Raw genomic sequence first — 115343 nt, 5'->3', positions numbered from 1 at the left:
GAGAGTATGCCCGCGAGAGATTAAGCGAACCTTAAGCGCGAAATTTATTCATCGATACGCGGATGTTGCTGTACCAGACGCGAACGTTTGACCTGCAGCTCCGCAATTTCCTGATCGATGTCGTCGATTTTCTGCTCAATATTATCGTAATGCTCGCCCAGAATTTCCTTCGCTTCCTGAATGTCCGACGCCGCTGGCGTTGCGCCTTTTAGCGGACGATTGGCCGTCTCTTTCATGGAAATACCGGTAATCAAGCCTATCACCGCGATGACCATCAAATAATACGCCGGCATCATCAGATCCTGCGAGCTTTCCACCAGCCAGGCCGCCAGCGTTGGCGTCAGACCGGCAATCAATACAGAGATATTAAAAGCCGCCGCCAGCGCGCTGTAACGAATATGCGTCGGAAACATCGCCGGCAATGTCGAGGCCATCACCCCGGTAAAGCAGTTCAGAATCACCGCCAGCATCAACAAACCGGCAAAAATCAGGCCAATAACGTTACTGTTAATCAGGATGAAGGCCGGGATCGCCAGCGCGAACAGCGCAATGCTGCCCATAATCACAAACGGACGACGACCGAAACGGTCGCTCAGCAGCCCCATCACCGGCTGCACAAACAGCATCCCGATCATAATGGCGATGATAATCAACACGCCGTGATCTTCAGAATAGTGCAGGTTATGCGACAGGTAGCTCGGCATGTAGGTGAGCAGCATGTAGTAGGTCACGTTGGTGGCAATCACCAGACCGATACATGACAACAGGCTACGCCAGTGTTTGGTGGCAATCTCTTTAAAGGAGACTTTCGGCCCATCCTGCAACCCTTCGCGGTCGCCCTGCTCCAGTTTATCCACGTGCTGCTGAAACGCTGGCGTCTCCTCCAGCGCATGGCGTAAGTAGAGACCAATAATCCCCAATGGCAGGGCGATAAAGAACGGAATACGCCAGCCCCACTCCAGGAAATTCTCCTCGCCGACAATCGTTGAGATTAAGACCACCACGCCCGCGCCCAGCACGAACCCGGCGATAGAACCAAAATCCAGCCAGCTTCCCATAAATCCGCGTTTACGATCCGGCGAATATTCCGCGACAAAGATCGACGCGCCGGTATATTCCCCGCCAACCGAGAAGCCCTGCGCCATTTTACACAGCAACAACAGTATTGGCGCCCAGATACCGATCGTCGCGTAAGAGGGGATTAACCCGATACAGAAGGTACTGATCGACATAATCACAATCGTGATCGCCAGGATCTTCTGGCGCCCGTATTTATCGCCGAGCATACCAAAGAATAACCCGCCGAGCGGACGAATCAGGAAGGGAACGGAAAACGTGGCCAGCGCGGCAATCATCTGGACGCTGGGATCGGCGCCGGGGAAAAAGACTTTACCCAACGCGTAGGCAACAAATCCATAAACACCAAAATCAAACCACTCCATCGCGTTGCCCAGCGAGGCGGCGGTAATCGCTTTGCGAAGTTTACCATCATCAATGATGGTCACATCGCCCAGTGTAATCGGTTTTATTTTTTTCCTTTTCAGCATAGCTGTCCTCATAGGCTAAGCCCTGTAGCGCTATATACGGCGGGCACTGGCATACCGCGCCAGCGTCGCCGTCGAGCGGAGGGAGGGGCGCGAACGCTATCCCTCATACAAGCGTAGCAGGTTTACTTACACTGTCCGGTTACGGACTGTACAACCGAACCTGTTGACGCCTGAATGGGCAGTTAATGACCTTTTTACCCTAACAGGGTTTAAATATGTGATCAACTTCACACATATATGTCAATTCGGTCAAAAGGTGTAAATAAGGACGCCCTAATGCGCTGTGGTGACAGTAAAAAAGCGGTTATTTGAGTGTAAACCATTGCTGACTGGCGTGGCGCAGACCCTTTTATAAAAGCGGCAATAGTCCCGACAACGCTAAGGATTTTGTGTATAATTGCGGCCTTTTTCGGCGATCTGCCATTTTTGGGCGCGTTTGCCCCCGCTGACTTTTTGAGGATACCAACATGTCATTACCCCACTGCCCGCAATGTAACTCCGAATATACCTACGAAGATAACGGCATGTTCATCTGCCCGGAATGCGCTCACGAATGGAACGATGCGGAACCCGCTCAGGAGAGCGATGAGCTGATTGTCAAAGACGCCAACGGCAACCTGCTGGCGGACGGCGATAGCGTCACCATCGTGAAAGATCTGAAAGTAAAAGGCAGCTCTTCCATGCTGAAAATCGGCACCAAAGTGAAGAATATTCGTCTGGTTGAAGGCGACCATAACATCGACTGCAAAATCGATGGTTTTGGCCCGATGAAACTGAAATCCGAGTTCGTGAAAAAGAACTGATTTACCGCGTCATTGCCCGGTAGCGCCTCGCTTACCGGGCCTGAGCGGCCCTGCCACCGACAATATTGTGCCAATTTCGAACTACACTTAACGAGCATCTCTTACCTGAGGTAACCATCATGCCGTTAAGTCCCTATCTCTCTTTTGCCGGCAACTGTGCCGACGCCATCGCGTATTATCAACAAACGTTAGGCGCAGAACTGCTTTATAAACTCAGCTTCGGTGAAATGCCCCCCTCGGCGGCGGATAACGAAGAGGGCTGCCCGTCAGGAATGCGCTTTCCCGATACTGCTATCGCCCACGCCAACATGCGCATTGCCGGCAGCGATATCATGATGAGTGATGCCAGCGCGTCGGGAACGGCGCATTATTCCGGCTTTACGCTGGTGCTTGATACCCAGGATGTAGCAGAAGGGAAGCGCTGGTTTGATAACCTTGCCGCACAAGGGCAAATCGAAATGGACTGGCAGGAGACTTTCTGGGCGCAGGGTTTCGGCAAGGTCAGCGATCGTTTCGGTGTGCCGTGGATGATTAACGTGGTTAAACATCAGCCTGCCACCTAACTCCCCGGGAGGCTCGCCCTCCCCCTTGCCATCAGAGTGATCTTTGGCTGCACGTTATCCGCCGTTTAACTGCCATAGAATAAATAATGACGGTAGTTTGCTACAGTCTGGCGAAAGATGGTTGATCCTGATGAAGCGTCGGGAGGACATTATGCCAGTCTGTGAATTACGCCACGCGACAACAGAGGATACCGATTCTGTTTACGCGCTTATCTGTGAGTTACTTAAAAATGAGCTTGATTATCAGGCTTTCAGGGATGGATTTGCCGCTAATTTACTGGACCCCAACGTTCATTATCGTTTAGCGCTGCGCAACGGAGAGGTAGTTGGCATGATCAGCCTGCATATGCAGTTTCATCTCCATCATGCCAACTGGATTGGCGAAATTCAGGAGCTGGTGGTATTACCGCCGATGCGGGGACAAAAAATTGGCAGTCAGCTTCTGGCCTGGGCAGAAGAAGAAGCACGTCAGGCGGGCGCCGAGCTAACGGAGCTTTCCACAAATATTAAACGCCGCGATGCACACCGTTTTTATCTTCGCGAAGGTTACAAGCAAAGTCATTTTCGGTTTACGAAAGCATTGTGATCGGGCAGCCGTCATCAGGAGATAAGGCATAACGTAATCAGCCGTCACCGGGTGAAGTAGCGGAGCCATCTCAATTCTACTGTCGGCAAGCCTGGATAAAGGTTAAACGGGCTGACTCGCTTCTTTAGCAAAAATGGCCCTTTTAAGTTGTAGAAATGTAAATTTATTGTCAACGAACTACACTTTTCTCTTTGGCATCACCGGGAGGGTTGCCTGAAAATCCCGGGATGAGGTTTTCTTAGAAGGACAGTGACGTTATGTTCGCAGCAATCATTATCGGTATTTTTATTATCAGCGTCATTTATGCGCATTCACGCGGTGTGGAAAAACAAAAACTTTCCCGTCAGCTCTTTGATCACTCGACGTTTATGGCGCCGATCAATATGTTTATGACTCGCTTCTCAACGTTACCGGCAAAGCAGCCGTACTTTGATACCACGGCATTTCCAGAGCTGCAGAAGCTGACGGAAAACTGGCAGGTGATTCGTGAAGAGGCGCTACGGCTTCAGCATCACATAAAAGCTGCGCAGGCCAATAACGACGCCGGATTCAACACCTTTTTCAAGCGCGGCTGGAAACGGTTTTACCTTAAATGGTATTCCGATGCCCACCCGTCGGCGGAAACGTTATGCCCGATAACGACAAAGCTGGTCAACAGCATCCCCTCTATCAAAGCGGCGATGTTCGCCGAGTTGCCTCCCGGGGCCTATCTGGGAAAACATCGCGACCCCTATGCCGGTTCAGTACGTTACCATCTTGGATTAAGCACACCGAATGACGACCGCTGTTTTATTGAAGTTGATCGACAGCGCCATAGCTGGCGCGACGGCGAAGCCGTCATCTTCGACGAAACCTACGTTCATTGGGCGGAAAATAAAACTGAGCAGACGCGTATTATCCTCTTTTGCGATATTGAGCGCCCAATGAAATGGCGCTGGGCGCAGAGCGTAAACCACTGGGTCGGCGCATCGTTGATGTCCGCCGCCAGTTCGCCAAACGACGAGAACGATCGCACCGGTGCGATTAATCGCATCTTTAAATACGTTCACGCAGCACGCGATGCCGGGCAACGGCTGAAAAAGAAAAACCGCACTCTCTATTACGCGCTGAAATATCTCGTTATTGCCGCTATTTTTGCCGCGATAATCCTTTTCAGCCTCCTCTGAAGCCGGGCCGCGGTATGGCACTGCCTGCCGCGGCCTGTTCTATCCTGGCGTTAGTCTCAACGCGTTCCCTGGCCTTGAGTCTATCCATCCGGGTAATTTCCACTTCAGGCAGAGCAGATTGCCGGATGGCGGCTCCGCCTTATCTGGCCTGCGCTCAGCGTTTCTCCCCATAATAAATGTCATGCGGCATTTTCTTTCGACACGTCAAAACTGACGATAGCCTGTTTTTCGTCAGGGTTTTGAGCAAAATTCGCCCGTAATATCAGGGAAAGCCCATACTAAAAAAGTGGCATAAAACATGCATACTGAGGGCGACAGCGCGTATGCGCGATTTGATTAACTGGAGCGAAACCGATGAAAAAAGTCGTCACGGTTTGCCCGTATTGCGCATCAGGTTGCAAAATCAATCTGGTGGTCGATAACGGCAAAATCGTCCGGGCTGAGGCGGCGCAGGGGAAAACCAACCAGGGTACCCTGTGTCTGAAGGGCTACTACGGCTGGGATTTTATTAATGATACCCAGATCCTGACCCCGCGCCTGAAAACCCCAATGATCCGTCGCCAGCGTGGCGGCAAACTGGAATCTGTTTCCTGGGATGAAGCGCTCAATTACGTCGCTGAACGTTTGAGCGCCATCAAAGCGAAGTACGGTCCGGATGCAATCCAGACAACCGGCTCCTCTCGCGGTACCGGAAATGAAACCAACTATGTAATGCAAAAATTCGCACGCGCCGTTATTGGTACCAATAACGTTGACTGCTGCGCTCGCGTCTGACACGGCCCATCGGTTGCAGGTCTGCACCAATCGGTCGGTAACGGCGCAATGAGTAATGCGATCAACGAAATTGATAACACTGATTTAGTGTTCGTCTTCGGGTATAACCCGGCGGATTCCCACCCTATCGTGGCGAATCATGTGATTAACGCTAAACGCAACGGGGCGAAAATTATCGTCTGCGATCCGCGCAAAATTGAAACCGCGCGCATCGCTGACATGCATATCGCGTTGAAAAACGGCTCGAATATCGCGCTGCTCAACGCCATGGGGCATGTCATTATTGAAGAAAACCTGTACGACAAAGCGTTTGTCGCCAGCCGTACCGAAGGTTTTGAAGAGTACAGTAAGATTGTCGAAGGCTATACGCCGGAGTCCGTCGAAGAGATCACTGGCGTGAGCGCACAGGAAATTCGTCAGGCGGCGCGGATGTATGCCAGCGCGAAAAGCGCAGCGATCTTGTGGGGTATGGGCGTCACTCAGTTCTATCAGGGTGTGGAAACCGTGCGTTCACTGACCAGCCTCGCGATGCTGACCGGCAACCTCGGCAAGCCAAGCGCGGGCGTTAACCCGGTTCGCGGCCAGAACAACGTTCAGGGCGCGTGCGATATGGGCGCGCTGCCGGATACTTATCCGGGCTACCAGTACGTTAAGTTCCCGGAAAACCGCGAGAAGTTCGCTAAAGCCTGGGGCGTAGAAAGTCTGCCTGCGCATACCGGCTATCGCATCAGCGAGCTGCCGCACCGTGCGGCGCATGGCGAAGTGCGCGCGGCGTACATTATGGGTGAAGATCCGCTGCAAACCGATGCGGAGCTCTCTGCGGTACGTAAAGCGTTTGAGGATCTGGAACTGGTCATCGTGCAGGATATCTTCATGACCAAAACCGCGTCGGCGGCGGATGTGATTTTACCCTCTACCTCATGGGGCGAGCATGAAGGCGTCTTCTCTGCGGCTGACCGTGGCTTCCAGCGCTTCTTTAAAGCCGTTGAGCCGAAGTGGGACCTGAAAACCGACTGGCAGATTATCAGTGAAATCGCCACCCGGATGGGCTATCCGATGCACTACAACAACACCCAGGAGATCTGGGATGAGTTGCGTCATCTGTGCCCGGATTTCTACGGCGCCACTTACGAGAAAATGGGCGAGCTGGGCTATATCCAGTGGCCGTGCCGCGACACGTCGGATGCCGATCAGGGAACCTCGTACCTCTTTAAAGAGAAGTTCGATACCCCCAACGGTCTGGCGCAGTTCTTCACCTGCGACTGGGTAGCGCCTATCGATAAACTCACCGAAGAGTACCCGATGGTACTGTCGACGGTGCGCGAAGTCGGCCACTACTCCTGCCGCTCAATGACCGGTAACTGTGCGGCGCTGGCCGCGCTGGCCGATGAACCGGGCTATGCGCAAATCAATACCGCCGACGCCGCGCGTCTGGGCATTGAAGATGAAGCGCTGGTGTGGGTTCATTCGCGCAAAGGTAAAATCATCACCCGCGCGCAGGTCAGCGATCGCCCGAACAAAGGGGCGATTTACATGACCTACCAGTGGTGGATTGGCGCCTGTAACGAGCTGGTGACTGAAAACCTCAGCCCGATTACCAAAACGCCGGAGTACAAATACTGCGCCGTACGCGTTGAGCCGATCGCCGATCAGCGAGCCGCCGAGCAGTATGTGATTGATGAGTACAACAAGCTGAAAACCCGCCTGCGCGAAAGCGCAATGGGTTGATCTGCCGGATGGCGGCATCAGAATGCTTTATTCGGCCTGCGTCTACTGTAGGCCTGATAAGATGCATTAGCATCGCCATCAGGCATTTTCCCTATAACAGCCTCCGCCCGGAGGCTGTTTTTTTATCCATACGATCTCTTTATACTGTCTTTTCCGTACCCTAAATAAAATTCAAAATGAAACTACTTCTTGCATTGATGTTGTTTATGACATTCTTTGCCCATGCCGCAGATCCTGAGCCGGGTAGCCAGTATTTGCAGGCAGCAGAGGCAGGTGACAGACGCGCACAATATTTTCTGGCCGACAGTTGGTTGAGCTATGGCGATTTGAACAAAGCTGAATACTGGGCGCAAAAAGCCGCCGACAGTGGCGACGCCGACGCCTGCGCGCTACTGGCGCAAATCAAAATCACTAATCCGGTAAGCCTGGATTATCCCGACGCGAAAAAGCTGGCTGAAAAGGCGGCTAACGCGGGCAGTAAAGCGGGCGAAATTACGCTGGCGCGGATCCTGGTCAACACCCAGGCCGGGCGTCCAGACTACCCAAAAGCCATCTCGCTGCTGCAAAAGGCCTCTGAAGATCTGGATAACGACTCCGCGGTGGATGCGCAAATGTTGCTTGGCCTGATTTACGCCAACGGCGTGGGCATTGCCGCCGATGATGAAAAAGCCGCCTGGTATTTCAAACGCAGTTCCGCCATTTCCCGTACCGGCTATTCAGAATACTGGGCGGGAATGATGTTTTTAAACGGTGAACCGGGCTTTATTGAAAAGAACAAGCAGAAGGCGTTGCACTGGTTGAATCTAAGCTGTCTGGAAGGGTTTGATACCGGTTGCGAAGAGTTCGAAACGCTAACAAATGGCTGATGTTTATTGTCGGATGAACGTAGTCGTTGTAGGCCTGATAAGCGTAGCGCCATCAGGCAACCCGGAGCAGGTTGCCGGATGGCAGCGTGAACGCCTTATCCGGCCTACATTCTCTTTCGCTGTAGGCCGGATAAGCAAAGCGCCATCCGGCAATCCGTTATTGGGCGGTCTTATCAAATTTGCCCAGCACATCGCGCTCATAGGCCAGCGCTTTTTTGCGGTCAAACTTGTGTTCCCACTTGGCGATCACCAGCACCGCCAGCGCATTCCCCACCACATTTAGCGCAGTACGCGCCATGTCGAGGATACGGTCGACACCGGCGATAAACGCCAGCCCTTCCAGCGGAATGCCCACGCTGCCCAGCGTCGCCAGTAACACCACGAAGGAAACGCCAGGCACGCCGGCAATCCCTTTCGACGTCACCATCAGCGTCAGCACCAGTACAATTTCCTGCCACAGCGACAGGTCGATACCGTATAGCTGCGCGATAAAAATGGCGGCGATGCTCTGGTATAACGTGGAGCCGTCGAGGTTAAATGAGTAACCGGTCGGTACCACGAAACTGGTGATAGAGGCTGGCGCGCCGTAAGCTTCCATCTTCTCGATAATGCGCGGCAGTACGCTCTCGGAGCTAGCGGTCGAGTACGCCAGAATCAATTCATCTTTCAGAATGCGAATCAGAATCCAGATACTTAACCCGCACAGGCGCGCCACGATGCCCAGCACTACAAGCGCAAAGAAGATAATGGCAAAGTGTACCAGCAGCACCAGTTTCGCCAGCGGCCACAGCGACGCGAAACCAAAATTCGCCACCGTGACGGCGATCAGCGCAAAAACGCCCACTGGCGCATAGCGCATCACCATATGGGTGACTTTAAACATGGTCTCAGAGATGGAACGAAATACCGTCACCAGCGGTTCGCGGTGCGTTGCCGGCAGGGATGACAACCCCAGCCCAAACAGGACCGAGAAAAAGATAATTGGCAGCATATCCCCTTTGGCCATCGATGCGATGATATTGGTCGGCACCAGCGACAGTATTGTCCCCATCAGCCCATGCGCATGACTTTGTACTTCCGCCGTGGTGTTCTGGTATTTCGAAATATCGACGGTCGCCAGTTGCGACATATCAATGCCTGAGCCTGGCTGAAAGACATTCGCCAGCGTAATGCCAAGGATAATCGCCACCGTAGTGATCAGTTCAAAATAGAGAATGGTTTTGGCGCCGATACGGCCTAGCTGTTTTGCATCGCCAACGCCGGCGATGCCGACAATCAGAGTCGAGATCACGATCGGCACGACGATCATTTTAATCAGATGGATAAAAATATCGCCAGCAGGCGACAGCAGGTTGGCAATCAGCCATTCACGACTGTCACTGTGATAATGCAGATAGCTGCCCAACAGAATGCCCAGCACCATAGCCAGCAAAATTTGCCAGGCCAGGCTGACTTTCAAATTTTTCATAACAACAGACTTCCTCGATGAAGCGTTGCTCTCCGCCGAAAGCATGAGAGCAATACATACTGAAAGGGTATGATTTGTGTTGCGTTGGTTTGTAGAGTTTTTTAACGCGCATAATCAGTATCATTTGCATAGCGTCTTGCGCAACCCTTTCATAACAGGGCTTTTGGCTGTTTTTATGCATAATAACGCGAGTTTATGGCGTTAATGATGAATAACTATTTGTTATGGAAAGTTTTTTACTTCGTCAAAAACGAATAATACACTGAGGTAATTAATTTTTACCTGTGGCTCATTCGCCGTTTTTTTAAACAGCACACATGACAAAAGTCACAAAAAAGAAAAAATTATTTCTGCCGATTTTGTAACAATTTAGCCAAATTAATGGCCTCTACCAGCTGCGCGCGGTTCACTCGCGGCGAGTTGGCATCCAGTAAGGTTTGCCACAGCGACACGGCTTGCGCATAATCCGCCTGCATAAACGCATCCGCCGCCAGCAGCATCTGCGCGGTCACTTCTGTCGCATCCAGCGCTAACGCTTTATTAATCATTTCACGCGTCGCAGGCGTCATATGTTGCCCGGCCTGGTAATACAGCACCGTTGCCAGCGCGGCGAAAAGCTGCGCGTTATCGCCTCGCAGACGCAACGCCTGACGATATGCCAGCAGCGCATTGTCATACGCATTGCGATAGAGATAATACTCGCCCAGCCGCGCCCATTGCTCGCTATCCTGCGGATTGGCGCGGATTTTTTCTTGCAGCCTGGAAAGCTGCGCCTCTGGCGTTTGCGGGTTCGTAAAGTCACGTAGCGGATCGGCCAGACGCTGTTGCTCGCTACGCACAGCCTGCCATTTCGGCGTCAACAGATAGCCGCCGATACAGACAGCCACCATCAACACCGCCGCAGCCGCCAGACGCTTTACGGGCATGGGACGTAACGGCACAGTGGAGTGTTCAGACTGGCTCATTGTTCCCCCTCTCCTGCGTGCTGACGCTTTCTCACCCGCCAGGCCACCACGCCCACCAGCAATAACAGCAGGTACGGCAGCGCCCACAACAGCAGCGTTTGCTCATTCAACGGCGGGTTGTAGCGTACGAAATCACCATAACGGTCGGTCATCCAGGCGGTGATTTCCGCTTCGCTTTTACCTTCGGCCACCATGCTGTAAACCTGATGGCGCATACTGACCGCCACGGGCGCATTGGATTCCAGCAAATTCTGGTTCTGACACTGCGGACAGCGCAGTTGACTGGCAATAGATAGCGCTTTTTCCTGCTGTTGTGGATTGTCAAAGCGCCAGGTATCCACCACCTGGGCGTGGGTGGCGAAGGTGATTAAAAACAGGACGATCGTTAAGAGTAAAAACTTTCTGCCGGATGGCGCTACGCTTATCCGGCCTACGGTTTGCGCATCCTGTAGGCCGGATAAGGCGTTTACGCCGCCATCCGGCAACGCTGTGAGTAATTTACGCATCACGCTTCCTCCCCCGCCATCCGCTCAGCAGCGCGCCACACACCATCAACAATCCCCCACCCCAGATCCAGCGCACGCCGGTCTGCACGTATAAGCGCATGGCGTAACGATCCGGTCCGGTTTTTTCGCCCATCACCGCGTACCAGTCATGTAGCAGGTTCCAGTGAATCCCCGGCTCCATCATCTGTTGACGACGCGCGGCATAGAAGCGCCTTTCAGGCTGCAGGCTGCCAATGCGTTTTTCATTCCGCCACAACGTGATCCGCGCTTTTTCACTGGTGTAGTTGCCTTTGGCCTCCAGATCCAGACGCTCAAAGCGGAAAATGTAGCCCGCCAGTACCACCTGCTGCCCCGGGCTGAGGTTAAGGCTGATTTCATGCCGACTACCGCTGGAAACCATGATCCCGGCGGCGAAGATAAATACGCCCGTATGCGCCAGCAACGCCGGAAGCTGACAACGCACAGAGACTTTGCGGCTTCTGATTGTCGCCAGCACGATAACTACCAGCATCAGCAGGCCAAACGGCAGCGTGACGCGATTAAAATAGGGCGCGCCCACCGAAAGCCTTCCCCAGCCCATCAAACCATAAATCATGGGGTAGAGCGTCCCGACCAGCACGATCAACAAGACGGCGCTAAAGAGCAGCAGCGTCGCCAGAATGAGCGTTTCACGCTTTCCGCCGCCCAAACGCGTCGCCGGATACGGCTCCCGCGCCCGCCAGCCGTACAGAGCAAGCGATGCCAGACTTAACGCGGCAAAAAGGGTAAACAGCGGCACCGCGCGCACATTATCTAACGCAAAAGCATGGACGGAGAGCAGAATGCCGGAACGCACAATCAGCGTTCCCAGCAACGAGAGGATCAGCGTCAGTATCGCCAGCAGCAACGACCAGTGGCGGAAGCTCCCGCGCTGGCGGCTGACATACAGACTGTGCAGCAACGCGCTGGCGGCAAGCCACGGCAACAATGAGGCATTTTCCACCGGGTCCCAGAACCACCAGCCGCCCCAGCCCAGTTCGCAATACGCCCACCACGATCCGAGAATCATCCCCAGCGTCAGAGCGCACCAGCCGGGTAATGCCCAACGCCAGCACACCCAGGCGGTTGCCGCGTTAAAGCCGCCGCACAGTAGCGAGGCCAGCGCTACGCTCGCCGCGGTCATCAGGCCGCCATAACCCAGATAGAGCAGCGGTGGATGTAAGATCAGCCCCAGATGTTGCAGCATGGGATTAAGGTCGCGCCCTTCCATGGCGGGAGGGAAAATACGCAGGAACGGATCGGACCACAGCACAATAAATAGCAGCAGCGAGGCCATAATGAGGGACAAGACGCTCAGGGTCAGCGGAAAAAGCGCGTCAGATTCATGCCGGGAGCGCCAGGCGAATAGCGCCGTCCACCCCGAAAGAAGCAGCGCCCACAGCAGGAGCGAGCCTTCATGACCGCCCCATACCGCCGCCAGTTTCAGTCCCCATGACAACTGACTATGGCTATGCTGCGCAACATAAACGACCGAAAAATCGCTGGTCAGAAAACAGCTAACCAGAATCGCAAACGCCAGTAGCAGCAGCGTGAACGCCGTCCACGCGCCGCAGGTCGTCAGGCGCATGACGCCGCGCCAGTGCAGCCCCATCCCGCACCACGTCGCCAGCGGGGTCAGCACGTTGACCCCGAGACTCAACAACAGCGCCAGAAATCCGGCTTCAGGAAGGAAGATGTCCAGATTATGCAACCGTTAGCTGTCCCGCATAAAGAATGAAAAAGCGCAGCAACAGCACGCCGGTCAAACTGGCGCCGCAAACGGCCAGCACGCCGTGAAACGTGACGCTACGGTTTGCCCAGGGTTTCAGCAACAGCGGGATAATCAATCCCAGCCCTACGACCCCAAGCCAGAACCACCAGCTCCAGAATCCGCCGCCCAGCGCCGCCGCCAGCGCCCGCATTTTGCCGTCATCGCCCAGCGCCAGCCCGATAAAAAAGGCCGCCAGCAGGAAGATCTCCAGCCATACCACCGGGGTTTCCATGCGATGTACAAAGCGCGCCTCGGCGCTGTGCGGGTTGCTACGATGGCATAACGCCATAGCGATCAGCGCCACCGCCGCACCGGAGGAAATTCCAGAGAACAGGAATAGTACCGGCAGGATCGGGTTATTCAGGAACGGATAGGATTTCAGCGCCGACAGCAGAAAGCCGGTATACGCCCCGAGCAGAACCGCCAGTACCAGCATTAACGTCTCCAGCGCGCGATGAAACGGCGTTATTAGCGCCAACACTTTCTGCACGATCTCTAACCGCGGCAGCCAACGCTGCTGCAGGGCAATCACCTCTTTTTCAAAGATTTTCGCCAGCCACAGCACCAGCACTACCATGTACAACTGGAACAGCATCACCCCCATCGACATCACCGAGGTAAAGCTGTAGTGGAACATCAGCTTCCAGAAGGTCCACGGGCGCGTCAGGTGGAAGACCAGAATCAGCAGACCGAAGATAATCGCCCCCGGCCCTAACACCAGCGTAGTGCGCAGCAGCGTGCTGTCCGAACCGCCCGCCTCCGGATGGAAGCGGCGCAGCAAAATCGCCAACGTAACCAGTCCGGCGGAGATGCCAATCAGGAACAGATAGATGGCGATGGGCCAGTCCCACACCAGTGATGCAAAATGGAATGCAGAAGCGGGTGTCATTGGCTCACCTCCCCATAGTTAAAGGGAACGCGGTAGACCTTCGGTTTTGTGCCCAGCGCCAGCTTGTAACGATAGGTAGTTTTTTGCCGCAACAAACGGGAGATATCGCTGTTGGGATCGTCCAGATTACCAAACGTCAGCGCCTTCGTCGGACATGACTCAACGCAGGCGGGCTGTTTGCCCGCTTTCAGGTTGGTTTTCCGGCAGAAATCGCACTTATCCGCCGTCTTACTGACCGGATGGATAAAGCGCACGCGGTAGGGACACGCGGCAATGCAGTACTGACAGCCAACGCAAAGGTCCGGGTTCACGTCGACAATACCGCTGGCGGCATCGCGGAATGATGCGCCGGTCGGGCAGACGTCAACGCAGGGGGCATGGTCGCAATGCTGGCACGAGTGGCGGAAGAAGCGATATTTCACATCAGGAAACGTCCCCTGCGGCTCGCTGCGAATAATCGTCAGGCGCGATACGCCTTCCGGCACGTTGTTGACTTCCCGACAGGCATCCATGCAGGCCGTGCAGCCGATGCATAATGACTCATCGTGTACCATGCCATAACGCACGCCGTTAATATTCAACGTGTTCGCTACAACGCGTCCTGCCATCCCACTGACCACCGCCAGCGCGCCGACGCGGGTAATAAATTGACGTCGGGTGCAACTCATGGCTGCTCCTTAAGCAACGGAACGGACGCCGGGTTAAAGTGCGGGTTAGTACGCTGATCGCTGTGGCAATCCACGCATATTTTGATCCGCCCTTTCTCGCTTAGCGTCTGCATCGTGTCTTGCTGCGGATGCAGGGAATGGCAACTGGCGCAGGTCACTTTAGTAACATGAACATCGTGCGGCCAGAACGCTTTTTGCAGTTGTTCAGGCAGGTGGCAGGACATACAGACGCTGTTCTGCTGCTCTACCGTATACATCGAGTCGTTAAAACGCATCACATCTTTCACCCCTTCACGGTGGTGAAGCGACGGTTGACCGTGGCAGTTGGTACAGGTTATCGGCAATTTATTGTTCGGGTTGATAGCGCCCGTATGTTTACCGTGCATACCTTCGGTGTCCGGTTTGTGACAGTCCAGACAGGCAGCATCCGGATTACGCTGCTGAGTAACCGTCCAGCGTTGATCCGACTCCTGCGGCGTTGGCGTGGCAGTGATTCCACTCAGGCTCCAGAACAGGCCTGACGCCAGCACCCCAGCAGTTAATAACGAACGTAATACGCTCATATTCACTCCGTTGAGTTATCCGCCCCTTACGGGGCGGAATGGGGTTATTGGCTTAACAGACCGTTTTTACGCGCCTGATCTTCCCACTGCGGTACGACCGTTTTCAGGAAGTCCTGCTTCTCCGCGTTGATTTGTTGCATATTCAAACCAATCGCTTTCTGCGCCTTCTCTTTCGTCGAAATATCCGGCAGCGGAATTTCATGGGTAATGCCTTTGGTCGCCAGCAGTCGCGCCAGTTTAGTACGGGCATCCGCGGCTTTATCCATCGCACTGCCTAACATCCGTAGACCTTCTTCCGGGGCATGCATATGAATACCGTGTGACGCAATCGCCAGATCCCAACGCCACTGCGCGTGGCGAATATCGTTCAGAATCGGTTTCATTTCCGCGTCTGTCGCCCCCGCATCCCATGCGGCTTTCGCTTCGAAGTGCGCACGAACCAGCTGATCTTCAACCTTGATTTTCAGGTCATGAATCGCCTGTTTACGCTCGGCGACCACTTTTTGCAGGGACGCTTTGTCCTGGGTGTGGCAGTTGGCGCAGGTTTGCGCGAAATTGTCGAACGGGTTGCCGATTTTATGGTCGGTGTAGAGCTTGCCTTCGGCGTTCTGTACTTTCGGCATGTGGCAGTCGATACAGGTCACGTTGTTCTTACCGTGAATGCCCGCGCTCCAGGTTTCATATTCCGGGTGCTGCGCTTTGAGCATTGGGGTTTTCGACAGCGAGTTTGTCCAGTCAGAGAAGGCGATGGCGTCGTAGTATTGCTCCATATTTTCGACCTTCATGCCCTCATCCCACGGGAACTTAACGGCTTTGTTTTTACCGTCAAAGTAGTACTCCACGTGGCACTGGCCGCAGACCATCGATTGCTGATCAAAGCGACCGGCTTTCTCAAACGGTTTGCCGATAGCCTCCATCGCCCGTTCGGCATAGGGGCGCGACAACGTTAATGCTGGCTTCCCCTGGGCGAAATCGTCCGACGCGGTGTTATGACAGTCGGCACAGCCCAAATCGTTGACAATTTCCGGGCCGCCGCGCGCCCATTTGCCATGGAAGTAGCCGTCTTCGCCTTCTTGTTGGATAAGGCGCGCGACATCGGGGCTTTTACAACTCCAGCAGGCCATCGGCAGCGGGCCGTCTTCCGCCGTTTTTGGCGCGCCAGTACGCAGTGTTTCGCGCACGTCAGTTACCGCATACGCGTGGCCGCGTGGTTTGTTGTAATCACGGGAGAAGGGATAGCCCGCCCACAGGATCACCAGACGAGGGTCTTCCGCCAGCGCATCTTCACGGGCAGACTGTTCTGACGTCGCTTTCCATGACTGATATTGGTCGGGGTGTTGAGGCGCGAACGTTTCATTTTTCGCTTCAACAGTAACGGTTTTTGCGGATACAGGCGTTTGCTCAGCGTAAACAGAGGTAATGAAGAAAAAAGGAAATATAAGGCTGAAGAAACGGCGTGCGCGTAGTGTTTTCCTTGCCATAGAGGTCTCATCCAGATTGCGCCATTATTTTTAACGGCGATTTTTTATCGTTTTCCATAACAGCAACCGCACAAATACTGTTATTACATTGCTCTCCTCTATGTGTAACAAATAACCACACTTAAAATGTTGTCTTTAATCAATTGTAAGTGTATGTAAAATACCACTTTAGAGTTAGTAACCTGGACAAAACTCCCTCTCTTTTCTGATTTCCGGACACGGATCACTTTTTTAAAAAATTTCATATAACGTCATGTTATCCCGAAAATTTATCTAATTTTGCGGGACACAATCAAAAAATAGATTGCTGCTTATTTGCACAGTTCCCTTTTTGCGTGATCTGTCGCCCAAATACTAAACAAAACTTATTAAGACCCTACATTTAACGTTTATGAGACATATTATTAACATCTTACAAGGAGAACAACAGCATGAGCCAAACACATAAACACGCCATTCCCGCCAACATTGCGGATCGTTGCCTGATAAATCCAGAGCAGTATGAGACTAAATATAAACAGTCTATTAACGACCCCGATACGTTTTGGGGCGAACAGGGAAAAATTCTCGATTGGATCACGCCGTACCAAAAAGTGAAAAACACCTCCTTTGCGCCAGGCAATGTGTCGATTAAATGGTACGAGGACGGCACGCTGAATCTGGCGGCGAACTGTCTTGACCGCCATTTGCAGGAAAATGGCGATCGCACCGCCATTATCTGGGAAGGCGATGACGCGTCGCAGAGTAAACATATCTCTTATCGCGAACTGCATCGCGATGTCTGCCGTTTCGCGAATACGCTGCTGGATCTGGGCATTAAAAAAGGCGATGTGGTAGCGATTTATATGCCGATGGTGCCGGAAGCGGCGGTGGCAATGTTGGCCTGCGCCCGCATCGGCGCGGTGCATTCGGTGATCTTCGGGGGGTTCTCGCCGGAAGCCGTCGCCGGACGCATTATCGATTCCAGCTCGCGGCTGGTGATCACCGCTGACGAAGGTGTACGTGCCGGACGCAGTATCCCGCTGAAAAAGAATGTCGATGACGCGCTGAAAAACCCGAATGTCACTAGCGTTGAGCATGTGATCGTCCTGAAGCGCACCGGCAGCGACATTGACTGGCAAGAAGGCCGCGACCTGTGGTGGCGCGATTTGATTGAAAAAGCCAGCCCTGAGCACCAGCCTGAAGCGATGAATGCCGAAGATCCGCTGTTTATCCTTTATACCTCCGGCTCCACCGGCAAGCCGAAAGGCGTGCTGCACACCACCGGCGGCTATCTGGTCTACGCCGCGACCACCTTTAAGTATGTCTTTGATTATCACCCTGGCGATATTTACTGGTGTACCGCCGATGTGGGTTGGGTGACGGGGCACAGCTATCTGTTGTATGGCCCGCTGGCCTGCGGCGCGACCACCTTAATGTTTGAAGGCGTGCCGAATTGGCCAACGCCCGCTCGCATGTGCCAGGTGGTCGACAAACACCAGGTCAACATTCTCTATACCGCCCCGACGGCCATCCGCGCGCTGATGGCGGAAGGCGATAAAGCCATTGAAGGCACCGACCGTTCTTCACTACGCATTCTGGGTTCCGTCGGCGAGCCGATCAATCCCGAAGCGTGGGAATGGTACTGGAAGAAGATCGGCAAGGAAAAATGTCCGGTCGTCGACACCTGGTGGCAGACTGAAACAGGCGGTTTTATGATCACGCCGCTACCAGGCGCTATCGAACTGAAAGCCGGTTCCGCCACCCGTCCTTTCTTTGGCGTACAGCCTGCGCTGGTGGATAACGAAGGCCATCCGCAAGAAGGCGCGACGGAAGGCAATCTGGTCATCACCGATTCCTGGCCGGGCCAGGCGCGCACTCTGTTCGGCGATCATGAACGTTTTGAGCAGACCTATTTCTCTACCTTTAAGAATATGTATTTCAGCGGCGACGGCGCGCGTCGCGATGAGGACGGCTATTACTGGATCACCGGTCGCGTGGATGACGTATTAAACGTCTCCGGCCACCGTCTGGGTACGGCGGAAATCGAGTCAGCGCTGGTGGCGCATCCGAAGATCGCCGAAGCGGCGGTGGTGGGTATTCCACACGCTATCAAAGGCCAGGCGATTTACGCTTATGTGACGCTCAACCACGGCGAGGAGCCGTCGCCAGAACTGTACGCGGAGGTGCGCAACTGGGTACGTAAAGAGATTGGCCCACTGGCGACGCCGGACGTGCTGCACTGGACCGACTCACTGCCAAAAACCCGTTCCGGCAAAATTATGCGCCGCATTTTGCGCAAAATCGCGGCGGGCGATACCAGCAATCTGGGCGATACCTCGACTCTCGCCGATCCTGGCGTGGTGGAGAAACTGCTCGAAGAGAAGCAGGCCATCGCGATGCCGTCATAACCATAAATGCCGGATGGCAACGCGAACGCGTTTTATCCGGCCTACGACCCTACCCCTGCCCTCTCTCAAACCGGGAGAGGGAAATATAAAAAAACCTCCCCCAAAGGATTTCGTGTTACAGGAAGGCGGCAAGCGAGCACACCCTCAGCAGCATAGTTCACTATGTGGCTGGGGCGCGCGAGTGCGGCCAACGCGCCTGTAGCGCGAAAGACGCAGGGGGACCTCTGGAGAGCTCTGTGATGAATGACCAAATTTATCAGCGGATAGAAGACAGTGCGCGTTTCAGGGAATTAGTTGAAAAACGGCAACGGTTTGCCACGATTCTGTCGGTTATCATGCTGGCGGTTTATATCAGCTTTATTTTACTGATCGCCTTCGCGCCTGGCTGGCTGGGCACGCCTCTACATGCGGGAACCAGCGTCACCCGAGGAATTCCCATTGGCGTCGGGGTGATTGTGATTTCTTTTGTGTTAACCGGAATTTATATCTGGCGGGCGAACGGCGAATTCGATCGTCTTAATAACGCCGTACTGCATGAGGTGAAAGCATTATGAAGAGAGTTCTGACGGCGCTTGCCGCCGCACTCCCCTTCGCCGCTCATGCGGCGGATGCCATTAGCGGCGCGGTTGAACGCCAGCCCACCAACTGGCAGGCGATTATCATGTTTTTGATTTTCGTCGTGTTTACGCTCGGTATTACCTACTGGGCCTCTAAACGCGTACGTTCCCGTAGCGACTACTACACCGCAGGCGGCAATATCACCGGGTTCCAGAACGGGCTGGCGATTGCCGGCGACTATATGTCCGCCGCGTCATTTCTCGGCATTTCCGCGCTGGTGTTTACCTCCGGTTATGACGGGCTGATCTATTCGCTGGGCTTCCTTGTCGGCTGGCCAATTATCCTGTTTTTGATTGCCGAGCGCCTGCGTAATCTGGGACGTTATACTTTTGCTGACGTTGCCTCTTATCGCCTGAAACAGGGGCCAATCCGTATTCTTTCGGCCTGTGGCTCCCTGGTAGTGGTGGCGCTTTATCTCATCGCCCAAATGGTCGGCGCCGGTAAACTGATTGAACTGCTGTTCGGCCTCAACTATCACATCGCCGTAGTGCTGGTCGGCGTGCTGATGATGATGTACGTGCTGTTCGGCGGGATGCTGGCGACAACATGGGTGCAAATTATCAAAGCCGTCCTGTTGCTGTTTGGCGCCAGTTTTATGGCCTTTATGGTGATGAAACACGTCGGCTTTAGCTTCAATAATCTGTTTACCGAAGCCATGGCGGTACACCCGAAAGGCACGGCGATTATGAGCCCAGGAGGGTTGGTGCAAGATCCGATTTCGGCGTTGTCGTTGGGTCTGGGACTGATGTTCGGCACCGCCGGCTTGCCGCATATTCTGATGCGTTTCTTTACGGTCAGCGATGCCCGCGAAGCGCGCAAGAGCGTGTTCTACGCCACCGGTTTTATGGGCTATTTCTACATTCTGACCTTTATTATCGGCTTCGGCGCTATCATGCTGGTGGGGGCGAATCCAGCCTATAAAGATGCCGCGGGCGCGCTGATTGGCGGCAATAACATGGCGGCGGTGCATCTGGCCAACGCGGTAGGGGGCAACCTGTTCCTCGGCTTTATCTCCGCCGTGGCCTTCGCCACTATCCTGGCGGTGGTCGCCGGTCTGACGCTGGCGGGCGCATCGGCGGTGTCGCATGATTTGTACGCTAACGTGTTCCGCAAAGGCGCAACCGAACGTGAAGAGCTGAAGGTGTCGAAAATCACCGTCCTGGTGCTGGGCGTGATCGCCATTATCCTCGGCGTCCTGTTTGAAAATCAGAACATCGCCTTTATGGTGGGCCTGGCGTTTGCTATCGCCGCGAGCTGCAACTTCCCCATCATTCTGCTTTCCATGTACTGGTCAAAACTGACCACGCGCGGCGCTATGCTGGGCGGCTGGTTAGGTTTACTGACAGCGGTGGTGCTGATGATTCTTGGCCCTACCATTTGGGTGCAGATCCTCGGCCATGAAAAAGCGATCTTCCCGTATGAGTATCCGGCGCTGTTCTCTATCAGCGTGGCGTTCCTGGGGATCTGGTTTTTCTCGGCCACCGATAACTCGGCAGAAGGCAACCGTGAACGTGAGCAGTTCCGCGCTCAGTTTATCCGCTCCCAAACGGGATTCGGCGTACAACAAGGGCGTGCGCATTAATCTTACCGTTTCCTCCGGCCCTGTGGGTCGGAGGAAAATCAGAACATCACCCTCGCTACCAGCGGGGCTGCCAGCACCATCACCACGCCGGACAGCATCATGACCAGACTGGCGACGACGCCCTCCTGCTGACCAAGTTCATAGGAACGCGCCGTGCCCGCCCCATGTGACGCCGCGCCGAATCCTGCCCCTTTTGCCATGCCTTCCCGGATAGAGAGACGCAAAAATAGCGCGTCGCCGACCGCCATGCCAAACACGCCAGTGACGACCACGAACAGCGCCACCAGATCTGGCTGCCCGCCCAGGGGTTCTGCCGCCGCCAGCGCAAACGGCGTAGTAACGGAACGTACCGCCAGACTACGCTGAATCTCATCCGATAACGTGAACAGACGCGCCAGCCAAACGGAACTGGTGACTGCCACCACCGTCGCCGTCACTACGCCCGCGGTGAGCGACATCCAGTGACGTTTGATAATCGCGAGGTTATCGTACACCGGCACCGCAAAGGCAATAGTCGCCGGGCCGAGCAGCCACAATAGCCAGTGCGATTCACCAATGTAGTTTTGCCAGGAGATATGACCGAAAACCAGCATTAACACCAGCAGTGCCGGCGTCAGCACTAATGGCATCAACGGCAATTTGCGAAAACGGCGATACAGGCGCTTATTGGCGAAATAAATTCCCAGCGTAATCACCAGGCACAGTACGCTTAACTGAACGTTATTCACGGTTTAGCCTACTCATCTCATAGCGATACACTTTATCCACCACCCACGCCGTCGCGCCGAGTACCATTAAGGTACTGATCGCTATCACCGAGAAGATGCGCCAGCCATCCACCAGTAACAGATGGGCATAGTTCACTACCGCCACGACGGCGGGAACAAAGAATAACAGCATCTCCGCCAGCAGCCAGCGTGCGCCTGCGCGTACCCAGCTAAGCGGAATAATCCGGCAAACGATCAGCGCCAACATAAGTACCATGCCGACCAGATTCGCGGGCAACGGCAGGTGCAGCCAGGAGACAAGATATTGGGAAAAAATGAATAAACCTGCATAGAGCAGTACCTGAACCGGTACCTGGAGTCGTTGCACAACGGCAGGCGTAACGCGGCTTATCGCCACAGCCATGAGGGAATGTCCTGAAAAATAATACGGAGCGCCAGTATAGAGAACCTCCGTCACGGGCAGAAATGAATTAAAATCATTGCAGGCATAGTCGGAAGGAATAATCATGGATATCAGAACGCTGCGTTATTTTGTCGAGGTGGTGCGCCAGCAAAGTTTCACCCGCGCAGCGGAGAAGTTATTTGTCACCCAGCCCACCATTAGCAAGATGCTGAAAAATCTTGAAGATGAGCTTAACTGTACGCTACTGATCCGCGACGGACGTAAGTTATTGCTGACCGATACCGGACGCGTGGTGTTTGAACGCGGTCTGGCGATCCTCGCTGAGTTTCGCCAGTTAGAGGCTGAGTTGAGCGATATTAACCATCTCAATAAGGGCGTGCTGCGGCTGGGTATTCCCCCGATGGTCGGCATGTTGATGGCCGGGCCAATCAGTTTGTTTCGACAACGCTACCCTGGCGTTGAACTCAAAATTTCGGAGTTTGGCGGCCTGACGGTACAGCAGGCGGTAATGAATGGCGAGCTGGATGTTGCGATGACCGCGCTCCCGGTGGAAGAAGCGAGCGGGCTGACGACATTATCGCTGTTCAGCCATCCGCTGTGCGTGCTGGTTCCCCGTTCCGGTCAGTGGACAACCTGCGACTCCATCGCGCCTGAAGCTCTGGCGGAGCATCCTCTTCTTATCTATAACGAAGACTTTGCCCTGAGCCGCCAGTTGATGACCTTATTTAGCCAGCATGACGTAAAACCACGGATTGCCGTGCGCAGCGGGCAATGGGATTTTCTCGCCGCCATGGTGCAAGCGGGCGTCGGCATCGCCATTTTGCCGGAGCCGATTTGTCAGCGTCTGGATAAGGCCACACTGCGCTGGCTACCGCTGGAAAGCGATCTCCGCTGGCAGTTGGGCATGATTTGGCGCGAGGGCGTGTATCTGTCGCACAGTGCCCGGGCATGGTTAACCTGTTGCAAAGGGTTTTGGCTGAAACAACCGTAAACCATGGGTTAAAACCCTTGCCGGATGGCGGCGCAAGCACCTTATCCGGCCTACTTGTAGGCCCGGTAAGCATGGCGCCACCGGGCCACAAGGACTACTGATTTTCTATCAGTAGCGCTTCCATCAAATCCAGGTCGTGCAGCAGCTTTTGCAATGTTTCATTGCTGATTTCTCGCGTGGCGCGCAGATGATACAACTCGGCGCGCTCGGAACGCAGCGCCGCCAGACGGAAACGTCGCTCCAGGTTTTCTTCCTGTATGGAGCTTTCGACATCGTTTCGCCCATCGGCACGGCGACGCAAGTTACCAATGACACGCGAGCTTACTTCAGTAAGCAACTGATTATCGATGTTTTCTTCGGTATCCGCCGCCAGACGCTCTTCCATTTTCTGAATGGCGACAATCGCCACTTCCGCCGTCGCCGCGCGGGCGATACGCTCCTCTTTCAACTGTTGCGCATGATCGGCGACTTCCAGATGTTGCAACAGCAGCGGCAGCATGATCACGCCGACAAACAACGAAAACAGAATGACGCCAGCCGCCAGGAATACCAGTTCATAACGCGCCGGAAATCCGCTGCCATCCGGCAAAAGTAACGGTATAGAGAGCACACCAGCCAGGGTGATCGCCCCACGAACGCCAGCGAAGGAGGCAATCAGAATTTCACGCGACGTCCAGCTGGCGAACTCCATCGGTTTCTTCTTCAAAAAGCGCAGGCTGAACTTTTTCATGGTCCACAGCCAGCCGAAGCGAACCAGCATCAATGCCGCATAAATCAGCACGATATCGGTAAAGAGCATCCAGGTTTCGACATTCGGGTCAGCTTCCGCCGCCGCCAGCGAAGATTCCAGAATACCCGGCAATTGCAGTCCCAACAGCAGAAAGACCATACCGTTAAAGACAAATTCCAGCATCGCCCAGGTACTGTTCGCGCGCAAACGCATTGCCAGCGGCGCGCGGCGCATTACGCCAGAACGGGTGATGGTCATCCCGGCGGCAACCGCGGCCAGGATGCCTGAGACGCCAATATGTTCGGCAATCAGGTAAGACGCGAAGGGCAGCAGAAACAGCAGGACGATTTGCGTCGCGGGTTCATCGCCGCCCCAGCGGCTCAAAAAACGCAGCGAGCGGCCATACAGCCAACTGACCACAAAACCCGCCAGAATACCGCCGATAGCGACCTTAAAAAATTCCAGCGTCGCGCCGCCGACGGTAAAGACCATCGTCCCCATCGCCACCGCGACGGCGAATTTCAGCGATACCAGACCGGAGGCGTCGTTCATTAACGCCTCTCCCTGCAGAATGCCCATGATTTTTTTCGGGATGCGCCCCTCGCCCACAATTCCGGAGAGCGCTACCGCATCGGTCGGCGACAGCACGGCGGCCAGTGCAAAGGCGGGGATCAGCGGAATGCCGGGCACCAGCCAATAAATCAGGAAGCCGATTCCAACGACCGTTACCAGGACCAGCGCCAGCGCCAGCCCGAAAATCTCTCGTCCATGCTCAAGAAATTCACGAGTCGGCGTCTTCCAGCCATCCGCAAACAGCAGCGGCGGAATAAACAGCACCAGGAAGAGTTCCGGGTCGAATTCCACATGCAAACCAAACGTCGGCCACGCCAACAGCGCGCCAATGGCGATCTGCATAAGGGGTAAAGGAAGCTGGAAGGGTAATACACGCGTAAATACCCCCGACAGCGAGACCACAAGGGTCATGATGAGTATTGTGAAGAAAATTTCCATGCGTTCCCTGTTTGCGATGTTTTTTATGATGGAGAAAGGCATCATGCCTCGGTTTCACCTTCTTCAGATTAACGCAAAAGGTAACGTGATGTGTCCTGAAAATGAAAACGGGCGGCCAACGCCGCCCGTTTTTCAGAATGAAGGCAGAACTAGATAGCCCAACCGCCGGCATAAAAAGCGACCAGCGCGACCGCAATGACGACAGTTCCGATATTCAGCTTACGCCATTCGCCGGAAACCAGACGCCCGACGACCAGCGTGGCAAAGCCGATCATAATCCCGGTGACAATGTTACAGGTCAGTACAATAAATACAGCCGTTACCAGCCCCGCCATCGCATCGACGAAATCAGCAAAATCGATTTTCGCCACGTTACTCAGCATCAGCAGACCGACATACATGAGCGCCGGGGCAGTTGCGTAGACGGGAACGAGATAAGAGAGCGGCGAAAGAAACAGGATCAGCAAAAACAGCACGCCCACGGTAATCGCCGTCAGGCCCGTTTTACCGCCCGCCGCCGTACCGGCCGCAGACTCGATATACACCGCGGCTGGCGCCGCCCCGACCAGGCCGGAGAAAACGCTACTCAGGGAGTCGGTGGTTAACGCTTTGCCGCCATCGATAATTTGTCCGTCTTTGTCCAGCAGATTAGCCTGCCCTGCGACCGCTCGGATCGTGCCGGTCGCATCAAACACCGCCGTCATCACCAGCGCCAGTACGCTTGGCAGAACGACAGGGTTTAACGCGCCCATAATATCCAGGCTGCCGATCAGTGAGTTGCCGTTTTCATCGCTCAACGAAGGCATGGCGAAAATGCCGGAAAAATGGACGTTAGGATCGAAGAGCAAACCCACAATAGAAATGCCAATAATGGTCAACAGAATGCCGCCGGGGACTTTCAGCTTTTCCAGACCGAGAATAACAGCCAGCCCTACAAGCGACATAATCACCGGGAAGGTGTCGAAATCGCCCAGCGCGACCGGCAGGCCATCCAGCGGGTTTTTAATGACCAGGCCGACGCCGTTGGCGGCAATCAGCAACAAAAACAGGCCAATACCGATACCGGTTCCGTGGGCCACGCCCTGTGGCAAGTTACGCAAAATCCAGCTACGAATGCCGGTGGCGGAGATAACGGTAAACAGTACGCCCATCAGGAATACGGCGCCAAGCGCGACCGGGACGCTAATATGCTGCCCCAGGACCAGGCTAAACGCGGTAAACGCTGTCAACGAGATAGCGCAACCGATAGCCAGCGGCAGATTCGCCCAAAGCCCCATAACGATAGAGCCGACGCCTGCGACCAGGCAGGTCGCTACAAAGACGGCAGCAGGCGGGAACCCGGCTTTACCCAGCATCCCTGGCACCACGATGACGGAGTAAACCATCGCAAGAAACGTGGTTAAGCCAGCAACGACTTCCTGGCGAACGGTGCTCCCGCGTTGTGAAATTTTAAACCAGGCGTCGAGTGAACCGCCGGTACGCGCTGAAGGCGTAGACATAGAAAACATCCCCTGAGAATTTATTATTCGTCGGTATACGTGGGAGGTAATCCACTAACAGCGCAACGTTATCTCCTTGTGCTACATTTACGACAGCCGGGGCGCCGCAAAAAAGCAAACGTTTAGCTCCACGTATACAAAACGGGTGGCAAAAAAAAGCAAACGATTATCCAGCGATCATCAACGCTTTTTCAACTGAACTTTGCCGCTTTTTATGCTTTTCTGCTTAGTATGCTCAATAAATCGCCAGACGATGCGCAAACGTTATCGTCCCTGCGCAATCCAGCAACAATTTTTCGCATCGCTGTTAGCAAATACGTTGCGCAATCTGCTCACAAAAACGCCATTATCCGCCGGGAATGGTAAACGGACCGCCCTGCTGAATCGCTCGCTGCCAGGCTGGACGCATTTCTACCCGCGCTTTCCATGCGTTGATATGGTCGAGATGAGCGATCCCGCCTCGGGCAAGCAGCGCAAATAGCGGGAAGCTCATCTGGATATCCGCCATACTTAACTGCTCTCCGGCAAACCAGGGGTGATTTGCCAGATGCCCGTCAATAAAGCGCGCATGGGTTTCCAGTTGCGGATTAAGGTACGCTTTTTGCGCGCCCTTACCGATAACGCCGCCCAACGTTCGCAGGCCCAATGGTACCGGCGGTTTACCCAGAGAGGTAAAGAGCAATCTCATCAATAGCAAGGGCATGAGCGAACCTTCAGCGTAATGTAGCCAGAATCGATAGTGTTGTTTCCCCTGCGCATCCGCAGGTTTAAAGCGTCCGATACTGTCGTAAGTGTCCTGCAAATATTCCAGGATGGCGCCCGATTCCGCAATAACCATACCGTGATCTTCGATAACCGGAGACTTGCCCAGCGGATGCACTTTTTTCAATGCCGGCGGCGCCAGCATGGTCTTTTCACGCTGGTAACGCACAATCTGGTAAGGCAACGCCAGCTCTTCCAGCGCCCAGAGGATGCGCTGCGAACGAGACTGATTTAAATGGTGCACCGTCAGCATGGCTGTCTCCTGTAGGGTATGCCAACTAACTATAGAAAATTATGGCAGTTGCCGTAAAAATTTCGGCTAAAAAATCAGCATTTCGCTGGCGAACAGGGCGTCGTCGCTTACACTTACAGTATCAACACAAACCGGAACCTCCACCACGTGCTCGATATGAGGGGTGTTGACGTCGGGGGAAACCCTCCTGTAATCAGCGGGATAGAGCGAAAGACAAAGACCGGAAACAAACTAAAGCGCCCTTAGCGGCGCTTTAGTTTTAGGTAAACTCAGCCCGATGGCCGAGTGCATGTTAATCATCTTCAAGCAGCCGGGCACCCGTCCCGTGTTCGCCGAGCCTGTCGCCTGGATTTCGCAGCGGACAGTCGCTACGCGATAAACAGCCGCAGCCGATACAACCGTCCAGCTCATCGCGCAACGCCACCAGCGTATGAATACGTCGGTCTAACTCTTCGCGCCACTGCGAGGAGAGCTGCTTCCACTCTTTCGCGCTTAACGTATGTCCTTCCGGCAAGATACCAAACGCGTCGCCGATAGTTGCCAGCGGGATGCCGATACGCTGGGCGATCTTGATAATCGCGACATAACGCAACACGTCACGCTTGTATCGCCGTTGGTTACCGCTATTACGGATACTGGTAATTAGCCCTTTGCTTTCATAGAAGTGCAGGGCGGACACAGCAACACCGCTACGTTTCGCAACTTCCCCCGGCGTCAGTAAGGCTTTTAAACGGGGAGATTTTTTTTCCATAAATCGCTTTACCTCAAGTTAACTTGAGGAATTATACTCGCCCGCAGACAAAACGACGAATCGAATACTGTTTAAGAGGCAACAATATGTCGCATCAGCAGATAATTCAGACCCTTATCGAATGGATTGATGAACATATCGACCAACCGCTAAACATTGATGTGGTGGCAAAAAAATCGGGCTACTCCAAGTGGTATTTGCAGCGGATGTTTCGTACGGTAACGCATCAAACATTAGGCGAGTATATTCGCCAGCGCCGTCTCCTGTTGGCGGCCGTTGAGCTACGAACGACCGAGCGCCCGATTTTTGATATCGCGATGGACCTGGGCTATGTATCGCAGCAAACCTTCTCGCGTGTATTCCGCCGCGAGTTCGATCGCACTCCCAGCGATTACCGTCACCGCCTGTAGGGCGTCTGCCCGCGTATCGTCAGAGGCGCGGGCGTTTGTTGTAGCCAGGAGATGAATTCCTGCGGTGGTAACGCCTTCGCAAAGTGCCATCCCTGACAATACTGAACGCCGCGTTTTAGCAACCAGCTAACCTGTTCAGCCGTTTCAACCCCCTCCGCAATGATTTTTAGCCGCAAACTTTGCGCCATTTCAATAATATGTTCCACAATCAAATGGCTGGCGCTATTAGTGGTTAGCGTGTCGACAAAAGATTTATCAATTTTTAAAAGGTCGACATTTAATGAGTACAGGTTATGCAAGTTCGAATAGCCGATACCAAAGTCATCAATTGCCACCTCGTATCCCGCCTGGCGAAACGCCTGAATAATCGGCGTCATTTTAGGCACATCAATAAATCCGCGCTCAGTCACTTCAACCTTTATCTGTTGCGCAAGCACTGAATGCTGACGCGTTTTTTCATGAATCATCACAATTAGCCGGGAAGAGAGAAAATCGGCGGCAGAGAGATTGATAGAGACATAAAGATGTGGGTGCGCGGCCAGAAAACCACCTAAATCATTAAATACCTCTTCGACGACATAATCGGTGATCTGCTCAATCATCCCCTCTTTTTCCGCTAGCGGAATAAATTCGCACGGGCTCATCACCGGACCGTGATAGCCCGGCCAACGCAATAGCGCTTCGGCACCTACACATGTCCCGTTTCGGATATCAATGATCGGCTGATAATGAAGGCAAAGCTGGTGCCTGGTAATGGCCCGTTGCAGCAATCGACGCGGTGAGTAATATGCCTGCCGGGATCGTGACCACATAAATAAGACGATAATGCTACAGATGATCCCTAACGGTAGCGTTAACGTAAGCTGATGAAAGAGGTTCTGGTAAAAGCGTTGCTTTGAGGTTGACACAATCGCGGCAACCGGTCGTTTTGCTGATTTAACCAGAGTATAGAAACGCTCACCCTGTTGGAACACAGGTTCACTCCGTCGTACCAAAGGTAATAGCTGATCAGCCTGCGCCTGTTCACTCAGGGAGAAAAAGGTGTTGGTCACCGTATCATACATTCCCCAGGCCAACGCCGGATCGTCTGACATCACCTCGCTATAAGATAAGGGATTGATAACCGCGACATAGTTTCCCCGCTGCATATATGTCATTTTATAACCGTTGAAAAAAGGCGTATCACGATAGTAATAAATAGCGATGTCAGGCTTTCGTTTATAGTCAGCGCGGGGAATAAAATAAGGACTTGTTGGCGTCATAACCGTAGAGCATAGAAAACGCTGGCCCTTAGCATAAATCAACTCATTAATGTACAAACGACCGCGGATAATATTCAGCATTCGCTGTTGATGGGCTGGCGTACAGGCTTGCCCCTGATATTGTTCAGCGGCATCGCGGGCTAAATCTGCTTGCAGGATAACCCGCTCCGTTTTATCTAATACCAACTGCGCAAATGAATGTAACTGATTTCTGGTTTCAGAGACTGCCCGGATATGAGCAAACCAGATCGCCAGCAATACAGGAAGTAATACCACAATGATCGTTCCGAGAAATCTCAACACCTTGCGTCGTGTGCTTTGACTCATTTTCAGCCTATTTCCCTGCATTATTTGTGACTATTGTTGGCAAAATAAGACATGAACCAAATGGAGGTTTACGGTGCATGAATTTATCAATATTAGCAACAGACTTTTACCGTTCAACATTTATCATTAATAACCACGCGCAATCTCTCTCGCATACCAGGCAGGACACTAAATATTTTTGATAATATCAGATTTATACTCAAGTAAACGATGGGGTATACATCTTTACTCCTTTCTTTTGATAAATAACTTGATATTTTTATCAGGTCTGAATTTCACGAAAAAAAAATAAAAGAGTAGTAATAATACATCTTTGCTTTCCGGCAGTTTCTCTACGGACGCACAGAGGTCACACAAAAAATAAGGTTATAAAACGCACAAAAAATACATTGCCGATCTGGCGAATAAGCCTGTTTTTGTGATATAGTTCACAAAAACAATGAAACAGAAACAATGTTTCATTCGATGTTGATGTGATGTCCGTTGATAGCCAGAATGTCCCACGTTTCCCGGGAACAACGCCGTGCTGTCCTGGACAAAGGTCTATTCAGAGGAAATGTTTCATGGCTGCCATAACCACTGGTGTCGTTCTTCTCCGCTGGCAACTGCTGAGCGCCGTGCTCATGTTTTTAGCCAGCACGCTCAATATCCGTTTCCGTAAATCAGATTATATTGGTCTGGCGGTGATCAGTAGCGGTCTGGGCGTGGTATCCGCCTGCTGGTTTGCCACCGGTTTACTCGGTATTACCATGATGGATCTCGCTGCGATCTGGCATAACATTGAAGCCGTAATGGTCGAAACGATGAGCCAGACCCCACCAGAATGGCCGATGGTGCTGACCTGATACGCCATCGCTGCCGCTGAAGTCGCCCACCGGTTATCTCAACGCGGAATCGCGCGCCAGGGGTAGCCTTGCGAACCATCACGTCCCTCGCATTGCCGTTGATGAGGGCCGCCAGGTGTGGTTATCCAAAAATGGCAAGTGGAATAGCCCTAACAGAATCGAGCTAAACTTATTGAAGACATTGCCGACTCGTTAAATGACAAAAAAGACCCGTTTGTGCAACGGGTCTTTTTTATTAAGCAGTACCACCTGATAACAGCGACAAGCGCTGCTTATTTTACATTAATAATTTATCCGGAGAACAATCACGGATTATTTTTCCACCTTTCATTACCAGAACCCGGTCAAAATACTTTATCAGATATCGACGATGCGTCACCATGATCAACGTTTTCCCATGAATAAACTCATCTAAGTTATCAAAAATTTGCTTCTCGGTATTCTCATCCAGATTTGATGTTGGTTCATCCCATAAAAAGACGCTGGCGTTACTGCTCAGACTACGTGCTAATAATAACTGCTGTTGCTGTCCGGATGACAGGTTTTTAGCCATAAAATTCACCGGAAACTTCAGCCCCATAGGATGCTGCAAGATAAAACCACAGTTCGCCAGATGAAGCGCCTTGAGTACCCGGCCCCTGTCATTTTGCGGTTTTAACGCGAAATTACTTTCAATGGTTCCGGTGAATAAAACATCATGTGTCGTCACCACGCTTAAATGCTGAGAAAAAAAGTTCTGCGATAAATGCCCTAAGTTATATCCATCATATAAGATGGCGCCGTCTGTTGGCGAAAGGTAGCCAGATAGCATTCCCAGTAATGAGCTTTTTCCTGCTCCGCATTCGCCTACCACCGCGACACGTTGCCCCGCAGGTATGTCTATAGACAGTCGGTTAATAATCATCGGAGATTGAGCATCATACTGATAACTCACGCCCCGGATAGAGATATCGCCATTGCACTTTGATATGGACTGTAATGCCGGTGTTTTTTCTGCCTGATCTTCATCAAAAAAAGAAAGCAGATCCTTACCGGTTTTTTCTGCTGATAAAATAGAGATTAATGTAGAAGAAAAATTCGAAATGATCCCGGAGATACGGCCAGAGACAATGACAGATGAAACAATTGCGCCAGTGGTAACATCACCCTTGATTACCATAAAAAAGGCTATTACCATAATAGTTATTTGGGTAATAGATGACATACTCCCCAATATAGATTGATAGATAAGATTTAATTTTCTTATCTTCAGGTTAAGATACGACTGTTCATTTGATGTGTTGACCCAATCAAAAAGTAAACCTTGATTATTTAAGGTATGGATCATTTTAATAGATAAGAAAACTTCTGAGATAAAAATATTCCTGTTCTTCTGTCCTTCTTTTTGTTTGTTCATTAACTCATTAGTATAATGGTGGTTAACGAGGGAAATAATAATAGAGACGATAAACATGGTAACAGGTACAATAACGACCAGACCTAAATTTACATATATAACAATGAGAAATATAATAAATATTGGAATATCGGCTATACGTTGAAAGATCGAGTTTAATAAAACGGGTTTAATTTTCTGAAACTCATTCCATAGCACAAATGCTGATGACATGGATCTGCCATTTTTCTTTTTACTATACAGGACCGCTTCAAGAAATGCGATATCAATATCGACGTCATCCTGCCTTGCTGTGATAGACTGATAAATATCTTTCGAAGTACGAAGAATAAACTCAAAAACAATAAATACAGCAACAATTATAGCCACGCCAAATAAAGATGAAACCGAAGCACTTGGAACAAGCTTATCATAGAATAGATTACTAAATACTGGGATAGTTAACGCAAAAATTGCCATAAAAAGAGATGAAAAGAAGTATTTAGTATAAAAAATCTTGTTCATCGATAAAGAGTTTTTTATGATATTTTTTACTCTTATACTATCAACAACTTTATTTAAAGGTAGTATACTAAATGCAGATAACTCTTTTAAATATTCATCTTCAATTTCAACATAACAGAGTTCACCGCGCGCGTTTACCAACTTTATTTTTTGCCCGCCGCTCACACACACCATCCACTTCATTTCTGGCGTTAATAGTAAAATCGGCATAGGCTCATTTAGTAAATCCTCACCATTATTAAATAATATATCCTGTAGAGAAAGCCCTAACGACAAAAAGAAATTCTTCATTTGTATAGAGTCGTCAGTGTTATTTCTGTCGTACTTTTTAAATCTTAAATTTATATCATCCTCTTTGATGTCAATTTTTATGTTGAATTTTTTAGACACTATAGATAATGCCGTTTCCGCACTTAAATAATAAGGTTCTAGTTTTTTATCCATAAGTAAACCCCCTCACCCAAAGGTGAGGGGCCTCCGTTATTATGCGTGTTCTTCTTGATTATCTACAGGTAACGTAACTTCATTAACGGCGAAAACATCAATAGCGCCGTTATTGTTGTGCCCTACAGAACTCGTTGAAGGGGAATCATTAATATCATCCTCGGTCTTTCCTCTTGCATTCATTGCGTTCACAATATCCGCCGAGGAGTGATCGACTGAGAATGTTTTCTCCTTAATCAGGAAATCATCGTCCTTATCAATGAATTTCACGTCCATAGTATATTCACCATCTTCCAAAGATAGCGGAACTTCGAATATTGCTTTCTGGTTAGTTATCGGCAGATTAAACTCTTCTCCTTCAAACATAACACTGACATTAACAATATTCTCAGGTACTGATATTTCAAAAGAAGGTGTCTGACTAATTGAACGATCTATTTCATCCCCAGAGTCAGCGTTTAACAATGTAATACTATAGGCTGTCTCCTTCACCACGCTTTCTTCCGCCACAGACGGCACTGTACGAAGATGCGTAGCGCTTTCGGCATTCACTGTTTCAGACTCCGGTGGAGTAACCGCTGTTGGCGTGGCGTCATCGTTCGCATCGTTATGCTGGCTATCCGCTGTTACCGTCACCGTTGAGTCAACCGTCACCGCTAGCGAAGCAGATTGCTGTGAATTCCCCGCGCGATCCACCACCGTCACGCTCAGCGTGTAGGTACCGTCACTCCAGGCGGCTGGCGGCGTGAAGGTCCAGCCATCCGCGCCTTGCGTCGCCTGATAGGTGTCTGTCACGCCGTTATGCGTCACGTTTACGGTCACCCCGGTCACATCAGCATCAATATGCTGCAGCGTGAACTTAGGCTGGGTGTGATTCGTCACGTTATCGCTGTCTGAAGCGCCATTGTCTTCACCTGCTGCCAGCGCAATCTCCGGCACCGTAAGCGTACTGTCGATCGTAACGGTAATGGGTAACGAGTTTTTCTGATTACCCGCGGCATCGCTTGCGATTACCGATATCGTATAGGAACCATCAGCTAACGGTGTACCTGGCGTAAAGAACCAAACGCCATCGGCATTTTTTTCAGCATTATATACGGTCCCATTGATATCGACCTGAACGACCACAACATCGCTTTCCAGATTCCCGATAATAAAGGTAGGTTGCTTATCTCGCGTAATATTATCGCCCACCGTACCACTGTCTGAGTCTGGAGATAATGAAATAACGGGAACCTCTTTCATGATATCGAGAGGGACATCATCACTCCGGTTACCAATCGCATCCACACTCGTAATGGTAAACTTCCCTTCCGATGGATACGGGATCGCCATACTCCATTTACCATTATCAGGAACGGTTAACGTATAAGTATTCCCATTACTATCGGTTATTATTAGCTGAGATTTGGCTTCCGCCGTCCCCTGCATAATAATTAGATCGTTGACAATATCTGAATAAGTTACGACCGGAGCGTTTGGCGGCGTTCGATCAATAAATATTTCATGTACCTCTTCCTTACGGTTGCCTGCGTTATCCTCAATACTCAAAGTGATATCGTATTTCCCTTCCGGAAGCTGATCGGTCGATAACTCCCACTTCCCATTAGCCGCAACGACAGCGGTTGCCAGCGTGACCCCTGCCACGATTAATGATACCGTAGCGCCAATTTCCCCCATACCTCTCATGGTAATAGTGGAGCTATTACTCCACCAGTCCGTTTTCGATGATGATTTATTGTCATCAAGCTCGCTGGTAAATACCTGGATATGCGTATCGACCCAAATGGAATACTTTTCCTGATTTACGTTACCAGCACGGTCCGTAGATTTAACAGTGATATCCAGCTGGCCTTCTGTGAAATAAAGCGGGTTCACCGGCATCTGCCAGTGACCTTTGTCATTAACCCAAACTTCCCCCACATTTAAGCCATTAATGATGATTTCTATTTTGCTATTGGGCTCGGCACTGCCACTAAACAATAAGTTACGTGTCGTGTCCGTTATATATATTTTGCCATCACTACCGGTCATCTCTGCTAACGTTTGTCCGCCGATAGAATCAATAGCGACAGGCGTCGTATTTAAGGTATCGATAGTAAAGTTTAGCGTTTTCGAGGTAGCCGTGTTGCCTGCTTTATCGGTGATAACATAATAAATGCTATGGGAACCATCGCCCAACGGTGACTCAGGTCGATAAACTTGATTTCTGTCGGTCACCGTGATCGTATCGACTAACACCCCATCAATGAAAATCTGAACACTCTGGTTCATTTCTCCATAAATACTAAACGCAGGCCGGGTTTGACTCGTTATACTATCATTACTGAAAATACCGTTATCAGAACCTGCCATCATAACAGGATTATCGATAAACGTACTGGTATCTATCGTGACGAGTAAGCGAGGCGATTCTGCTGTATTACCTGCCGGGTCTTCGGCAACCACTCGGATAGAATATTCACCATCTTTTAACGCATTATCAAACTGATAGGACCAGGTTCCATCTTCAAGCACAAGCACATTTGCCACGATCTTTTCATCCACATAAATATGGATTGTGGCTCCCGCTTCTGCGGTGCCAACTAACACAGGCTTGTTGTGACTAGTAATCAGATCGTCAAGTGAACCAGAGTTGCTCGCATCTTCAAGGTTGAGCGTTGGGAAGTCGGTTGATGAATCGACATCCACGCTATAATCCTTGCTCACTTCAGTGTTGCCAGCAACGTCAGTAATGCTGAAATGAATATTAAACGTACCATCATCTTGCAGCAGTATCGGCGCGCGCCATGTGCCATCAGCCTCAACCATAACAACGTTGACTAATTTACCATCGACAAAGATGCTGACCTGAGAACCTGCCTCCCCGACACCTGAGACTGACAACGCCCGGTTATTAGAGAGGGCCGGTAATGAATCTTCATCAATGTCAAAGACAGCAATTTGAGAATCGATTGTCACGGTTGTAATCGCAGACTCAACCCGGTTACCAGCAGTATCCGTAGCAACAAATTGCACCTGATACTCGCCGTCGGCGCTATTTGCCGGCATGGTATAGCTAATATTACCTGACGAACTCGCCTCTACTGTGCCTTGTAACACACCATTAATATAAACCTGTACCGTCGCGCCGGGATCGGTCATGGCAACCAGTACCGGAGACTTATTATTGGTAATCAGATCATATTTATCACCGCTATTAGTATCCCGACTTAATGAAATATCGCTGATTTCAATCTGCGTATCATGTTCTATCAGAATCTCTTTTTGTTGGCTGTTGCCCGCTTTATCTTCCGATACCACGACAAAGGCATTACTACCTTCACGCAGATCTAATTCTGCGCTCCATCGACCATCATTGCCTACCACCAGGGTAGCAATAACCACCCCCTGCGGATTCCTGATGGTTAAAGTACTTCCGGCTTCAGCAGTACCATCGATGGTGACATGAGATTTATTGGTGATCCAGTCGCCAACTTTGCCACTGTCATCAGCTTCGCGTAATACCACGGTTAACGGCGAAATTACCGTATCCAGTATCACATTCTGCGGACCAAACTCTCTGATATTGCCGGCAACATCTTCAACTTTAAACGTTAATACATAATTACCGTCATTACCCAAAGCGGGTAATACTACGCCCCAGTGTCCTGCGCCTGTCGTATAAGCAATCGCTTTTTCAACGCCATTCACAAAGATAGTGATTTTGCTGTTTGGCTCACTGGTGCCGCCAATCTCCGGCGTCACCGTGTTGATATATCCGCCCTCATGCATTCCAGATATATTCCATACCAGTTCAGCAACCTCGGTATCGATAGTGAGATCAACGGCGGTAGAACGCAGTTCGCTATTATCGCGAGGGTTGACGATACCCACCTGGACGACATAATGGCCATCTTTCATTTCCGATAACTGGAAAGTATATCGACCCGCTGTATCCGCTGTCGCCTCGCCGACCTTCACGCCATCCACATAAATACTCACAATCGTATTAGGTAACGTGCTCCCAATCAGGGTCGGCGTTTTATTATTCGTCGTAAAGTCTCCTAAGGCACCACTATCGCTCTCCTCGCTGAGCTTTATGGTTGGAGGCGTGACATCAATAACAGGTATTACTACAGGAAAGTCGACCTGCGACGATTCATTACCCGCTTTATCTTTGGCAACAATGCTCACAACATAGGAGCCTGGCGCTAATACTGATGGCGGCGTCCAACTCCATTCGCCATTCGCATTGGCGTTTGCGGAGCCGACCACTTTCCCATCCCACTGAATCATAATCGTCGAGAACGCTTCGGCAAACCCTTTGAACTCAGGACGCAGGCTGGTTGCTTCATGCTGATCATCAATAGATGGATCCGAAAGGCGAATGGTGGGATCGATCGTAACCGTATCGATAGTGAATCTTTCCTGCGTTTGCGCAGTATTTCCCGCGACATCTGTTGCGACGACGTTGATGGTATACATGCCATCCGGCAGTATATTCGGCGTCACACTCCAGTTGCCATCAGCGCCAACCGTAATAGTTTGTTTTAAAACCTCCCGACCTGACTTATCGTCAACAATGGTAATCACCAGTTTCGCATTGGGCTCTGCAGTACCTTCGAATTTGGGATTTTGCTTATTCGTAAGGTTATCGCTATTGGAATTTCCGGTATCAGACGCTGGCTCCATTCTGACACTGACGCTTGTCGTGGTATCAATGGTAAAGGGCAGCTTAGTTTCAGAAGTATTTCCGGCAATATCTCTGAAGACAACAACGGCTTCATATACGCCATCGTTTAACGCAACGGGAACCTGAAATTCCCAGAGGTTATTGCCATTTGCCGTAACCGGATAAGAAACGCCGTTAATTCTGATTACAACAGTATCAATATCGGCGGGTACATTGCCAATAACGAAACGTGGTTTAGTGACACTCGTAATATTATCAACAGCGCTTTCGCCAGTATCATCCGCATCCAGCAAATCAATACTGGGATCAGAAACAATAGTGTCTATTGTGAATGATACCTCTTTGCTAATTTTATTACCTGCGATATCTTCAGCCACTATTTCTATTTTGTAAGTTCCATCCACTAACGGTGTATCAGGGGTAAACAGCCATTTATTACCTGCCCCCTGAGTCAGTGTGCTGGATTTCCCGTTTAAAATTACCGTCACGCTCTGCAGCGGTTCTCTGGCTGAAATTTCAAAACGTGGAGAGGTAATATTCGTAATACCATCCGTAGAATCCTTTCCGGCGTCGTCCAGCATCACGACGCTCAGGCCGTCAATCTGCGTATCCACGGTGAAGCCCAGCGTGGAATTTGCCGTATTCCCTGCCCGATCCGTCGCCTGGACATGGAGAGTATAATGACCATCAGGCAATGCGCTACCTGCAGTAAATTCCCACTGCCCGGCCGCATTTTTACTGATGGGCGTCCAGTTTACGCCATCGAAAGAAACCAGCACCGATGTCACATCATCAGGCGTTGCAATTTCAAAAGAGGGACGGGTAGCATTGGTGACATTATCGTGATCGTTGACGCCGCTATCTGTTGTTAACGTAACACTGTCAATCTGAACCTGCGTGTCGATTTCAATCTGCAGTTCGGCCGATGTTTTGGTATTACCAGCAATATCCGTTACGGTAACAGAGATCGTATGCTGACCGTCAGACAGCGGTTGATCCGGCGTAAAGGTTAAATTCCCCCCTGTGTTTTCAATGGTGTAATCCCGACCATCAATATGAACCACAATGTGTGATACATCATTATCGACATTACCGATAATAAACACCGGTTTGTTAATCCTGGTAAGATTATCATTAGTATCATCACCAGTATCATGGGTGGGATCGAGTACAATTGTCGGCTCTCGCAGAGTCGTATCAATCGTAAACTGCAGCGTTTCTTGCGCAACGTTGCCGGCGATATCAGTCACATCAACCAAGAGAGTGTGTTGCCCATCAGGTAATGCCGAACCGACATTAAATATCCAGCGGCCATCCCCTCCTTTTGTGAGTTCAATCCAATTAGCGGCGTTATCGATTTTAACGCGCACATGGGTAATATCATCAGCGGTAACAATACTAAACTGCGGCTTGTCGACTTTGGTAATGTTATCTACATCGCTATCGCCGCTATCTGTAACCAACGTGACGCTTTCAATTTCAGCCGTCGTATCTATCACAACAGGTAATGGTTTCGATGTCGCGGTATTTCCGGCCTTATCTTCAACCGTAACGGTAATATTATAAGAACCATCCGGAATGGCATTGCCTGGCGTAAATTGCCAACCAGCCCCAACCTTAGTCGCGTTATAATCATGACCATCAATCGTCACCACGACTTTGATAACATCGGGGTCAACATTACCAATCGTAAAGGTGGGTCGTGAAATATTAGTGATATTATCGGCTGTATTCGCTCCGGTATCTTGTCCTGCGTCTAAAGCAATAGTCGGAACCTGTATATTAGTATCGATATTAAATACTAAATCTTTATTCGCAATATTACCTGCCTCATCCGTGGCCTCTACGCGAAGGGTATATGTGCCGTCAACCAGAGTATTCGGGCTGTCAAAAATCCACTGTCCGTCGGCATTTTTGCGTATCACATTCCAGTTAGCGCCACCATCCAGGGTTACGCGTACCTGGACGACATCACCGGGAACGTCAATTCTGAATGACGGTTTGGCAACATTCGTTAATTGATCATTCTGCACGCCAGTATCATTAAGCAATACGATATTGTTAATGGTTGTCGTGGTGTCAATACGCACCTCAAACGGCGCAGATTCTTTTACATTCCCCGCCAGATCTTCCACCACAACGGCTAACTGATATGAGCCATCAGCCCAGCTCGCAGAAGGCGTAAAGCGCCATTGACCATTGGTGAATACCGCCGCTTCCTCGTGCGTTTTACCGTTGTAAGTTACTTTGACCATCACGCGCGTAACGTCAGAATCAACCTGGCGTATGTCGAACACAGGCCGATCGTGATTGGTGAGGCGATCGCCAACAGTACCGCTATCTTCGCCAGCTGCCAGTTCAATCACCGGCGTAGTCAACGTACCGTCTATCGTCACCTTTAAAGGCGCGGATGTTTGCTGGTTGCCTGCCACATCTGTTACCGTCACGGTGAATGTGTAGCTACCGTCCGCCAAAGCAGAATCTGGTCGATAGCGCCAGCCGTCGGCTGATTCGGTGAGTACCACCGTTTTAAACGTACCGTTATGCTCAATACTCAATTCCACGTGTCGAACATCTTTATCGATACTCCCCAACACAAATACCGGCTGAGTGACGCTGGTCAGATTATCGTTCTTATTCTGTCCGGTATCCTGATCGGGCGCTAGCTCAATGGTTGGCGTCAACAACGTGATGTCGATAGTGAAATCGAGCGTCCCCGTCATCTTATTACCCGCACCGTCAGTCACTTCCACGATCAGGGTATGCTGTCCCTCTGGCATATCCGTCGGCCAGGTGTAATCCCAAATGCCAGCCGTCGAACTCTTGATTGCAGTAACCCAGGTCGTGCCGCCGTCAATACTCAGAAGAACCTTTTCCACATCATCCGGTACCGAGATCTGGAACTGCGGACGCACATGTTTTGTGACATTATCGCCAGGGACGCCGCTATCGTTGACTAATTCAATATGATCAATGGCTATTTGCGTATCCACTGTCACCGTCAGCGGCGTAGACGGACGCGTATTTCCCGCCCGATCCTCCACTGTCACCGTCAGCGTATAATCACCGTCGCCCCACGGTGCTGGCGGTGTAAAGCTCCATCCTCCAGCCCCCTGTGTCGCAGTAAACGAGGTTGTCGTTCCATTATGCGTGACGCTGACTGTAACGTTGATAACATCCGAATCGATATTCTGCAGAATAAAGGTCGGTCGGGTGCGATTGGTCATATCATCGCCAGGCGTACCGGTATCATCCGTGCTATCCAGCGCAATAGTCGGCGTCGACAACCGGGTGTCGATGAAAAATTCAAGCGTTTGCGTCGCCGTATTGCCCGCTCTGTCGGTGACCATGACGGTTAGGGTGTGTTTTCCATCGCCCATATCCGTTGGCCAGGTATAGCCCCAGACGCCTTCAATACCCTGCGCCGCGCTCACCCAGTTTGCGCCCCCATCAATGCTCAGTTGCACAGAATTCACATCCGCCGGCACCGTGATCTCAAACTGCGGACGGGTGCTGTTAGTTAGATTGTCATCAGGCACGCCATGATCATTGACCAATGTAATATCAGTAATGCTGGTTTGCGTATCTACCGTCACTATCAGCGGCGTGGACTGACGAACGTTTCCTGCGTTATCCGTTACCTCTACCGTCAGTGTATAGCTACCGTCCGCCCAGTCAGCATCTGGCGTAAAGCGCCACTGTCCTCCAACCTGGGTTAGTGTCACTTCCTGGCTATTGCCGCCCTGTGTGATCCGCAAAATGACCGATTGCGCATCGGCGTCAATATTGCCAATGGTAAAGCCCGGCCTTTTGGCGCTCGTAATATGATCGCCAATGGCACCTGTATCGTCCCTGCTATCCATAGTGATGGTAGGCGTTGACAGCCGGGTATCAATGGTAAAATCGAGCGTCTGCGTCGTCTTATTTCCCGCCTTATCGGTCGCTTCTACCGTCAGGGTATGTAGCCCGTCGGTCACATCTTTCGGCCAGGTGTAATCCCAGATCCCTGCCGTGCCCTGTGTTGCACGAACCCACGTATTACCGCCGTCGATACTCAGACGTACCTCGTTGACATCCCCTGGCACCGTGACGCGGAAGTGTGGACGAACGTCATTGGTCAGGTTGTCGCCGGGAATACCGTTATCATTAACCAGTTCAATAACATCAATGGTGATTTGGGTATCAACCGTGACCGTCAGCGGCGCTGAGTATTTTACGTTCCCTGCATCATCCTCCACCCTCACCGTCAGCGTATAGTCGCCATCTGCCCATGTGCCGGTCGGTGTCACGCTCCAGATGCCGGTCGCGCCTTTGGTGGCCGTCAGCACTTCTTTCGTGCCGCCATACTGCACCTCAACCGTGACATACCGCGCGTCTGCGTCAATATTGCCCAGTATAAACGTCGGCTTATTCGCGTTGGTCAGGTTATCGCCTTTTGTTCCGCTGTCGTCCGTGCTGTCCAGCACGATAGTCGGTTCTGACAGCATGGTATCGATGATGAAGTCCAGTTTCTGCGTCGTCTGGTTTCCCGCCTTGTCGGTCGCCTCCACTGTCAGGGTATGCTTCCCCTCTCCCACATCAGCCAGCCAGGTATAATCCCAGACGCCCGGCGTCGCGCTCTGGGTAGCGTTGAACCACGTCTTGCCGCCGTCAATGCTCAGGCGTACCTCGTTAACATCCGTCGGTACCTTCACCTGGAAGTGCGGACGCACGTTATTAGTCAGATTATCGTTGGGAATACCGCTGTCATTGACCAGTTCAATGTTATTAATGGCGATTTGCGTGTCCACCGTCACCGTCAACGATGCAGAATGGCTGGTGTTCCCCGCTTTATCTTCGACTGACACACTCAGGGTATAATCGCCCGCCCCCCATGATGTCGGCGGCGTAAAGGTCCATCCGCCTACACCTTTCGTGGCGTCAAATGTGGTGGTGACGCCGCCATGCTCCACGCTGACCGTAACGCGAACGGCATCATCATCAATATGTTGCAGGTTAAATGTCGGCTGGGTGCGATTGGTCATGTTATCGCCCTGGATGCCGGTGTCGTCCGCGCTATCCAGTACGATGACCGGCGTCGACAGCGTGGTATCAATAGTGAAGTGGAGTGTCTCCGTCACCGTATTACCCGCATTGTCAGTCGCTTTCACATTCAGCGTATAGTCGCCATCCGGCACGGTGCCCGGCCAGGTATAATTCCAGACGCCCGGCGTCGCGCTCTGTGTCGCCTTAACCCAGGTCACGCCACCGTCAATGCTCAGACTGACTTCGTTAACGTCCCCCGGTACCGTCACGCGGAACTGCGGATGGGCGTCGTTAGTCATATTGTCGCCGGGAATACCGTTATCATTAACCAGTTCAATAGCATCAATGGTGATTTGGGTATCAACAGTGACCGTCAGCGACGCTGAGTGTTTTTCGTTCCCCGCCTCATCTTCCACCCTCACTGTCAGCGTATAGTCGCCATCTGCCCATGTACCGGTCGGTGTCACGCTCCAGTTGCCGGTCGCGTCTTTGGTGGCCGTCAGCACCTCTTTCGTGCCGCCATGCTGCACCTCAACCGTGACATACCGCGCGTCTGCGTCAATATTGCCCAGTAAAAACGTCGGCTTATTTACGTTGGTCAGGTTATCGCCTTTTGTTCCGCTGTCGTCCGTGTTGTCCAGCACAATAGTCGGTTCTGACAGCATGGTATCGATGATGAAGTCCAGTTGCTGCGTCGTTTTGTTTCCCGCCTTGTCGGTCGCCTCCACTGTCAGGGTATGCTTCCCCTCTCCCACATCAGCCAGCCAGGTATAATCCCAGACGCCCGGCGTCGCGCTCTGGGTAGCGTTGAACCACGTCTTGCCGCCGTCAATGCTCAGGCGCACCACGTTGACATCCGTCGGTACCGTCACCTGGAAGTGCGGACGCACGTTATTAGTCAGATTATCGTTGGGAATACCGCTGTCATTGACCAGTTCAATATGGTCAATGGCGATTTGCGTATCGATGGTGACCGTCAACGGCGCTGAGTGGCGAATATTACCCGCCTCATCTTTCACCGTTACCGTCAGCGTATAGTCGCCATCAGTCCACGCGCTGCCGGGTACAAAACGCCACTGCCCGTTAGTCTGCGTCAGCTCCACCTCCTCGCTGTGACCATCGCGCATCACCTGCACGACGACCTGAGTCACGTCAGAATCAATACCGCCGATAATAAAACCCGGTGTTTTAACGTTAGTCTTATTATCGTTGGCGGTGCCGCTATCATCTGCGCTATCCAGCGTGATGGTCGGTGTCGACAATGTGGTATCAATGATAAAATTGAGCGTTTCCGTCGCCGTGTTGCCTGCAACATCGGTTGCTTTCACTGTCAGGGTATACGTATTTTCGACCAGATCTGTCGGCCATATATACTCCCAAACGCCGTCGGACGTCAGCGTTGCGTTAACCCAGTTGATGCCGCCATCAAGACTCAGTTGCACAGAGTTCACGTCCGTCGGTACCGTAATATGAAACTGTGGACGTGCTTCATTGGTCAGGTTATCCCCGACAATACCCGTGTCATTAAGAAGTTCAATGCGATCAATAGACGTTTGCGTATCGATAGTCACCGTCAGCGGCGCAGAATAATTTGTATTACCCGCCTTATCTTCTACCTTTACCGTCAGCGTATAGTCGCCATCGGTCCAGGCTGCGCCCGGCGTAAAGCGCCACACACCGCCGTTCTTAATCAACTCTATCTGTTGGTTCTTACCATCATGCGCCACCGTCACCACCACTTTGGTCACGTCGGCGTCGATATTACCGAGGGTAAAGCCTGGCATCTTAACGTTGGTGATGTTATCGCCAGCGGCGCTGTCATCCGCACTGTCCAGGGTAATCGTCGGTTCTGACAGCATGGTATCGATGATGAAGTCCAGTTTCTGCGTCGTTTTGTTTCCCGCCTTGTCGGACGCTTCCACCATCAGGGTGTGAGGGCCGTTAGCCACATTCGTCAGCCAGGTATAATCCCAGACGCCCGACGTCGCGCTCTGCGTGGCGTCAAACCACGTTTTGCCGCCATCAATGCTCAGTCTTACACCGTTAACATCCGCCGGTACTGTCACCTGAAAGTGCGGGCGCGCTTCATTGGTCAGATTATCGCCGGGGATACCGCTGTCGTTAACCAGTTCAATACGGTCAATGGCGATATGCGTGTCCACTGTCACCGTCAACGGCGCGGACTGCTTCACATTTCCGGCCCTATCTTCTACCTTCACCGTCAGGATATAGTCGCCGTCCGCCCAGTCGCTGGTCGGCGCAAAGCGCCACTGTCCGCCGGTCTGAACCAGTGGCACCTCCTGTTTAATGCCATTGTGCATTACCTCCACTATCACCCTGCTGACATCGGTATCAATATTGTTGAGGGTAAAGCCCGGCGTTTTAACATTGGTGATATTATCGCCCGCGATGCCGCTGTCATCTGCGCTGTCCAGCGAGAGGGTCGGCACAGACAGAGTGGTATCGATGGTGAAATCGAGCGTCTGTGTTGTCTTATTTCCCGCCTCATCGGTCGCTTCTACCGTCAGGGTATAGCCTCCGTCGGCCACATCATCCGGCCAGATATAATCCCAGACGCCCGGCGTCGCGTTCTGGGTAGCGTTGAACCACGTCTTGCCGCCGTCAATGCTCAGGCGCACCACGTTGACATCCGTCGGTACCGTCACCTGGAAGTGCGGACGCACGTTATTAGTCAGATTATCGTTGGGAATACCGCTGTCATTGACCAGTTCAATGTTATTAATGGCGATTTGCGTGTCCACCGTCACCGTCAGCGATGCAGAATGGCTGGTGTTCCCCGCTTTATCTTCGACTGACACACTCAGGGTATAATCACCATCCGCCCACGCCCCTGTCGGCGTAAAGCTCCATCCGCCTGTGCCTTTCGTGGCGTCAAATGTGGTGGTGACGCCGCCATGCTCCACGCTGACCGTAACGCGAACGGCATCATCATCAATATGCTGCAGGGCAAATGTCGGCTGGGTGCTATTCGTCATGTTATCGCCCTGGACACCGGTATCGTCCGCGCTATTCAGTACGATGACCGGCACTGACAGCGTGGTATCCACCGCGAAATCGATGGTCTTCGTCACTGTATTGCCTGCTTTATCAGTCGCTTCCACCGTTAGCGTGTATTGACCATCTGCCAGGTCTGTCGGCCAGATATACTCCCAGCTTCCTGCCACGCCCGGAGTTGCCTGAACCCACGAATTACCACCGTCAATGCTCAGACGGACTTCATTGACATCCGTCGGTACCGTCACACGAAAGTGGGGACGGTCGTCGTTGGTCATATTATCGCCTTTCACACCGCTATCGTTGACCAGTTCCACCCCATCAATGGCGATTTGGGTATCGATAACGACCGTCAGCGGCGCTGAGTAGTTGGTATTTCCTGCCTTATCTTCTACTTTCACCGTTAACGTGTAGCTGCCATCCGCCCACGTATTCCCTGGTGTAAATAACCAACTACCATTGAGGTGGGAAAGTTCGATCTCTTCACTCACGCCATTGTGCATCACCTGTACGACGACCCGATGCGCATCGGCATCAACACCGGAAATAGCAAAACCTGGCTTATTGATGTTGGTCAGGTTATCGCCTGTAACCCCCGTATCATCCTTAGAAAGCAGGGAAATCACCGGCGTTGATACTGTGGTATCGATAGTAAAATCGAATACCGCGCTGTTCGCTTTATTACCCGCAATGTCCTCAACCTTGACATAAACCTGATGCAAGCCTTCCGTTAAATCTGAAGTAAAGGTATAGGCCCATGAACCATCAGGTTGTTGCGTGGCAACACCGATCTGCGTATCAGACGCGGCATCCCATACCTGAACACTGATAATGTCCGGATCAATATCTTTTAGGTGCAAGGTAGGTTTAACGATATTCGTTAAATTATCATCTGAAATTCCCGAATCTGAATCCGGGCTCAATGAAACTATCGGTATTGAAATAGCAGTATCGACGCTAATTAAGAAAGGATCCGAATGGGCAATGTTGCCAGCGATATCTTCAACTGAAGCAGTTATTCTATGATCGCCATCAACCAAACCTTGATCGGCTTTCAGAGTATACTCCCATCTGCCATCTTTATTTGTTCTGACCTCAGCGATCAGTGCACCATCAATATAGAGTTTAACCGTTGAATAGGGTGCAGCAGTTCCTGTCAGTGCAGGATTCTTTTCATTAATAATATGGTCTGTATTATCAACCCCCGTATCGTTGACCAACTCTATTGTTGGTTTTTGCGTTTGCGTTACGATTTGGAAATTATACGCTGATGAGGAGGCAGTATTACCGGCAATATCTTCTACCTTTACCGTTACGTCATGCGAGCCATCGGATAACGCTGTGGTAAATTGAAAATTCCATACACCATCATCGCCAGCAATAGCCTCGCCACTTAACACACCGTCGACATAGATGGAAACCTTAGCATTAGCTTCAGCCATCCCGGTAAACAACGGCGTATTAATTTTAGTAATCATATCGCCTTTAACGCCAGAATCAGCGCTATCATGCAACATAACAGTAGGGATCGGCGTAAAGCTATCAATGGTAAGCTGATAATCTACAGATGACGTTCTTCCTAAAGGATCGATGGATTCAACCGTAATCTTATAAACATTGTCAGACAGATTTCGGGAAATATCAAAATTCCAGTTACCGTCTGCATCCGCAGTCGTCACGCCTATCGTTTTACCATCGATAAGGATATTTACGGTAGCAAACCTATCCGCTGTTCCCAGTAATGTCAGAGCATTATGTTTATTGGTAATCCAGTCGCCTTTTGCACCGGAATCATCACTGGCATCGAGTTCCGCTTTTGGAGGTACAACTTCAGTTTGAATAGTAAAAGAATATTTAACAGTAGAGGATTTATTACCGGCGGCATCCTGAGAAATGATTTCAATATCATAGGCGCCCTGAAGAAATTTATTACTAAACTGATAATTCCAGGTCCCGTTTGAGTCAACCTCAATGCTGTCATATAATTTACCATCTCGCATCAATAAGATGGTAGACTTTGGCTCTGCCGTACCGACTAAAGCCGGTAAATCATTCCCTGATAAAATTATACCATTCGGTAAAACAACAAAATCCTCCAAAGAAACCGTCGGAGGTACAGGGGCAACAGTATCGATAACGTAACTAAAGGAAAAATCCTTTTTGTTGCCAGCGACATCTTCAACAGTGAACGTAAGATTGTTAATCCCTTCCACTGAGTCGGAAGTGAAATTGAACGTCCATTCGCCCTTGTCATTCGCTTTAAAAATAACCTCTTCGCCAGTCTCACTATTTATGACACTGATAATAGCATTTGGCTCAGTTTTACCTGTAAAGGTTGGGCGAGTATTGTTAGTAACGTTATCTCCGACAATACCGCTATCATTCGTCGTTTCAATCTCAGCGCTGAAATAGCTGATACGTGTATCAATAGTAAAAGGCAGATTTGCCGTCGCTGAGGTATGCCCGGCAATATCAGTAGCTGTTGCTGTTATATTGTATTCGCCATCCTTGAGCGGCGTAGTAAGCGTATAGCTCCATGTCCCATCTTTAGCAACAATGACCTCACCAAGATGTTTAAGTCCAAGATAAATAGAGACTGTAGAACCGGGTTCCGCCACACCAATAAATGTTGGCAGGGTGCTATTTGTAATGCTGTCATTTTTAATGCCGGAATCACTACTATCATCCAGCTCAATCGTCGGCTTTTCCGGAGCAATGGTGTCGGTTATGATACTATCCGTCGTTTCGTTTTTATTACCTGCTTTATCTACGGCAACGACTTTTATACTATTTTCGCCCTCAGATAATTCATTATCTTTAAATTCATAACTCCAGTTTCCATCTTTATCGACATCAACGCTGGCAACCAGTTTATTATCTACATAAATGTCAACCTTGGCATTCTCTTCCGCCGTACCAACAATTGAAGGCGTCAAGGTCGGCGTTAAGCCCTTATGACCAGACACACTACTTTCAGGCGAAAGTTCAAATGTTGGCTTATCGGTAACGGAATCGATAGTAATGACAAGTTTGGTGCTACCGCTCCCATCAGCAGTCTTGGCCTCTGCCTCCAGATTGTATGTTCCATCAGTCAATGTTTCAGGCGCTGTGAAGGTGAAGTTACCCAAACTATCCGCTACAGCCTGACCGACAGCAATACCATTAATTTTAATAATGACCGTGGCATTGGGAGCAGTGCTACCTACAAACTGAGGTTTGGTAAAATTAGTTATACTATCATCTTTGCTACCGCTGTTACTCTCGGCCGCAAGCGCTAATGTGACTTTAAGCGGCTCTTTAACAGACTCGGCATCGAGCTTATTTTCCTCATTTTTACTGCTATTACTTTTGCCAGTGCTGGTATTTTTATTAATAGGTTGAGGAAGAACTTTTTCAGCATCGTTCTGTTTAGAAGCCTGCGTTGCTTTAGCCTGTGTATTTTGCTGGGAAGCATCGCTTTGCTGAGCCAGATTATCTTTTGCTACATTGTCAGCCAAAAAATTCTGCAGCATTTCTTCAATTTGCTTTGACGAGTTCTGTACTTCAAACGCTTCATTGAGCGCTTTTTCTGCAGCCTCCTTAGCTTTCTCAGCTTCTTCCTTCGCCTTATCAGCTTCTTTCTTTGCGTTTTCAGCATCGTCAAGCTGCTTTTTTAATTCCTCTTCTTCCTTCTTATTTCGTCGTTTGCCATTACCTTTCTTTTCTACCTGAGCAGAATCAACCAATGAGCTGTCAATTCTCTCTAGTTGAATATCTTTTAAATCTACGCTGCCCAGAATTTTAGCGCCGGTAATAGTCTTATCTTTAAATTTAACAGCGAGGTTATTGCCTTTGATACTTGAATAAAGAGCGCCATTGACAATGATCACTGACCCATGCGGCGTGGTAATGTTCATGTCTGGCCCGGAAAGAGAAACTTTTGCACCTTTGGCATTACCCAAAGAAGATAAATCAATTACAGAATTTTGATCGGCAAAAAACTTTTGTATGCTTTTATTTCCCATAATATTATATTCACTCTCAAGGTGTATCTAATCGTTTAGTATTAACTGGTTCTGAAAAGGCTTTGTCCACGCCTTTCATCAAGGGAGACAACAGGTATTCCATAATGCTGTGTTTTCCGGTAATTACACTGGCGTCAACAGTCATACCTGGTTTTAACCACCGTAAATCATCTTCATTAACATCGAATGCAATAATTACTTTATAATAACGCTGAATTGTTCCTCCGGTATTTTCCTCATAAGAATCAGGGCTAATATTATCGATAGTCGCATTATACGATTTTATCTTTGGTTGGATAATTGACTGGACATCCAGCTTAACGGCTTCATCTACATATATTTGGTCACGGTATTTGGGTAATATTTTCACATCGGCCAGCATAGTCCTTACTTTTGGTTTTATTTCAAAAAGTAAGTCCGCCGCCTGGATCACACCACCATGAGTAGTGGCACTTTTATTGATTTTATAAATCACACCGTCAACCGGTGAATAGATATCCTCCTCATTTATCTGCTTCTCTATTACTTTTAATGTAGAGTTAACAACCTCAAGTTCCTGAAGATTTTTAGATATTATTTTAGATAAAGATAGTCGCAATTCATTATTAAGCGCCTCAATATCATTAACAACCAGCTCAATATCATCTTTTTTTAAAGTGATACTACTTTCAATATCATTAATTTCAGACTTAACTTTTATATACGCCTGTTTCTTGTTAAGAAAATTGGTATATGGGCTAATTCCTTTTTTTACCAGTGGGGAAAGAATATTTATTTCTTCGGCAAGCAATGCTAGTTCTTTTTCTTTCGAACTCAGCTTCTCTTGTAATCCGCTAATCTCAGAATCAAGAGAGGTTTTTTTTAACTCTTTAGCTCTTATCTGACTATGCACTAATTCAATATTCGCTTTTACCTCTTTATTGCTTAAAGAACGGGTGCCATCCAGGGTAATCAACCCACTCTCACTTTCTTTATCAAGAATGAAAGATATTTCGTTAACATCTTTATCCAGATACCCTTTTTGAGTTCTATACCTTTGATATTCTTTTTGCAGATCAAGGTTAACGACCTTTGCAAGGAGTTCTCCTTTTTTTACAGTATCACCCTCGGCCACATAAATATCTTGTATCGTTCCTCCTTTAGAAAGAGATATTAACTGAGCATTATCTTTAGTAGTGATAACGCCCTGACCATGAACCACTGAATTAATTTCTATAAAGTAGGTAAGGATAATAATTAAGATCGTCAAAGAAATAATTATCATCATGAGATGATCGCTTTGTCTTCTATTCATTTCATTCCATTTAACTCACTTTCAGTATTTCCTTTTAAATAATCCATTAAATGAAAAATCAATGAGAGCTGCTGTAACTTTAAAATATACAGGCTATATTTGCTGTCGATCATGCTTACATATGCCTGAAATGCTTCATTACGGCTTGAAATTAAATCAAGCAAACTTTTTTGCCCTAACTGAAACTCCTGCTCATATAATTCAGTAAGCTGTAACGCGTTTGTATGTGAACGTTCCGCCACTGAGTAAGTCTCTTTTGCAGCGGCGTATCTTGAAAGTTGTGAATCAATGTTATAACGCGTTTTAATCAAAAAATCGTCAATTTGCAGCTTAGCCTGCGAGTAACTTGCCACCATTTTTCTTTCCTGGGCTGAATTTCTGAACCCATTAAAAATGTTGAAACTGACATTGACACCCGTTTTAAATTCATCTTCATAATCACTTTTTTTGGCACTACCGCTCGGATTATTCTGTACATAGCTGGACACGAGATCTACAGTCGGAAAATAGGATGATTTTGCGGCATTAATATCTTCGGTCGCGGCTTTTCGGGTATTGACAAGCATCTTATAGTCATCGTTGTATTTCATCACCATGTCCATAAGTTTTTCAGGACTTTCGACAAAGATATATTTTTTGAAGAGGTTGAATTTTTCATCGCTTTGAATCTGATCTGGTGATAAATTCAGACCAGTCATATTCTGCATTTTATACATTTCATCATCCAACATCGACTGATACATAATGCTTCTGGTATTTAATGCATCGATAGATACTTGTACTTTACGCATATCAGATTGCATAGCTACACCGGAAGATACCAGCAGCGAAAAAGTTTCCAGCATCTTTTTATAAAACTCTTTCTCCAGATTTACGCCATCAATCATTTCACGATATTTACTGATGTTGTAATAGGTTGTCACAACCTCCTGAGACACTATATTCTTTGTTTTTTCATAGTCAGTTTTACTATTATCTCTTTCATATTCAGATTTCCTGATATTAGCCCCCCTCACTCCAAAATCCGTTATTCGGTATGATAAAGACACCTTATTTTCAACGTTTCTCTCGGTACCTGATGACTCTTTCCTGTTATTATTAAGGCCAGATGTTAGATCCAGGGTAGGATAAAGTGCTGCCCGTGAAAGATCTAAGTCACTGTTTTTCTTTTCAGTCTCATAATATGAAACAGCAACAGAGGGCTGATGCGTTAATGCGGCATTAACTAAATCTCTTAGAGGAATGACCGGAAGCTCGCTGGCGTATGTGCTTTGTGTAATAAAAGCAGTCGTCAGAAAAAACATCTTAATCTTCATTTTTTTCCTCCTTGTTTAACAAACGTTGCTTTACTATTTCCTGATGCATAGATGTTATTTTTTCCATTAATGGCATATAGGTATCACGGTAGCTAACCATTTCAGCACTAATCTCTTTAGTATTGGCAATAATCTTTTTATCAGTAGCCGATAGATCGGATAGCGCTAAATGAACATTGTTCATATCCTCATCCATTTCTTTTCTCAGCCCATCGAGAGTATGAGAAATATCGGCACTGCCAGCGGCAATATCGTTTATGGTCTTACCATGTGAAAGAGATTCCTGATAACATTTATCAACTGATGCCATTATTGAATCATTCTTTTTATCTATAATATTTTGTATTGTACTCATTGCCTCCAGTCGTGCATTATTATCAGCAAGCAGGATATTACCTTCAGATAAACGAGAGGTAACTGTTATTACACCGTCAGATAATTTTTTGAGATTTTCGTTACTGCTTACCAGATAACCATCAATCAGCGTAGAAATTTGTTCCAGTTTTGCTGAGTTATCCAATAGTCGGTTTTGCAAAGTGACAAAGCTATCTGATAGCATCTCTCGTTTCTTTTCTTCATCCTGCGTCCGTAAGTTTTCAACTGTCAGGTAGTTATCAAAAAACGCTTTAAACAACTCTTTAAATTCTACAAGCGTCTCTGATTCAACCCGCAGGCTTCGCTGTTTATTATTGGATCTGTTGCTTATGATTTTTAATTTTTTGATTTCCGTAGAAACAAGGGAATAGGAGCTGCGAACAAAAACACTTTGTGAGGTCAGGAGTATGGCGCAAACAACACCATAGATAGAAGATACAAATGCGGTATTCATCCCTTTCAATGGTTCAGAAAGCGACGCTACCATTGTCACGATCATATTGAGTGTATTACTTGCATTATCACCGCCAACATCTGATGGCGAGCTCAATAAGTTCCCGATTGAACCAATCGTAATAGACAGACCCGCAAACGTCCCCAACAGGCCAACAAGCGTCGACACATTGCTACAGCTCATAATAAATGACAATCGTTGATTACGGGCGGTAGACACATTGTCATCTAATTCCATCAGTAAATTGAAATCACACTGTTTGGGCTCCCCGGCAAACAAAACCTGATTGAGGTTAGAAAGAATGCTATTTTTTCTACTGGCGTCCTGAGCTATTAATATGTCTTTTGCTGAAATATTTTTAAGAATAGTGAATAATGCACACAAAGAACCTGTAATATAAATGGCAATAATGACTCCATTGTAAATTGCAGAAACCATGAAGTTATCAAAAACATACTCTCTTATACCGGGAAAAGATAAAGCGAAAAAAGGGAGTATGGCAAGGAAAAAACAGACAAACAAATAACGGTAATGATTTATATATTTCACTCTGACACCTTTTTATTAATAGTCGTGATAATAGCTTTACTCGTTGTACTTGATGCTGCGGAATTAACACTCATGTCAATAACTACATCAGGATATATTTTCTTGATCTCTTTCATCAAAATAATTCCCCGTTCATATCCCAGTCGTAAAGAGTCAGAGAAAGAGATGTCTGCCTGAGGAATAACCATTTCTATCAATAAATTACTATTGATTTTGTCTTCTAACCAAGCCTTTATTTTATGAGTATCCTCTTCTGAAAAGCTTCTCAGCCTGCCATGATACGTAATAACAAGCTCATTTTTTGTAGATGTTATATCAGTTTTCTGACCATCGGCGATATCGTATACTCCAACCTCCTTACCTGACATTGTAGTAATTCCGTCCGATACATCTTGTGTATTCACTTCCTTATTAACTATTTCATTAGCATTTGAATTGTCATTGGCTCCGTTATTTTGAGCAGTAGATTTAGTCTTATTCTCTATATTTGCTTTATAAACTTTAATTGAGTTGTCATACATAATAATCATATTATTAAGTGCAAACACCAACATAAGAAATATAAAAATGCACAATACCGTAGAGAATGTATCAACAAAACTAGGCCACGGATTACTTTCGTCTTCCATGTTGTCTCCTGATATTACATTGTGAATAAAATGTTTTTGTGGATTAGAAAGGATAAAGGATGCTCAACTTATTCAGAAAGTGAACGCTACCGCCCTTGGCTTCCTGCTACCAATACGCTTTATAGATTTCAGTTTTCCTACATCTCGTAATCAGAAAAATAAAAACAATGACGCCATTTTTATGCGCCCACAACAAAGATGAGTGCTTTAATTAAAAACACTCTTCATTTTTTAATTAGGTAGACATCAATTATTGCACTAACTATATCTTCCCCAATAATAGGTATCGCATAAGCTCTCAGCTCATAAATAAAAAATAGTCATCAGCAAATTAAAACCACTCGCCGATAAATATATTTGTTAGCTAATCATTGAAACTCTAAATCATTTTAAGGACATATTTCTTTTTAATACGCGTTATAACCATACGTATTTAATAAATTTGCCTCCAGAGGATAAAATGAGTTTTCACAATTAAAACATAGGGTCATAGGGACTTCAATATAACTTAAATCATTAAAAATATAATAAGTGGGGAGTAAAAAATCAGAATTGCGTAAAAAAACACATAAATAAAACCATTTTTTATATAAAGCTAGCTATAAGTAACAATTTTATATTCAGCAATTAAAAATAAATCAAGATGCACATATCATATTTGAGCTCATCACAAGCTAAAGCAAACATTTAATTAACTATTGATAATACCGACCATTCTCTAACGTTATTTTATAATATCTTTTTGTTGTCAAAAAATGGCTATAAATTATATATTTTGCAGATGAGATTTCTCTTTCATATTTAAGACAATCCGGGTTATTGCAGTACATTTATGAACTTCGGCTGGATAACGATGTGCCGAGGCGAGTCGGCCAGAGGCGATAAGCGACATTTTTCCGTAAGATATGCGCTTCTCTTTTTTGAAAGGGATACAAAGACAATAATACCAGGTAAGAAAATACCTGGTTTACACCAGGCATTTCAGCAGACGAGAGCTATAGCGAAAATGCAAATAACGCTTTGAGTTTTTTACCAAAAATCAGAACGGAATGTCGTCGTCAAAATCCATTGGCGGTTCGTTAGACGGCGCTGGCGCGGATTGCTGTGGACGCGACTGCGCGCCGCCGCTGAACTGGTTGCCGCCCTGCGGCTGCTGAGGTTGTTGCGGCTGACCCCAACCCCCCTGCTGCTGACCGCCTGCCGGTGCGCCGCCGCCCTGGCGACCACCCAGCATCTGCATTACGCCGCCGATCTGCGGAACGTTAATTTCAGTCGTATAGCGTTCCTGGCCACTCTGATCGGTCCACTTGCGGGTACGCAATTGACCTTCGATATACACCTGAGAACCTTTACGCAGATATTCGCCGGCCACTTCCGCCAGTTTGCCGAACATCACCACCCGGTGCCATTCAGTCTGCTCTTTCATTTCGCCGGTCTGCTTATCGCGCCAGGATTCAGAAGTAGCCAGCGTTAAGTTGGCGACAGCGCCGCCACTTGGCATATAGCGTACTTCCGGGTCCTGGCCCAGATTACCAACGAGAATCACCTTGTTTACGCCTCTGCTGGCCATAATTGAGTCTCCTGAATACGTTTCATAAATAGTGTAAACGCGTGAGTGTACCATTTCCACGTAGCATTTTAATAGCTGCGATGCAGGTTCCAGGTCACTCGCGCGAACCTCATATTGTTGCATACTTTAGCTGAAGATGCATTCCAATACTGTATATTCAAACAGGTTAAATTGTGTCATAATTAGCCGTTTCTGCCGTTTGTCCTTCAAACAAACCAGGCATCCGAGTCTCTACCGGGAAAGGTGAATGGATAAGATCGAAGTTCGGGGCGCCCGCACCCATAATCTCAAAAATATTAACCTCGTCATCCCCCGCGACAAACTGATTGTCGTGACCGGGCTTTCGGGTTCAGGCAAATCCTCACTGGCTTTCGACACTCTGTATGCCGAAGGGCAGCGTCGTTACGTTGAATCGCTCTCCGCTTACGCGCGGCAGTTTTTGTCGCTCATGGAAAAACCGGATGTCGACCATATTGAGGGGCTATCGCCCGCGATCTCAATTGAACAGAAATCGACATCGCACAACCCGCGCTCTACGGTGGGTACTATTACCGAGATCCACGACTACCTGCGCCTGCTGTTTGCCCGCGTGGGCGAGCCGCGTTGTCCGGACCATGACGTGCCGCTGGCGGCGCAAACCGTTAGCCAGATGGTCGATAACGTACTGTCACAGCCGGAAGGCAAACGTCTGATGCTGCTGGCGCCGATTATTAAAGAGCGTAAAGGCGAACACACCAAAACGCTGGAAAATCTGGCAAGCCAGGGTTACATTCGCGCCCGTATTGACGGCGAAGTCTGCGATCTCTCCGATCCGCCGAAGCTGGAGCTGCAAAAGAAACATACCATTGAGGTGGTGATCGATCGCTTCAAAGTTCGTAACGATCTTTCCCAACGCCTGGCGGAGTCGTTCGAAACGGCGCTGGAATTATCCGGCGGCACGGCGGTTGTTGCCGATATGGACGATGAGAAAGCGGAGGAGCTTCTGTTCTCCGCCAATTTTGCCTGTCCGATTTGCGGCTACAGTATGCGCGAGCTGGAACCGCGTCTGTTCTCGTTCAACAACCCGGCAGGCGCCTGCCCGACCTGTGACGGCCTCGGCGTTCAGCAATATTTCGATCCGGACCGCGTGATCCAGAATCCCGACCTGTCGCTGGCAGGCGGCGCGATTCGTGGTTGGGATCGTCGCAATTTTTACTACTTTCAAATGCTCAAGTCGCTGGCGGAACACTATAAGTTCGACGTAGATGCGCCGTGGGCAAGCCTCAGCGCCAACGTACATAAAGTCGTGCTGTACGGTTCCGGCAAAGAGAACATTGAATTTAAATATATGAACGATCGCGGCGATACCTCCGTGCGCCGCCATCCGTTCGAAGGCGTGCTGCATAATATGGAGCGCCGTTATAAAGAGACGGAATCCAGCGCGGTGCGCGAAGAGCTGGCGAAGTTCATCAGTAATCGCCCCTGCACCAGCTGTGAAGGAACGCGACTGAATCGCGAAGCGCGCCATGTATTTGTGGAAAATACGCCGCTGCCTGCTATTTCCGATATGAGCATTGGCCATGCGATGGATTTTTTCACTAATCTCAAGCTTTCCGGGCAACGAGCGAAAATCGCCGAAAAAGTGCTAAAAGAGATCGGCGATCGCCTCAAGTTTCTGGTGAACGTCGGCCTGAACTATCTCACGCTCTCCCGCTCGGCAGAGACGCTTTCCGGCGGCGAAGCCCAGCGTATTCGTCTGGCGAGCCAGATAGGCGCCGGGTTAGTCGGCGTGATGTATGTGCTGGATGAGCCGTCCATCGGTCTGCACCAGCGCGATAACGAACGGCTGCTGGGTACGCTGATTCATCTGCGCAATCTTGGCAATACCGTGATTGTGGTGGAGCACGATGAAGACGCCATCCGCGCCGCCGACCATGTGATTGATATTGGCCCCGGCGCGGGCGTTCACGGCGGCGAGGTGGTGGCTGAAGGCCCGCTGGAAGCCATTATGGCGGTACCGGAATCACTGACCGGCCAGTACATGAGCGGTAAACGCAAAATTGAAGTGCCGAAACAACGCGTGCCGGCAAATCCAGAAAAAGTGCTCAAACTCACCGGCGCGCGCGGCAATAACCTGAAAGATGTGACCCTTACGCTACCGGTAGGGCTGTTTACCTGTATCACCGGCGTCTCGGGTTCCGGTAAATCAACGCTGATTAACGATACGCTGTTCCCCATCGCCCAGCGTCAGTTAAACGGGGCGACTATCGCCGAACCGGCGCCGTATCGGGATATTCAGGGGCTGGAACATTTCGATAAAGTGATCGATATCGACCAGAGCCCGATCGGGCGCACCCCGCGTTCCAACCCGGCGACCTATACGGGCGTCTTTACCCCGGTTCGCGAGCTTTTTGCTGGCGTGCCGGAGTCTCGCGCGCGCGGCTATACGCCAGGGCGATTCAGCTTCAACGTGCGCGGCGGTCGCTGCGAAGCGTGCCAGGGCGATGGCGTCATTAAAGTCGAAATGCACTTTCTGCCGGATATTTACGTGCCGTGCGACCAGTGCAAAGGCAAGCGCTATAACCGGGAAACGCTGGAGATTAAGTACAAAGGCAAGACCATCCACGAAGTGCTGGATATGACCATTGAAGAAGCGCGTGAGTTCTTTGATGCGGTTCCGGCGCTGGCGCGTAAGCTGCAGACGCTGATGGACGTGGGGCTGACCTATATCCGTCTTGGTCAGTCGGCGACGACGCTTTCCGGCGGCGAGGCCCAGCGCGTGAAGCTGGCGCGCGAACTGTCGAAGCGCGGCACCGGGCAGACGCTGTATATTCTCGACGAGCCGACCACCGGCCTGCACTTTGCCGATATTCAGCAGTTGCTTGACGTTCTGCATCAGTTGCGCGATCAGGGCAACACCATCGTGGTGATCGAACACAACCTGGACGTCATTAAAACGGCGGACTGGATTGTCGACCTCGGCCCGGAAGGCGGCAGCGGCGGCGGCGAAATTCTCGTCTCCGGTACGCCGGAAACCGTGGCGGAGTGCGAGGCGTCGCATACCGCCCGCTTCCTTAAACCTATGCTCAAATAACCTTCACGCCGCTTTCCGATTCGCCGGGAAGCGGCATCATTTTTCCTCATCCCACCTCATTGTATCCGTGTTGAGCATTTGTGATTTGCGTGCCGCCTCGCTCTGACATGTGATAGCGCAAACGGTCTGTTATGGAAAACACCATGAAGTTGCCCTACGCAATCACACTACTGCTGTGCCTGTTTTTATCCGCCTGTACGCTGCCTGACCGCTTTAGCGCCGTGGCTTTTCAACAACTGACGCTATTACAAGCGCGCTCAACCCGCTTCCTGCAGGACGCGGCGCGAATACCGTGGCAAAAAGAGACACTGCTCAAGGATGACCGCGATATCCGCCAGACATTTTTTCAGGCTGAGCGGGTCGCCCGTCAAGGTGGGGATAAACACCGACTCGAAAATCTGGCGCTGCTGAAAAATCACTATTTGCGTCTTTATGCGCGGGTTATACAACGTAAGCAACCACTTACTTACATCCAGGCTGAGAGATACCAACAGCAAAATAATCAGGTCTGGAAATTAGCCATACAGGGTGAGTGCCTGCATTGGGGCGCCCGCTGTACTCAGGGAGAAGAAAATGGCGTCTATTAACGAAATACATTACCTGATGACCACCGCCCGGGCCGAACATCCTGTAGCCTCCTCGGCGATTGCCGAGTTTATCCAGGCGTATAAGCAGGCAAGAGAAGACAGCGACGACGGTATACGCGAGTCCGCCGCGTTTATCGCCCGCGCGCTTCAGGAACATGCTCGCGGCTGGCTGGACGACGACGATATGATTATTCTGCTGGAAGGACAGCGGGACCTCGCCAGGCTACGCGCCAATAATGCGCAAATCGCCCTCGGCAGCCGTATCCGGTCTACGGTCATCCGCCTCATTGATATCGCCCTGGCGTTGTTGGTCGGCGCGCTATAATCAGGACTGCGGCAACTGCTTGCGTTTATCTTCCGGCAGCGCATTTACCGCCTGTTGATAAGAGGCATCGACCAGATAATAGAGTTGTGAATCCGGCAGCGATCCGTCCAGATAGACCGTGCTCCAGTGCGCTTTATTAAGGTGCCGACTCGGTCGTACATCGCTGTGCTGCTGACGTAACAACTCTGCCAGTTCCGGGCTGGTTTTGAGAGAGGCTGCCGGGCGTCCTTCAACTTCTTTTACCATCGCGAAAAGTACATCTTCCACTTTAATTTGCGTCGCTTTCCAGTCGCTGTGGACGCTCTGCTCTGCGCCAGGTTTTGCCATGCAGTATTGCAGTAATTCCGAAATGGTCATTATCATTCCCCTTGTAGTGTCGCGATGATTTTACGTGGACCGCCGTGAATACGGTGCTCTCCCAACCAGATACCTTGCCATGTTCCTAACTGTAAACGCCCCTGGCGTACAGGCAGCAGCAACGAGACGCCCAATACTGACGACTTAATATGCGAAGGCATGTCATCCGCGCCTTCGTAATCATGTTCATACGCCGCATTATTGGGAACGGTTTTCAGGAAATGGCGCTCCATATCAGCGCGCACGGTGGGATCGCAGTTTTCGTTTAACGTCAGCGAGGCCGAGGTATGTAGCAACAACAGATGCAGCAAACCCGTTTCGACAGGCGGTAAGCCAGACAATTTATCGATAATTTCATCTGTTATCAGATGAAACCCGCGCGGCTTCTCGCTCAGTGTAATGGTGCGCTGATACCACATAGGCTGCTCCTTCCTAAAAACAAACGTCTCCTGAATAGTGTGCAGCAAGTCTGGAAAAGGTAAAAGCCAGCGGGGCAAGTTTGTGCAAAAATCATGCAAAAAAGGAGAGCCTGACGCTCTCCTGATTTTTAGTACTCCGAGTTGACAATGACTTCCTCGCCAAACGCTCCTGCCTGCGGCAGCGGTTTGTAGGTGGAGTTAGCCGCGCGCAGGATGCGAATACCGCGGATACCACAATCACGGGCCGCGGTAATATCGTTATCCGAATCGCCGTAGAAGATACGCATGTTCTTCTCCTGCAGCCACTGTACTTTCGTATTTTGTTCCGGTTTATCGCCGGCGAAAATCACCGGATTCATATTCGCCGCCGGAATATGGAAGTTATCCGCCAGCGTTTTCGACACGGTTTCCGTTTTCGTCTGACTACGACCAGTGACAAAGTAAATACTGTCGCCACGGCGAACATGCATATCAATGAGCTGTCGGGCCACTTCTTTTGGAATACTGAACTCATCCCAGCCGTTGTTCATTTTTTCCCAAAAGGCCGGATTTTTCAGATAATCGTCGCTGTCCGGGGAATAGGTTTTCTTTCCGCGCCAGAATCCGGGGCTGGAAAATAACACGGTGTCGTCAATATCAAAGCCGACCGCCATCGGCGGGCGTCCGGTGAGGCTGTTTTCAATCTGGGCGACAGAGACCCAATGGACAGGCGCTTGTTCCGCGAGTTTTGCAACATTAGTGCCCGGATTGAGCGTCGAAGGGGAAGATACTAACGCATTCGCGGAATGGTTTAGCGTAAACAACAAACAGACGGCACTCAGCGCCAGGGTTATTTTTTTCATGCTTTTCCCTTAAAATTCAAAATATTATAATTATTAAGATGAGTCTTTGCTCAAAAAACTATCTGACCATAACGCCAGTAACGGTCAAAAGGAAGGATTATCTGCGGTTTTGTTACGAAAAAAGAGGATGATCACAACAGCTATTGTCAGACCGGAGGGCACTGTTATCGCCGTCCGGCCTGAATATTACATGACAGCGGCAAATGCCTTCGCCACGCGGTGTACATTTGAAGCATTAAGCCCGGCGACACACATGCGGCCACTGGCAATCAGGTAAACGCCAAACTCATCGCGCAACCGCTCGACCTGCTCCTCGCTTAACCCGGTATAGCTGAACATACCGCGCTGCTGTAACAAGTAATCAAAGTTGCGGTCAGGCATCTCCGCCTTCAGCTCCTTCACCAGCGTCTGGCGCATCGATATAATGCGGTTACGCATCGCGTCGACTTCCGCCAGCCAGCCCGCTTTTAACGCCTCATCGCCCAGGACCGTAGCGACCACCTGAGCGCCGAAACACGGCGGACTGGAGTAAATTCGGCGCACCGTCGCTTTTAGCTGTCCCAGAACCCGCGCGGCAATTTCAGCATCTTCACACACCACGGACAGGCCGCCGACGCGCTCGCCGTACAGCGAGAAAATCTTCGAAAAAGAATTACTGACTAACGCAGGTAACCCGGCGCTGGCAATGGCGCGAATAGCGTAAGCATCCTCGTCCATGCCTGCGCCAAACCCCTGATAGGCAATATCAAGGAACGGAATCAGATCGCGCGCTTTCACTATTTCAATCACCGCATCCCATTGCGAAGGCGTTAAATCCGCCCCGGTCGGGTTGTGACAACAGGGGTGCAGCAACACGATACTGCGCGCAGGTAACGTATTCAGCGTGGCCAGCAGATCGTTAAAACGGATGCCGTTAGTCGCGTCGTCATACCAGGGGTAAGTACTCACTTCGAATCCTGCCCCGGCAAATATCGCAATATGGTTTTCCCAGGTGGGGTCGCTCACCCATACGCCTGCGTCGGGGAAATAACGCTTAAGGAAATCCGCGCCTACTTTCAGCGCGCCGGAGCCGCCTAATGTCTGGATAGTGGCCACGCGCTGTTGCTGAAGAACCGGGTGATCGGCGCCAAAGAGCAAAGGCGCGATAGTATGGCGATAAGTATTGAGTCCTTCCATCGGCAGGTACAGCGAAGCGCCATGCGGCTGCGCGTTAAGCCGGGCTTCGGCTTCGGCCACCGTTTTAAGCTGTGGGATAATCCCGTCTTCGTTGTAATACAGGCCAATGCTCAGATTCACTTTGTCGTGACGGGAGTCGTCCTTAAAACGCTCCATCAGTGAAAGAATCGGATCGCCGGCATAGGCGTCAACTTTTTGAAACACGCGATGGTTCTCCAGGTTTACAGAGGGCAGGAAATAACACAATAAACCGGAAGGACGAGAAGATCGAGAGGATGTTGTGGTGGATGCGCATATTACCGGATAGCGGCGTGAACGTCTTATCCGGCCTACAGCCAATGCGCGATACAAGCCGGATAAGCGCAAGCGCCACCCGGCCCGCCGCGTATTTAATCAATATACTTCATCGCCACCCTTGAGGTCAGGCGCGTGATAAGTTCGTAAGCACTTACTTTTGTCATTTCAGCGATACGTTCAACCGGCAGACCTTCACCCCATAAGACCACCGGATCGCCCGCGTTATCCTGCGCGTTTGGCCCCAAATCCACGCAAATCATATCCATCGCCACCCGCCCGACAATCGGGACTTCACGGCCATTGACCAGTACTGGCGTACCGGAAGGCGCCGCTCGTGGGTAGCCATCGCCATACCCCATAGCCACCACGCCCAGGCGCGTGTCGCGCTCACTTACCCATGTCCCGCCGTAGCCCACCGGTTCGCCCGCTTTGTGGTCACGCACCGCGATCAAACTGGAGGTTAAGGACATCACCGGCTGAAAACCAAAATCCGGCCCCCAGGGTTTGTGTTCCAGCGGCGATACGCCATACAAAATGATGCCCGGACGCGCCCAGTCAAAGTGAGACTGCGGCCACAGCAGAATACCGCCAGACGCGGCAATAGAGCGCTGACCGGGTTTACCCTGACAGAAGGCATTAAAAATGTCGAGCTGATGTTCGGTAGCGCCGCATTCCGGCTCATCCGCACGGGCAAAATGGCTGACGATATTCACCGGCTGGCGTACATTTTTACAGTGCGTCAGACGCTGGTAGAACGCTTCCGCCTCTTCGGGACGCACGCCGAGACGATGCATACCGGTATCCAGTTTCATCCAGACCGTTACCGGCTCCGCCAGCTCCACCGCCTCCAGGGCGGCAAGCTGCTCCTGATTATGTACGGCGGTATGCAGACATTGCGCGGAAATGGTAGGCAAATCGGCGGCGTCGAAAAAACCCTCCAGCAGCAGGATAGGCTGCGTGATCCCGCCCGCTCGCAGACGTAGAGCCTCTTCAAGACGCGCCACGCCAAAAGCGTCAGCATCAGGGAGCGTTCGCGCGGTCTCCAGAAGACCGTGTCCATAAGCGTTCGCTTTCACCACCGCAACCAGCTTACTGGCAGGCGCCAGTTCACGCAGACGTTGCAGGTTGTGTCGCAGAGCGCGGCGGTTAATGACGACTGTTGCCGCTTGCATTTGAATTCCTTGTTAAAAGAATGACGGAGAGTTACTCATCATCGTATTGCGGTCCCGCATAGTTATCGAAGCGCGACCACTGACCATTGAACGTCAGACGAACCGTACCGATAGGACCGTTACGTTGCTTACCAATAATAATTTCAGCAATGCCTTTTAAGTCGCTGTTCTCGTGATAAACCTCATCACGGTAGATAAACATAATTAAGTCGGCATCCTGTTCAATAGAGCCGGATTCACGCAGGTCGGAGTTCACCGGACGTTTATCCGCGCGTTGTTCCAGGGAGCGGTTAAGCTGCGATAGCGCCACGACCGGCACCTGGAGTTCCTTCGCCAGCGCTTTCAACGAGCGAGAAATTTCGGCGATTTCCAGAGTACGGTTATCAGAAAGCGACGGCACACGCATCAATTGCAGGTAGTCGATCATAATCAGACTTAACCCGCCATGTTCGCGGAAAATACGCCGCGCGCGCGAACGGACTTCTGTCGGCGTAAGACCTGAGGAGTCGTCAATATACATATTGCGTTTTTCCAGCAGAATGCCCATCGTGCCGGAGATTCGCGCCCAGTCTTCATCATCGAGTTGACCGGTACGAATACGTGTCTGATCGACGCGGGACAGCGAGGCCAGCATACGCATCATGATCTGTTCGCCGGGCATCTCCAGGCTGAAGATCAGTACCGGTTTATCCTGCAACATCGCCGCATTTTCGCAGAGGTTCATCGCAAAAGTGGTTTTACCCATGGAGGGACGCGCCGCGACGATAATCAAATCCGAACGCTGTAACCCTGCCGTCTTTTTATTGAGATCCTGATAGCCGGTATCCACGCCTGTAACGCCATCGTGCGGTTGCTGGAACAACTGCTCAATACGCGCCACGGTAGCGTCGAGGATCTGGTCGATGCTTTTCGGACCTTCGTCTTTGTTGGCCCGGTTTTCCGCGATCTGGAAGACGCGCGACTCCGCCAGATCCAGCAGTTCGTCGCTATTGCGCCCCTGTGGATCGTAACCGGCGTCCGCAATTTCATGCGCCACCGCGATCATATCGCGGACCACGGCGCGTTCGCGCACAATGTCCGCATAAGCACTGATGTTCGCCGCGCTTGGCGTATTTTTAGACAGCTCCGCCAGATAGGCGAAGCCGCCGACGCTGTCCAGTTGGCCCTGCCGCTCCAGCGATTCCGCGAGCGTAATCAGGTCGATAGGACTGCCGCTTTCCTGCAAGCGCCCCATCTCTGTAAAGATATGGCGATGCGGGCGGGTATAGAAATCTTCCGCCACCACGCGCTCGGCCACATCGTCCCAGCGCTCGTTATCCAGCATTAAACCGCCCAACACCGACTGTTCCGCTTCAATCGAGTGCGGCGGCACTTTTATCCCGGCAACCTGCGGATCGCGGTCGCGGGCATCAGTCTGTGGTTTGTTGAAGGGTTTATTTCCTGCCATAGTGAATGGAGTTACCGAGATAGTGATTGGGTCGAAAGATTACCACATTTCTTTTGGAGGAAGCATGGCAACGCGTATTGAATTTCACAAGCATGGTGGTCCGGAAGTGCTTCAGACCGTGGAGTTTACGCCAACGGAACCGGCGGAACACGAAATCCAGGTTGAGAACAAAGCCATTGGTATCAACTTCATCGACACCTATATCCGTAGCGGACTCTATCCGCCCCCGTCGTTGCCTGCGGGCCTGGGAACCGAAGCTGCGGGTGTGGTCAGTAAAGTCGGCAACGGCGTGGAGCACATTCGCGTGGGCGATCGCGTCGTCTACGCGCAGTCAACGCTCGGCGCTTACAGTTCCGTCCATAACGTCCCCGCAGATAAAGCCGCGATTTTACCTGACGCCATTTCCTTCGAACAGGCGGCAGCCTCTTTTCTCAAGGGGTTGACCGTTTTTTACCTGTTGCGCAAAACCTATGAAGTGAAACCCGACGAACCCTTCCTGTTTCATGCCGCTGCGGGCGGCGTCGGTCTGATCGCCTGCCAGTGGGCGAAAGCGCTGGGCGCGAAGCTTATCGGTACCGTCGGTAGCGCGCAAAAAGCGCAGCGGGCGCTGGACGCTGGCGCCTGGCAGGTAATTAATTACCGTGAGGAGAGTATTGTCGAACGGGTAAAAGAGATCACCGGCGGCAAAAAAGTCCGCGTGGTCTATGACTCCGTGGGGAAAGATACCTGGGAAGCCTCACTGGACTGCCTGCAACGTCGGGGACTGATGGTCAGTTTCGGCAATGCGTCCGGCCCCGTCACCGGCGTGAATTTAGGTATTCTGAATCAGAAAGGTTCTCTGTATGCCACGCGACCTTCACTACAGGGGTATATTACGACGCGTGAAGAACTGACCGAAGCCAGCAATGAATTGTTCTCATTGATTGCCAGCGGCGTGATTAAAGTCGATGTGGCTGAAAATCAACGCTATGCGTTAAAAGATGCCCGTCGCGCGCATGAGGTGCTGGAAAGCCGGGCCACACAGGGCTCAAGCCTGCTGATTCCGTAATAGCTCTGCAAAGAAATTGGGCTTCCACCCGGGAAGCCCTTTCTTTTTTTGTTCGGCTGTATGTAGGGTACAGCGCGATGAATTCGTTACCTGCGCAATCATGACAGATTTAATAATCGATTCCTATTTGCCTGTGAGGGCAAAGTTCCAGGTTGTGACGAACCGCTCAATACCTTAGTAAAACCGACGGTTATTGCGCTGATACTGTGGGATTTTTGGCGTTTTTACTGCTTTGATCACCCACACCACAGCCACCGCCAGCAGTAGCCACGGTAACAGTTTGATCATCAGGGCGAACATTCCGCCCAGGAACATGACGGCAGTCGCTACAACCAGCGCGGCCAGAATGCCCAGCAAGGAGACGCCCGTCACCATTAACATCAGAAAAAAGCCAAGCACAAAAAGCAGTTCCAGCATAGTCGTTCCCCATAAAGATGGCATTGCCCGGCGGCACGACGCTTACCGGGTCTGGTCAGGTAAGCTATTACAAAAATCATGCCAATATTTATGTTTTTGATATATAAAGAAAACGCCCTGCAAGACTGCACAGAGCGTGGTGAGATTGACTAATTTTTGGCGAACTTTTAACGCTTGTCTGCCACCAGTTTTAGCGCCTGCTCCAGTACAGCAACATCCGCGCCAGCTTTATGGGCGTTTTCGCTCAGATAGCGACGCCACTGTCGCGCGCCGGGGATGCCCTGGAACAACCCCAGCATATGGCGAGTGATATGCCCCAGATACGCTCCCTGGCTCAATTCACGCTCAATATAGGGATACATCGCGCGAACCACCGCAACCGGGTCGGCATCGGTGGTATCGGCGCCAAAGATCTCCCGATCCACCGCGGCCAGTATACCCGGATTCTGATAAGCTTCGCGGCCAACCATGACGCCATCCATATGGCGCAGGTGCTCCTTCGCCTCTTCCAGAGATTTGATGCCGCCGTTAATGGACATGGTCAGGTGCGGAAAATCCCGCTTTAGCTGATAGACGCGCGGGTAATCCAGCGGCGGGATCTCACGATTTTCTTTCGGGCTTAAGCCAGAAAGCCAAGCTTTGCGCGCATGGATAATAAACATCTCGCATTCGCCCTGACCGGAAACCGTATTAATGAAATCACACAGAAACGCATAACTGTCCTGATCGTCAATACCAATGCGGGTTTTTACCGTCACCGGAATCGAGACGACATCACGCATGGCTTTAACACAATCGGCGACCAGTTGCGCATTGCCCATCAAACAGGCGCCAAACATACCGTTTTGCACGCGATCGGAGGGGCACCCTACGTTGAGGTTAATTTCATCGTAGCCACGCGCTTCCGCCAGCTTTGCACAATGCGCAAGCTGAGCTGGATCGCTTCCACCAAGCTGTAGAGCGACCGGATGCTCTTCTTCGCTATAAGCCAGATAGTCACCCTTACCGTGAATAATCGCGCCCGTGGTCACCATTTCGGTGTAGAGCAGCGTCTGGCGAGACAGCAAACGCAGGAAATAGCGGCAATGTCTGTCCGTCCAGTCGAGCATAGGCGCGATGGAGAAGCGATAAGCAGGAAAAGCGGAGGACTGGGTTTCAGGCTGCATGGCGAATAAATAAGCATCCGGTTAAAAAAGGGGCGTTACTATAGCATAACGCTAAACCGGAGGCGTAGCGCCTCCGGTGAAAGCACCTCAGAATGTCATTGTAAGCTGCGCGCCTGCCCCCCAGGTTTCATCTTCGCCGTACAGTCCCATTAAGTCGAGATGCACACGGTTAAAGGGCGCAAAGCCAAGACCGCCGGTAACCACATTGCTATCGTTATTTTTCACATCCGCACGATACCCTGCGCGCACCGCCAGCCATGACAACGGTCGAACTTCAGCGCCGACACCCACGTACTGTGAATTGTCTTCGCTCTTAAAGCCTTTCGTTTCCGTCAGATCGCCATCGGCGCTTACGGTCAGCAAATCGTTATGCCATGCGATGCCCGCGGTAACCAGGGGGCGGATTTGGTATGTATCTTTGTAGTTGGTGGTTTCTCCCGTCATACCATTAGTGATGTAAATATCTTTCGTATCGATATCGCGAGATACCAGATTTTGCCCGCTCAGCCCCAGCGTCCAGTTTTCACCGATATCGGCAGCAAGCCCCGCATCAATGTTAAAACCCGTATCGTCATTGCGATAGCGGCTGCTATTCCAGTCGCTACTGTCGTAGTTATAAATTGAGGTGGTGTAGTTATAGAGCCAGGTTTTTTGCAGTTTTGGCGTAACGCCAATGGAAACAGGCACCTCGCCCACCACAAACTGCTTCGCCAGCGCAATACCGTAGTCAGACACAATCGCTACCCGCCCCGACGCGGTAGAGTTTAAATGCTTTGTAATTTCGTCAGACCCCAGTAAAGCAGCGCGTCCTGCTTCACGAAGCGCGACACGTTCATCATGCTGAATATCGCGCAGATACTGAATATCGTTCTGATCAATGGACGAACTCACGCGCCCATGCGCATAACCTTTGGCGATAAATGCCACGGAAAGCGTTTGCCCTGGAATACTTACCGCCAACCCGGCGCCGGCATTGGCGCGGGCGGTTTTTCCGTTGAGATATTCCAGCTCATCGGCCAGGTCGCGCGCGGCGCCCTGAAATTGATTCAGCACGCCTCGCGGATTGAGCAGAATTTGCCCCAGCGTAAGGTTATCGACGACCTCATCGTAGTAATCCACTTTATCGCTGATATCGTCAATTTCATCCTGGAGATTGTCTTTATCCGTAATCTGGACGCCGACCGCAGGAAGGACAACAGTGATATTGTCTTCCGGTTTGGCTTTTGCCAGTAACGCCGGATTTAATAGTACTCCGCTGCCATAATTCGCGGACGCGACGCCCGTCCCGCCCATTGCGTCATTACGCGCTTCCGTCCAGGTATTGGCGGCGCTCGCCTGCTTTGCCATAAAAAGCGAGACCGCGATAGCAATCAGTGAAAGTTTGACGTTTTTGTTCACAGTTAGCCCATCTTATTATCAGGTGAAGTAATCCCTCCGCCACGCTTTACCGGACAGAGGCGAACCATTGCTGTGAAATAGTGATGTTAAATCCTGTTGTTATAATATCGACCCTCATTATGTATAGATGAGAATACTGGCGCGGAAAAGCTTAGCAGGCGATATATTGTCGCGGGGTAATTTCAGAGTTTTAAGCAGCTCGTGGTAAAGTAGCGGATTAGACTTTCATGCCATTCGAGGTGCTACATGGAAAAGACCACAACGCAAGAGTTACTGGCGCAAGCTGAAAAACTCTGCGCGCAGCGCAACGTGCGCCTGACGCCTCAGCGCCTCGAAGTGCTGCGCCTGATGAGCCTGCAACAGGGTGCCATCAGCGCATACGATTTGCTCGATTTGCTGCGCGAAACGGAACCACAGGCCAAACCGCCCACCATCTACCGCGCGCTGGATTTTTTGCTCGAACAGGGTTTTGTCCATAAAGTGGAATCCACCAATAGTTACGTGGTTTGCCACCTGTTCGACCAGCCAACACACAGCTCGGCCATGTTTATCTGCGATCGTTGCGGCGTGGTGAAGGAAGAGTGTGCCGAGGGCGTGGAAGACATCATGCATACGCTGGCGGCTAAAATGGGCTTTGCGCTACGACATAACGTTATTGAGGCGCACGGTCTGTGCCCTGCGTGCGTAGAAGTAGAAGCGTGTCGCCATCCGGGCGACTGTGGTCACGATCACTCGGTGCTGGTGAAGAAAAAACCGCGTTAGCCTGAACGGAAAAACGGGCGGCAGTAGAGAGGGGCACGCCCGCATTCATAAGCAAACAGTGGGAAGCACATCCATGTACTCCTGGTAGGAGAAAACATATTACCAGCGATAGTTGTTACGGGTTTCCCAGTCAACAACCTCTTTTTCCGCCTGATCTTTCTGGTAACCGTAACGCTCCTGGATTTTACCTACCAGTTGGTCGCGTTTACCTTCGATAACGGTCATATCGTCATCGGTCAGTTTGCCCCATTGTTCTTTCATTTTACCTTTAAACTGTTTCCAGTTACCGCCGGCTTCGTCTTTATTCATCATCTTGTCCTCATCATTCGGTTAGGAATAGCAGGTGTTATTCGCCCAAATGCACTGCAATTTCTGCTGGACGTGATAATAATTGTAGGCAGGAATTCGGCCTTCGGTTTTATATTCAGAATTTTTAACCGTCACGATCTGGCAAACCATGTACCCTCGCGCCAGTGACGACGCCAGATAAGGCTCAACGACAGACCGCGAAGCGCCAGGAACACGGTTAATGCCAGCCATAAACCATGATTTCCTAATACCGGCAGGGCGAAGAGCGTCAGCGCAAATCCTCCCGCGGCGACTGCCATGCTATTGCGCATTTCGGCGGCGCGCGTCGCGCCAATAAACATACCGTCGAGCAGATAGCACCATACGCCCACCAGCGGTAATACCACCTGCCAGATAAGATACCGATCCGCCAGTAGCTGTATTTGCGGCAATGAGGTCAGTAACGCGACAATATGTTCGCCTGCCAGGGCATAGACTGTAGAAAACAACAAGGCCACAATTCCTGACTGACGACACGCCGCTCGCCAGACGTCCAGTAGCTTGCTACCGTCACGCGCGCCGTAAGCCTGACCGGAGTGCGCCTCCACCGCATAAGCAAAACCGTCCAGCGCATAGGCCGTAAAGGTGAGTAAGGTCATCAGGACTGCATTTACCGCGATAATATCGCTGCCCAGCCGCGCGCCTGACACCGTGATTGCGCCAAAACAAAGCTGAAGGAGCAATGAGCGCAGCATAATATCGCGATTGAGCGCCAAAAGGCGGCGCACGTTGCCGCGCCAGGCCTGTTTTAGCATATCCAGCGACACACCGCGGAGATGGAGAACTTTACGTACCATCATGAGGCCGATCAGTAACGTGGCATATTCTGCGATGACCGTCGCCAGGGCGGCGCCCTGCACGTTCATATGAAGTCCCATCACCAGCCACAGGTCGAGCGCGATGTTGAGGATATTGCCCACGACCAACAAGATAACCGGCGCCCGCGCATACTGAACGCCTAACAGCCAACCGAGCAGCACCAGATTCGCCAGTGACGCGGGAGCGCTTAGCCAACGAATTTCAAGGAAGCGTCTCGCCTGCACCAGGACAGCGTCGTTCCCGCCGACAATATGTAAAGCCAGCTCGATAAGCGGCGTGCGAAATAGCACAATCATCACGCCAGCGCCCAGCGCCAGTAATAACGGTTGAATGAGCGCCCGGGCTAACGCCTGCGGATTTTTGGCGCCAAATGCCTGCGCCGTTAGGCCGGTGGTGCTCATACGTAGAAATAGCAGCAGCATGAAAAGAAAGCTGGTGACAGTCGCGCCCACCGCCACACCGCCCAGGAAAACCGGGCTGTCCAGATGACCAATCACCGCCGTATCGACCAGCCCCAGTAAGGGGACGGTGATGTTAGAAAAAATCATCGGCAGCGCGAGACGCCAGAGAGCTTTATCAGAGGAGGTAAAAAGCGGCATGGAGAAAAGCCTGACAAGGAGTTAAAGGAAACGAGCGCATTGCCGGATGGCGACGTAACGCCTTATCCGGCCTACAAATTAATCATCTCAGGAACTGCATTCCCGTAGGCCTGATAAGCGCAGCGCCATCAGGCTGCACGATTGCCGGATGACGGCTTACAAGGAGATTAAAAAGAGACTACAACCATTCCCCGTTGCGAATGACGCCTACCGCCAGCCCTTCAATCGTAAAGCTTTGTTCGCGCAGATCCACCACTATCGGTGTAAACTCGCTGTTTTCCGGCAGCAGCTCCACTTTATTGCCCTGCTTTTTCAGGCGTTTTACTGTCACTTCATCATCAATGCGAGCGACAACCACCTGGCCATTACGGACGTCCTGCGTTTTATGTACCGCCAGCAAATCCCCATCCATAATACCGATGTCTTTCATCGACATACCGCTCACGCGCAGCAGGAAATCGGCGCTGGGTTTGAACAGCGAAGGATCGACCTGGTAATGGCCTTCAATATGCTGCTGCGCCAGAAGCGGTTCACCCGCCGCGACACGCCCGACAAGCGGTAATCCGTCCTCTTCTTCCTGTAACAGACGGATACCTCGCGATGCGCCGGAAACGATTTCAAGCACCCCTTTGCGCGCCAGCGCTTTAAGGTGTTCTTCCGCCGCGTTTGGGGAACGGAACCCCAAACGCTGCGCGATTTCCGCACGCGTCGGTGGCATACCTGTCTGGCTGATGTGATCCCGGATGAGATCAAACACCTCTTGTTGCCTGGCCGTTAACGCTTTCATTCCGCCCCCTGGGTGTATATACAGTCATGCTGTGAGTATATACAGTTAAAGGTGATTTTGGAACCACAAACGGCGCAAAAAACAAGAGATTTATAAAATTTGGAACCTTTATCGAAAATGTGACCATAACAGGATGCCCCAGGTCATCAGGGCAACGAAAATAGACAGTAGCACCGCAGCCGATCCCATATCTTTCGCACGGCCGGAAAGCTCATGGTATTCAGAACCGATGCGGTCCACGACCGCTTCAATAGCGCTGTTGAGGATTTCAACAATCATGATAAGTAAAACGGAACCTATCAATAACACACGGGTAATCGCATCCACATCCAGCCAGCAGGCGATGATGACGCCCAGCAATACCGCGATACTTTCCTGGCGAAACGCCGCTTCGTGAGTCCATGCGGCGCGAAATCCTTTCCAGGAATATCCTGCCGCTTTGATAATTCTGGTGAATCCAGTGGTATTATTGGCCATCAAAAGAACCTTTTTACATTATTAACGTCAATGACATTATACGGTTGCCCTGCACGATTCGGACTGCCGTAACGCAGCGCGAAGTATGACGGGATACAACAGAAATTCGCTAAACTTTCTGATATCCTTGCACCGCATTTGCATTATTAACCAGAGGCTTTACATCGTTTATGTCCGGCTGGCCACGAATTTACTACAAATTACTGAATTTACCATTAAGCATACTGGTAAAAAGCAAGTCTATTCCGGCGGAACCCGCCCAGGAATTGGGGCTCGATACTTCTCGCCCCATTATGTATGTCTTGCCATACAACTCAAAAGCGGACTTACTGACGCTGCGGGCGCAATGTCTGGCGCACGATCTCCCGGATCCGCTGGAGCCGCTGGAGATCGACGGCGCGCTGCTGCCACGCTATGTATTTATTCACGGCGGACCGCGTGTCTTTACCTATTACACGCCAAAAGAAGAGTCGGTGAAACTTTTTCACGATTATCTCGATCTGCATCGGAGTAATCCGGCTTTGGACGTGCAGATGGTGCCCGTTTCCGTGATGTTTGGCCGCGCGCCGGGTCGTGAAAAGGGAGAAGATAACCCGCCTTTACGTATGCTGAACGGCGTACAGAAATTCTTTGCCATCTCCTGGCTGGGTCGCGATAGCTTTGTCCGATTCTCGCCGTCCGTCTCATTGCGTCGCATGGCTGATGAACACGGCACCGATAAAATCATCGCGCAGAAGCTGGCTCGCGTGGCGCGTATGCACTTTGCTCGCCAGCGCCTGGCGGCGGTTGGCCCACGCCTGCCCGCCCGTCAGGATCTGTTTAACAAACTGCTGGCCTCGAAAGCGATCGCCCGCGCGGTAGAAGACGAAGCGCGCAGTAAGAAAATCTCTCATGAAAAAGCGCAGCAAAACGCCATTGCGCTGATGGAAGAGATCGCGGCGAACTTTTCTTACGAGATGATTCGTTTGACCGACAGGATTTTGGGGTTTACCTGGAACCGACTGTACCAGGGGATTAACGTGCATAACGCCGAGCGCGTACGCCAACTGGCGCACGACGGGCATGAAATCGTCTATGTACCCTGTCACCGCAGCCATATGGACTACTTGCTCCTTTCTTATGTGCTGTACCATCAGGGACTGGTTCCGCCGCACATTGCCGCCGGTATTAACCTTAATTTCTGGCCCGCTGGCCCGATTTTCCGTCGTCTGGGCGCGTTCTTTATTCGTCGCACCTTTAAGGGGAATAAACTCTATTCCACCGTCTTTCGCGAATACCTGGGCGAGCTGTTCAGCCGCGGTTACTCGGTTGAGTATTTTGTCGAAGGAGGACGTTCGCGTACCGGACGTTTGTTAGACCCGAAAACCGGCACCCTGTCGATGACTATCCAGGCGATGCTGCGCGGCGGTACCCGTCCAATTACGTTAGTGCCTATTTACATCGGCTATGAGCACGTCATGGAAGTGGGCACCTATGCGAAAGAACTGCGCGGCGCGACAAAAGAGAAAGAGAGCCTGCCGCAGATGCTGAAAGGCTTGAGCAAGCTGCGCAATCTGGGTCAGGGCTACGTTAACTTTGGCGAACCGATGCCGCTCATGACGTACCTGAACCAGCATGTGCCGGAGTGGCGCGAATCTATCGACCCTATAGAGGCCATACGCCCAGCCTGGCTGACGCCGACGGTAAATAGTATCGCCGCCGATCTGATGGTGCGTATTAACAACGCTGGCGCGGCAAACGCGATGAACCTGTGTTGTACCGCGCTGTTAGCGTCGCGTCAGCGCTCGCTCACCCGCGAGCAGCTCACCGAGCAGCTTGATTGCTATCTCGATCTGATGCGCAATGTCCCCTATTCCACAGACTCAACCGTTCCTGCCGCCAGCGCTGGCGAGCTCATCGCTCACGCGCTGCAGATGAATAAGTTTGAGGTCGAGAAAGACACCATTGGCGATATCATCATCCTGCCGCGCGAGCAGGCGGTGTTGATGACCTACTATCGTAACAATATCGCGCATATGTTGATTATGCCTTCGCTGATGGCGGCGATTATCACCCAGCATCGTCGCATTTCGCGTGATGCGTTGCAGCAGCATGTTGAAGCGCTCTATCCGATGTTAAAAGCGGAGCTGTTCCTGCGCTGGGAGCGCGAGGAGTTAGCCTCGGTCATCGACGCGCTGGCCAGTGAAATGCAGCGTCAGGGGCTAATTACCCTGCAGGATGATGAACTGCATATCAACCCGGCGCATTCCCGTACGCTGCAACTGCTGGCGGCAGGCGCGCGTGAAACGCTACAGCGTTATGCCATTACGTTCTGGCTATTGAGCGCCAATCCGTCCATCAACCGCAGTACGCTGGAGAAAGAAAGCCGTACCGTGGCGCAACGTCTGTCTGTCCTGCACGGTATTAACGCGCCGGAGTTTTTCGACAAAGCGGTGTTCAGTTCACTCGTGTTGACGCTACGGGATGAGGGTTATATCAGTGATACGGGCGATGCCGAACCGGCAGAAACGATGAAGATATATCAGATGCTTGCCGATCTGATTACCTCTGATGTCCGTCTGACGATTGAAAGCGCGACGCAGGGCGAGTAAGCCAGTGCCTGAAATGCCCGATGGCGTAAGCTCATCGGGCGACTGATATGACGTATTGAAAATTTTGGCTTTGCAGGCCGGATTCGCCCGGCATGACATCAGAAGTGCCAGTAACTCATCGCCAGCCCTAAAAATAGCACCAGGCCAACGTAGTTATTGTTCATAAAGGCTTTAAAGCAGGCTTCACGCTCACGGTTCGCAATCAGTTTTTGCTGGTAGACAAACAGCGCGCCCGCCACCAGCACAGCCCAGTAATATCCCCATCCCAGACCATTCAACCAGCCGATCAGCGCCATTAACGCCATGACGCCAAGCTGCAGAATCCCGATAATCAATGTGTCATAACGACCAAACAGGATCGCAGTCGATTTAATGCCTATCTTGATATCATCATCTCTGTCGACCATCGCATATTGCGTATCGTAAGCCACCGCCCAGAGAATATTGGCGAGGAACATCAGCCAGCAGCTCAACGGCAGGGATTCGCTCACCGCGGCGAACGCCATGGGGATTGACCAGCCGAAAGCGGCCCCCAGCACGACCTGCGGCAGGTGGGTGTAGCGTTTCATAAAGGGATAAACCCAGGCCAACGCCAGCGCCGCCACGGAAAGCAGAATCGTCATGGCGTTCAGCGTCAGCACCAACAGAAACGCCAGCAGCACCAGCACCACAAACAGGTTGCGCGCTTCTTTCTCTGTCACGGCGCCGCTGGGTAAAGGCCGGTTGACCGTACGTTTTACATGTCCGTCAAATTTACGATCGGCGTAATCATTCACCACGCAGCCCGCCGCGCGCATTAACCACACGCCAGCGACAAAAACTGCCAAAATCCACAGCTGAGGCATACCCGGCGTCGCCACCCATAGCGCCCAAAGCGTCGGCCAGAGCAGCAGCAACGCGCCAATAGGCTTATCTGTACGCATCAAACGGTGAAACGCCAGCAGCTTACTCTGCGTCAGACTCCACTCCATCTTTATCTTCCTCTCAGTACAGCGGCGATGCAGGTAAAAAAAGCTCGGTAAGCAACAGCGGTTTTCCGCTCAACCGCAGTCGAGAGCGGCGCCCCCACAGCGTTGCATCGCGTCCAATTTCAATAAAATCGCGGGTCAGTGTCGATGATGTAAATAGATAACGTCCAAGCGGGGTTTTACCCAGATGTTGTAAGACCTGTTCAGGTCCGCACAGCGTGGATTCCGGTACCACGGTACGTCCGGCAAGCCAGGGCTCGCCGTCAGCGCAAAGCAGTATCTCACGTAACCAGTAGCGGGACTCGGATGGCAGTAAACCTGATGCTTCCTCGACCTCACTTTGGCCGACAAACGCTTCCCGAATCAGCGTCACGCTTACCCGCTTTCCCTGCTGCTCAAAACGTTTAGTCATAGAATCTTCCAGCAACAGCCAGTCCAGCAAATGGGGTTCAAGCGCAGGAATCGCATCAAAATAGCGCAGCGCACGCAGTTGCGTTAACGCAGGGTGTGACATGCCTTACTCTCCGATTCATAACCTAAAGTCATTGTATCTCAGAAAAGACATTACGGGGGGCGCAATCACAATTAAGTGATCTGTTGCGCAACAAAAAAATAACAAATTCGCATGAAATGATAAAAAAAGGTGCGCCAGGAGACGCACCAGTTGCTGCAAAATCAGCACTGTGGGGAAACAATTACCCCTTGCCTTTTACACTGCTGATAAAGGTGGAACGGGCAGATGTCGATCCCAGACGTTCGGCCTCATCAAGCAGTTTCAGCGCTTTATCGACGTCGCCTTTCGCTACGGCATCCTTAATCGCTTTATTAAAGTAGCTTTCCGTATCGTTCAACATCGGTTCGCTTTTCTTCGGCGCGACTGGCGCTGGCGCAGCGACCGGCGCGGCGGTATTGCCTACCGTTACCGGCCCGGTACCGGACGAGCCAAACAACGGCCCGACCAATACGCTGGAGCTGCTGTTGGTTTTTACCTTCAGTTTCACCACGCCGTCAGTGGTATGGCGAGCAACTGGATCGGGAATATCCGGGATAGAGTTACCGACGCCTTTGGCATAGGCTTTTGCCGGATCGAGCAGCGTAGTGGTTTGCTGAAGATCTTTTTCGGTCGTAAACACCAGAACATAGAGTTTCTGCTGCCCCAACGCAGGCGTCAGGCGCATCACGCCTTCCAGCCGGTCTGCGCTCATGACGCCCGGCTGCTGATAAGTAAAGTAACTGCTGGGGAAGAACGCCGAAGGCATCATATTTTGGTCAAGAATCAACACGTTTGGCGCAAAAACGCTGGCTTGCTTATTGACCTCGCTGGTCAGAGTTAATGTCAGCTCGCCGATATTCGCCGGAACGCTATAAGCGGCGACCGGGCCGGTAATGCCGGCGACGTCAAGGCGCTGGCCGCCAGTCGCCAGTTGGGTAGACTGCGTTTTTGACTGATCTACAGGCGTCCAGGTTAATTGCTGTAGCGCGGCAGCAGGAATAGCGGGCGCGGCGCTGGTATTTTGCGGTACATAGTTCACTTCCGCCAGGCTGATACCCGGCACGCTGGCGAACAGCCCTGCGGTTAAACAGAGGGCGACGAGACTTTTCTTCATTTTCATTATTCTCACCTCAATAAGGCGGGTTCAGCGGTAGCCAGGCAATAGCGCGCCAACCCAAACATATCGCCGAATGGCGGCTGGCGCCTTATTCGGCTTACAAGCATCATCAGACCTGATGTTTCAGAGGGGCTTGCGCCCCTCGTTACGTCAGATGACCATCGTATTACCACCAGATTTCCATCTGGGCGCCGAAGGTCCACTCATCGCTATCGCCACGGCTGTTGGTGGAAATGCCGGAGTTAGTCGCTGCGGCATAACGGGAAATGTTATCGCCGTCTTTGATATAGCCCCACTTCTCATCCCATTTCGCGTAGGTGGCGAAAATACGGATAGCCGGACGCGACCAGATGCTGTCGCCCGCCTGCCACTGTTGCGCCAGGGTGATTTTATATTGATTGTTACGATCGCCGGTCTGCTGAGATTTCACGTTGTCGTAGCCGACTTCCAGCAGGGTACTCATGATTGGCGTCCACTTGTACATTGGACGTACGCCCACGGTCCACCACTCAGTACCCAGGTTATTATCCCAATCGATATTCTGGTACATACCGACGTACATCAAATCCCATTTATCACCAAGCGAGATGGCGCCATGATCCAAAATACGCCACATATCGCCATTATTATTGATGACCTTATTGGCATAATTAATTTTGGTTCCATCAGGCAATTCTTCAGTGAAAGATGAAGAACCGTCGGAACCGCGCGCCTGGCCTTTACCCTGCGTGGTCATGGCATCGGTGGCATATTGCACGACAAACTTGTTATAGCCTTTCAACATGCTTTGCGTGTGTTCGGCGGTGAACATCCAGCCGTCTTTCGATGCCCCATCAGCCAGCTTATAACCATCGGTCGTATTGGCGCGGCCGTAATCAACGCCCAGCTCCAGTACGCCGTCCGGGTTCGTTTGCAGACCAGCCAGACGTACGTCAAAGACGTCGTTAGCGGTATCTTTTACTTCATCATAAATATTCTGGCTGCTGAAGGTGTAAGAGCCGCCCGCTTCAGTAGACCGGGTCGCCGCCAGCGAAAGCTTACCGAAGCCCAGATCGATATTTTCGATACCCGCGCCAGGACCTGAAATATCCCAGTAGTAGAAGTCGATCATGTGTACGTCATGACGCTGATAGAAGCGCTTACCGGCCCAGATGGTAGAGCCCGGCAGCCATTCAATCAGGTTTTTACCCTGCACGTTCGCTTCGCGGAAGGCGGGATCGGTCGATTCCCAGTCGTTCTGCTGGTTAACCGAATAGGCGACGTTGGTGTCGAAATAGAAGCTCTTATCGCCCTCTTTCCACACTTCCTGGCCCAGTTTCAGTTCCGCATAGGTTTCACATTCGTTACCAAGACGGTATTTACTTTGGGCACCCGTTGCCTGGAAACACTGTTGTTCGCCGCCGCTTCCCGTCCAGCCAATACCGGAACGGGCGTAACCGTGGAAATCGACAGCCATTGCCTGAGCGGACATGACGCCCGCAGCGACAGCAACCGCCAGAGGGAGTTTGCGCAGAGTAATCATCATTCTATCTCCTGAGATCATTGCTTTTCTTTAAACGCTGCCACCTTCTAAAACTGCGAATGGTTTTGCGTTTCGTTTTTTTATGGAGGCCTTAAACACCCGGCTCTTGATGCAGACGACGACATGCGCTGCCATCCTCGCGGAACAGATGACAGCGCTCTGGCGGCAGGCCGATAGCGAATGTGGCGCCCTCTTCTACCAACACCACGTCATTCTGGCGATAAACCAGGTTTTGACGGATGGCGGGGATCTGGATATGAATTTGTGTTTCGTGCCCTAACTGCTCGACAACCTGGACTTCACCTTCCAGGGTGACATCGGCGATATCGCTCGGCAGCAGGTGTTCCGGCCGAATGCCTAAAGACATATTGGCGCCGACCTGCACGCCGCGACTTTCGACCGGCAGCCAGATTTGCTGGCGATTCGGCAGTTCGACCTGGACTTGTTCAATCGCGGTGGCGGTCACTTTCACCGGCAGGAAGTTCATCTTCGGCGAGCCGATGAAGCCCGCGACAAAGCGGTCCGCCGGATAGTGGTACAGCTCCAGCGGCTTACCGACCTGCGCGACGCGACCGGCGTCCAGCACCACGATTTTGTCGGCCAGCGTCATCGCCTCGACCTGATCGTGGGTGACGTAAATCATCGTGCGGCCCAGACGTTTATGCAGGCGAGAAATTTCAATACGCATCTGCACGCGCAGCGCGGCGTCCAGGTTAGAGAGCGGTTCATCCAGCAAAAACACACGCGGCTCCGCCACCAGCGTGCGGCCAATCGCTACGCGCTGACGCTGCCCGCCGGAAAGCGCTTTTGGCTTACGTTCCAGCAGATGCGCCAGTTGCAGCACTTCCGCCACCTGGTTGACGCGTTGATTCATTACCTCTTTTTTGGCGCCCGCCAGCTTGAGGCCGAAAGACATGTTTTCTGCAACGGAGAGATGGGGATAGAGCGCATAAGACTGGAATACCATGCCCACGCCGCGCTCGGCAGGCGGGATATCATTCATACGGGTTTCCCCGATAAACAGGTCGCCACTGGTGATGGTTTCAAGCCCGGCGATCATACGCAGCAAGGTCGATTTACCACAGCCTGACGGTCCGACAAACACCACGAACTCCCCGTCATGGATATCGAGGTTAATATCTTTCGATACCACCACGTCACCCCAGGCTTTCGTTACATTTCGTAGCTGTACGCTCGCCATGCCTTTCTCCCTTCGTTACAACCTGTCATTGACAGCAACATTCATGATGGCCTGACTATGCGCGATCCCTGACTGGGGTAAATCCTCCACCCCCCGGCTTTTTTATGGGGGAGGAGGCGGGAGGATGAGGACACAGCGCCTGAGACCACGGGTGCGGGCAGAAAAGGAATTTCGTGATGCCGCCCGCAAAAATCGGCGTGTTTTTATGTGCGCCAGCACGCATTACTCACATTTATGTAACACAGATCACATAAAGCCGGGGTGGGGCGTAGGGGCGGGGAGGATGGAAAGAGGTTGTCGTATAAAGAAACTAGAGACCGTTAAACCACCTCTGTGTACATCACCAAAAAGGATGGGAGATATGAAGATTAAAACTGGCGTAGGCATCCTCGCATTATCCGCACTTACGACGATGATGATTTCCGCCCCGGCTCTCGCCAAAATTGAAGAAGGTAAACTGGTTATCTGGATCAACGGCGACAAGGGCTATAACGGTCTGGCCGAGGTCGGTAAAAAATTTGAGCAAGACACCGGCATTAAAGTGACCGTTGAGCACCCGGATAAGCTGGAAGAGAAATTCCCGCAGGTGGCAGCCACCGGCGACGGTCCTGACATTATCTTCTGGGCGCACGACCGTTTTGGCGGCTACGCGCAGTCTGGTCTGCTGGCGGAGGTCACTCCGGATAAAGCGTTTCAGGACAAACTCTATCCGTTTACCTGGGATGCGGTACGTTATAACGGCAAGCTGATCGCCTACCCCATCGCCGTTGAAGCCCTCTCCCTGATTTATAACAAAGACCTCGTCCCGAACCCGCCGAAAACCTGGGAAGAGATCCCGGCGCTGGATAAAGAACTAAAAGCGAAAGGGAAGTCGGCGATAATGTTCAACCTGCAAGAGCCGTATTTCACCTGGCCTTTGATCGCCGCTGACGGCGGTTACGCGTTCAAATTTGAAAACGGCAAGTATGACGTGAAAGACGTTGGCGTCGACAACGCCGGCGCGAAAGCGGGCCTGACTTTCCTGATCGATATGATCAAGAACAAAAATATGAGCGCCGATACCGATTACTCCATCGCCGAAGCAGCCTTCAATAAAGGCGAAACGGCAATGACCATCAACGGTCCGTGGGCATGGTCGAACATCGACAAGAGCAAAGTCAACTACGGTGTCACCCTGCTGCCGACCTTCAAAGGTAAACCCTCGAAACCGTTCGTCGGCGTGCTGAGCGCGGGGATTAACGCTGCCAGCCCGAATAAAGAGCTGGCGAAAGAGTTCCTCGAAAACTACCTGCTGACCGATCAGGGTCTGGAAGCGGTGAACAAAGATAAACCGCTGGGCGCCGTGGCGCTGAAATCTTTCCAGGAGCAGTTAGCGAAAGACCCCCGTATCGCCGCCACCATGGATAACGCCCAGAAAGGCGAGATCATGCCGAATATTCCGCAAATGTCCGCCTTCTGGTATGCGGTACGTACGGCTGTGATCAACGCCGCCAGCGGCCGTCAAACCGTGGATGCCGCGCTGAAAGATGCACAAAGCCGTATCACCAAGTAATGCCGTGAGCCTGTGCCGGATGGCGGCATAAATGCCTTATCCGGCCTACAACACACCGTAGGCCTGATAAGCGCTGCGCCATCAGGCACATCTCCGGCCAGGAAGTTTCAACGCTGTAGAGGAAAACCCCCATGGATGTCATTAAAAAGAAACACTGGTGGCAAAGCGACCAGCTTAAATGGTCAGTAATTGGTCTGCTGGGCCTGCTGGTGGGTTACCTTGTAGTTTTAATGTACGTACAAGGGGAGTATCTGTTCGCCATCATGACGCTGATTTTAAGCTCTGCTGGCCTGTATATTTTCGCAAATCGTAAAACCTACGCCTGGCGCTACGTTTACCCTGGCCTCGCCGGCATGGGGCTGTTTGTGCTATTCCCGCTGGTGTGCACCATCGCCATCGCCTTTACTAACTACAGCAGCACCAACCAGCTCACCTTTGAACGCGCCCAGCAAGTGCTGATGGACCGTTCTTATCAGGCAGGAAAAACCTATAACTTCGGTCTTTACCCGGCCGGCGACGAGTGGCAACTGGCCCTCACCGACGGAGAAACGGGCAAACATTACCTGTCTGACGCATTTTCCTTCGGCGGCGAACAAAAATTACAGCTGAAAGAGACCGATGCCCTACCGGGCGGCGAACGCGCCAATCTGCGGATAATCACCCAGAACCGTCTGGCGCTGAACCAGATAACCGCCGTCCTGCCGGATGAAAGTAAAGTAATTATGAGCTCGCTACGTCAGTTTTCCGGTACTCGTCCGCTGTACACACTGGCTGATGACGGCCTGCTGACCAATAACCAGAGCGGCGTAAAATACCGGCCAAACAACGATAGCGGTTATTATCAGTCGATCAACGCCGACGGAAGCTGGGGTGATGAAAAACTCAGTCCTGGTTATACCGTTACTATCGGCGCGAAAAACTTTACGCGCGTCTTTACCGACGAAGGGATCCAGAAGCCCTTTTTCGCTATCTTCGTCTGGACCGTGGTCTTTTCGGTCCTCACTGTGGTGTTAACCGTGGCGGTTGGGATGGTATTGGCCTGCCTCGTACAGTGGGAAGCGCTGAAAGGTAAAGCTATCTACCGCGTCCTGCTGATTCTGCCCTACGCCGTACCGTCGTTTATTTCAATTTTGATTTTCAAAGGGTTATTCAACCAAAGCTTTGGTGAAATCAATATGATGCTGAGCGCGCTGTTCGGCATTAAACCTGCCTGGTTCAGCGACCCCAACACCGCGCGGGCAATGGTGATTATCGTGAATACCTGGCTGGGCTATCCCTACATGATGATCCTGTGTATGGGGCTGCTGAAAGCGATTCCGGATGACCTGTACGAAGCCTCCGCAATGGACGGCGCCGGTCCATTTCAGAATTTCTTTAAGATCACCTTACCGCTGCTGATTAAGCCGCTAACGCCGCTGATGATCGCCAGCTTCGCCTTTAACTTTAATAACTTTGTCCTGATTCAGTTATTGACCAACGGCGGGCCAGACCGTCTCGGCACCACCACGCCTGCCGGTTATACCGATCTGCTCGTCAGCTACACCTACCGTATCGCCTTTGAAGGCGGCGGCGGTCAGGACTTCGGTCTGGCGGCGGCCATTGCCACGCTGATCTTCCTGCTGGTAGGCGCGCTGGCAATAGTGAACCTGAAAGCCACGCGTATGAAGTTTGATTAAGGGAGATAATAACAATGGCTATGGTCCAACCCAAATCTCAGAAACTGCGTCTCTTCATCACGCACCTGGGGCTGCTGATTTTCATCGCGGCGATCATGTTCCCACTGCTGATGGTCATCGCTATCTCGCTACGTGAAGGGAACTTCGCCACCGGAAGCCTGATCCCGGACAAAATCTCCTGGGAACACTGGCGGCTGGCGCTGGGTTTCAGCGTGGAACATGCGGATGGTCGGGTAACGCCGCCTCCCTTCCCGGTCCTGCTGTGGCTGTGGAACTCGGTGAAAATCGCCGGTATTACCGCCATCGGCATCGTGGCGCTCTCCACCACCTGCGCCTACGCTTTCGCACGAATGCGTTTTCCAGGTAAAGCAACACTGCTCAAGGGGATGCTGATTTTCCAGATGTTTCCGGCGGTTTTGTCTCTGGTGGCGCTGTATGCGTTATTTGACCGCCTGGGACAATACATTCCATTTATCGGTCTGAATACGCATGGCGGCGTGATCTTCGCCTATCTTGGCGGCATTGCGCTGCATGTCTGGACGATTAAAGGCTACTTCGAAACTATCGACAGCTCGCTGGAAGAGGCCGCCGCGCTGGATGGCGCAACCCCGTGGCAGGCATTTCGCCTGGTGCTGCTGCCGCTTTCCGTACCGATTCTGGCGGTGGTGTTTATCCTGTCGTTCATCGCGGCGATTACCGAAGTTCCGGTCGCCTCGTTGTTACTGCGCGATGTGGACAGCTATACGCTGGCCGTGGGTATGCAGCAATATCTCAACCCGCAAAACTATTTGTGGGGCGACTTTGCCGCCGCCGCCGTCCTTTCCGCTATTCCTATCACCCTGGTGTTTCTGTTGGCGCAACGTTGGCTGGTCAACGGCCTGACGGCAGGGGGTGTGAAAGGTTAAGTCTTATCGAAGTACCTGCCCGGCAACGGGCAATGCCACTGCCCTCAACTTATGTTATCCCCACTTATGGTCGTATTTTGGCGCTCTTCGGAGCGCTTTTTTTATGCGTTATAGACAGAGGCTAATTTATTGACACGCCGTACGTCCGTTACGGTGTGGCGACGCCTATTCTCGCCGTAGTCGGTTCGAATTACATAACCACAACGTGATAACCAACAGGAGGATCGCCGCCGAATAGAGTAATACATCCATTGGCGTTTTATGATCGACAATGATCAGGCGCACAATCGCCGTGATCCCAATGTACACGAAATAGCGCAGCGGAAAGTGAAGGCCAGACTTAAAGTACTTCACAATCAGCGCAATAAATTCGAAATAAAGAAAGTAGATCACCAGCCCTTCCACCAGTTCATATTTGCTGGCTTGCTCAGGCACGAATAATGCATCCGCCAGATGCACCGTTTCTTTACCGAGAAAAACGACCAGGATCAGACCGAGGGTAAGCAGCCCCAAATTTAGTACGTTTTGTAAAATCGTGGCGATAAACTCAAGACGTGAGCGCGATAATGGCATCATAACAGCCCCCTCTTTCTCTGCGGCGAGGTTTCTGTATAACGCACAAATGTGACGAGCATCTATATTTTTTATTTATGTTTATATTTTGTTCAATAAGATAATTTGCCGGATAGCGCTGTGAACGCCTTATCCGGCCTGAGTATTAACGGAAATTTACGCTCCTGTCACTGGTCATATCATACAGGCCAAACTTACGCCCAAGCTGTTGACCACCGTCACGCGTCAGCGGCGTCCAGCCAATTGCCGCACGACTTCGGGTTGGGCCGGACGAGAAGAGATCCAGCGGCACGGAAACATATACGCCTTTGGTAAAATCCCCTTCCCCATATTCATCCGGCGACGCATCGGTAATCGTCGCGTAACCGCCGACAACGACGCCGCTATCGAAGCGTTTGGCGATCTCCAGCGTACCGCCTTTATCGCCCGCCAGATACTGACCAACGCTGGCTTTCACCAGCACATCCTGGGCGAACGACGGCGTCCAGTATGCGGTCAAATGTCCGGTCTTCACGCTGTAATCGGTAAACTTCATCATATCCTGCGCGCTACGCCAGTCACGCTGTTTCACGTAGTTGGCATCCAGACCAAACGCCCAATTGCTGTCTACCGGGCGATACAGGACTTCCGCCCCGGCACCGCCAAACATGGTCTCCAGATAACCACCGTAGACCTGCCCATAGAAACCATTGCCAAAATACTGGAAGTAGTTGGCCTGTAGGTTATTCACATAAACATCATTCTGCACATACTCACGGACATGCGTACGCACCCGCGGCAGATGTGAATCCTTCGGCGGATTGGTGTAGTTAAATTTGTCGTAGTTGTTGGCGATATTGGCAAACACGCTGCCCGTGGTGAGCAGATGATCCGTGACCCACAGATCCGCAGTTCCCATTACGCCAAACTGATACATATAGAAGTTTTCCGGGCCGCCTACCGACTGATTCAGCACGGGATCAAGATGAAAATCAACGCGCGACTTGTCGATATACCAACCCTGTTCAGTACTCTCTGGCACGATCGGCTCCACGCGTTTTTGCACCAGCGGGGTTTCATGTCCCAGCGGTTCGCCTTCCAGATGGCGTTTCAGGCTGGCGACATCGGTTTCAGTGGTGACCTGCGGCAGATTAAGGCGGTTTTCCGTCACGCGGATCGTGCGGATCCCCTCCGGCAGATCGTTCATGACGATCCGGTTAGCGCGCACGATCCCTTCACGGGAGTCGCGGTACTTCACCTGTTCGCCAGTAACGTACAGCGTATCGCCTTTGACCTGGATTTTCGGGTCCGCCAGACCGGCATTATATTTCAATAACGTTAATTGATTAGCCACTACCGAATGTTGCAGGATGGCATCCTGCGGCTGTGGTCGGTATTGCGGGCGTGAATTGTCATGATACGCGGGACGTAAATCGTTGAAATTGGTGCGCAGCGTAACGCCAAACATAAAGGTGTTGCCGCGCTCGTAGCTGAGGTTAACGTCGGCCCAATCGGTGACGCGGTAAATGGCGCCGACGTTAAACTTGCTCTTCTGCTCCAGTTTACCCGCAAAATCCTGCTGATAGTTATTGCCTTCATACTCCAGCTTCAGGCGTAGCGGTTGCCACGGGGTCTGGTATTCCACGCCGCCAAACAGCGAGGCCGGGCCGTGAAACATATCGCTACCGTCAACGGAACCTGCCTCTTTATAGCTGTTATCACGCGAACAGAATTTATCACTATACGAACAGAAAGGATTAGACACATTGCCGCTGGTGCCAAGATAGCCCCAGCCGAGACCTAATGAAAAATCAAACGGCCCCCAGGCCTTACTCGCTACAATATATTCCGCATCAAACAGCCCCGTCCCGCCGATATCGCGCGCGCCAACCGCCACCTGCGGCATCCAGTAACTCTCTTCCCACAACCGCAGTTTCACATCAAACGCTTTATCTTTGTAAGTCTGGTCGCCGGAGAATGATTCCACGCTGCTGTACTTTTTCGTACGGACATCGGTATAGCGCAACGTGGTTTCCAGCCACGGGAAAAGCTGAACCGAAGCCGAGTAGTAGCGGTACTGATCGTTATCGCGATAGTTCAGGCTCATCTCCCCTTCACGCGCCATACGCGCTGTCGGCGTTTGCAGCAGGCCCACGCCGCCAAAGTCAGATTGTGAAGGCCCAACAGGGGCTAGATATGTTTCGGCATGGCAGGCCGCGCTAATACCCAGCGCCAGCACGCTGAGCAGATGTGTTTTTTTCATTATTCCGGTATCCGCTGCGTCAGGGTATGAAGAATGTCGGCATTTATCGCCTCCGGCGTGCCGCGCCAAAGGGAATCGGCAAAACCGACAAAAATAATGCTGCCGGGCATTGGCTCGATATGACGTTTATTCCAGTAAGCCACCGGCGCTTTTTGGCTGCGTCCATCAGGGTAAACCACCCAGGCATAGCTACGATCCGCGCCGCTGAGTAAGCGCTGACCCTCGAGATAACTGGCGACGTCCCGCCCAGGGACGAACGGCTGGCTGCCCGGCTGGCTAATCAAGCCAAAGAGCGTCACCTGCGTGGGTTGCGGCCCGACCCAGAGCGTGTAGTGACCTTGCAGCGGCGGGTTACCTCGTTCGCTCACCCGCACCACGTCAGGATCAAGATTCACGAATTGTCTGCCCGTCACCTTCAGCGCCTGAATCTGTCGGCGCAGTGTGTTTATCGCCGCCGCCGCATCGCCATCTTCCTCAGCGCTGAGCGCCGCCAGTCGCCCGAGAAGTTCCTGTTGCTGCTGACGCGCCGTCACGGTCGCCTGTTCTTCGCCTATCACCGCCGCAGGCCACCAGCTCGTTGCCAGGCGCGGCTGTCCGACTAAATCGAGCAGACGCTCAGCGTCTGTCAGCGTTTTAGGCTCGCTATTACCCTGGGTAAAAACGGTAACAGTGCCGCTGGCAAAGACGGATGACGCGATAAAGACCAGCGCCAGCGCGCTTATCGTCCTTTTCATCATGATTTTGCCGCCTTAATCAGCGTGGTTTTCACCGGAAAGTAATTCGCGCCCAGATACTGTTCCGTCTGGCGAATTTGGCCTTCGCTATCAACCCAGTAGCGATTACACCAACGCGTTTGATCGGTCGTCACTTCTTCATCCAGCACCCGCACGGCGGTCTCTTCACTGCCGACGCTAACGCTATCGGTCCCTCGCCATGTAAAAACGGAACGGGCGGTGGCGTAACGCACCTGGCGATGTTCGGTCCAGCCCAGGGTGCGAGTCCAGGTCGCACCATCGATAATCTGTCCTGGTTTCGCCAGCGGGTCGGCCGCCAGATTATTCACATCGATCAGGTTGTCGCCGCTAAGCAGCGTTTTGACCAGACGGCCATGCTGCGTCACGATCGTCGCGCCATCCTGCGTCACCCATTTCTGCTGCCCGTTTTCCGAGAAAGCGAGCACCACAAACAGCTGAGGACCGCCGTTAAGCTGCATGTACTGGCTGGCATACGGCATGTTTTGAATATCGTCATCCGTTAGCTGTACGCCTGGCGTACCGAACAAACTGTCCCACAGTGAATCGCCCAGGCCTTTAGTAGTGGCCGAACACGCCTGTAATAGCAGGCAAATCAGGATAAGTGCGAGTCGCTTCACGACGCTTCTCCAGAGGGGCAAAATAACCACACCGGAGTGTGGTTATGGTTAAACGTACCGATACTACTGGGTACTGGTGGTCGTGGTGGTCGTGGTTCCGGTATTGGAACCATCGCCGCCGCCGGTTGCCGCTAACGCGACGCCCACCGCCGAACTTACGGTGCTAACGCTGGTAGCGGAGGAGCTTCCCGCCGATACCGACGTCGCTGCCGACCCTGCCGCTTCACCCACCTGAACGGGGGCTGCCGAGACAGATGTCGCCGCAAGCGCGGTTATGGCAAAAATGCCATACAGTACTTTTTTCATCATAATTTCCCTTCATTGAATGAATGGAGATTTACCCAAAAGAATTTCGGGCGCTACCGAGTATACACAACCAAAGCAGGCGGATTATGTCCGAGAGAAATAACAGCGAGGTTTTAGGATAATTAAACTTTAAAGAAGTAACGCCTACATCATTTAATTAACAAACAAATAAAATCAATAAGTTAAAATTAAACCAAAAGACATCGTCATCCGTATAATCTGAAAATAACGCAGAGTGATTTTCTGGTTATTGCTTATTTTAGGATTAAGCTCAATATAAAATTGTGGGGATAAAGACGGACAAGCGGAATTATCTTATAAAAAAAGCCGATGTGAATATCGGCCTTTTTATTATCTTATTCTCTTTTTGCCGGATGGCGGCGAAACGCCTTATCCGGCCTACAGACGCTATGCATTACGTAGACCGGATAAGCGCAGCGCCATCAGGCGCGCCAGGCTTTATAACGGTTAATCAGACCGTTGGTAGAGCTATCATGGGACGAAATAGCTTTATCATCGCCCAGCTCCGGCAGAATACGGTTAGCTAACTGTTTACCCAACTCAACGCCCCACTGGTCGAAAGTAAAGATGTTCAGGATGACGCCCTGCGTAAAGATTTTATGCTCATACAACGCAATCAGCGCACCCAGGCTGAACGGCGTAATTTCACGCAGCAGGATAGAGTTGGTCGGGCGGTTGCCTTCAAACACTTTGAATGGCACAACGTGTTCAAGCTGCGCCGGATCTTTACCCTGATCGCGATATTCCTGCTCAACCACCTCGCGGGATTTACCAAACGCCAGCGCTTCGGTCTGCGCGAAGAAGTTAGACAGCAGCTTCTGATGATGATCGGATAGCGGGTTATGGGTGATAGCCGGGGCGATAAAGTCACACGGCACCATTTTAGTACCCTGGTGAATCAATTGATAAAACGCGTGCTGACCGTTGGTGCCTGGTTCGCCCCAGATAATTGGGCCTGTCTGGTAATCCACGGCGTTGCCGTTACGGTCAACGTATTTACCGTTGGATTCCATGTTGCCCTGCTGGAAGTAGGCGGCGAAACGGTGCATATACTGGTCGTACGGCAGAATGGCTTCGGTTTCCGCGCCGAAGAAATTGTTGTACCAGATGCCAATCAACGCCAGCAGAACGGGTAGGTTTTTCTCCGCCGGAGTGGTGGAGAAATGCTTGTCCATCGCGTGTGCGCCGGAAAGCAGCTCGACAAAGTTGTCGAAACCGACGGACAGAATAATGGATAGCCCGATGGCAGACCACAGCGAGTAACGACCGCCGACCCAGTCCCAGAACTCGAACATATTGGCCGTGTCGATACCAAATTCGCCGACCGCTTTGGCGTTGGTGGAGAGCGCAGCAAAGTGTTTCGCCACGTGTTTTTCATCGCCTGCAGTTTTCAGGAACCAGTCGCGCGCGCTGTGGGCGTTGGTCATGGTTTCCTGCGTGGTGAAGGTTTTCGACGCCACCAGGAACAGAGTCGTTTCCGGGTTCACTTTTTTCAGCACTTCAGCGATGTGGGTACCATCAACGTTAGAGACGAAGTGCATAGTCAGATGATTTTTATACGGACGCAGCGCTTCGGTCACCATGAACGGGCCGAGGTCGGAACCACCGATACCGATGTTCACCACGTCGGTGATGGCCTTACCGGTGTAGCCTTTCCACTGACCGGAGATAATCGCTTGCGAGAAAGTTTTCATCTTCTCAAGCACGGCGTTCACTTCCGGCATCACATCTTTGCCGTCCACAATGATCGGCGTATTGCTACGGTTACGCAGCGCCACGTGCAGCACGGCGCGGTCTTCGGTGCGGTTGATCTTCTCGCCGGAGAACATGGATTTAATCGCGCCGGCCAGATCGGTCTCTTTCGCCAGATCCTGTAATTTTGCCAGCGTCTCTTCGGTGATGCGGTTTTTGGAGAAATCCACCAGCATCAGATCGTCAAACGTCGCGGAAAATTTAGCGAAACGGTCGCTATCGTTCGCGAAAAGCTCAGCGATCGTAACGTCTTTCATTTCATCGTAGTGTTTCTGGAGCGCCTGCCAGGCAGAAGTCTGCGTTGGATTGATGTTTTTCATTAGCAATACTCTTCTGATTTGAGAATTGTGACTGGGATCGATTGTAACGCCAGTCACAGAAAAGTGTGATTGTTTTAGTGCCGTTGCCCCAGGCACTGTCGAATGAGGATAAAAAGTATATACCCTAAATAATTCGAGGTGCAGAAAGGCGGCAAATGGGTGAGTCGCCGGGCGCATAGATAAGCCAACATTCCTACAAACGGGTATCGGGGTTATAAGCGCTGTTACTGAGCCTAAACTCAGCATAAAAAATCCGCATAATCCCAACGTTGACAGTCCAGGCCACAACTTTTATTTATAAATACGTTACTTGCATTTGCGCCTGCACCGGTTTCTGTTCTGCCCTTGTGCCATGGTCGCGTTTTTCATTTCCTGACACGAGGTTGATATGACAGAGATCGTTGTTTCCAAATTTGGCGGTACCAGCGTCGCTGATTTTGACGCCATGAACCGTAGCGCGGATATCGTACTTTCCGACGCCAATGTTCGTTTAGTCGTGCTTTCCGCGTCTGCCGGCATCACTAATCTGCTGGTGGCGCTGGCCGAAGGGATGGAGCCTGGCGAACGTTTCGCTACGCTCGACGCCATCCGTAAAATCCAGTTCGATATCCTTGATCGTCTGCGTCATCCGAATGTCATTCGCGAAGAGATTGAACGCCTGCTGGAAAACATTACTATTCTGGCGGAGGCGGCATCGCTGGCGACATCGGCAGCCCTGACCGATGAACTGGTCAGCCACGGCGAGCTGATGTCTACCCTGCTATTTGTTGAGATCCTGCGTGAACGCGACGTACAGGCCCACTGGTTCGACGTGCGCAAAGTGATGCGTACCAGCGATCGCTTTGGTCGTGCGGAACCGGACGTCGCAGCGCTTGCGGAACTGGCCGCGCAGCAGTTGCTCCCGCGCCTGAACGAAACGTTGGTCATTACTCAGGGCTTTATCGGCAGTGAAAGCAAAGGCCGCACCACGACATTAGGCCGCGGCGGCAGCGACTATACGGCAGCGTTGCTGGCTGAAGCGCTCCACGCCGCGCGGGTTGATATCTGGACAGATGTGCCCGGTATTTACACCACCGACCCGCGCGTAGTGCCCGTCGCGCAGCGAATTGATGAAATCGACTTTGAAGAAGCGGCGGAGATGGCAACCTTCGGCGCAAAAGTACTGCATCCAGCCACCTTACTCCCGGCCGTGCGTAGCGATATCCCGGTCTTCGTTGGATCCAGTAAAGATCCGCAAGCGGGCGGTACGCTGGTGTGCAATAAAACCCAAAACCCGCCGCTGTTCCGCGCGCTGGCGCTGCGCCGCAATCAAACGCTATTGACGCTGCACAGCCTGAATATGCTGCATTCACGAGGTTTCCTGGCAGAGGTGTTCGGCATTCTGGCGCGGCATAATATTTCGGTAGATCTGATTACCACTTCGGAGGTGAGCGTTGCGCTGACGCTGGATACTACCGGCTCCACCTCCACGGGCGATACGTTACTGACCCAATCCTTATTGATGGAGCTTTCCGCGCTGTGTCGGGTCGAAGTCGAAGAAGGACTGGCGCTGGTCGCGCTGATTGGCAACAACCTGTCAAAAGCCTGCGGTGTTGGTAAAGAAGTGTTTGGCGTCCTGGAACCGTTCAACATTCGCATGATTTGTTACGGCGCCTCCAGCCACAATCTGTGCTTCCTCGTGCCGGGAGACGATGCCGAGAAAGTGGTGCAAAAGCTGCATCAGAACTTATTTGAATAAATCGCCCTGGCACGACAGCAGGTGAGCGCTATCAGCGCAATACGTTGCCGGATGGCGACGCAAGCGCGTCATCCGGCGGTTCCCGCGCCAGGCGCTGCCGGCGGAATACTGCTCAGGAATCCGCAATACCCTACTCGTCCCATCAACATGGGCAACTTTCCCCTATTTATGCACTCCCCATTTTGAACCTCGTCACAAAACCACACAAAACAACACAAAGCAAAAACATAAATTAATCATTATATTTTAATGAGTTACATTTAAAAATTGATATCTTTTGGTATAAGCCCACTTTTCCATTGTTGCTTTATTTTGTTTTAGTTGGAATTATGATTGCACTACAACACAGATAACCCCCTTACCCTATTTGAGGCCGCTATGAAAAAAATTGCGATTATTGGAAGCAGTGGAGGCAACCTCTACAACCTGGGTGGCGCCGAGCCAGAGAAGTTACTCCAGGAGATTTATCAGCAGTGTGAGGCTGCGGGCGTAAATGTGGCCGCCGTACAGTTTATCGCGGCAGAAGCCTCGATGGACGTCGCCAAACCGGATACCCCGGCATCGGTTTATGCATTAACCACAGAAAACCAACAAAAACCACAGCGCATATTTCAGGGCAAACTTTCGGAGGTAAACACCTCGGTAGTAGAAAGCGATCGCCAAATCGCTGAGATGATCCGCTGCGGTGAGATCGATGGGATCGTGGTAATGAGCGCCGATCCGGTAAAGGCGAACCAGGCCGTTTTTGCCGCCGCCGTTGAGATGAAAACACCGATTGTCGGCACCGGGGGAACCTCCATGGCGCTGGTGGCGGCAAAGGGGGCGAATGTGGTCGCGACCTCCGGAACAACCGGCACCACCAGCCGTACCCGCGCCGTCTCCTTCGTGGCGTCACTGTGTAAACATTGGGGTATCAAGTACAAACCACAGTTGGGTAGCGCTTCGCCCTCGCAGAGCGGTTCCGGAAAAAGCCTGCTCAAACGTTTTAACATTCGTAGCATCATGATCCCTGCGCTACCAGGCTTTATCGCCATGGCGATTGTACTCGCCCTGAGCCACATACCAGGACTGGAAAAACTTAACGATATCTTTGAAATATTACTAAAAGGTCTGCCGGTGTTAGTCGCGGTACTGGCGGCAAAACAGATTTCCGAACTGGATGAAGTTTCAATTGTGGCCGGAGTCGTCGCTGGCGTGCTTTCCGTAGAGGGCGGTCTTATCGGCGGCATTATCGGCGGTGTAATGGCGGGGATTTTCGTCCGTTGGCTGTTCGAGCTGTGCCTGAACTGGCGCTTCCCAATGACTACCGTCAACATCGTCGCCGGTGGGATATCGGGCCTTGCCGCTGGGTTAATCATGCACTATCTGCTGAGTCCGCTGGCGCTATCTGCGGGTAATTACATCAAACTGGCTATCGAAAGCACGCTGGCATTCAGCCCAATTCTTGCCGGGCTGCTGGCTGGTCTGGTTATCTGGCCTGCCATTCTCGGCGGCGTCTATCACGCGGTGATCCTGCCGTTGGTGCTGCTGGAGATGGAAAAATCCGGCGTCAGCTTCCTCGGCGCGGTCGATATGGTCGGTCTGGTGATGGTGGCCGCAGGTATTAACCTTGCCAATGTGATCGCCCCGCGTGAAAAAAGCGAAGCTGCCGTTGCTACGCCGGGCCTGCTCATTAACCTGGGCTTTGGCACCTTTGTTGAATCCGCCTATCCCTTCATGTTCGCCAACAAAATTGTTTTTGGCTCCGCCATTTTTTGGGCCGGAATGGGCGGCATGATGCTGGGCTTTTTTAACGTCAAAGGCGTGGCCTATGTTCCGGCTTTCGCCTCACCGTTCTTATCCAGCAATGCGCTCCAGATGGCCATCGTAATGATTGCCACAATGGCGATGACCTGCCTTACCACCATTATTGCTAACCGTTTCAAACCTGTCGTACAGAGCGAATCAACAACGACAGCCGTTAATTAATGCACCAACACCAGAGGTACACCATGTTTAAAGGCGATATGAATAAAAAACGCGCCAAAGCGTTACAGAAAGTGAAAGAAGCCATCACACTTCACGGTGGGCAAACCATCCTCAGCACAGGAATAACCGGCGACGATGCGCGCCTGGCGAAAGCCGTGTGTGAGGCTGGCGTTAAGCTGCTGGAGCCGAACCACCCTGCGTTGGCGCTGGCGCGTGGACACAAAGGCGTGAGCAACATGCACGCGGCGGAGCAGATTCGTCACGAAATCACCAATAGCCAGATGGCTGAGGCCGTACACGGTGTTCGTAATGTGGTCCCGGACGATATTTTTATCACCGTTGGTATCGCCGGCGGTTTTACCGAAACCTTACCGGTGCCGCTCAGCGAAACGGAAATTCTGGAGATTGCCCGCGCTGGAGCCGACGGTTTACATACGCATAAATCCGACTGGGACGATCTGCAGGACATCGTTAATCTCGCCCATCAATATGGTCTGACCGTCGATGCCTACATTGGCCATCCTGACGATCTGCATACTTTCGGTATTCCTGCACGCACGCCGGAAGAGGTCGCCAGCGTGGCGAAGCGGATGCAGGATATCGGCGTGGATATGATTGGTCTGATGACAGGCATGAGCTATGAAGGCGTAGCGGCAGGCGATATCCCGCAGATGATTAAAGATCGCCTGCGGGCGTTGGTCGGCGCGGTGGATGTTCCGACGCTGGCGGAAGGCGGGATTAACCTCGCCAACGCGAAAGCGTTTAAAGATACCGGGGTCAATATTCTGGTGGTCGGTACGGCTATCGACAACATGGTGTGCAACGCCGCCAAAGAAGCCGTTACGCCGTTTATTGTTCATTGATATCAGGGAACGAGAGATGTTGTTGATCACCGATCTGGATGGAACATTACTCACCTCGCAGAAAACAATCAGCCCGCGCACGCGTCAGGCGCTGATTGCGTTCCGCCAGGACGGTGGTCTGCTGGCGGCATGTTCCGCCAGACCGGTCTCCTCAATGGTACGCCTGCTACGCCAACAACAGGTTGATACGTTGTTTAACTGGTGCGCCGGTTTTAACTGCGGACACCTGCTGGAGATGGCGGGGCCGCGCATTATTCATGCTGCCCCGCTGACCGTCACAGATCTATGGAATATTGACCAGCATATTTCTCTTTCCCGCTACCACCACCACTTTTTTAGCGCCGAAGCAATTCACCATCGTGACGATAGACTAATTGCGCCCTGGACAACATATGAAGCCCGCTTATTTGGGTTACCGCTTATAACTGAAACTGCAGAAAATATCTTTAATCGTCGCAATATATATAAAATTACACTTGTTGCCGCATCTTCGGAGATAGATACTCTGTGTACAGAAGTGAATAATCACCTGCCTTGTGGATATTATGCGGTTGTCACGGGAGAAAATTATATTGATATTCAAAGATCCGATGTAAATAAAGGGTGCATAATAGAACAATTAATTCATTATTTAAATATATCTTCTGACAAGGTGGTCGCGATTGGCGATCAGCAGAATGATGTCAGCATGTTTGCCGCTGCCGGAATCAGCATCGCAATGGGCAACGCGCCGGATGCAGTAAAGCGGCAGGCCGACTATGTGACTGCCACGAATGATGAGGAGGGTATCGTCCATGCGTTGGAGTGGTTGCGTTGCCTGACGCATCCAGTTACCATGCGCCAAAGGTTGACGGCGGCGAAAGATAATGAATCCAATTAAAAGACGAAAACATATTCTTGATGAATTAAACAAATTCGGTGAAGTCACCGTTATTAAATTATCGGAAATGCTCAACGTCACCTCAGAAACCATTCGTCGCGATCTCTCCTTACTGGAATCTGAAGGCAAAATCACTAAGATTCATGGGGGCGCAGTCAAAAAGCAAGTTGTCCAGGAAGATGCGTTTAGCGCAAGAATAGAGGCTCATCGCGAAGAGAAAATAGCGATTGGCAAACTTGCCGCCGAAATGGTCAGTGAACGGGATACATTGTTTATTGACTCCTGTACAACTAACCTTATTCTGGCCGAGCAATTACCGCCTCTCGCTTTTTCCGTGATTACCAATTCAGCCCTGATTGCCGATAAAATTAAAGAGCATAACCTGCAGGCCCGCGTGTATGTATTAGGCGGCGAATATGATTACCATTTTCGCGCCAACCTCGGCGTCTCGGTGTGTCAGCAGATTAACGCAATTCACGCGGATATCTGTTTTATTGGCGCTGGCGGCATTTCTCCCCAGCATGGCGTGTTGGTGAAGAGCTTTGAAGAAGCCTACGTTGCCAAAGCCATGATTGCGATGAGCAAAAAATCAGTGATTCTCGCCGACCATACCAAATTTGGTCAGGACGGTGTGATGTGCATCGCAAGCGTAAAAGAAATCGATAACATCATCACGGATAAAGGATTTACGTCAACGGGTTATACGCCACAGGATTTCGCCGGAAAGCTGCGGATTGCTGACTGAGCGCTATCCGCCCGTTGCGTATTGCCGTAGACTAAGAGCCTATCCCACCAGGCGTTATTGGCGCAGCCAGTTTGGACACGGACAGCGCGCAAAAACCGGAGCGTACACGTAGTACGTGAGGATTTTGAGCACTGCCCAGGTCTAAAATGGCAAGTAAAATAGCCCTAATGGGATAGGCTCTAAATGCATCGGCTACCTGAGGGCACCCGTATGGCACTCCCCCGCATTACCCAAAAAGAGATGACCGAGCGCGAACAGCGCGAACTGAAAACGTTGCTGGACCGCGCCCGTATTGCGCACGGGCGTCCGCTGACCAATTCTGAGACCAACAGCGTAAAAAAGGAGTACATCGATAAGCTGATGGCGCTGCGTGAGGCTGAAGCGAAAAAAGCCCGCCAGTTGAAGAAAAAGCAGGCGTATAAACCCGATACGGAAGCGTCATTCTCCTGGTCGGCGAATACGCCGACGCGCGGCAGACGTTAACGTCCTTTCTTCTTTCGTCCCGGCGAGGTAAAGCGCTTACCGCTTGATGTCGGGCGCGCTTTCTCATTGCTTTTTTCGATCGCAACGACCGGTCGCTTAATACCCGTGGTCTTCGGCTTCGCTTTGGCCTTTGGTTTGGCTTCGGAAGAGGAACGCTCAATCAATTTAAACAGATCGATCAGCTCATCGTCCGTCAGATCGCGCCACTCGCCCAGCGGAATCCCGCTCAGGCTGACGTTCATAATGCGCGTACGCTCCAGTTTCGTCACTTCATAACCAAAGTATTCACACATACGACGGATCTGACGGTTTAATCCCTGCACCAGGGTGATGCGAAAGACAAACGGCGCCTCTTTTTTCACCTTACATTTTTTGGTGACGGTACCCAGAATCGGCACGCCAGCGCCCATACCGCGAATAAACTCGTCGGTAATCGGTTTATCCACCGTCACCAGATACTCTTTTTCGTGATCGTTACCGGCACGCAGAATCTTATTGACCAGATCGCCGTGGTTAGTCAGAAATATCAGCCCCTGTGAGTCTTTATCAAGACGACCAATCGGGAAGATACGTTTGCTGTGGTTCACAAAATCGACAATATTGTCGCGTTCGCCGTCTTCAGTGGTACTGACAATGCCAACCGGTTTATTCAGCGCAATCAGCACTAAATCATCCGCTTCTCGCGGCTCAATCAACCGACCATTTACTTTAACAACATCCCCGGCGACTACCTGATCGCCAATGGCGGCGCGTTTGCCGTTGATAAAGACATTGCCCTGTTCGATAAAACGGTCCGCCTCGCGACGCGAACAGATGCCGCTTTCACTGATATATTTATTAAGTCGGGTAGATGTGTCGGTCAGCATATTTACTCTCTGAGAAATTTTTCTACATAAACGTCGGTAATGTGACTTACCACATCAAATCGTCAGGAACTTTAAAATCGGCATACGGATCATCTTCGTCCTGCTCTTCCTGACTCAGCGCACTGTTTACGACAATACTGTCCGCATCTCGTTGTGCGATTTTATCGGCGACGCTCGCGGGAATAATCGCATATTCACATTCACCGCTGTTATTGATAACCAAACGCGCAATCGCGAGACGCCCATTAATCAGTTGCGTCTGGGTGAGCTTATCCACGTCTATTTTTTTGATGACGTTATTATCGGTGAAGTTAAAACCAATATCGCCTTTAGATACATTGATTCTATTCATTTCAATAAGTTGCTTAACCTGAGCTTTAAACTCTTTCGCTAAAACCGCTTGTTTTTGCTGTTCACTGAGTTGTTTATCACGCTCAAGTTGCGCCTTTTTATTTTCTTCCACCGCCTCTCTGGCCTCACGAGCCTGAACGCGTGATTTTTTAGCCGTGCGTTGGACTTTGGCCATTTTTTTGCTGGTCACTAATCCCGCTTGTAGCAGTTGCTCTTGTAAGGTCAGTTTTGCCATTTTCGTCTCTAAACGTGTTAAATAATTTTGCGGATTATACCTGTAATTTTTCAGGCTATACCAGATGGCAGATCTGGCCTGTCGTCACTTTTAGCGACCGCGCTTTGCCTGTGGCACGCATAACATCATGAGCCATATCAGTAAGACATTAAATGGATAATGGTAGCATTATTACGTTTTGACATTTCCTGATGAGGTGGAGAAGTAATGGAACTGCTTTTATTAAGTAACTCGACGCTGCCGGGTAAAGCCTGGCTGGAACACGCTCTGCCGCTGATAGCGAATCAATTGAACGGTCGACGCTCAGCCGTGTTTATTCCGTTTGCCGGCGTCACGCAAACATGGGACGAGTACACGGATAAAACCGCAGAGGTGCTTGCGCCATTAGGGATAAACGTCACAGGGATTCATCGTGTCGCCGATCCGCTTGCGGCGATTGAGAAAGCGGAAATCATTATTGTCGGCGGCGGAAATACCTTCCAGCTACTGAAAGAATCGCGTGAACGCGGGCTGCTGGCGCCGATAGCGGACAGGGTAAAACGCGGCGCGCTGTATATCGGCTGGAGCGCGGGTGCCAACCTTGCCTGCCCGACTATCCGCACGACCAACGATATGCCGATCGTCGATCCAAACGGTTTCGACGCGCTGGATCTGTTCCCGCTGCAAATTAATCCTCACTTCACTAACGCCTTGCCGGAAGGTCATAAGGGCGAGACCCGCGAGCAGCGTATTCGCGAACTACTGGTGGTCGCGCCGGAACTGACAGTGATTGGTTTGCCGGAAGGTAACTGGATTCAGGTGAGCAACGGCCAGGCAGTTCTCGGCGGCCCGAATACTACCTGGGTGTTTAAAGCGGGCGAAGAGGCCGTGGCGCTGGAAGCGGGTCATCGCTTTTAATCCCAGGCCACATTGAATGCCGAATGGCGGGCCTACGCGCATGTTCTCCGTAGGCCCCGCCATCCGGCATTTCACTTAATACTCGCCCCGTTCCTCGTCCTGATCCGGCTGTTCCAGTACGCTATAGGCGACCGAACAGAACAGTGAGTTAAGACGCTTCATATCGCCCAGCAGCCCTAAATGGAGCGAGCTGGTTTCAATGCTTTGCACGTTCTGCTGGTGCAGGCGGTCGACATGCGCATGTGAGTATCGGCGATTAAGTATACGGAAGCGATGTTTACTGCGGCGCAACCGACGGGCGCTGGTGACATCGCCGGAGAAAAAGACCGACATCGCCAGTTGCAGATTACTGAGCAGTTGATCGTAAAGCGCATCCAGCTCTTTCAATCCTTCTTCTGAAAATGCCCGACGCGCCGCCAGCGACTTGTCGGCAATCTCGCTGCCCATTCGCTCGATAATATCCGACGCCTGTTCGAGGTTCAGGGCCATCTCAATAATCTCCGCCCACCGGCGGGACTCCTCCGCCGCCAGCTCGTCTTTTGGCATTCGCGCCAGATAAAGCTTAATCGCGGTGTAGAGCACGTTAACGTCATCCGCCAGCTTGCGCAGCGCTTTCTCTTCACGCGGTTCGCCGTGCATGACCTTTTTTAGCCCTTCCATCATCTGTTCCATCGCATCGCCAATGCGCAACACCTCGCGGGCAGCATTAGCCAGCGCCAGCGTTGGCGTATCCAGCGCGCTGACATCCAGATGTTTCGGCTTCAGATGGGTATCCAGTTCAGGCTCATCACGAATAATTCGTTTACAAAAACGCGCCATCAGCTCGGCAAATGGCACCATCGCCAGGCAGCGCACCAGGTTATAGAAAACGTGGAAATAGATCACCAGCTCTGATTTCGGTAGCGATAGCTCATCCATCAGATTCGCCAGCGGATGGACAAACGGCAGGATGACCAGGCTGCCGATCAATTTGAACAATAGGCTGCCGAGCGCTACGCGACGCGCGGCAGCATTGGCGGCGCTGTTATTGAGCATCGCCAGCAGCCCCGATCCCAGATTGGCGCCGATGACCAGGCACAACGCCACCGGGAACGATATAATCCCCGCCGCCGTCAGGGTCGCCGTCAGCAACACCGCCGCCAGGCTGGAATAACTGATAATAGCGAACATCGCGCCAATCAGCGCATCCAGCATAATGTCGCCCGTCAGCGACGCGAAAATGACCTGCACGCCATTAGCCTGAGTGATCGGCGTCACCGCCTGCACAATCAGCTCCAGCGCCAGTAGAATCAGGCCAAGCCCGATACCGACGCGACCCAGCTGCCCGGCGCGGGACTGCTTACGTCCCAAAAAGAAAATCACGCCGATAAAAATCAGCAGCGGCGACAGCCACGAGAGATCGAAGGTCAGGATACGCGCCATTAGCGCGGTCCCCACGTCGGCGCCCAGCACAATCACCAGAGCTGGCGTCAGGGCGACAAGATCCTGGGCGACAAACGACGTTACCAATAAAGTGGTGGCGTTACTGCTTTGTACCAGCGCGGTAACACCGATACCCGCACAAAAGGCGAGCGGTTTCTTTTCCACGCTGCGGCTGAGGACAGTGCGTAGACGCGCGCCAAACACGCGCATTACGCCAGTACGAACGATATGTGTTCCCCATACCAACAGCGCAACGGCAGAAAGTAGATGGAGCAAAGTTAACACGGCGTCAGGTTCTCCTTATCGTTATACGTTTTCCTGAAGCTCACTTGCGATAAATTGCCTGATGGCGCACAGCGTTAAGGCCTGCTGGCGTTGCACGCCACCGGGCTTACCATACGTAATACGGTATGCTGAATAAGGCGTTTACGCCGCCATCCGGCAAATTCAGCGTAGAGCCTTCCTTCAGTATAAGGGTTTAATTGTAAGAAAGAGACAAGGCACCCAATGAGTGCCTTGTATGTTGTAAGGAAAAGTGACGATTTTATGAATCAGTCCGCATCGTAACCCAGGTTCGGCGCCAGCCACCGCTCAACATCCTCAATGCTCATTCCTTTACGGAAAGCATAATCTGTCACCTGATCGCGCTGGATCTGCGCTACCGCGAAGTATTTGCTCTCAGGATGGCTGAAGTACCAGCCGGAGACCGACGCGCCAGGCCACATGGCGAAAGATTCGGTGAGCTTCATCCCGGTGTGTTTTTCGACATCCAGTAGCTGCCAGATAGTGCCTTTTTCGGTATGTTCCGGGCAGGCAGGATAACCCGGCGCCGGGCGAATCCCCTGGTAGTTTTCGCGGATTAATTCGTCGTTACTCAGGCTCTCGTTCGGCGCATATCCCCAGTAAACCTTACGTACACGCTCATGCAGGTACTCGGCAAACGCTTCCGCCAGACGGTCGGCAATCGCTTTCACCATGATCTTGTTATAGTCGTCGTGTTGCGCTTCGTAAGCATCAGCCAGAGCGTCTTCTTCAAGACCGCCGGTGACTGCAAACGCGCCGATGTAGTCCGCTTTTCCGGACAGTTTCGGCGCGACAAAATCCGCCAGACAGTAGTTAGCAAAACCAACTTTCTCGGTCTGCTGGCGCAGGTGGTGGCTGACCGTCAGAACATGAGTACGGGTTTCGTCGCGATAGATTTCGATGTCGTCACCCACACGGTTCGCCGGGAACAGGCCCACCACGCCACGCGGATTCAACAGTTTCTCGGCGCTCAGTTTATCCAGCATATCATTGGCGTCTTTAAACAGACGCTGCGCCTCAACGCCCACCACCTCATCTTCCAGAATGCGCGGGTATTTGCCGGCCAGCGACCAGGTCATAAAGAACGGCGTCCAGTCGATGTAGTTGCGCAGAGTTTCGATGCTGGCTTCCACCTCCTGCACGCCCAGACGGTGGGCTACCGGCGGGGTGTAGCGTTCCCAATCGAATGCCAGATCATTATCGCGCGCCGCTTCCAGCGTGACCGGCGGCGTACGCGGTTTTTTGCGGGCGTGCTGAATACGCACGGTTTCGTACTCTTTGCGGGTACGGGCGACAAAGTCATCGCGCTGGTTGTCGGAGAGTAGCGCCGCCACCACGCCCACGGTACGCGAAGCATTCTGCACGTAGACCGTCGGACCGCTGTAGTTCTGCTCGATTTTCACCGCCGTATGCGCTTTCGAAGTGGTTGCGCCGCCGATCAGTAGCGGGATAGTAAAGCCCTGACGCTCCATCTCTTTCGCCACGTTGACCATTTCGTCCAGCGACGGGGTAATCAGCCCGGAAAGACCGATCAGATCGGCATTCACTTCACGCGCCGTTCTGAGGATTTTCTCCGCTGGCACCATCACGCCAAGATCGACGATTTCGTAGTTGTTGCATTGCAGCACCACGCCAACAATGTTCTTGCCAATGTCGTGCACATCGCCCTTCACGGTGGCAATCACCATCTTGCCGTTGCTGGAGCCTTTTTCTTTGCTGGCTTCAATAAACGGCTCCAGGTAGGCCACCGCTTGTTTCATCACGCGAGCGGATTTCACCACCTGCGGCAGGAACATTTTCCCTTCGCCGAACAGGTCGCCGACCACGTTCATGCCGTCCATCAGCGGGCCTTCGATCACCTCAATCGGGCGGGCGGCCTGCTGGCGGGCTTCTTCGGTATCCTGTTCGATAAATTCGGTAATGCCTTTCACCAGCGAGTATTCGAGACGCTTTTTCACGTCCCAGCTACGCCATTCCGCCTGCTGGGCACTGGCAGCTTCGTCGGTTTTGCTGCCGCGGTATTTCTCCGCCAAATCCAGCAAACGCTCGGTGCCGTCATCGCGACGGTTAAGAATGACATCTTCAACCGCATCGCGCAGCTCGGCGGGCAGGTCGTCGTAGATAGCCAGCTGTCCGGCGTTGACGATGCCCATGTCCATGCCGTTGCGGATGGCGTAGTAGAGGAATACCGCGTGGATAGCCTCACGTACCGGGTCGTTGCCGCGGAACGAGAAGGACACGTTAGACACGCCGCCGGAGATCAGCGCGTGCGGCAGCTCGCGTTTGATGTCTTCGCAAGCGCCGATAAAGTCCTGCGCGTAGTTGTTGTGCTCTTCAATACCGGTCGCCACGGCGAAGATATTCGGGTCGAAGATGATGTCTTCCGGCGGGAAACCCACCTCTTCGGTGAGAATTTTGTAGGCTCGGCGGCAAATTTCGATTTTACGCGCGCGGGTATCGGCCTGCCCCTGCTCATCAAAGGCCATCACCACCACTGCCGCGCCGTAGCGACGCAGAAGCTTCGCATGATGAATAAAGGCTTCCACGCCCTCTTTCATCGAAATAGAGTTGACGATGCCTTTACCCTGAATGCACTTCAGCCCTTTTTCGATAACCTCCCATTTGGAGGAGTCGATCATGATTGGTACACGGGCAATATCCGGCTCACCGGCAATCAGGCTGAGGAAACGCACCATCGCCGCTTCGGCGTCGAGCATCCCCTCATCCATATTGATATCAATAATCTGCGCGCCGCTTTCTACCTGCTGACGGGCGACATCCAGCGCTTCGCTGTATTTCTCTTCTTTGATCAGCCGTTTAAATTTGGCCGAGCCGGTGACGTTAGTACGCTCGCCGACGTTGACAAACAGGCTATCGTCGCCAATGTTCAGCGGCTCCAGGCCGGAAAGGCGGCAGGCGACGGGGATATCCGGCAGCTGGCGCGGCAGCAAACCGGCAACGGCGCGGCTCATGGCGGCGATATGCTCCGGCGTAGTGCCACAGCAGCCGCCAACGATATTCAGGAAGCCCGCTTCCGCCCATTCGCGAATCTGTTTCGCCATGGTGTCGGCGTCGAGGTCGTACTCGCCGAAAGCGTTCGGCAGGCCGGCGTTCGGGTGCGCGGTGACGTAGCATTCGGCAATCCGCGACAGTTCCTGGACGTACTGGCGCAGCTCATCAGGCCCAAGCGCGCAGTTAAGGCCAAAAGTGAGCGCCTCGGCGTGGCGCAGCGAGTTATAAAAGGCTTCGGTAGTCTGGCCGGAAAGCGTACGGCCAGAGGCGTCGGTGATGGTGCCGGAAATCATGATCGGCAGATCAACGCCCAGCGCTTCAAACTCTTCTTTCACCGCAAACACCGCCGCTTTGGCGTTGAGGGTGTCGAAGACGGTTTCAATCAGGATCAGATCCGCCCCGCCTTCCACCAGCGCTTTGGTGGATTCACGGTAGGCCGCCACCAGCTGATCGAAGGTGATATTACGAAACGCCGGGTCGTTGACGTCCGGCGAAATGGAGGCCGTGCGGTTAGTTGGACCAAGCACGCCCGCAACAAAGCGTGGTTTTTCTGGTGTTCGCGCCGTCCATTCATCGGCGCAGGCACGCGCCAGTTTGGCCGCCGCATAGTTAATTTCCGCCGACAGGGATTCCATCCGGTAATCCGCCATCGCAATGGTTGTCGAGTTAAAGGTGTTGGTTTCGATGATATCCGCGCCAGCCTCAAAGTAGGCGTTGTGGATAGCGGCGATCACCTCCGGCTTGCTGAGTACCAGCAGGTCATTGTTGCCTTTCAGGTCGCAGGGCCAGTCGGCAAAGCGCTCCCCGCGGAAATCTTCTTCATGTAGACGATAGCTCTGGATCATGGTGCCCATACCGCCGTCCAGCACCAGAATACGTTCATTTAACTGCGCACGCAGTTGTTCAACTTTGCTGCTCACACTCGCTCCCGACAACGCTCCACGTAACGAGCCATACTGGCACAAAGCGTGCTGGCGGAAAAGAGAACAACGGGCAACATGAGACATGTTCAGCTTGCCACCCACTTCTGTCGCTTTGCCGGATGGCGGCGCAAGCGCCTTATCCAGCCTACAAATTACTTTGGCAGCTCCCAAAGCGTAGGCCTGATAAGCGCAGCGCCATCGGGCATCCTGTGATGTCACTCATCCGATCAGTTCAGGAACTCTTGCATTATAATTGAATAAAACGAAAATGATTTCCACGATACAGAAAAAGGAGTCTGCCATGGTTGCCCCTGTTCCCGCGAAACGCGGGAGAAAACCTGCCGCTACCACTGCACCCGTAACCGGGCAGGTTCAGTCTTTAACTCGCGGTCTGAAGCTGCTGGAGTGGATTGCCGAGTCCAACGGCAGCGTGGCGCTGACCGAACTGGCGCAACAGGCGGGTTTGCCTAATTCCACGACTCACCGTCTACTCACCACCATGCAGCAACAGGGTTTTGTCCGCCAGGTTGGTGAGCTGGGCCACTGGGCCGTAGGCGCACACGCGTTTATCGTCGGCAGCAGCTTCTTACAGAGCCGTAATCTGCTGGCGATTGTCCATCCGATTTTGCGCAAGCTGATGGAGGACTCCGGCGAAACGGTAAACCTTGCCGTACTCGACCAGAGCGACCATCAGGCCATTATTATCGACCAGGTGCAGTGCACACAATTGATGCGCATGTCCGCCCCTATTGGCGGCAAGCTGCCCATGCACGCCTCTGGCGCGGGCAAGGCGTTTTTATCACAGCTCAGTGAGGAACAGGTTACCAGTCTGCTGCACCGCAAGGGGTTGCACGCTTATACCCATGCGACGCTGGTGTCGCCGCTGCATCTGAAAGATGACCTCGCCCAAACACGCAAGCGCGGCTATTCCTTTGACGACGAAGAACATGCGCTCGGTCTGCGCTGCGTGGCCTCGTGTATTTATGACGAACACCGCGAACCGTTTGCGGCCCTCTCTATTTCCGGCCCCTGCTCACGCATTACTGACGATCGCGTCACCGAACTTGGCGCCATGGTGATTAAAGCGGCGAAAGAGGTGACGCTGGCCTATGGTGGAACTCGCTGAAATGAGCAGCCTGAAATTATACTGGCAGGAGAAGTACCCACAGGCCTTCTGTTGGTCTTTCGGTGATTCGCCGGCGCTGGCCGACGAGCTGGCGGCGCTAGTGGTCGCCGGTAAAAAGCGTGGCACCTGTAGCTCGCTGGTTAGCTATCAGAAAGAGCAGCCCCCTGTCACGCCCGGGTCATATCACATTGTGCTCAACGGCACAGGCGACGCCGTGTGCGTCATACGCACGCTGGCGCTCAGGCTGATCCGTTTTAACGAGATGAGCGCCGATCTCGCCGCACTGGAAGGCGAAGGCGATCTTAGCCTGGCGTACTGGCAAGCGGCACACCGGGCCTTTTTTGAGCGCGAGGGTAATTGGTCGCCGGAGATGGAACTGGTTTACGAAGAGTTCGCCGTACTTGAGATCGCGCCGTAACGCACGCTAAAGCGCTGGCGACGACGATAGGCATACACATCTTCTACATGCCCTTCTTTAATACGCGTCTGTAGCGCGCGCCAGTAATCGGCGCGAAACAGGTCGGCATGCATCTCTTCAAACAATGGTCCGATACGCGGATCGGCACACAGCCAGTGGCGAAACTCCTCCGGGAAAACATCACCCGGCGAGACGCTATACCAGGGTTCGCTGGCCAGTTCGTCTTCCGGATAACGCGCTGGCGGAATATCGCGGAAATTCACTTCCGTCATGTAGCAAATTTCATCGTAGTCGTAGAACACCACGCGGCCATGACGGGTAACGCCAAAGTTTTTAAACAACATATCGCCGGGGAAAATATTAGCGGCGGCAAGCTGGCGAATCGCATTACCATATTCTTCTATCGCATCGCGCAACTGCTGGCCTTCTACCTGTTCCAGCCAGATATTGAGCGGCACCATGCGCCGTTCAATATAGAGATGGCGAATGACGATATGTTCCCCAAGCTCGGTAATCTTCTCTGGCACTTCTTGCCGTAACAGCGCCATCAGCGCCGGATCGATTTGCCGTTTATCCAGTACGAAATTCTCAAACTCCTGGGTATCCGCCATACGACCGACGCGATCATGCTCTTTTACCAGTTGATAACAGGCACGCACATGGGCGGCAGACATCTCTTTCTGCGGGGCGAATTTGTCTTTAATGATTTTAAATACCCGGTCGAAACCTGGCAGGGTAAACACCAGCATCACCATGCCGCGGATACCAGGCGCCTCAATGAATTTCTCATCGCTTTCAGCCAGATAACACAAATATTCGCGGTAGCTTTCGGTTTTCGCATGTTTCTGGCAGCCAATCGCCATATACAGTTCGGCAGTGGTTTTACCCGGCAGGATTTCACGCAACCACTCAACCAGCGCGGCAGGCAGCGGCGCATACACCATAAAATAAGAGCGGGCAAAACCAAACACAATGCTCGCTTCTGCCGTGGTGGTCAGGCAGGTATCGACAAATAGTTCACCCTCATCAGTGCGATGAATCGGCAATAAAAACGGCAGCGTACCGTCAGGTGTGGTTAATTTACCTACCAGCCAGGCCGCTTTATTACGGTAAAACAACTCATTCGCCACCTGGACATGGCAGCGAGGTAGCGCGTCCTCGCCCAGTGTTTCAGTCAGGTGCGCGATAATATAGCGGATATCCCGGCTTTTATTCTGCCAGGGCAGACGCAGCGGTAAGTCACTGAGTATGCGTATCAACAGCGTCTCCCAACCGTGATCGGGAAAGAAGTCTTTGGCCAGCGGGCGCGGGATAGTACGGAAGCGACGCTCCGGTTGCGAACTGAAAATAAACAACCGCTCGGGTGTTAACGAGCGGTGGTCAAATAACCGACAATAAACGGAGTTGAAAAAGCTCTCCGCAATCTCGAAGCGCGGGTAATCCGGCAACAGCCGGGTGTAATGCTCTTTAACGCGTAAAAGGAAATCCGCGTCGGTACTTTTGCCATCGGTAATACAGCGCAGTTGTTCCACCACCAGACCCACATGATGATCATAGAGGTGGATACGGCTTTTCATCGCCTGTTGGACGGCGTGCCAGTCGGCCTGTTCAAAACGCTGCTGCGCGCCGGAAGTCACTTCCAGAAATCGACCATACTGCGCGTCAAAGCCTTGCAGGATGGTTTGAGCAATCAGTAATTCCAGGCCACGCGGCATTTTTTTCCCTCATCCGGCACCACATCATGCCGGATGGCGCGTTCGCTTATCCGGCCTACGCTATCTGTAGGCCCGGTAAGCGCAGCGCCACCGGGCATCAATCAAAACTGCGATTCTTCGGTGGAACCCGTTAACGCGGTAACGGATGACGCGCCGCCCTGAATAATGGTGGTGACTTTGTCGAAGTAACCAGTACCCACTTCCTGCTGGTGGGAAACAAAGGTATAGCCGTCTTTCGCTGCGGCGAACTCGGGTTGTTGAACCTTCTCAACATAGTGCTTCATGCCCTCGCCCTGCGCGTATGCATGCGCCAGGTCGAACATGTTGAACCACATGCTGTGGATGCCCGCCAGGGTAATAAACTGGTATTTGTAACCCATGTCCGACAACTGCTGCTGGAAGCTGGCAATGGTCTTGTCGTCCAGATTCTTCTGCCAGTTGAAGGATGGTGAACAGTTATAGGCCAGCAGTTTGCCCGGATACTTCGCGTGGATAGCATCGGCAAAACGACGCGCCAGTTCGAGATCCGGCGTAGAAGTTTCGCACCATACCAGATCGGCATACGGGGCATACGCCAGACCGCGGCTGATCGCCTGCTCAATGCCCGCATGGGTGCGGTAGAAACCTTCGCTGGTGCGTTCGCCGGTAATAAAACTGCTGTCATAGGGATCGCAGTCGGAGGTGATCAGATCTGCCGCATCCGCATCGGTACGCGCAATCACCAGCGTCGGGACGCCCATCACATCAGCGGCCAGACGCGCAGCAACCAGTTTCTGAATCGCCTCCTGCGTGGGGACCAGCACCTTGCCGCCCATATGGCCGCATTTCTTCACCGACGCCAGCTGATCTTCGAAGTGAACGGCCGCTGCACCGGCTTCAATCATCGATTTCATCAGTTCGAAGGCATTCAGAACGCCGCCAAAACCGGCTTCCGCATCAGCAACGATCGGCAGGAAGTAATCCACATAGCGCGGATCGTTGGGTTCAATACCGGATGCCCACTGGATCTGATCTGCACGACGAAAAGTGTTGTTGATCCGATCCACTACCGCCGGAACAGAGTTTGCCGGGTACAACGATTGATCCGGATACATGCTGGATGCAAGGTTGGCATCTGCCGCCACCTGCCAGCCTGAAAGATAAATCGCCTCAATACCGGCTTTCGCCTGCTGCAACGCCTGACCGCCGGTCAGCGCGCCAAGGCTGTTGATATAGCCTTTTTTCGCTTCACCGTGCAACAGCCGCCACATTTTCGCGGCGCCGAGCTGCGCCAGCGTGCATTCCGGGTTAACCGAGCCGCGTAATTTCACCACCTCCTCCGCGCTGTACGGGCGGGTGATGCCTTCCCAGCGCGGTTGTGTCCACTCTTTCTGTAATTCTTCGATTTGTTGAGTACGGGTTTTCATGTGCAGATGCTCCATATTGTTATGTGGTGAATTAAGCCAGTAAGCGATAGCCCGGCAGGGTGAGGAAGTCGATTAAGTCATCTGAGGTGGTGATTTGCTCCATCAGACGTGCGGCATCGTCGAAGCGCCCGCTGCTGTAGCGGTGCTCGCCCAGTTCGTCCTGGATTACCCGCATCTCTTCCGCCAACATTTCGCGGAAAAGCGCTTTCGTTACGGGTTTTCCATTGCTCAGCGTTTTCTCATGGTGAATCCACTGCCAGATAGAGGTTCGTGAGATTTCCGCCGTCGCGGCATCCTCCATCAGACCGTAAATCGGTACACAGCCATTGCCGGAGATCCACGCTTCAATGTACTGCACTGCCACGCGAATATTGGCGCGCATTCCCGCTTCTGTGCGTTCGCCTTCACATGGCTCCAGTAACTGTTCAGCGGTAATCGGCGCATCTTCATCACGGGTAATGAACAGCTGATTTTTGTGCTCGCCCAGTACCTCGTTAAAGACGGCCATTGCGGTATCCGCCAACCCAGGATGCGCAATCCACGTGCCGTCGTGGCCGTTGTTCGCTTCCAGCGCTTTATCCGCTTTCACTTTGGCAAGGACCTGATTGTTGCGTTCAACGTCTTTGCTCGGGATAAACGCCGCCATACCACCCATCGCGAACGCGCCGCGCTTGTGACAGGTTTTGATCAGCAGGCGCGAGTAGGCGCTCAGAAACGGTTTGTCCATCGTTACCACCTGCCTGTCCGGCAAGACGCGATCCGGGTGATTTTTCAACGTTTTGATATAGCTGAAAATATAATCCCAGCGACCACAGTTGAGACCGACGATATGATCACGCAGCGCATGAAGAATCTCATCCATCTGGAAAACAGCCGGCAGCGTTTCAATCAACAGGGTCGCTTTGATCGTACCGCGCGGCAGGTTAAAGCGGTCTTCGGCGTAGCTGAAAACCTCACTCCACCAGGCTGCCTCCTGCCAGGCTTGCGTTTTCGGCAGGTAAAAATACGGGCCGCTACCTTTAGCGAGCAGCGCTTTATAGTTGTGGAAAAAGTACAGAGCAAAATCAAACAGGCTGCCGGGAATGGCTTCCCCCCGCCAGGTAACATGTTTTTCTGGCAGATGTAGACCACGTACACGACAAATCAATACGGCCGGATCGGGCTTGAGCTGATAGATTTTTCCGGCTTCGTTGGTATAGCTAATGGTGCCGTTCACCGCATCACGCAGGTTGATTTGACCATCAATAACTTTATTCCAGTCCGGCGCCAGCGAGTCTTCAAAATCCGCCATAAACACTTTCACATTTGCGTTCAGGGCATTAATCACCATTTTACGTTCAACCGGCCCGGTAATTTCTACTCGGCGATCCTGTAAATCCGCCGGAATACCACGAATCTGCCAATTACTTTCTCTAATGGAAGTGGTTTCCGAAATAAAATCAGGCAACTTACCGTTATCAATATCCTGCTGTTGCTGGATACGTGCAGCCAGGAGTTTATTGCGTTTTGGCGTAAAACGGGTGACTAACTCCGTCAAAAACTCGACTGCCTCAGCGGTCAGGACTTGCTTTTCCAGCTCGCCTTGCGGCCTGGTAAAGGTTAATTCATCAGTTGTGGTTGCCTGTGGATTCATCATGCAGCTCCTCGTTGTTGATCCAGATACATCCCCAATGCGAACGAAGGATCACTGTGCGCTTTTCGTTCAACACAACTAAGACTACTCAATTAAATTTCAAAATCAAAAACAATTTCCATTTTTAATTTAATTATGCATTAACCTATTGATAACAATGTAAATTAAATTTAATTACATGATGAGGTGCGTTTCGGAAATAAAAAAGACACCCGAAGGTGCCTGATTCAACATGCTGAAACGCTTTAGGATCGTCAGAAGCAGAAGATTAATCCAGGGTTGGATTCATGTGACGCAGATCATATGGCGTAATCTGGTAGACATAATAGTTGAGCCAGTTAGTAAACAGTAAATTACCGTGGCTGCGCCAGGTTGCGCGCGGTATGTTTTGCGGATCGTTTTTTGGGAAATAGTTGTACGGAACCTCCGGATTTAACCCGGCCTCAACGTCACGAAAATATTCACCCGCTAACGTATGAGCGTCATATTCAGGATGACCGGTGACAAACGCAATACGTTTATCTTTGCTGGCAAACAGGTACGCATCCCCTTCTTCTGTTTCGGCCAGAATTTCAAGATCCGTATAATCCCGTATCAGCGCCGCCGGGAAATCGGCATAGCGTGAGTGTGGCGCCAGAAACGAATCATCAAAACCACGCGTTAACAGAGCATGTGGATGAAGGATGTGATGTTCATAGACGCCGGAAAGTTTATCTGTACGGGTCTGCTTAGGGATACCATACAGAATATTGAGTGCGGCCTGAACGGCCCAACAGACAAATAGCGTCGAAGTAACGTGATCTTTCGCCCATTCCAGCACCTGCCTAATCTGCGGCCAGTAAGCCACGTCATTAAATTCCACCAGACCCAGCGGCGCTCCGGTCACGATAAGCCCATCAAAGTTCTGATCGCAGATATCGTCGAAGTTACAGTAAAAGTTGTTCAGATGCTCGGCTGGCGTGTTCCTCGACTCGCGGGCATCTATCCGCAGTAGTTGAATATCGACCTGTAATGGGGAGTTCGATAGCAAGCGCAGAAACTGATTTTCCGTTTCAATCTTCTTCGGCATCAGGTTAAGGATAAGTACCTTTAGCGGGCGAATTTCCTGACCTGATGCGCGAGAAGTCGTCATGACGAAGACATTCTCCTCACGTAAAAAATTGACGGCGGGTAGCTCGTCCAGCACGCGAATCGGCATAACCTGATAACCTCACGACATACGTTTAAACGTTTAGACATCCAGATAGCTGAAGATACTTAGAAATCAGGCGAATGTCGAGTCTGCAAGTTCAAGGTGAGAAAGTTTCACGACAGCATTTGCATTAGAATAGAAGTAAGCAAAAAAGGAGTGAAGATGATGATTAACATTCGCCGTTCAAGGCATGAGGAAGGGGAAAAACTGATTGCGATCTGGCGTCGCTCAGTCGATGCCACGCACGATTTTCTGTCAAACGCTTATCGGGCCGAACTGGAAGAACTGGTGAGCGATTTTCTGCCAGAAGCGCCACTATGGGTTGCCGTGACCGATCAGGATGAGCCGGTAGGATTTATGCTGCTTACCGGCGAACATATGGATGCGCTGTTTGTCGATCCGGACGTGCGTGGTCAGGGTATCGGTAAGAGATTAGTTGAACATGCCTTAACACTGGCGCCGGGGTTGACAACCAATGTTAACGAGCAAAATACACAAGCTGTTGGATTTTATAAGAGAATGGGATTTAAGGTGACGGGACGTTCGGAGGTCGACGATCTTGGGAAACCGTATCCATTGTTGAATTTAATTTATCAGTGAGTAGTGGCGCTGCCTGATAAGTGCATACAGGCCGGATAAGGCGGAGCCGCCATCCGCCGGAGCAGGTTGCCTGATGGCGCTGCGCTTATCAGGCCTACATTTTTACAGTTACCACACACGCAAAAAAGCCCGTCCTGACGGACGGGCTTTTTCACTTGTCTGATGCCTGGCAGTTTATGGCGGGCGTCCTGCCCGCCACCCTACGGGCCGTTGCTGCGCAACGAGTGCTCACCGACAGACCACAGATAAAACAAAAGGCCCAGTCT

General features: G+C 51.7%; 86 protein-coding genes and 2 pseudogenes. 31 read left to right on the top strand and 57 right to left on the bottom strand.

Annotated features, from left to right (window positions below; genetic code table 11):
- Positions 1-44 precede the first annotated feature (44 nt).
- A complete protein-coding gene (gene proP / locus ACLD4F_RS15595) occupies positions 45-1547 on the bottom strand; it encodes a glycine betaine/L-proline transporter ProP (RefSeq protein ID WP_000919710.1) in 1503 nt (500 codons plus the stop codon).
- Positions 1548-2014: 467 nt separating this feature from the next.
- Between proP and ACLD4F_RS15590 the strand changes: the two genes are divergently transcribed.
- From ACLD4F_RS15590 to yjcO, 6 genes are all read left to right on the top strand, one after another.
- Entirely contained in the window at positions 2015-2350 is a 336-nt protein-coding gene (locus ACLD4F_RS15590; RefSeq protein ID WP_000056482.1) for a zinc ribbon domain-containing protein YjdM, read from the top strand.
- A 119-nt stretch (positions 2351-2469) separates the two neighbouring features.
- On the top strand, positions 2470-2913 hold the full coding sequence (yjdN, locus tag ACLD4F_RS15585) for a VOC family metalloprotein YjdN (protein WP_001131301.1): 444 nt from the start codon (positions 2470-2472) through the stop codon (positions 2911-2913).
- A gap of 151 nt (positions 2914-3064) precedes the next feature.
- A complete protein-coding gene (gene phnO / locus ACLD4F_RS15580; RefSeq protein WP_001526214.1) occupies positions 3065-3499 on the top strand; it encodes an aminoalkylphosphonate N-acetyltransferase in 435 nt (144 codons plus the stop codon).
- A 257-nt stretch (positions 3500-3756) separates the two neighbouring features.
- A complete protein-coding gene (gene lpxO / locus ACLD4F_RS15575; RefSeq protein ID WP_000457029.1) occupies positions 3757-4665 on the top strand; it encodes a lipid A hydroxylase LpxO in 909 nt (302 codons plus the stop codon).
- A 354-nt stretch (positions 4666-5019) separates the two neighbouring features.
- Positions 5020-7167 carry a formate dehydrogenase H subunit alpha, selenocysteine-containing gene (locus ACLD4F_RS15570; protein WP_011233236.1) on the top strand — a complete coding sequence of 716 codons (2148 nt, stop codon included), beginning with the start codon at positions 5020-5022 and terminating at the stop codon, positions 7165-7167.
- A gap of 176 nt (positions 7168-7343) precedes the next feature.
- Positions 7344-8033: a Sel1 family TPR-like repeat protein YjcO gene (gene yjcO / locus ACLD4F_RS15565; RefSeq protein ID WP_000771454.1), complete on the top strand. Its 690-nt coding sequence runs from the start codon at positions 7344-7346 to the stop codon at positions 8031-8033.
- A gap of 157 nt (positions 8034-8190) precedes the next feature.
- On the opposite strand, the gene gltP is transcribed toward yjcO, so the two are convergent.
- The 7 genes and pseudogenes from gltP to nrfA all read right to left on the bottom strand — a co-directional run bounded on the left by gltP (position 8191) and on the right by nrfA (position 16362).
- Entirely contained in the window at positions 8191-9501 is a 1311-nt protein-coding gene (gene gltP / locus ACLD4F_RS15560; RefSeq protein ID WP_000793278.1) for a glutamate/aspartate:proton symporter GltP, read from the bottom strand.
- 344 nt (positions 9502-9845) lie between these two features.
- Positions 9846-10466, bottom strand: a complete 621-nt coding sequence (gene nrfG, locus ACLD4F_RS15555) for a heme lyase NrfEFG subunit NrfG (protein ID WP_411010918.1) — start codon at positions 10464-10466, stop codon at positions 9846-9848.
- Positions 10463-12701, bottom strand: a pseudogene (gene nrfF, locus ACLD4F_RS15550) (heme lyase NrfEFG subunit NrfF). Before nrfF ends, nrfG begins: the two are co-directional and overlap by 4 nt.
- Entirely contained in the window at positions 12694-13650 is a 957-nt protein-coding gene (gene nrfD, locus ACLD4F_RS15545; RefSeq protein WP_411010917.1) for a cytochrome c nitrite reductase subunit NrfD, read from the bottom strand. Before nrfD ends, nrfF begins: the two are co-directional and overlap by 8 nt.
- Positions 13647-14318, bottom strand: coding sequence for a cytochrome c nitrite reductase Fe-S protein (gene nrfC, locus ACLD4F_RS15540; protein ID WP_001278035.1), 672 nt, complete (start codon positions 14316-14318; stop codon positions 13647-13649). Before nrfC ends, nrfD begins: the two co-directional genes overlap by 4 nt.
- A complete protein-coding gene (gene nrfB / locus ACLD4F_RS15535; protein ID WP_080095002.1) occupies positions 14315-14881 on the bottom strand; it encodes a cytochrome c nitrite reductase pentaheme subunit in 567 nt (188 codons plus the stop codon). Before nrfB ends, nrfC begins: the two co-directional genes overlap by 4 nt.
- Positions 14882-14925: 44 nt before the next feature.
- Positions 14926-16362 carry an ammonia-forming nitrite reductase cytochrome c552 subunit gene (nrfA, locus tag ACLD4F_RS15530; protein ID WP_023201705.1) on the bottom strand — a complete coding sequence of 479 codons (1437 nt, stop codon included), beginning with the start codon at positions 16360-16362 and terminating at the stop codon, positions 14926-14928.
- A 431-nt stretch (positions 16363-16793) separates the two neighbouring features.
- On the opposite strand from nrfA, the gene acs reads away from it, so the two are divergent.
- From acs to actP, 3 genes are all read left to right on the top strand, one after another.
- Positions 16794-18752 carry an acetate--CoA ligase gene (gene acs, locus ACLD4F_RS15525; RefSeq protein WP_000083877.1) on the top strand — a complete coding sequence of 653 codons (1959 nt, stop codon included), beginning with the start codon at positions 16794-16796 and terminating at the stop codon, positions 18750-18752.
- A gap of 239 nt (positions 18753-18991) precedes the next feature.
- Entirely contained in the window at positions 18992-19306 is a 315-nt protein-coding gene (locus ACLD4F_RS15520; RefSeq protein ID WP_000999620.1) for a DUF485 domain-containing protein, read from the top strand.
- Positions 19303-20952, top strand: a complete 1650-nt coding sequence (actP, locus tag ACLD4F_RS15515; protein ID WP_000832536.1) for a cation/acetate symporter ActP — start codon at positions 19303-19305, stop codon at positions 20950-20952. The genes ACLD4F_RS15520 and actP overlap by 4 nt, the downstream gene beginning before the upstream one ends.
- Before the next feature lie 38 nt (positions 20953-20990).
- On the opposite strand, the gene ACLD4F_RS15510 is transcribed toward actP, so the two are convergent.
- Complete coding sequence (locus ACLD4F_RS15510; RefSeq protein WP_001067096.1) at positions 20991-21680, bottom strand: LrgB family protein; 690 nt, start codon at positions 21678-21680, stop codon at positions 20991-20993.
- Positions 21673-22083, bottom strand: coding sequence for a CidA/LrgA family protein (locus ACLD4F_RS15505; protein ID WP_000257347.1), 411 nt, complete (start codon positions 22081-22083; stop codon positions 21673-21675). The genes ACLD4F_RS15510 and ACLD4F_RS15505 overlap by 8 nt, the downstream gene beginning before the upstream one ends.
- A 103-nt stretch (positions 22084-22186) precedes the next feature.
- On the opposite strand from ACLD4F_RS15505, the gene ACLD4F_RS15500 reads away from it, so the two are divergent.
- Complete coding sequence (locus ACLD4F_RS15500) at positions 22187-23074, top strand: LysR family transcriptional regulator (protein ID WP_411010916.1); 888 nt, start codon at positions 22187-22189, stop codon at positions 23072-23074.
- A 94-nt stretch (positions 23075-23168) separates the two neighbouring features.
- On the opposite strand, the gene ACLD4F_RS15495 is transcribed toward ACLD4F_RS15500, so the two are convergent.
- The 4 genes from ACLD4F_RS15495 to soxR form a co-directional block, all read right to left on the bottom strand.
- A complete protein-coding gene (locus ACLD4F_RS15495; RefSeq protein ID WP_000402189.1) occupies positions 23169-24815 on the bottom strand; it encodes a Na+/H+ antiporter in 1647 nt (548 codons plus the stop codon).
- A 149-nt stretch (positions 24816-24964) separates the two neighbouring features.
- Complete coding sequence (gene ghxP / locus ACLD4F_RS15490; protein ID WP_000106907.1) at positions 24965-26314, bottom strand: guanine/hypoxanthine transporter GhxP; 1350 nt, start codon at positions 26312-26314, stop codon at positions 24965-24967.
- A 346-nt stretch (positions 26315-26660) separates the two neighbouring features.
- On the bottom strand, positions 26661-27329 hold the full coding sequence (locus tag ACLD4F_RS15485; protein WP_000958575.1) for a glutathione S-transferase family protein: 669 nt from the start codon (positions 27327-27329) through the stop codon (positions 26661-26663).
- Positions 27330-27621: 292 nt separating this feature from the next.
- Entirely contained in the window at positions 27622-28080 is a 459-nt protein-coding gene (gene soxR / locus ACLD4F_RS15480; protein ID WP_000412686.1) for a redox-sensitive transcriptional activator SoxR, read from the bottom strand.
- A gap of 86 nt (positions 28081-28166) precedes the next feature.
- Here soxR and soxS point away from each other — a divergent pair, with 86 nt between their 5' ends.
- Positions 28167-28490, top strand: a complete 324-nt coding sequence (gene soxS / locus ACLD4F_RS15475; RefSeq protein ID WP_000019483.1) for a superoxide response transcriptional regulator SoxS — start codon at positions 28167-28169, stop codon at positions 28488-28490.
- Here the strand turns inward: soxS and ACLD4F_RS15470 are convergent.
- A complete protein-coding gene (locus ACLD4F_RS15470) occupies positions 28478-30079 on the bottom strand; it encodes an EAL domain-containing protein (protein WP_076727795.1) in 1602 nt (533 codons plus the stop codon). The two genes, soxS and ACLD4F_RS15470, sit on opposite strands and share 13 nt — an antisense overlap.
- Positions 30080-30642: 563 nt before the next feature.
- Here ACLD4F_RS15470 and ACLD4F_RS15465 point away from each other — a divergent pair.
- On the top strand, positions 30643-30924 hold the full coding sequence (locus ACLD4F_RS15465; RefSeq protein WP_000719058.1) for a YjcB family protein: 282 nt from the start codon (positions 30643-30645) through the stop codon (positions 30922-30924).
- Positions 30925-31201: 277 nt separating this feature from the next.
- Here the strand turns inward: ACLD4F_RS15465 and siiF are convergent, their stop codons facing one another.
- From siiF to ssb1, 7 genes are all read right to left on the bottom strand, one after another.
- On the bottom strand, positions 31202-33268 hold the full coding sequence (gene siiF, locus ACLD4F_RS15460; RefSeq protein WP_000358577.1) for an SPI-4 type I secretion system protein SiiF: 2067 nt from the start codon (positions 33266-33268) through the stop codon (positions 31202-31204).
- Between the two features lie 39 nt (positions 33269-33307).
- Entirely contained in the window at positions 33308-49987 is a 16680-nt protein-coding gene (gene siiE, locus ACLD4F_RS15455) for a non-fimbrial adhesin SiiE (protein WP_411010915.1), read from the bottom strand.
- Between the two features lie 16 nt (positions 49988-50003).
- Complete coding sequence (siiD, locus tag ACLD4F_RS15450; RefSeq protein WP_023262289.1) at positions 50004-51281, bottom strand: SPI-4 type I secretion system protein SiiD; 1278 nt, start codon at positions 51279-51281, stop codon at positions 50004-50006.
- Positions 51278-52597 (bottom strand): SPI-4 type I secretion system protein SiiC, encoded by a 1320-nt coding sequence (siiC, locus tag ACLD4F_RS15445; RefSeq protein WP_079944717.1) that lies wholly within the window; start codon positions 52595-52597, stop codon positions 51278-51280. Before siiC ends, siiD begins: the two co-directional genes overlap by 4 nt.
- Positions 52587-53975 carry a MotA/TolQ/ExbB proton channel family protein gene (locus ACLD4F_RS15440; RefSeq protein WP_079944716.1) on the bottom strand — a complete coding sequence of 463 codons (1389 nt, stop codon included), beginning with the start codon at positions 53973-53975 and terminating at the stop codon, positions 52587-52589. Before ACLD4F_RS15440 ends, siiC begins: the two co-directional genes overlap by 11 nt.
- Complete coding sequence (gene siiA / locus ACLD4F_RS15435; RefSeq protein WP_079944715.1) at positions 53972-54604, bottom strand: SPI-4 type I secretion system auxiliary protein SiiA; 633 nt, start codon at positions 54602-54604, stop codon at positions 53972-53974. Before siiA ends, ACLD4F_RS15440 begins: the two co-directional genes overlap by 4 nt.
- Before the next feature lie 1039 nt (positions 54605-55643).
- Positions 55644-56174, bottom strand: coding sequence for a single-stranded DNA-binding protein SSB1 (gene ssb1 / locus ACLD4F_RS15430; RefSeq protein WP_000168322.1), 531 nt, complete (start codon positions 56172-56174; stop codon positions 55644-55646).
- A 247-nt stretch (positions 56175-56421) separates the two neighbouring features.
- Here ssb1 and uvrA point away from each other — a divergent pair, with 247 nt between their 5' ends.
- From uvrA to ACLD4F_RS15415, 3 genes are all read left to right on the top strand, one after another.
- The gene (gene uvrA / locus ACLD4F_RS15425; protein ID WP_411010914.1) at positions 56422-59247 is read left to right on the top strand and encodes an excinuclease ABC subunit UvrA; all 2826 of its coding nucleotides are present in this window, start codon (positions 56422-56424) and stop codon (positions 59245-59247) included.
- Between the two features lie 131 nt (positions 59248-59378).
- Entirely contained in the window at positions 59379-59834 is a 456-nt protein-coding gene (locus ACLD4F_RS15420; protein WP_000432214.1) for a hypothetical protein, read from the top strand.
- Positions 59821-60159, top strand: a complete 339-nt coding sequence (locus tag ACLD4F_RS15415; protein WP_000146597.1) for a hypothetical protein — start codon at positions 59821-59823, stop codon at positions 60157-60159. The genes ACLD4F_RS15420 and ACLD4F_RS15415 overlap by 14 nt, the downstream gene beginning before the upstream one ends.
- On the opposite strand, the gene ACLD4F_RS15410 is transcribed toward ACLD4F_RS15415, so the two are convergent.
- The 6 genes from ACLD4F_RS15410 to dnaB all read right to left on the bottom strand — a co-directional run bounded on the left by ACLD4F_RS15410 (position 60160) and on the right by dnaB (position 65869).
- The gene (locus ACLD4F_RS15410; RefSeq protein WP_000155665.1) at positions 60160-60516 is read right to left on the bottom strand and encodes an MmcQ/YjbR family DNA-binding protein; all 357 of its coding nucleotides are present in this window, start codon (positions 60514-60516) and stop codon (positions 60160-60162) included.
- A 2-nt stretch (positions 60517-60518) separates the two neighbouring features.
- Positions 60519-60935, bottom strand: coding sequence for a secondary thiamine-phosphate synthase enzyme YjbQ (locus tag ACLD4F_RS15405; RefSeq protein ID WP_079944713.1), 417 nt, complete (start codon positions 60933-60935; stop codon positions 60519-60521).
- A 128-nt stretch (positions 60936-61063) separates the two neighbouring features.
- Positions 61064-61777, bottom strand: a complete 714-nt coding sequence (gene aphA, locus ACLD4F_RS15400; protein WP_000724435.1) for an acid phosphatase AphA — start codon at positions 61775-61777, stop codon at positions 61064-61066.
- 186 nt (positions 61778-61963) lie between these two features.
- Positions 61964-63157 (bottom strand): aromatic amino acid transaminase, encoded by a 1194-nt coding sequence (tyrB, locus tag ACLD4F_RS15395; RefSeq protein WP_000486910.1) that lies wholly within the window; start codon positions 63155-63157, stop codon positions 61964-61966.
- A 185-nt stretch (positions 63158-63342) separates the two neighbouring features.
- Positions 63343-64422, bottom strand: coding sequence for an alanine racemase (gene alr / locus ACLD4F_RS15390; protein WP_001147297.1), 1080 nt, complete (start codon positions 64420-64422; stop codon positions 63343-63345).
- 31 nt (positions 64423-64453) lie between these two features.
- Positions 64454-65869: a replicative DNA helicase gene (gene dnaB / locus ACLD4F_RS15385; protein WP_000918353.1), complete on the bottom strand. Its 1416-nt coding sequence runs from the start codon at positions 65867-65869 to the stop codon at positions 64454-64456.
- A gap of 64 nt (positions 65870-65933) precedes the next feature.
- Here dnaB and ACLD4F_RS15380 point away from each other — a divergent pair, with 64 nt between their 5' ends.
- Positions 65934-66917, top strand: a complete 984-nt coding sequence (locus tag ACLD4F_RS15380; RefSeq protein WP_000235555.1) for a quinone oxidoreductase — start codon at positions 65934-65936, stop codon at positions 66915-66917.
- A gap of 174 nt (positions 66918-67091) precedes the next feature.
- On the opposite strand, the gene pspG is transcribed toward ACLD4F_RS15380, so the two are convergent.
- The 3 genes from pspG to ACLD4F_RS15365 form a co-directional block, all read right to left on the bottom strand.
- The gene (gene pspG / locus ACLD4F_RS15375) at positions 67092-67334 is read right to left on the bottom strand and encodes an envelope stress response protein PspG (protein WP_000891414.1); all 243 of its coding nucleotides are present in this window, start codon (positions 67332-67334) and stop codon (positions 67092-67094) included.
- Positions 67335-67501: 167 nt separating this feature from the next.
- Positions 67502-68500: a tRNA dihydrouridine(20/20a) synthase DusA gene (gene dusA, locus ACLD4F_RS15370; RefSeq protein WP_001825318.1), complete on the bottom strand. Its 999-nt coding sequence runs from the start codon at positions 68498-68500 to the stop codon at positions 67502-67504.
- 87 nt (positions 68501-68587) lie between these two features.
- Complete coding sequence (locus ACLD4F_RS15365) at positions 68588-69898, bottom strand: conjugal transfer protein TraF (RefSeq protein WP_001039335.1); 1311 nt, start codon at positions 69896-69898, stop codon at positions 68588-68590.
- Positions 69899-70144: 246 nt separating this feature from the next.
- On the opposite strand from ACLD4F_RS15365, the gene zur reads away from it, so the two are divergent.
- Positions 70145-70660 (top strand): zinc uptake transcriptional repressor Zur, encoded by a 516-nt coding sequence (zur, locus tag ACLD4F_RS15360; RefSeq protein WP_000416271.1) that lies wholly within the window; start codon positions 70145-70147, stop codon positions 70658-70660.
- Between the two features lie 99 nt (positions 70661-70759).
- Here zur and ACLD4F_RS15355 read toward each other — a convergent pair whose 3' ends face one another.
- The 5 genes from ACLD4F_RS15355 to ACLD4F_RS15335 all read right to left on the bottom strand — a co-directional run bounded on the left by ACLD4F_RS15355 (position 70760) and on the right by ACLD4F_RS15335 (position 73690).
- Complete coding sequence (locus ACLD4F_RS15355; RefSeq protein ID WP_001030592.1) at positions 70760-70969, bottom strand: CsbD family protein; 210 nt, start codon at positions 70967-70969, stop codon at positions 70760-70762.
- A gap of 21 nt (positions 70970-70990) precedes the next feature.
- Positions 70991-71104: a hypothetical protein gene (locus tag ACLD4F_RS15350; protein WP_001575282.1), complete on the bottom strand. Its 114-nt coding sequence runs from the start codon at positions 71102-71104 to the stop codon at positions 70991-70993.
- The gene (gene dinF / locus ACLD4F_RS15345; RefSeq protein ID WP_023228822.1) at positions 71101-72426 is read right to left on the bottom strand and encodes an MATE family efflux transporter DinF; all 1326 of its coding nucleotides are present in this window, start codon (positions 72424-72426) and stop codon (positions 71101-71103) included. The genes ACLD4F_RS15350 and dinF overlap by 4 nt, the downstream gene beginning before the upstream one ends.
- Before the next feature lie 178 nt (positions 72427-72604).
- Positions 72605-73213 carry a transcriptional repressor LexA gene (gene lexA, locus ACLD4F_RS15340; RefSeq protein WP_000646079.1) on the bottom strand — a complete coding sequence of 203 codons (609 nt, stop codon included), beginning with the start codon at positions 73211-73213 and terminating at the stop codon, positions 72605-72607.
- A 108-nt stretch (positions 73214-73321) separates the two neighbouring features.
- Complete coding sequence (locus ACLD4F_RS15335) at positions 73322-73690, bottom strand: diacylglycerol kinase (RefSeq protein WP_000002900.1); 369 nt, start codon at positions 73688-73690, stop codon at positions 73322-73324.
- 170 nt (positions 73691-73860) lie between these two features.
- Here ACLD4F_RS15335 and plsB point away from each other — a divergent pair, with 170 nt between their 5' ends.
- Positions 73861-76281 (top strand): glycerol-3-phosphate 1-O-acyltransferase PlsB, encoded by a 2421-nt coding sequence (gene plsB / locus ACLD4F_RS15330; RefSeq protein WP_000017357.1) that lies wholly within the window; start codon positions 73861-73863, stop codon positions 76279-76281.
- Between the two features lie 98 nt (positions 76282-76379).
- On the opposite strand, the gene ubiA is transcribed toward plsB, so the two are convergent.
- The 5 genes from ubiA to malK all read right to left on the bottom strand — a co-directional run bounded on the left by ubiA (position 76380) and on the right by malK (position 81582).
- Positions 76380-77252, bottom strand: a complete 873-nt coding sequence (gene ubiA / locus ACLD4F_RS15325) for a 4-hydroxybenzoate octaprenyltransferase (RefSeq protein WP_000455249.1) — start codon at positions 77250-77252, stop codon at positions 76380-76382.
- A 13-nt stretch (positions 77253-77265) separates the two neighbouring features.
- Entirely contained in the window at positions 77266-77763 is a 498-nt protein-coding gene (gene ubiC / locus ACLD4F_RS15320) for a chorismate lyase (RefSeq protein WP_000019219.1), read from the bottom strand.
- 181 nt (positions 77764-77944) lie between these two features.
- Positions 77945-78862 (bottom strand): maltose operon protein MalM, encoded by a 918-nt coding sequence (gene malM / locus ACLD4F_RS15315; RefSeq protein ID WP_079944712.1) that lies wholly within the window; start codon positions 78860-78862, stop codon positions 77945-77947.
- 163 nt (positions 78863-79025) lie between these two features.
- Positions 79026-80384 carry a maltoporin gene (locus ACLD4F_RS15310; protein WP_000973642.1) on the bottom strand — a complete coding sequence of 453 codons (1359 nt, stop codon included), beginning with the start codon at positions 80382-80384 and terminating at the stop codon, positions 79026-79028.
- A gap of 88 nt (positions 80385-80472) precedes the next feature.
- Positions 80473-81582: a maltose/maltodextrin ABC transporter ATP-binding protein MalK gene (malK, locus tag ACLD4F_RS15305; protein ID WP_000179176.1), complete on the bottom strand. Its 1110-nt coding sequence runs from the start codon at positions 81580-81582 to the stop codon at positions 80473-80475.
- A gap of 361 nt (positions 81583-81943) precedes the next feature.
- Between malK and malE the strand changes: the two genes are divergently transcribed.
- The gene (gene malE / locus ACLD4F_RS15300) at positions 81944-83134 is read left to right on the top strand and encodes a maltose/maltodextrin ABC transporter substrate-binding protein MalE (RefSeq protein WP_000695415.1); all 1191 of its coding nucleotides are present in this window, start codon (positions 81944-81946) and stop codon (positions 83132-83134) included.
- Here the strand turns inward: malE and ACLD4F_RS15295 are convergent.
- A pseudogene (locus tag ACLD4F_RS15295) lies at positions 83083-83223 on the bottom strand (hypothetical protein); the annotation flags it as partial. The gene malE and the pseudogene ACLD4F_RS15295 sit on opposite strands and share 52 nt — an antisense overlap.
- Before the next feature lie 42 nt (positions 83224-83265).
- Here ACLD4F_RS15295 and malF point away from each other — a divergent pair.
- Positions 83266-84810 carry a maltose ABC transporter permease MalF gene (gene malF / locus ACLD4F_RS15290; protein ID WP_000382565.1) on the top strand — a complete coding sequence of 515 codons (1545 nt, stop codon included), beginning with the start codon at positions 83266-83268 and terminating at the stop codon, positions 84808-84810.
- Positions 84811-84824: 14 nt separating this feature from the next.
- Positions 84825-85715: a maltose ABC transporter permease MalG gene (gene malG / locus ACLD4F_RS15285; protein ID WP_001252081.1), complete on the top strand. Its 891-nt coding sequence runs from the start codon at positions 84825-84827 to the stop codon at positions 85713-85715.
- Positions 85716-85880: 165 nt separating this feature from the next.
- Here malG and psiE read toward each other — a convergent pair whose 3' ends face one another.
- The 6 genes from psiE to pgi all read right to left on the bottom strand — a co-directional run bounded on the left by psiE (position 85881) and on the right by pgi (position 92301).
- Positions 85881-86291, bottom strand: a complete 411-nt coding sequence (gene psiE / locus ACLD4F_RS15280) for a phosphate-starvation-inducible protein PsiE (RefSeq protein ID WP_000982752.1) — start codon at positions 86289-86291, stop codon at positions 85881-85883.
- Between the two features lie 142 nt (positions 86292-86433).
- Complete coding sequence (locus tag ACLD4F_RS15275; protein ID WP_058331889.1) at positions 86434-88530, bottom strand: YjbH domain-containing protein; 2097 nt, start codon at positions 88528-88530, stop codon at positions 86434-86436.
- Positions 88530-89267 carry a capsule biosynthesis GfcC family protein gene (locus tag ACLD4F_RS15270; protein WP_076727770.1) on the bottom strand — a complete coding sequence of 246 codons (738 nt, stop codon included), beginning with the start codon at positions 89265-89267 and terminating at the stop codon, positions 88530-88532. Before ACLD4F_RS15270 ends, ACLD4F_RS15275 begins: the two co-directional genes overlap by 1 nt.
- The gene (locus tag ACLD4F_RS15265) at positions 89264-89902 is read right to left on the bottom strand and encodes a YjbF family lipoprotein (protein ID WP_023238018.1); all 639 of its coding nucleotides are present in this window, start codon (positions 89900-89902) and stop codon (positions 89264-89266) included. The genes ACLD4F_RS15270 and ACLD4F_RS15265 overlap by 4 nt, the downstream gene beginning before the upstream one ends.
- Before the next feature lie 63 nt (positions 89903-89965).
- Positions 89966-90208, bottom strand: coding sequence for an exopolysaccharide production protein YjbE (yjbE, locus tag ACLD4F_RS15260; protein ID WP_001541297.1), 243 nt, complete (start codon positions 90206-90208; stop codon positions 89966-89968).
- 443 nt (positions 90209-90651) lie between these two features.
- Positions 90652-92301 carry a glucose-6-phosphate isomerase gene (pgi, locus tag ACLD4F_RS15255; protein WP_024797331.1) on the bottom strand — a complete coding sequence of 550 codons (1650 nt, stop codon included), beginning with the start codon at positions 92299-92301 and terminating at the stop codon, positions 90652-90654.
- A 388-nt stretch (positions 92302-92689) separates the two neighbouring features.
- Between pgi and lysC the strand changes: the two genes are divergently transcribed.
- The 6 genes from lysC (at position 92690) to ACLD4F_RS15225 (ending at position 98978) form a co-directional block, all read left to right on the top strand.
- Positions 92690-94039: a lysine-sensitive aspartokinase 3 gene (gene lysC, locus ACLD4F_RS15250; protein WP_000136392.1), complete on the top strand. Its 1350-nt coding sequence runs from the start codon at positions 92690-92692 to the stop codon at positions 94037-94039.
- 378 nt (positions 94040-94417) lie between these two features.
- On the top strand, positions 94418-96007 hold the full coding sequence (locus ACLD4F_RS15245) for a PTS sugar transporter (RefSeq protein ID WP_000716847.1): 1590 nt from the start codon (positions 94418-94420) through the stop codon (positions 96005-96007).
- A gap of 23 nt (positions 96008-96030) precedes the next feature.
- Positions 96031-96870, top strand: coding sequence for a hypothetical protein (locus ACLD4F_RS15240; RefSeq protein ID WP_000472332.1), 840 nt, complete (start codon positions 96031-96033; stop codon positions 96868-96870).
- A gap of 16 nt (positions 96871-96886) precedes the next feature.
- Positions 96887-97750: a Cof-type HAD-IIB family hydrolase gene (locus tag ACLD4F_RS15235; protein ID WP_411010922.1), complete on the top strand. Its 864-nt coding sequence runs from the start codon at positions 96887-96889 to the stop codon at positions 97748-97750.
- Positions 97737-98495, top strand: coding sequence for a DeoR/GlpR family DNA-binding transcription regulator (locus ACLD4F_RS15230; protein ID WP_001068171.1), 759 nt, complete (start codon positions 97737-97739; stop codon positions 98493-98495). The genes ACLD4F_RS15235 and ACLD4F_RS15230 overlap by 14 nt, the downstream gene beginning before the upstream one ends.
- 210 nt (positions 98496-98705) lie before the next feature.
- Positions 98706-98978 (top strand): DUF3811 domain-containing protein, encoded by a 273-nt coding sequence (locus ACLD4F_RS15225; RefSeq protein WP_001207628.1) that lies wholly within the window; start codon positions 98706-98708, stop codon positions 98976-98978.
- On the opposite strand, the gene rluF is transcribed toward ACLD4F_RS15225, so the two are convergent.
- Genes rluF through ACLD4F_RS15210 form a run of 3 tightly spaced genes read right to left on the bottom strand, consistent with a single transcriptional unit; the run spans position 98975 to position 100566 of the window.
- On the bottom strand, positions 98975-99844 hold the full coding sequence (rluF, locus tag ACLD4F_RS15220; RefSeq protein ID WP_000954619.1) for a 23S rRNA pseudouridine(2604) synthase RluF: 870 nt from the start codon (positions 99842-99844) through the stop codon (positions 98975-98977). The genes ACLD4F_RS15225 and rluF overlap by 4 nt on opposite strands.
- A gap of 46 nt (positions 99845-99890) precedes the next feature.
- The gene (locus tag ACLD4F_RS15215; protein WP_001096724.1) at positions 99891-100430 is read right to left on the bottom strand and encodes a DUF2058 domain-containing protein; all 540 of its coding nucleotides are present in this window, start codon (positions 100428-100430) and stop codon (positions 99891-99893) included.
- Positions 100431-100485: 55 nt separating this feature from the next.
- On the bottom strand, positions 100486-100566 hold the full coding sequence (locus tag ACLD4F_RS15210) for a hypothetical protein (protein WP_079944709.1): 81 nt from the start codon (positions 100564-100566) through the stop codon (positions 100486-100488).
- Positions 100567-100637: 71 nt separating this feature from the next.
- On the opposite strand from ACLD4F_RS15210, the gene pepE reads away from it, so the two are divergent.
- A complete protein-coding gene (gene pepE, locus ACLD4F_RS15205) occupies positions 100638-101327 on the top strand; it encodes a dipeptidase PepE (protein WP_024797322.1) in 690 nt (229 codons plus the stop codon).
- A gap of 75 nt (positions 101328-101402) precedes the next feature.
- Here the strand turns inward: pepE and ACLD4F_RS15200 are convergent, their stop codons facing one another.
- Both ACLD4F_RS15200 and metH read right to left on the bottom strand, forming a co-directional pair.
- Positions 101403-103034, bottom strand: a complete 1632-nt coding sequence (locus ACLD4F_RS15200) for a Na/Pi cotransporter family protein (RefSeq protein ID WP_000956811.1) — start codon at positions 103032-103034, stop codon at positions 101403-101405.
- A 266-nt stretch (positions 103035-103300) separates the two neighbouring features.
- A complete protein-coding gene (gene metH, locus ACLD4F_RS15195) occupies positions 103301-106984 on the bottom strand; it encodes a methionine synthase (protein WP_079944708.1) in 3684 nt (1227 codons plus the stop codon).
- A 304-nt stretch (positions 106985-107288) separates the two neighbouring features.
- Between metH and iclR the strand changes: the two genes are divergently transcribed.
- On the top strand, positions 107289-108113 hold the full coding sequence (gene iclR, locus ACLD4F_RS15190; RefSeq protein ID WP_000226434.1) for a glyoxylate bypass operon transcriptional repressor IclR: 825 nt from the start codon (positions 107289-107291) through the stop codon (positions 108111-108113).
- Between the two features lie 10 nt (positions 108114-108123).
- Entirely contained in the window at positions 108124-108531 is a 408-nt protein-coding gene (locus tag ACLD4F_RS15185) for an ASCH domain-containing protein (protein ID WP_010989091.1), read from the top strand.
- On the opposite strand, the gene aceK is transcribed toward ACLD4F_RS15185, so the two are convergent.
- The 4 genes from aceK to metA form a co-directional block, all read right to left on the bottom strand.
- Complete coding sequence (aceK, locus tag ACLD4F_RS15180) at positions 108495-110246, bottom strand: bifunctional isocitrate dehydrogenase kinase/phosphatase (RefSeq protein WP_079944707.1); 1752 nt, start codon at positions 110244-110246, stop codon at positions 108495-108497. The two genes, ACLD4F_RS15185 and aceK, sit on opposite strands and share 37 nt — an antisense overlap.
- A 101-nt stretch (positions 110247-110347) precedes the next feature.
- A complete protein-coding gene (aceA, locus tag ACLD4F_RS15175) occupies positions 110348-111652 on the bottom strand; it encodes an isocitrate lyase (protein ID WP_000857884.1) in 1305 nt (434 codons plus the stop codon).
- A gap of 31 nt (positions 111653-111683) precedes the next feature.
- Positions 111684-113285: a malate synthase A gene (gene aceB / locus ACLD4F_RS15170; RefSeq protein WP_001069371.1), complete on the bottom strand. Its 1602-nt coding sequence runs from the start codon at positions 113283-113285 to the stop codon at positions 111684-111686.
- 268 nt (positions 113286-113553) lie between these two features.
- Positions 113554-114483: a homoserine O-succinyltransferase MetA gene (gene metA / locus ACLD4F_RS15165; RefSeq protein ID WP_001122767.1), complete on the bottom strand. Its 930-nt coding sequence runs from the start codon at positions 114481-114483 to the stop codon at positions 113554-113556.
- 156 nt (positions 114484-114639) lie between these two features.
- On the opposite strand from metA, the gene ACLD4F_RS15160 reads away from it, so the two are divergent.
- Complete coding sequence (locus ACLD4F_RS15160) at positions 114640-115077, top strand: acetyltransferase (protein ID WP_411010913.1); 438 nt, start codon at positions 114640-114642, stop codon at positions 115075-115077.
- The last annotated feature ends 266 nt before the right edge of the window (positions 115078-115343 follow it).

This window comes from Salmonella sp. 741265050_HSA, assembly GCF_046569445.1.
Lineage (GTDB): Bacteria > Pseudomonadota > Gammaproteobacteria > Enterobacterales > Enterobacteriaceae > Salmonella > Salmonella enterica.
The sequence above is the reverse complement of the archived record's forward strand: the minus strand, read 5'-3'. Positions and strand labels throughout refer to the sequence as shown.

Bases quoted from the DNA above. Each gene is read 5' to 3' on its own strand.
- proP (WP_000919710.1), bottom strand. From the start codon at position 1,547: ATGCTGAAAAGGAAAAAAATAAAACCGATTACACTGGGCGATGTGACC.
- ACLD4F_RS15590 (WP_000056482.1), top strand. From the start codon at position 2,015: ATGTCATTACCCCACTGCCCGCAATGTAACTCCGAATATACCTACGAA.
- yjdN (WP_001131301.1), top strand. From the start codon at position 2,470: ATGCCGTTAAGTCCCTATCTCTCTTTTGCCGGCAACTGTGCCGACGCC.
- phnO (WP_001526214.1), top strand. From the start codon at position 3,065: ATGCCAGTCTGTGAATTACGCCACGCGACAACAGAGGATACCGATTCT.
- lpxO (WP_000457029.1), top strand. From the start codon at position 3,757: ATGTTCGCAGCAATCATTATCGGTATTTTTATTATCAGCGTCATTTAT.
- yjcO (WP_000771454.1), top strand. From the start codon at position 7,344: ATGAAACTACTTCTTGCATTGATGTTGTTTATGACATTCTTTGCCCAT.
- gltP (WP_000793278.1), bottom strand. From the start codon at position 9,501: ATGAAAAATTTGAAAGTCAGCCTGGCCTGGCAAATTTTGCTGGCTATG.
- nrfG (WP_411010918.1), bottom strand. From the start codon at position 10,466: ATGAGCCAGTCTGAACACTCCACTGTGCCGTTACGTCCCATGCCCGTA.
- nrfD (WP_411010917.1), bottom strand. From the start codon at position 13,650: ATGACACCCGCTTCTGCATTCCATTTTGCATCACTGGTGTGGGACTGG.
- nrfC (WP_001278035.1), bottom strand. From the start codon at position 14,318: ATGAGTTGCACCCGACGTCAATTTATTACCCGCGTCGGCGCGCTGGCG.
- nrfB (WP_080095002.1), bottom strand. From the start codon at position 14,881: ATGAGCGTATTACGTTCGTTATTAACTGCTGGGGTGCTGGCGTCAGGC.
- nrfA (WP_023201705.1), bottom strand. From the start codon at position 16,362: ATGGCAAGGAAAACACTACGCGCACGCCGTTTCTTCAGCCTTATATTT.
- acs (WP_000083877.1), top strand. From the start codon at position 16,794: ATGAGCCAAACACATAAACACGCCATTCCCGCCAACATTGCGGATCGT.
- ACLD4F_RS15520 (WP_000999620.1), top strand. From the start codon at position 18,992: ATGAATGACCAAATTTATCAGCGGATAGAAGACAGTGCGCGTTTCAGG.
- actP (WP_000832536.1), top strand. From the start codon at position 19,303: ATGAAGAGAGTTCTGACGGCGCTTGCCGCCGCACTCCCCTTCGCCGCT.
- ACLD4F_RS15505 (WP_000257347.1), bottom strand. From the start codon at position 22,083: ATGGCTGTGGCGATAAGCCGCGTTACGCCTGCCGTTGTGCAACGACTC.
- ACLD4F_RS15500 (WP_411010916.1), top strand. From the start codon at position 22,187: ATGGATATCAGAACGCTGCGTTATTTTGTCGAGGTGGTGCGCCAGCAA.
- ACLD4F_RS15495 (WP_000402189.1), bottom strand. From the start codon at position 24,815: ATGGAAATTTTCTTCACAATACTCATCATGACCCTTGTGGTCTCGCTG.
- ghxP (WP_000106907.1), bottom strand. From the start codon at position 26,314: ATGTCTACGCCTTCAGCGCGTACCGGCGGTTCACTCGACGCCTGGTTT.
- ACLD4F_RS15485 (WP_000958575.1), bottom strand. From the start codon at position 27,329: ATGCTGACGGTGCACCATTTAAATCAGTCTCGTTCGCAGCGCATCCTC.
- soxR (WP_000412686.1), bottom strand. From the start codon at position 28,080: ATGGAAAAAAAATCTCCCCGTTTAAAAGCCTTACTGACGCCGGGGGAA.
- soxS (WP_000019483.1), top strand. From the start codon at position 28,167: ATGTCGCATCAGCAGATAATTCAGACCCTTATCGAATGGATTGATGAA.
- ACLD4F_RS15470 (WP_076727795.1), bottom strand. From the start codon at position 30,079: ATGAGTCAAAGCACACGACGCAAGGTGTTGAGATTTCTCGGAACGATC.
- ACLD4F_RS15465 (WP_000719058.1), top strand. From the start codon at position 30,643: ATGGCTGCCATAACCACTGGTGTCGTTCTTCTCCGCTGGCAACTGCTG.
- siiF (WP_000358577.1), bottom strand. From the start codon at position 33,268: ATGGATAAAAAACTAGAACCTTATTATTTAAGTGCGGAAACGGCATTA.
- siiE (WP_411010915.1), bottom strand. From the start codon at position 49,987: ATGGGAAATAAAAGCATACAAAAGTTTTTTGCCGATCAAAATTCTGTA.
- siiD (WP_023262289.1), bottom strand. From the start codon at position 51,281: ATGAATAGAAGACAAAGCGATCATCTCATGATGATAATTATTTCTTTG.
- siiC (WP_079944717.1), bottom strand. From the start codon at position 52,597: ATGAAGATTAAGATGTTTTTTCTGACGACTGCTTTTATTACACAAAGC.
- siiA (WP_079944715.1), bottom strand. From the start codon at position 54,604: ATGGAAGACGAAAGTAATCCGTGGCCTAGTTTTGTTGATACATTCTCT.
- ssb1 (WP_000168322.1), bottom strand. From the start codon at position 56,174: ATGGCCAGCAGAGGCGTAAACAAGGTGATTCTCGTTGGTAATCTGGGC.
- uvrA (WP_411010914.1), top strand. From the start codon at position 56,422: ATGGATAAGATCGAAGTTCGGGGCGCCCGCACCCATAATCTCAAAAAT.
- ACLD4F_RS15420 (WP_000432214.1), top strand. From the start codon at position 59,379: ATGGAAAACACCATGAAGTTGCCCTACGCAATCACACTACTGCTGTGC.
- ACLD4F_RS15415 (WP_000146597.1), top strand. From the start codon at position 59,821: ATGGCGTCTATTAACGAAATACATTACCTGATGACCACCGCCCGGGCC.
- ACLD4F_RS15410 (WP_000155665.1), bottom strand. From the start codon at position 60,516: ATGACCATTTCGGAATTACTGCAATACTGCATGGCAAAACCTGGCGCA.
- ACLD4F_RS15405 (WP_079944713.1), bottom strand. From the start codon at position 60,935: ATGTGGTATCAGCGCACCATTACACTGAGCGAGAAGCCGCGCGGGTTT.
- aphA (WP_000724435.1), bottom strand. From the start codon at position 61,777: ATGAAAAAAATAACCCTGGCGCTGAGTGCCGTCTGTTTGTTGTTTACG.
- alr (WP_001147297.1), bottom strand. From the start codon at position 64,422: ATGCAAGCGGCAACAGTCGTCATTAACCGCCGCGCTCTGCGACACAAC.
- dnaB (WP_000918353.1), bottom strand. From the start codon at position 65,869: ATGGCAGGAAATAAACCCTTCAACAAACCACAGACTGATGCCCGCGAC.
- ACLD4F_RS15380 (WP_000235555.1), top strand. From the start codon at position 65,934: ATGGCAACGCGTATTGAATTTCACAAGCATGGTGGTCCGGAAGTGCTT.
- pspG (WP_000891414.1), bottom strand. From the start codon at position 67,334: ATGCTGGAACTGCTTTTTGTGCTTGGCTTTTTTCTGATGTTAATGGTG.
- dusA (WP_001825318.1), bottom strand. From the start codon at position 68,500: ATGCAGCCTGAAACCCAGTCCTCCGCTTTTCCTGCTTATCGCTTCTCC.
- zur (WP_000416271.1), top strand. From the start codon at position 70,145: ATGGAAAAGACCACAACGCAAGAGTTACTGGCGCAAGCTGAAAAACTC.
- ACLD4F_RS15355 (WP_001030592.1), bottom strand. From the start codon at position 70,969: ATGAATAAAGACGAAGCCGGCGGTAACTGGAAACAGTTTAAAGGTAAA.
- dinF (WP_023228822.1), bottom strand. From the start codon at position 72,426: ATGCCGCTTTTTACCTCCTCTGATAAAGCTCTCTGGCGTCTCGCGCTG.
- lexA (WP_000646079.1), bottom strand. From the start codon at position 73,213: ATGAAAGCGTTAACGGCCAGGCAACAAGAGGTGTTTGATCTCATCCGG.
- ACLD4F_RS15335 (WP_000002900.1), bottom strand. From the start codon at position 73,690: ATGGCCAATAATACCACTGGATTCACCAGAATTATCAAAGCGGCAGGA.
- plsB (WP_000017357.1), top strand. From the start codon at position 73,861: ATGTCCGGCTGGCCACGAATTTACTACAAATTACTGAATTTACCATTA.
- ubiA (WP_000455249.1), bottom strand. From the start codon at position 77,252: ATGGAGTGGAGTCTGACGCAGAGTAAGCTGCTGGCGTTTCACCGTTTG.
- ubiC (WP_000019219.1), bottom strand. From the start codon at position 77,763: ATGTCACACCCTGCGTTAACGCAACTGCGTGCGCTGCGCTATTTTGAT.
- malM (WP_079944712.1), bottom strand. From the start codon at position 78,862: ATGAAAATGAAGAAAAGTCTCGTCGCCCTCTGTTTAACCGCAGGGCTG.
- ACLD4F_RS15310 (WP_000973642.1), bottom strand. From the start codon at position 80,384: ATGATGATTACTCTGCGCAAACTCCCTCTGGCGGTTGCTGTCGCTGCG.
- malK (WP_000179176.1), bottom strand. From the start codon at position 81,582: ATGGCGAGCGTACAGCTACGAAATGTAACGAAAGCCTGGGGTGACGTG.
- malE (WP_000695415.1), top strand. From the start codon at position 81,944: ATGAAGATTAAAACTGGCGTAGGCATCCTCGCATTATCCGCACTTACG.
- malF (WP_000382565.1), top strand. From the start codon at position 83,266: ATGGATGTCATTAAAAAGAAACACTGGTGGCAAAGCGACCAGCTTAAA.
- malG (WP_001252081.1), top strand. From the start codon at position 84,825: ATGGCTATGGTCCAACCCAAATCTCAGAAACTGCGTCTCTTCATCACG.
- psiE (WP_000982752.1), bottom strand. From the start codon at position 86,291: ATGATGCCATTATCGCGCTCACGTCTTGAGTTTATCGCCACGATTTTA.
- ACLD4F_RS15275 (WP_058331889.1), bottom strand. From the start codon at position 88,530: ATGAAAAAAACACATCTGCTCAGCGTGCTGGCGCTGGGTATTAGCGCG.
- ACLD4F_RS15270 (WP_076727770.1), bottom strand. From the start codon at position 89,267: ATGATGAAAAGGACGATAAGCGCGCTGGCGCTGGTCTTTATCGCGTCA.
- yjbE (WP_001541297.1), bottom strand. From the start codon at position 90,208: ATGAAAAAAGTACTGTATGGCATTTTTGCCATAACCGCGCTTGCGGCG.
- pgi (WP_024797331.1), bottom strand. From the start codon at position 92,301: ATGAAAAACATCAATCCAACGCAGACTTCTGCCTGGCAGGCGCTCCAG.
- lysC (WP_000136392.1), top strand. From the start codon at position 92,690: ATGACAGAGATCGTTGTTTCCAAATTTGGCGGTACCAGCGTCGCTGAT.
- ACLD4F_RS15245 (WP_000716847.1), top strand. From the start codon at position 94,418: ATGAAAAAAATTGCGATTATTGGAAGCAGTGGAGGCAACCTCTACAAC.
- ACLD4F_RS15240 (WP_000472332.1), top strand. From the start codon at position 96,031: ATGTTTAAAGGCGATATGAATAAAAAACGCGCCAAAGCGTTACAGAAA.
- ACLD4F_RS15235 (WP_411010922.1), top strand. From the start codon at position 96,887: ATGTTGTTGATCACCGATCTGGATGGAACATTACTCACCTCGCAGAAA.
- ACLD4F_RS15230 (WP_001068171.1), top strand. From the start codon at position 97,737: ATGAATCCAATTAAAAGACGAAAACATATTCTTGATGAATTAAACAAA.
- ACLD4F_RS15225 (WP_001207628.1), top strand. From the start codon at position 98,706: ATGGCACTCCCCCGCATTACCCAAAAAGAGATGACCGAGCGCGAACAG.
- rluF (WP_000954619.1), bottom strand. From the start codon at position 99,844: ATGCTGACCGACACATCTACCCGACTTAATAAATATATCAGTGAAAGC.
- ACLD4F_RS15215 (WP_001096724.1), bottom strand. From the start codon at position 100,430: ATGGCAAAACTGACCTTACAAGAGCAACTGCTACAAGCGGGATTAGTG.
- ACLD4F_RS15210 (WP_079944709.1), bottom strand. From the start codon at position 100,566: ATGGCTCATGATGTTATGCGTGCCACAGGCAAAGCGCGGTCGCTAAAA.
- pepE (WP_024797322.1), top strand. From the start codon at position 100,638: ATGGAACTGCTTTTATTAAGTAACTCGACGCTGCCGGGTAAAGCCTGG.
- iclR (WP_000226434.1), top strand. From the start codon at position 107,289: ATGGTTGCCCCTGTTCCCGCGAAACGCGGGAGAAAACCTGCCGCTACC.
- aceK (WP_079944707.1), bottom strand. From the start codon at position 110,246: ATGCCGCGTGGCCTGGAATTACTGATTGCTCAAACCATCCTGCAAGGC.
- aceA (WP_000857884.1), bottom strand. From the start codon at position 111,652: ATGAAAACCCGTACTCAACAAATCGAAGAATTACAGAAAGAGTGGACA.
- aceB (WP_001069371.1), bottom strand. From the start codon at position 113,285: ATGAATCCACAGGCAACCACAACTGATGAATTAACCTTTACCAGGCCG.
- metA (WP_001122767.1), bottom strand. From the start codon at position 114,483: ATGCCGATTCGCGTGCTGGACGAGCTACCCGCCGTCAATTTTTTACGT.
- ACLD4F_RS15160 (WP_411010913.1), top strand. From the start codon at position 114,640: ATGATGATTAACATTCGCCGTTCAAGGCATGAGGAAGGGGAAAAACTG.